General features: G+C 70.5%; 108 protein-coding genes (2 of these 108 running past the window's edge). 42 read left to right on the top strand and 66 right to left on the bottom strand.

All coding sequences use genetic code 11. The features are described 5' to 3' along the window. From ACT3S3_RS01075 to ACT3S3_RS01055, 5 genes are all read right to left on the bottom strand, one after another. Nucleotides 1-1221 carry the start of a UvrD-helicase domain-containing protein gene (locus ACT3S3_RS01075; RefSeq protein ID WP_444614722.1) on the bottom strand. The gene continues 2373 nt to the left of window position 1, outside the view, so only the first 1221 of its 3594 coding nucleotides appear in the window; it begins with the start codon at nt 1219-1221; its stop codon lies beyond the left edge, outside the window. After that, nucleotides 1222-4581, bottom strand: coding sequence for a UvrD-helicase domain-containing protein (locus ACT3S3_RS01070; RefSeq protein ID WP_444626014.1), 3360 nt, complete (start codon nt 4579-4581; stop codon nt 1222-1224). A 3-nt stretch (nt 4582-4584) separates the two neighbouring features. Next, complete coding sequence (locus ACT3S3_RS01065; RefSeq protein WP_441579232.1) at nt 4585-5607, bottom strand: TIGR02569 family protein; 1023 nt, start codon at nt 5605-5607, stop codon at nt 4585-4587. Between the two features lie 96 nt (nt 5608-5703). Beyond that, nucleotides 5704-6723: a DUF3152 domain-containing protein gene (locus ACT3S3_RS01060; RefSeq protein WP_301443887.1), complete on the bottom strand. Its 1020-nt coding sequence runs from the start codon at nt 6721-6723 to the stop codon at nt 5704-5706. A 77-nt stretch (nt 6724-6800) separates the two neighbouring features. Then, complete coding sequence (locus ACT3S3_RS01055; RefSeq protein ID WP_301443886.1) at nt 6801-7034, bottom strand: DUF3107 domain-containing protein; 234 nt, start codon at nt 7032-7034, stop codon at nt 6801-6803. Between the two features lie 92 nt (nt 7035-7126). Here ACT3S3_RS01055 and ACT3S3_RS01050 point away from each other — a divergent pair, with 92 nt between their 5' ends. Further along, nucleotides 7127-8461 (top strand): DEAD/DEAH box helicase, encoded by a 1335-nt coding sequence (locus ACT3S3_RS01050; protein WP_441579241.1) that lies wholly within the window; start codon nt 7127-7129, stop codon nt 8459-8461. Next, a complete protein-coding gene (locus ACT3S3_RS01045) occupies nt 8458-9750 on the top strand; it encodes an Rv3212 family protein (RefSeq protein WP_444614724.1) in 1293 nt (430 codons plus the stop codon). Before ACT3S3_RS01050 ends, ACT3S3_RS01045 begins: the two co-directional genes overlap by 4 nt. 7 nt (nt 9751-9757) lie before the next feature. On the opposite strand, the gene ACT3S3_RS01040 is transcribed toward ACT3S3_RS01045, so the two are convergent. Continuing rightward, nucleotides 9758-10234: a hypothetical protein gene (locus ACT3S3_RS01040; RefSeq protein WP_301444285.1), complete on the bottom strand. Its 477-nt coding sequence runs from the start codon at nt 10232-10234 to the stop codon at nt 9758-9760. A gap of 415 nt (nt 10235-10649) precedes the next feature. On the opposite strand from ACT3S3_RS01040, the gene ACT3S3_RS01035 reads away from it, so the two are divergent. Together ACT3S3_RS01035 and ACT3S3_RS01030 are read left to right on the top strand one after the other, a co-directional pair. Next, nucleotides 10650-10913 carry a WhiB family transcriptional regulator gene (locus ACT3S3_RS01035; RefSeq protein WP_038546744.1) on the top strand — a complete coding sequence of 88 codons (264 nt, stop codon included), beginning with the start codon at nt 10650-10652 and terminating at the stop codon, nt 10911-10913. Between the two features lie 114 nt (nt 10914-11027). Next, nucleotides 11028-11102 (top strand): 50S ribosomal protein bL37, encoded by a 75-nt coding sequence (locus ACT3S3_RS01030; protein ID WP_431832944.1) that lies wholly within the window; start codon nt 11028-11030, stop codon nt 11100-11102. Nucleotides 11103-11390: 288 nt separating this feature from the next. Here ACT3S3_RS01030 and rsrA read toward each other — a convergent pair whose 3' ends face one another. From rsrA to ACT3S3_RS01015, 3 genes are all read right to left on the bottom strand, one after another. After that, nucleotides 11391-11720 (bottom strand): mycothiol system anti-sigma-R factor, encoded by a 330-nt coding sequence (rsrA, locus tag ACT3S3_RS01025; protein ID WP_441579234.1) that lies wholly within the window; start codon nt 11718-11720, stop codon nt 11391-11393. Nucleotides 11721-11735: 15 nt separating this feature from the next. Further along, complete coding sequence (locus ACT3S3_RS01020) at nt 11736-12350, bottom strand: sigma-70 family RNA polymerase sigma factor (RefSeq protein ID WP_301443427.1); 615 nt, start codon at nt 12348-12350, stop codon at nt 11736-11738. Between the two features lie 64 nt (nt 12351-12414). Then, the gene (locus ACT3S3_RS01015) at nt 12415-13065 is read right to left on the bottom strand and encodes an SOS response-associated peptidase (RefSeq protein ID WP_444614725.1); all 651 of its coding nucleotides are present in this window, start codon (nt 13063-13065) and stop codon (nt 12415-12417) included. 50 nt (nt 13066-13115) lie between these two features. Between ACT3S3_RS01015 and aroA the strand changes: the two genes are divergently transcribed. Beyond that, nucleotides 13116-14408: a 3-phosphoshikimate 1-carboxyvinyltransferase gene (gene aroA, locus ACT3S3_RS01010; protein WP_441582538.1), complete on the top strand. Its 1293-nt coding sequence runs from the start codon at nt 13116-13118 to the stop codon at nt 14406-14408. Between the two features lie 8 nt (nt 14409-14416). Further along, entirely contained in the window at nt 14417-15451 is a 1035-nt protein-coding gene (gene rsgA, locus ACT3S3_RS01005) for a ribosome small subunit-dependent GTPase A (protein ID WP_301443430.1), read from the top strand. A 12-nt stretch (nt 15452-15463) separates the two neighbouring features. Here rsgA and ACT3S3_RS01000 read toward each other — a convergent pair whose 3' ends face one another. Then, nucleotides 15464-16612: an FAD-dependent monooxygenase gene (locus ACT3S3_RS01000; RefSeq protein WP_441579238.1), complete on the bottom strand. Its 1149-nt coding sequence runs from the start codon at nt 16610-16612 to the stop codon at nt 15464-15466. A gap of 165 nt (nt 16613-16777) precedes the next feature. Between ACT3S3_RS01000 and ACT3S3_RS00995 the strand changes: the two genes are divergently transcribed. Both ACT3S3_RS00995 and katG read left to right on the top strand, forming a co-directional pair. Next, entirely contained in the window at nt 16778-17281 is a 504-nt protein-coding gene (locus tag ACT3S3_RS00995) for a Fur family transcriptional regulator (RefSeq protein ID WP_301443432.1), read from the top strand. Further along, a complete protein-coding gene (gene katG, locus ACT3S3_RS00990; protein WP_444626012.1) occupies nt 17274-19553 on the top strand; it encodes a catalase/peroxidase HPI in 2280 nt (759 codons plus the stop codon). The genes ACT3S3_RS00995 and katG overlap by 8 nt, the downstream gene beginning before the upstream one ends. Before the next feature lie 105 nt (nt 19554-19658). Here katG and ACT3S3_RS00985 read toward each other — a convergent pair whose 3' ends face one another. Both ACT3S3_RS00985 and ACT3S3_RS00980 read right to left on the bottom strand, forming a co-directional pair. After that, nucleotides 19659-20165, bottom strand: coding sequence for a DUF6912 family protein (locus ACT3S3_RS00985; protein WP_301443950.1), 507 nt, complete (start codon nt 20163-20165; stop codon nt 19659-19661). Between the two features lies 1 nt (nt 20166). Then, nucleotides 20167-20577: an HAD family hydrolase gene (locus ACT3S3_RS00980; RefSeq protein WP_444614727.1), complete on the bottom strand. Its 411-nt coding sequence runs from the start codon at nt 20575-20577 to the stop codon at nt 20167-20169. A 40-nt stretch (nt 20578-20617) separates the two neighbouring features. Between ACT3S3_RS00980 and ACT3S3_RS00975 the strand changes: the two genes are divergently transcribed. Next, on the top strand, nt 20618-21154 hold the full coding sequence (locus ACT3S3_RS00975; RefSeq protein ID WP_441579240.1) for an Rv3235 family protein: 537 nt from the start codon (nt 20618-20620) through the stop codon (nt 21152-21154). Between the two features lie 10 nt (nt 21155-21164). Here ACT3S3_RS00975 and secA read toward each other — a convergent pair whose 3' ends face one another. From secA to ACT3S3_RS00930, 9 genes are all read right to left on the bottom strand, one after another. Beyond that, nucleotides 21165-23792, bottom strand: a complete 2628-nt coding sequence (gene secA, locus ACT3S3_RS00970) for a preprotein translocase subunit SecA (RefSeq protein ID WP_444614728.1) — start codon at nt 23790-23792, stop codon at nt 21165-21167. A gap of 234 nt (nt 23793-24026) precedes the next feature. Beyond that, nucleotides 24027-24701, bottom strand: a complete 675-nt coding sequence (gene hpf, locus ACT3S3_RS00965; protein WP_301444048.1) for a ribosome hibernation-promoting factor, HPF/YfiA family — start codon at nt 24699-24701, stop codon at nt 24027-24029. Between the two features lie 170 nt (nt 24702-24871). Beyond that, nucleotides 24872-25576: a ComF family protein gene (locus tag ACT3S3_RS00960; RefSeq protein ID WP_444614729.1), complete on the bottom strand. Its 705-nt coding sequence runs from the start codon at nt 25574-25576 to the stop codon at nt 24872-24874. Between the two features lie 7 nt (nt 25577-25583). Then, complete coding sequence (gene lpqB, locus ACT3S3_RS00955; RefSeq protein ID WP_444614730.1) at nt 25584-27323, bottom strand: MtrAB system accessory lipoprotein LpqB; 1740 nt, start codon at nt 27321-27323, stop codon at nt 25584-25586. Continuing rightward, nucleotides 27310-29487 carry an MtrAB system histidine kinase MtrB gene (gene mtrB, locus ACT3S3_RS00950; protein WP_444626011.1) on the bottom strand — a complete coding sequence of 726 codons (2178 nt, stop codon included), beginning with the start codon at nt 29485-29487 and terminating at the stop codon, nt 27310-27312. The genes lpqB and mtrB overlap by 14 nt, the downstream gene beginning before the upstream one ends. Nucleotides 29488-29499: 12 nt before the next feature. Beyond that, the gene (mtrA, locus tag ACT3S3_RS00945) at nt 29500-30174 is read right to left on the bottom strand and encodes an MtrAB system response regulator MtrA (protein ID WP_301443621.1); all 675 of its coding nucleotides are present in this window, start codon (nt 30172-30174) and stop codon (nt 29500-29502) included. Between the two features lie 61 nt (nt 30175-30235). Then, complete coding sequence (locus ACT3S3_RS00940; RefSeq protein ID WP_441578762.1) at nt 30236-30916, bottom strand: dTMP kinase; 681 nt, start codon at nt 30914-30916, stop codon at nt 30236-30238. A 14-nt stretch (nt 30917-30930) separates the two neighbouring features. Further along, entirely contained in the window at nt 30931-32439 is a 1509-nt protein-coding gene (gene ahcY / locus ACT3S3_RS00935) for an adenosylhomocysteinase (RefSeq protein WP_441578763.1), read from the bottom strand. 144 nt (nt 32440-32583) lie between these two features. Beyond that, complete coding sequence (locus tag ACT3S3_RS00930) at nt 32584-32973, bottom strand: DUF4259 domain-containing protein (protein ID WP_301444231.1); 390 nt, start codon at nt 32971-32973, stop codon at nt 32584-32586. A gap of 382 nt (nt 32974-33355) precedes the next feature. Here ACT3S3_RS00930 and ACT3S3_RS00925 point away from each other — a divergent pair, with 382 nt between their 5' ends. Beyond that, nucleotides 33356-34273: a hypothetical protein gene (locus ACT3S3_RS00925; protein ID WP_441578764.1), complete on the top strand. Its 918-nt coding sequence runs from the start codon at nt 33356-33358 to the stop codon at nt 34271-34273. Nucleotides 34274-34342: 69 nt separating this feature from the next. Here the strand turns inward: ACT3S3_RS00925 and manA are convergent, their stop codons facing one another. Genes manA through ACT3S3_RS00910 form a run of 3 tightly spaced genes read right to left on the bottom strand, consistent with a single transcriptional unit; the run spans nt 34343 to nt 37517 of the window. Next, a complete protein-coding gene (gene manA, locus ACT3S3_RS00920) occupies nt 34343-35539 on the bottom strand; it encodes a mannose-6-phosphate isomerase, class I (RefSeq protein WP_441578787.1) in 1197 nt (398 codons plus the stop codon). A gap of 52 nt (nt 35540-35591) precedes the next feature. Then, complete coding sequence (locus tag ACT3S3_RS00915) at nt 35592-36968, bottom strand: phosphomannomutase/phosphoglucomutase (protein WP_441578765.1); 1377 nt, start codon at nt 36966-36968, stop codon at nt 35592-35594. Nucleotides 36969-36995: 27 nt separating this feature from the next. Further along, nucleotides 36996-37517: a DUF3499 family protein gene (locus ACT3S3_RS00910; RefSeq protein WP_441578766.1), complete on the bottom strand. Its 522-nt coding sequence runs from the start codon at nt 37515-37517 to the stop codon at nt 36996-36998. A gap of 90 nt (nt 37518-37607) precedes the next feature. On the opposite strand from ACT3S3_RS00910, the gene ACT3S3_RS00905 reads away from it, so the two are divergent. Continuing rightward, nucleotides 37608-38108: a metallopeptidase family protein gene (locus ACT3S3_RS00905; protein ID WP_441578767.1), complete on the top strand. Its 501-nt coding sequence runs from the start codon at nt 37608-37610 to the stop codon at nt 38106-38108. 15 nt (nt 38109-38123) lie between these two features. Here the strand turns inward: ACT3S3_RS00905 and ACT3S3_RS00900 are convergent, their stop codons facing one another. The 4 genes from ACT3S3_RS00900 to ACT3S3_RS00885 all read right to left on the bottom strand — a co-directional run bounded on the left by ACT3S3_RS00900 (nt 38124) and on the right by ACT3S3_RS00885 (nt 41823). Beyond that, nucleotides 38124-38426, bottom strand: coding sequence for a WhiB family transcriptional regulator (locus tag ACT3S3_RS00900; RefSeq protein ID WP_301443796.1), 303 nt, complete (start codon nt 38424-38426; stop codon nt 38124-38126). A gap of 427 nt (nt 38427-38853) precedes the next feature. Next, nucleotides 38854-39903 (bottom strand): NDP-sugar synthase, encoded by a 1050-nt coding sequence (locus tag ACT3S3_RS00895; protein WP_301443797.1) that lies wholly within the window; start codon nt 39901-39903, stop codon nt 38854-38856. A gap of 141 nt (nt 39904-40044) precedes the next feature. Continuing rightward, a complete protein-coding gene (locus ACT3S3_RS00890; protein WP_301443793.1) occupies nt 40045-40923 on the bottom strand; it encodes a glycosyltransferase family 2 protein in 879 nt (292 codons plus the stop codon). 6 nt (nt 40924-40929) lie between these two features. Continuing rightward, nucleotides 40930-41823, bottom strand: coding sequence for an SDR family oxidoreductase (locus ACT3S3_RS00885; protein ID WP_444626009.1), 894 nt, complete (start codon nt 41821-41823; stop codon nt 40930-40932). A gap of 226 nt (nt 41824-42049) precedes the next feature. Here ACT3S3_RS00885 and ACT3S3_RS00880 point away from each other — a divergent pair, with 226 nt between their 5' ends. Continuing rightward, nucleotides 42050-43972, top strand: coding sequence for an LCP family protein (locus ACT3S3_RS00880; protein ID WP_444614734.1), 1923 nt, complete (start codon nt 42050-42052; stop codon nt 43970-43972). 13 nt (nt 43973-43985) lie between these two features. Here ACT3S3_RS00880 and ACT3S3_RS00875 read toward each other — a convergent pair whose 3' ends face one another. Continuing rightward, nucleotides 43986-45857 (bottom strand): bifunctional ADP-dependent NAD(P)H-hydrate dehydratase/NAD(P)H-hydrate epimerase, encoded by a 1872-nt coding sequence (locus ACT3S3_RS00875; protein WP_444614735.1) that lies wholly within the window; start codon nt 45855-45857, stop codon nt 43986-43988. Nucleotides 45858-45891: 34 nt separating this feature from the next. On the opposite strand from ACT3S3_RS00875, the gene ACT3S3_RS00870 reads away from it, so the two are divergent. Together ACT3S3_RS00870 and ACT3S3_RS00865 are read left to right on the top strand one after the other, a co-directional pair. Then, on the top strand, nt 45892-46476 hold the full coding sequence (locus ACT3S3_RS00870; protein ID WP_301444286.1) for a VanZ family protein: 585 nt from the start codon (nt 45892-45894) through the stop codon (nt 46474-46476). 27 nt (nt 46477-46503) lie between these two features. Continuing rightward, nucleotides 46504-47220 (top strand): TIGR03089 family protein, encoded by a 717-nt coding sequence (locus ACT3S3_RS00865; protein WP_441578772.1) that lies wholly within the window; start codon nt 46504-46506, stop codon nt 47218-47220. On the opposite strand, the gene ACT3S3_RS00860 is transcribed toward ACT3S3_RS00865, so the two are convergent. The 5 genes from ACT3S3_RS00860 to ACT3S3_RS00840 form a co-directional block, all read right to left on the bottom strand. Next, entirely contained in the window at nt 47207-47683 is a 477-nt protein-coding gene (locus tag ACT3S3_RS00860; RefSeq protein WP_301442588.1) for a hypothetical protein, read from the bottom strand. The genes ACT3S3_RS00865 and ACT3S3_RS00860 overlap by 14 nt on opposite strands. A gap of 10 nt (nt 47684-47693) precedes the next feature. Next, nucleotides 47694-48446 (bottom strand): ABC transporter permease, encoded by a 753-nt coding sequence (locus ACT3S3_RS00855; RefSeq protein ID WP_444614737.1) that lies wholly within the window; start codon nt 48444-48446, stop codon nt 47694-47696. A gap of 6 nt (nt 48447-48452) precedes the next feature. Continuing rightward, nucleotides 48453-49394, bottom strand: a complete 942-nt coding sequence (locus tag ACT3S3_RS00850) for an ABC transporter ATP-binding protein (protein WP_301442590.1) — start codon at nt 49392-49394, stop codon at nt 48453-48455. 91 nt (nt 49395-49485) lie between these two features. Further along, a complete protein-coding gene (locus ACT3S3_RS00845; RefSeq protein ID WP_301442591.1) occupies nt 49486-50223 on the bottom strand; it encodes a response regulator in 738 nt (245 codons plus the stop codon). Between the two features lie 53 nt (nt 50224-50276). Then, entirely contained in the window at nt 50277-51584 is a 1308-nt protein-coding gene (locus tag ACT3S3_RS00840) for a sensor histidine kinase (RefSeq protein ID WP_444614738.1), read from the bottom strand. A gap of 65 nt (nt 51585-51649) precedes the next feature. Between ACT3S3_RS00840 and ACT3S3_RS00835 the strand changes: the two genes are divergently transcribed. From ACT3S3_RS00835 to ACT3S3_RS00815, 5 genes are all read left to right on the top strand, one after another. Further along, nucleotides 51650-52705, top strand: a complete 1056-nt coding sequence (locus ACT3S3_RS00835; RefSeq protein ID WP_444614739.1) for an ABC transporter ATP-binding protein — start codon at nt 51650-51652, stop codon at nt 52703-52705. 166 nt (nt 52706-52871) lie between these two features. After that, nucleotides 52872-54140, top strand: a complete 1269-nt coding sequence (locus ACT3S3_RS00830; RefSeq protein WP_444626007.1) for an ABC transporter substrate-binding protein — start codon at nt 52872-52874, stop codon at nt 54138-54140. Between the two features lie 103 nt (nt 54141-54243). After that, nucleotides 54244-55320, top strand: a complete 1077-nt coding sequence (locus ACT3S3_RS00825) for a carbohydrate ABC transporter permease (protein WP_441578776.1) — start codon at nt 54244-54246, stop codon at nt 55318-55320. Next, a complete protein-coding gene (locus ACT3S3_RS00820) occupies nt 55320-56138 on the top strand; it encodes a carbohydrate ABC transporter permease (RefSeq protein WP_301442601.1) in 819 nt (272 codons plus the stop codon). The genes ACT3S3_RS00825 and ACT3S3_RS00820 overlap by 1 nt, the downstream gene beginning before the upstream one ends. Beyond that, nucleotides 56135-56341, top strand: coding sequence for a hypothetical protein (locus tag ACT3S3_RS00815; protein WP_444614740.1), 207 nt, complete (start codon nt 56135-56137; stop codon nt 56339-56341). Before ACT3S3_RS00820 ends, ACT3S3_RS00815 begins: the two co-directional genes overlap by 4 nt. A gap of 33 nt (nt 56342-56374) precedes the next feature. Here the strand turns inward: ACT3S3_RS00815 and ACT3S3_RS00810 are convergent, their stop codons facing one another. The 5 genes from ACT3S3_RS00810 to ACT3S3_RS00790 all read right to left on the bottom strand — a co-directional run bounded on the left by ACT3S3_RS00810 (nt 56375) and on the right by ACT3S3_RS00790 (nt 60787). Further along, a complete protein-coding gene (locus ACT3S3_RS00810) occupies nt 56375-57424 on the bottom strand; it encodes a YdcF family protein (RefSeq protein ID WP_441578777.1) in 1050 nt (349 codons plus the stop codon). A gap of 11 nt (nt 57425-57435) precedes the next feature. Then, nucleotides 57436-57912 (bottom strand): 5-(carboxyamino)imidazole ribonucleotide mutase, encoded by a 477-nt coding sequence (purE, locus tag ACT3S3_RS00805; protein ID WP_075811356.1) that lies wholly within the window; start codon nt 57910-57912, stop codon nt 57436-57438. 76 nt (nt 57913-57988) lie between these two features. Continuing rightward, on the bottom strand, nt 57989-59194 hold the full coding sequence (locus tag ACT3S3_RS00800) for a 5-(carboxyamino)imidazole ribonucleotide synthase (protein WP_441578789.1): 1206 nt from the start codon (nt 59192-59194) through the stop codon (nt 57989-57991). Between the two features lie 81 nt (nt 59195-59275). Further along, the gene (locus ACT3S3_RS00795) at nt 59276-59839 is read right to left on the bottom strand and encodes a PH domain-containing protein (RefSeq protein ID WP_301442598.1); all 564 of its coding nucleotides are present in this window, start codon (nt 59837-59839) and stop codon (nt 59276-59278) included. Between the two features lie 12 nt (nt 59840-59851). Continuing rightward, the gene (locus tag ACT3S3_RS00790) at nt 59852-60787 is read right to left on the bottom strand and encodes a biotin--[acetyl-CoA-carboxylase] ligase (RefSeq protein WP_301442599.1); all 936 of its coding nucleotides are present in this window, start codon (nt 60785-60787) and stop codon (nt 59852-59854) included. A 98-nt stretch (nt 60788-60885) separates the two neighbouring features. Between ACT3S3_RS00790 and ACT3S3_RS00785 the strand changes: the two genes are divergently transcribed. From ACT3S3_RS00785 to ACT3S3_RS00755, 7 genes are all read left to right on the top strand, one after another. Beyond that, nucleotides 60886-62502 (top strand): acyl-CoA carboxylase subunit beta, encoded by a 1617-nt coding sequence (locus ACT3S3_RS00785; RefSeq protein ID WP_444614741.1) that lies wholly within the window; start codon nt 60886-60888, stop codon nt 62500-62502. A 12-nt stretch (nt 62503-62514) separates the two neighbouring features. Continuing rightward, complete coding sequence (locus tag ACT3S3_RS00780) at nt 62515-62766, top strand: acetyl-CoA carboxylase subunit (protein ID WP_301442750.1); 252 nt, start codon at nt 62515-62517, stop codon at nt 62764-62766. After that, a complete protein-coding gene (locus tag ACT3S3_RS00775; RefSeq protein ID WP_301442751.1) occupies nt 62759-63424 on the top strand; it encodes a Maf family protein in 666 nt (221 codons plus the stop codon). The genes ACT3S3_RS00780 and ACT3S3_RS00775 overlap by 8 nt, the downstream gene beginning before the upstream one ends. Nucleotides 63425-64084: 660 nt before the next feature. Further along, nucleotides 64085-64954 (top strand): sulfurtransferase, encoded by an 870-nt coding sequence (locus tag ACT3S3_RS00770; RefSeq protein WP_301442752.1) that lies wholly within the window; start codon nt 64085-64087, stop codon nt 64952-64954. Between the two features lie 109 nt (nt 64955-65063). Then, nucleotides 65064-66833 carry an acetyl/propionyl/methylcrotonyl-CoA carboxylase subunit alpha gene (locus ACT3S3_RS00765; RefSeq protein WP_367620300.1) on the top strand — a complete coding sequence of 590 codons (1770 nt, stop codon included), beginning with the start codon at nt 65064-65066 and terminating at the stop codon, nt 66831-66833. Continuing rightward, nucleotides 66833-68404, top strand: coding sequence for a glycerol kinase GlpK (gene glpK, locus ACT3S3_RS00760; RefSeq protein WP_301442754.1), 1572 nt, complete (start codon nt 66833-66835; stop codon nt 68402-68404). The genes ACT3S3_RS00765 and glpK overlap by 1 nt, the downstream gene beginning before the upstream one ends. A gap of 36 nt (nt 68405-68440) precedes the next feature. After that, nucleotides 68441-69127: a DUF1707 SHOCT-like domain-containing protein gene (locus tag ACT3S3_RS00755; protein ID WP_444626005.1), complete on the top strand. Its 687-nt coding sequence runs from the start codon at nt 68441-68443 to the stop codon at nt 69125-69127. On the opposite strand, the gene ACT3S3_RS00750 is transcribed toward ACT3S3_RS00755, so the two are convergent. Further along, a complete protein-coding gene (locus ACT3S3_RS00750; protein ID WP_441578781.1) occupies nt 69108-70340 on the bottom strand; it encodes an amidohydrolase in 1233 nt (410 codons plus the stop codon). The genes ACT3S3_RS00755 and ACT3S3_RS00750 overlap by 20 nt on opposite strands. Before the next feature lie 146 nt (nt 70341-70486). Between ACT3S3_RS00750 and ACT3S3_RS00745 the strand changes: the two genes are divergently transcribed. Both ACT3S3_RS00745 and ACT3S3_RS00740 read left to right on the top strand, forming a co-directional pair. Further along, the gene (locus tag ACT3S3_RS00745; protein ID WP_301442756.1) at nt 70487-71353 is read left to right on the top strand and encodes a purine-nucleoside phosphorylase; all 867 of its coding nucleotides are present in this window, start codon (nt 70487-70489) and stop codon (nt 71351-71353) included. Then, the gene (locus ACT3S3_RS00740; protein WP_444614742.1) at nt 71350-72951 is read left to right on the top strand and encodes a phospho-sugar mutase; all 1602 of its coding nucleotides are present in this window, start codon (nt 71350-71352) and stop codon (nt 72949-72951) included. Before ACT3S3_RS00745 ends, ACT3S3_RS00740 begins: the two co-directional genes overlap by 4 nt. An 8-nt stretch (nt 72952-72959) precedes the next feature. On the opposite strand, the gene upp is transcribed toward ACT3S3_RS00740, so the two are convergent. Next, a complete protein-coding gene (gene upp, locus ACT3S3_RS00735) occupies nt 72960-73601 on the bottom strand; it encodes a uracil phosphoribosyltransferase (RefSeq protein WP_301442760.1) in 642 nt (213 codons plus the stop codon). 118 nt (nt 73602-73719) lie between these two features. Here upp and ACT3S3_RS00730 point away from each other — a divergent pair, with 118 nt between their 5' ends. The 5 genes from ACT3S3_RS00730 to ACT3S3_RS00710 all read left to right on the top strand — a co-directional run bounded on the left by ACT3S3_RS00730 (nt 73720) and on the right by ACT3S3_RS00710 (nt 78229). Further along, entirely contained in the window at nt 73720-74073 is a 354-nt protein-coding gene (locus ACT3S3_RS00730; RefSeq protein WP_301442758.1) for a hypothetical protein, read from the top strand. Beyond that, nucleotides 74070-75053 (top strand): C40 family peptidase, encoded by a 984-nt coding sequence (locus ACT3S3_RS00725; protein WP_441578782.1) that lies wholly within the window; start codon nt 74070-74072, stop codon nt 75051-75053. Before ACT3S3_RS00730 ends, ACT3S3_RS00725 begins: the two co-directional genes overlap by 4 nt. Nucleotides 75054-75069: 16 nt before the next feature. Beyond that, nucleotides 75070-75288 carry a hypothetical protein gene (locus tag ACT3S3_RS00720; protein WP_301442868.1) on the top strand — a complete coding sequence of 73 codons (219 nt, stop codon included), beginning with the start codon at nt 75070-75072 and terminating at the stop codon, nt 75286-75288. Nucleotides 75289-75299: 11 nt separating this feature from the next. Continuing rightward, nucleotides 75300-76598 carry a hypothetical protein gene (locus tag ACT3S3_RS00715; protein ID WP_301442867.1) on the top strand — a complete coding sequence of 433 codons (1299 nt, stop codon included), beginning with the start codon at nt 75300-75302 and terminating at the stop codon, nt 76596-76598. Nucleotides 76599-76741: 143 nt separating this feature from the next. Further along, the gene (locus ACT3S3_RS00710) at nt 76742-78229 is read left to right on the top strand and encodes an HNH endonuclease signature motif containing protein (protein ID WP_301442866.1); all 1488 of its coding nucleotides are present in this window, start codon (nt 76742-76744) and stop codon (nt 78227-78229) included. A gap of 4 nt (nt 78230-78233) precedes the next feature. Here the strand turns inward: ACT3S3_RS00710 and ACT3S3_RS00705 are convergent, their stop codons facing one another. The 9 genes from ACT3S3_RS00705 to ACT3S3_RS00665 all read right to left on the bottom strand — a co-directional run bounded on the left by ACT3S3_RS00705 (nt 78234) and on the right by ACT3S3_RS00665 (nt 86392). Beyond that, nucleotides 78234-78863 (bottom strand): hypothetical protein, encoded by a 630-nt coding sequence (locus ACT3S3_RS00705; RefSeq protein WP_301442865.1) that lies wholly within the window; start codon nt 78861-78863, stop codon nt 78234-78236. After that, nucleotides 78860-79531 (bottom strand): hypothetical protein, encoded by a 672-nt coding sequence (locus tag ACT3S3_RS00700; RefSeq protein ID WP_441578783.1) that lies wholly within the window; start codon nt 79529-79531, stop codon nt 78860-78862. The genes ACT3S3_RS00705 and ACT3S3_RS00700 overlap by 4 nt, the downstream gene beginning before the upstream one ends. 1 nt (nt 79532) lies before the next feature. Further along, on the bottom strand, nt 79533-80408 hold the full coding sequence (locus ACT3S3_RS00695; protein WP_301442863.1) for a hypothetical protein: 876 nt from the start codon (nt 80406-80408) through the stop codon (nt 79533-79535). A 156-nt stretch (nt 80409-80564) separates the two neighbouring features. Further along, nucleotides 80565-82136: a serine/threonine-protein kinase gene (locus ACT3S3_RS00690; RefSeq protein WP_301442862.1), complete on the bottom strand. Its 1572-nt coding sequence runs from the start codon at nt 82134-82136 to the stop codon at nt 80565-80567. Then, a complete protein-coding gene (locus ACT3S3_RS00685; RefSeq protein WP_444626003.1) occupies nt 82133-82861 on the bottom strand; it encodes a hypothetical protein in 729 nt (242 codons plus the stop codon). Before ACT3S3_RS00685 ends, ACT3S3_RS00690 begins: the two co-directional genes overlap by 4 nt. Nucleotides 82862-82917: 56 nt before the next feature. Beyond that, complete coding sequence (locus ACT3S3_RS00680; protein WP_301442860.1) at nt 82918-83625, bottom strand: hypothetical protein; 708 nt, start codon at nt 83623-83625, stop codon at nt 82918-82920. 12 nt (nt 83626-83637) lie between these two features. Next, nucleotides 83638-84414: an ATP-binding cassette domain-containing protein gene (locus ACT3S3_RS00675; protein WP_301442859.1), complete on the bottom strand. Its 777-nt coding sequence runs from the start codon at nt 84412-84414 to the stop codon at nt 83638-83640. Further along, entirely contained in the window at nt 84411-85412 is a 1002-nt protein-coding gene (locus ACT3S3_RS00670; protein WP_301442858.1) for an ABC transporter permease, read from the bottom strand. Before ACT3S3_RS00670 ends, ACT3S3_RS00675 begins: the two co-directional genes overlap by 4 nt. After that, the gene (locus ACT3S3_RS00665; protein ID WP_441578790.1) at nt 85409-86392 is read right to left on the bottom strand and encodes a substrate-binding domain-containing protein; all 984 of its coding nucleotides are present in this window, start codon (nt 86390-86392) and stop codon (nt 85409-85411) included. Before ACT3S3_RS00665 ends, ACT3S3_RS00670 begins: the two co-directional genes overlap by 4 nt. Before the next feature lie 286 nt (nt 86393-86678). On the opposite strand from ACT3S3_RS00665, the gene ACT3S3_RS00660 reads away from it, so the two are divergent. Beyond that, nucleotides 86679-87335, top strand: coding sequence for a LiaF domain-containing protein (locus ACT3S3_RS00660; protein WP_441578785.1), 657 nt, complete (start codon nt 86679-86681; stop codon nt 87333-87335). Here ACT3S3_RS00660 and ACT3S3_RS00655 read toward each other — a convergent pair. Further along, nucleotides 87332-88684, bottom strand: coding sequence for an adenosine deaminase (locus ACT3S3_RS00655; protein ID WP_301442486.1), 1353 nt, complete (start codon nt 88682-88684; stop codon nt 87332-87334). The genes ACT3S3_RS00660 and ACT3S3_RS00655 overlap by 4 nt on opposite strands. 71 nt (nt 88685-88755) lie before the next feature. Between ACT3S3_RS00655 and ACT3S3_RS00650 the strand changes: the two genes are divergently transcribed. Then, entirely contained in the window at nt 88756-90057 is a 1302-nt protein-coding gene (locus ACT3S3_RS00650; RefSeq protein ID WP_301442485.1) for a D-alanyl-D-alanine carboxypeptidase family protein, read from the top strand. A gap of 13 nt (nt 90058-90070) precedes the next feature. Here ACT3S3_RS00650 and ACT3S3_RS00645 read toward each other — a convergent pair whose 3' ends face one another. From ACT3S3_RS00645 to ACT3S3_RS00635, 3 genes are all read right to left on the bottom strand, one after another. Continuing rightward, nucleotides 90071-91162, bottom strand: coding sequence for a YhjD/YihY/BrkB family envelope integrity protein (locus ACT3S3_RS00645; protein ID WP_301442484.1), 1092 nt, complete (start codon nt 91160-91162; stop codon nt 90071-90073). Between the two features lie 112 nt (nt 91163-91274). Then, a complete protein-coding gene (gene trpS / locus ACT3S3_RS00640) occupies nt 91275-92291 on the bottom strand; it encodes a tryptophan--tRNA ligase (RefSeq protein ID WP_444614743.1) in 1017 nt (338 codons plus the stop codon). A gap of 11 nt (nt 92292-92302) precedes the next feature. Beyond that, on the bottom strand, nt 92303-93199 hold the full coding sequence (locus tag ACT3S3_RS00635; protein ID WP_301442482.1) for a LysR family transcriptional regulator: 897 nt from the start codon (nt 93197-93199) through the stop codon (nt 92303-92305). A 72-nt stretch (nt 93200-93271) separates the two neighbouring features. Here ACT3S3_RS00635 and ACT3S3_RS00630 point away from each other — a divergent pair, with 72 nt between their 5' ends. Next, a complete protein-coding gene (locus tag ACT3S3_RS00630; protein ID WP_441579703.1) occupies nt 93272-94198 on the top strand; it encodes an SLAC1 family transporter in 927 nt (308 codons plus the stop codon). On the opposite strand, the gene ACT3S3_RS00625 is transcribed toward ACT3S3_RS00630, so the two are convergent. Next, a complete protein-coding gene (locus ACT3S3_RS00625) occupies nt 94147-95100 on the bottom strand; it encodes an exodeoxyribonuclease III (protein WP_301442480.1) in 954 nt (317 codons plus the stop codon). The two genes, ACT3S3_RS00630 and ACT3S3_RS00625, sit on opposite strands and share 52 nt — an antisense overlap. A 3-nt stretch (nt 95101-95103) precedes the next feature. Next, nucleotides 95104-96285 carry an MFS transporter gene (locus ACT3S3_RS00620; RefSeq protein ID WP_301442488.1) on the bottom strand — a complete coding sequence of 394 codons (1182 nt, stop codon included), beginning with the start codon at nt 96283-96285 and terminating at the stop codon, nt 95104-95106. 470 nt (nt 96286-96755) lie between these two features. Between ACT3S3_RS00620 and ACT3S3_RS00615 the strand changes: the two genes are divergently transcribed. The 3 genes from ACT3S3_RS00615 (at nt 96756) to metX (ending at nt 101649) form a co-directional block, all read left to right on the top strand. Continuing rightward, entirely contained in the window at nt 96756-99011 is a 2256-nt protein-coding gene (locus tag ACT3S3_RS00615; protein WP_441579702.1) for an NADP-dependent isocitrate dehydrogenase, read from the top strand. Between the two features lie 164 nt (nt 99012-99175). Next, nucleotides 99176-100516: an O-acetylhomoserine/O-acetylserine sulfhydrylase gene (locus ACT3S3_RS00610; RefSeq protein ID WP_301442478.1), complete on the top strand. Its 1341-nt coding sequence runs from the start codon at nt 99176-99178 to the stop codon at nt 100514-100516. An 11-nt stretch (nt 100517-100527) separates the two neighbouring features. Beyond that, nucleotides 100528-101649 carry a homoserine O-acetyltransferase MetX gene (gene metX / locus ACT3S3_RS00605; RefSeq protein WP_444626001.1) on the top strand — a complete coding sequence of 374 codons (1122 nt, stop codon included), beginning with the start codon at nt 100528-100530 and terminating at the stop codon, nt 101647-101649. 6 nt (nt 101650-101655) lie between these two features. Here metX and ACT3S3_RS00600 read toward each other — a convergent pair whose 3' ends face one another. The 9 genes from ACT3S3_RS00600 to ACT3S3_RS00560 all read right to left on the bottom strand — a co-directional run bounded on the left by ACT3S3_RS00600 (nt 101656) and on the right by ACT3S3_RS00560 (nt 109471). Further along, complete coding sequence (locus tag ACT3S3_RS00600; protein WP_301442476.1) at nt 101656-102645, bottom strand: sulfate/molybdate ABC transporter ATP-binding protein; 990 nt, start codon at nt 102643-102645, stop codon at nt 101656-101658. Further along, complete coding sequence (locus tag ACT3S3_RS00595; RefSeq protein ID WP_441582309.1) at nt 102646-103449, bottom strand: sulfate ABC transporter permease; 804 nt, start codon at nt 103447-103449, stop codon at nt 102646-102648. Beyond that, complete coding sequence (gene cysT / locus ACT3S3_RS00590) at nt 103446-104237, bottom strand: sulfate ABC transporter permease subunit CysT (RefSeq protein WP_441579107.1); 792 nt, start codon at nt 104235-104237, stop codon at nt 103446-103448. The genes ACT3S3_RS00595 and cysT overlap by 4 nt, the downstream gene beginning before the upstream one ends. Nucleotides 104238-104239: 2 nt before the next feature. Then, on the bottom strand, nt 104240-105418 hold the full coding sequence (locus ACT3S3_RS00585; RefSeq protein WP_301442844.1) for an extracellular solute-binding protein: 1179 nt from the start codon (nt 105416-105418) through the stop codon (nt 104240-104242). 102 nt (nt 105419-105520) lie between these two features. After that, nucleotides 105521-106450 (bottom strand): TIGR03571 family LLM class oxidoreductase, encoded by a 930-nt coding sequence (locus tag ACT3S3_RS00580; RefSeq protein ID WP_301442843.1) that lies wholly within the window; start codon nt 106448-106450, stop codon nt 105521-105523. A gap of 2 nt (nt 106451-106452) precedes the next feature. After that, nucleotides 106453-106848 carry a DUF3017 domain-containing protein gene (locus ACT3S3_RS00575; RefSeq protein ID WP_301442842.1) on the bottom strand — a complete coding sequence of 132 codons (396 nt, stop codon included), beginning with the start codon at nt 106846-106848 and terminating at the stop codon, nt 106453-106455. After that, nucleotides 106845-107696, bottom strand: a complete 852-nt coding sequence (locus tag ACT3S3_RS00570; RefSeq protein WP_444625999.1) for a bifunctional methylenetetrahydrofolate dehydrogenase/methenyltetrahydrofolate cyclohydrolase — start codon at nt 107694-107696, stop codon at nt 106845-106847. The genes ACT3S3_RS00575 and ACT3S3_RS00570 overlap by 4 nt, the downstream gene beginning before the upstream one ends. An 18-nt stretch (nt 107697-107714) precedes the next feature. Further along, entirely contained in the window at nt 107715-108206 is a 492-nt protein-coding gene (locus tag ACT3S3_RS00565; protein ID WP_441579106.1) for a tRNA (cytidine(34)-2'-O)-methyltransferase, read from the bottom strand. Then, nucleotides 108203-109471, bottom strand: coding sequence for a M18 family aminopeptidase (locus ACT3S3_RS00560; protein ID WP_441579105.1), 1269 nt, complete (start codon nt 109469-109471; stop codon nt 108203-108205). Before ACT3S3_RS00560 ends, ACT3S3_RS00565 begins: the two co-directional genes overlap by 4 nt. Before the next feature lie 123 nt (nt 109472-109594). Here ACT3S3_RS00560 and ACT3S3_RS00555 point away from each other — a divergent pair, with 123 nt between their 5' ends. Genes ACT3S3_RS00555 through ACT3S3_RS00545 form a run of 3 tightly spaced genes read left to right on the top strand, consistent with a single transcriptional unit; the run spans nt 109595 to nt 113644 of the window. After that, nucleotides 109595-110908, top strand: a complete 1314-nt coding sequence (locus ACT3S3_RS00555; RefSeq protein WP_301442838.1) for an HNH endonuclease signature motif containing protein — start codon at nt 109595-109597, stop codon at nt 110906-110908. 22 nt (nt 110909-110930) lie between these two features. Then, a complete protein-coding gene (locus ACT3S3_RS00550; protein WP_441579104.1) occupies nt 110931-112298 on the top strand; it encodes an aminopeptidase C in 1368 nt (455 codons plus the stop codon). Beyond that, the gene (locus ACT3S3_RS00545) at nt 112298-113644 is read left to right on the top strand and encodes a C1 family peptidase (protein WP_301442836.1); all 1347 of its coding nucleotides are present in this window, start codon (nt 112298-112300) and stop codon (nt 113642-113644) included. Before ACT3S3_RS00550 ends, ACT3S3_RS00545 begins: the two co-directional genes overlap by 1 nt. Here the strand turns inward: ACT3S3_RS00545 and ACT3S3_RS00540 are convergent. Then, on the bottom strand, nt 113641-113953 hold the end of the coding sequence (locus tag ACT3S3_RS00540; protein ID WP_441579103.1) for an alpha/beta hydrolase family esterase. It continues 836 nt past the right edge of the window; 313 of the gene's 1149 nt are visible here — the last part of the coding sequence; its start codon lies off the right edge, out of view — the gene reads right to left on this strand; it ends in the stop codon at nt 113641-113643. The two genes, ACT3S3_RS00545 and ACT3S3_RS00540, sit on opposite strands and share 4 nt — an antisense overlap.

Raw genomic sequence — 113953 nt, 5'->3', positions numbered from 1 at the left:
CTGTTCGCGGGTGTCGAACCAACCGAGGTGCACCTCACCGCTTCCCGCCCCGGGGCGGGCCGTCAGCGGGGAGACCATGGGCTTGTCGGTGTTCATCGACCAGCGCGACACCGTGTTCGCCAGGTCCAGCACGCGGGCGGGGTTGCGCCAGGAGGTCGTCAGCTCCAGTTTCGGTGCCGGGCCATCTGCGCCCGGGAAGTCGGAGCGGAAGTGGGCGAGGTTGGCCGCGGTGGCGCCACGGAAACCGTAGATCGACTGCATCGGGTCACCGACGGCGGTGACGGTGAGGCCGGGGTCGGTGCCGTCGCCGAAGAGGTTGCGTAGCAGGATGCGCTGGGCGTGGCCGGTGTCCTGGTACTCGTCGAGCATCACCACGCGGAAGCGGCGACGCTGTGACTCACCGACGCGGGCGTGGGAGTCCACCAGCTGGGCGGCCTTCGACATCTGCTGGCCGAAGGTCATCAGGTTCAGCTGGCCCAGGGTGTCGCGGTAGGCGGTGACCAGGTGCAGCAGTTCGCGCCGGTAGGTCAGGGCGTCGCTGAAGGCGTCCATCGCCGTGTCGACGCCCTTGAGCTGTTTTCCGTCCCGGTCGGGCAGCCCGTCGATCTCCGCGGCGGTGACGCGGCACTCCTCGTCGACCCGGTCGACGTCGACGAGGTGGTTGTCCATCTCGTCGGACAACTCGAGCATGTCGTCGATGATCGACGGCAGCGAGCGCGAGGTGGTGAATCCGCTCGGCCAGTCGCTGACCACGTCACGGGCGATCATCCAGCGCTCGGTGTCGGAGATGATCCGCCCGGCCGGTTCCATCGGCAGCAGCAGCCCGTACTCGCGCACCACCGAGCCGGCGTAGGCGTCGTAGGTGGAGACCGTGGGGATGATGTTGTGCAGTGCCTCGTGCCGCGGGTCGTCGGCGGGCAGGGTGTCGAGGAACCCGGAGTCGGCGAGGGTCTGCAGCCTGGCGCGGATGCGCTGGCCGAGTTCACGGGCGGCCTTGCGGGTGAAGGTCAGCCCCAGGACCTGCTCGGGGGCCACGTACCCGTTGGCCACGAGCCACACGACCCGGGCGGCCATCGTCTCGGTCTTGCCCGCGCCGGCCCCGGCGACGACGAGGGTGGGCCCGGGTTCGGCGCCGATGACGGCTGCCTGCTGCGGGGTCGGGCCGAACTGCTGGCCCAGCATCTCCGAGAGCTCGTTCGGTGGGATCACCGTTTCCTCCATCTAGGTCACCTGCTCCCCGGCCCGGCACGCCGGACACAGACACGCGTAGTCGGATGTCTCGCAGTCCTGCGAGGTGGCCTCGAACAGCGGCCCGGTCACCCGGGCGGCGGCGTCGAGCGCCAGGGCGCGGAACTCCTCAAGCTCAGCCGCACCCATCGCCGCCTGCTGCAGGACGGTGACCGTGGCGGTCTCCCGCCGCGGGTAGACCAGCATCGCGCCGTCCGGCGTGAGCCCCGGCTGCCCGTCGACCAGCAGCTGGTAGGCGGCGAGCTGGCGGCTCTCGGCGGCCTCCTTCTTCGTCTTCGCCGTCCGGCCGGTCTTGAAGTCGACCACGGTGGTGCGCCCGTCGGCGTCGGTCTCGATGCGGTCGGTGCGTCCGGCCAGGACCACCGGCACACCGGCGGCGGTGTCGCCGAGGGGACGCTCGAGCTTGCGCTCCACGGACACGGTGCGTCCCAGGCCCTCGCGCTCCTGGATCCAGGCGTGCAGCCGGTCCACGGCGTTGAGGCAACTCTCCAGCAACGGTGCCGCGGTCCACTCCGGCCCGTCCACCAGGTGGGGAACGGCGTCGGTGACGATGTCGCGGGCGTCGGCGTGGTCCAGGCCGTTGGCTAACCCCTCGGCGACGGCGTGGATGAGCACGCCGACCTTCATCGGCTCGGTGGACGCTCCCCCGGTGAGCCCGCGCAGGAAGGCCACGGTGTCGCAGCCCTCGTCGAGGGTGTCCAGGGTCGTGGGGCTGATGCGCACCGTCGGCGCCGCCTCGCCCCGGGCGACCACCGCCGGGCCTGTGGTGGACGGCTCGGCCACGCCCCACCACTGGTCCGGGTCCGCCCCGTGCACGCCGGCCTCGGCGAGGCGGGCGAGGTTGTGTGCCGCGGCGTCGCGCTCGTGCCCGGCGCGACGGGCGTCGCACACGGCGTCGCGCAGCTCGGCGACCAGCGGTTCCAGGGCCAGCACGCGCGGCAGCGCGGCGACCGGCGCGTCCTGTTGTGCGTTCTGCGGAGCGTCGGGGACGTCAGACACCTCAGCGTCATCGGAGACTGTGGTCCCTTCGCTCCCCGCGATCTCTGCGACTTCGTCGAGGAAGCGGGACGCCACGGCCGTGTCGTCGCCCGCGGAGTCCACGGCGGTGACCAGGGTGCGCCGGCTGGCACGCGACACCGCCAGCAGGAACAGCCGGCGTTCCTCCGCCAGGGCCGCGGCAGCCCGCGACACCGGCACGTCCGGCGCGATCCCACGGTCCACCAGGTCCACGAGTTCCTGCTGGCCGAACAGGCCACCCACCGTGGGCCCGGCCGGCCAACTGTCCTCCTGCACCCCGGCGACCACGACCACCGACCACTGGCGACCCGCCGCGGCGTGCGCCGGCAGGATCTCCACGGCGTCCGGACGCACCCCGCGCCGGTCACGCCCACCGGTCGGCAGCTCCTGGGAACGCACGTCGTCGAGGAAGGTCTCCAGCGTGGCCGCCGGGTTACGCTCCACCACGTCGCCCGCGAGGTCGAACAGGCTCATCACCGCGTCGAGGTCACGGTCCGCCTGGGAGCCCAGGGTGCCGCCACGCAGCGCCTGGACCTGCAGCGAGTTCGACAGGTCGGCGGCCTGCCACACCGCCCACAGCACCTGCTCCACCGGCGAGGTCGTGGCACGCACCTCCAGGGCGGCACGCCCGGCGGCGACGACGGCGGCGACCCGGTCGACGACCTGGTGCTCACGGGGACCGAAACGGCTCGTCCAGTGCTCACGCTGCTCCGCATTGGCCTGCCCGGAGACCATCGCGGTGACCGCGTCCATCGCCCGCAGGCCCGTGCCGGCCAGCAGCGGGGCGACCGCACGCTCCACCCGGCGCAGCATCACCGGGTCCGCCCCACCGATGGGGCTCTCCACGAGCTGCTGCATCTCCACACCGGTCAGCGGACGCACCAGGGCGTCCAACGCCAGCAGGAGCACCCGCACCAGCGGCTGGTCGGCCAGCACCACGCTGGTGGGGTCGACCTTCACCGGCACACCGTGCGACAGCATCGCCCGACGCAGCACCGGGATGTCCGCCGTCGAGCGCACGATCACGGCGATGTCGTCCCACGCGACCTCGTCGAGGACGTGGGCACGACGGACCTCGTCGGTCACCGTGAGCGTGTCCGCCGTCCGCGACGGGGAGCGCCGCACCGCCAGGGCGGACGGTGCGTCCGACTGCTCCCTGCCCTGTCCCCTGCCCTGCCGCAGCGCCACCCGCGTCGGCTGCGCCGGAAGCCTGTTCTCCAACCGGTTCACCGCCGCGACCAGCTCGCCGGGAAGACGGTGCGAGCGCGACAGCACCACCCGGTGGTCCTCGTCGGCGGCGACCCCGGTGAGGAAGCTCTCGTCGGCCCCGCGGAAGTGGAACACGCACTGGTCCGGGTCGCCGGCGACGAGGCACCGGGTGCCCGGGGTCATGAACCGGGAGATGAACTGCCCGGACGCCGGGTCGAGGTTGTGCGCGTCGTCGACGAGCACCAGCCGTACCCGGTCACGGTGACGCTCGAGCACCGCCGGGTGGGCGTCGAGCTGCGCGAGCGTGGTGTGCAGCAGCTCGGAGGCGTTGAGGTTGTTCGTCGCCGACAGGGCCTGGATCTGCCCGTACTCGTGCAGGAAGTCACCGGCCGCCGTCCACATCGGCTCACGGTGGGTCTCGCCGAGTTCGCGCAGGGCGCGGGCGTCCACCCCACGCTCGGCGGCGCGCAGCAGCAGGTCGCGCAGCTGCCGGGCGAAACCGACCAGCGGCAGCGCCGGGCGCACGTCCGCCGGCCAGCTGCCCGCACCGTCCTCGGCGTGGCCACGCAGCAACGTCCTGATCTGCAGGTCGTGCTCCGCACCGGTCATCAGGCGCGGCTGCGCGGTCGTGCCGTCACCGCCACCGCTCTCCTGGGCCACCGCGCGCAGGTAGGCGAAGGCCCAGGAGTGCACCGAGCGCACCATCGTGCCGGTCGTGGCGTAGGAGTCGCGGGTGCGCAGCGCCTCGGTGACCTGGTCGCGCAGCGCCCCTGCCGCCTCCTTCGACGGGGTCAGCACCATCACGTCCTCGGCGCTGCCACCGGCGTCCAGGAAGCTGACCACCGTGTCCACCAGCAGGGAGCTCTTGCCCGTGCCGGGACCACCCAGCACCGCGTACGGCAGGGTCGTGTCCAACCGCTCGTCACCGGCGACGAGCGCGGCTGCCAGGCCGTCCCACTCCCGGGACGCACCGGTGTCCGTACCAGTGTCAGTACCGGCACCTGTCTCGAGCCGGACGTCGACGGTCCCGGCCGAGCCGATGCGACGCCGCAGCTCGGCGTCCTCCCTGGCCTCCGAGCGCGAGCGCGTGCCGGTGGCGTCCCCCATCGCTCAGCGTCCCCCCGGATCCTGCTCGCCGGAGCCGCCGGAGCCACCGGCAGCCACCGGGTCGGCGTCCGGGACCCCCGCCTGCCCGGCACGACGCACCCCGCCGACACGGGCGGAGACCACGTCACTGACCCGGGAGAGCCCCGGCCACGCCTGCGGCTGGGCCCCGGGCACCGCCGCATGGGCGAACAGGCGGAACATCACCGCGCGCAGCAGCAGCTGGTCGAAGTCCTGCAGGTGCGACCACCGCTCCAGCAGCCCGTCCTCGGCGTTCGCCCAGGCGATCGCGTCGACCACCAGCAAGGCCACCGACCAGCCCGTGGGTCGCCAGGCCGGCACGAAGTCCACGATCGCCGGGTCGGCGTAGCCGTCGTAGACGGTGCAGCCCAGGGCGTCGCCGTGGACGAGCTGGTCCGGGGCCGAGACCTCCTCGCGCAGCAGCATCAGCCCGGTGGCCTTCTCCATCGCCGCGGCCACGTCGTCACGCGGGACCACCGACAGGTCCATCACCGGCATCAGCAGGTCGGTGGGGTCGTCCGCCCAGGCGGCGGACTCCGCCACGGCGAACAGGTCCGTCTCACTCAGGTCCGACGCCGGGGCCCCGTCGCCTGACACCCGCGAGGCCATGTCCAGGAACGCCGGACGGCCCTCCCCCGCCAACGCCTCGCGCAGCGCCTCGTTGAACCGCAGGACGCTCGCCGCCGTCTCGTCGAACCGCGGTGCGCGGTGCCCCGACAGGAACGCCCGCGCCGTCCACCCGCCGACGGCGTACCGCCCGTCGGTGGAGCGCAACGGGCGGGCGACGGACACCCCGGCGGGGCGCACACGGTCCATGACCTGTGCGGTCCACGTCGCCCGGGCACGGTCCTCGGAGGGCACGAGCACCGCGCGGTCGCAGCGCCACCCGTCGCCCCACGCACCGCCGAGCTCCACCGGCGTCGCCTGGGAGACCTGGAAACCCGCCCTGATCGCCGCCGGGGGTTCGGCGGCGGGGGCGGGTGCGTTCGGAGGGTAGTTCTCGGTCATGGCTACACACTCTAACCCGCGACCCGGACAGTTCCCTGTCACCGCCCTGTCACCAGTCGAACAGCCAGGTCAGAGCCGACTTCCAAGGCAACTTCCTCAGTCGCGGACGTCCACGGCGTCGCCCTCGCTGCGCCCGTGCGGGAAGGGCCACGGGTTCGGCCGGCACGTGGAGTCACGCCCGGCCTCGCCGTACTCCGCGCCGGCGTCCAGGTCCTCCAGCTCCCCGTTGTTCAGGCTGATGGTCTGCTGCATCATCACCGGGGCCAGCACCCCGTCCTCGGGGCAGACCTGGTGGCGCGCGAAGCCCAGGCCGTGGCCGACCTCGTGGTTCACCAGGTACTGACGGTACGAGCCGAGGTCTCCCTCGAAGGTCGTGGCGCCACGCACCCAGCGCGCCGCATTCACGATCACGCGCCCGGCACCGGCGGCGGCGGCACCGGTGCGGGCGTCCGCCTCGTCGACCCCGTCGTCGGTGCCCTGGATGAAGCAGCTGGTCTCCAGGTCGATCTGACCACCGCAGATCTCGCGGGTGGTCTCCGGGGTCGCCAGCCGGATGCGCAGGTCGGGGGCCTCGCTTCCGGTCACGCTGATGTGCCGGAAGGCGAAACTGCCGTTCGAGATCCACGACCGCGGGTCCGACAGCGTGGCGTCGACGGAGGAGGCGAAGGCGTCGCCACCGCCGAACGAGGACGTGTCGAGCCCGTTCTCCACCTCCACGACGAAGCTGTAGGTGTCCGCGTCGTCACGATCCGGGTCGCCGGCGGTCATGCCCGCCGAGCCGACACCGTGGTAGTCGCCGTCGCCGCTGCGCGTCACGTCGCCGCCCGGCGGCAGCTCGCCGACCTCGTCGGACGCCGGGGCGTCGCCCGGCACCGGGCCGTCCGGCGCGTCCTGCGTATCGGTCATCTCCCCGGTCTCCGCGGAGGCCGAGACCCCGGCGGCGGGATCGTCCCCGCCACCACCGGCGTTGTCGTCACCGCCGACACCGGCGATGACGAGTTCACACACGACCGCCACGGTGACCAGGAAGACCAGGGCGCCGACGGCACCGAGCCACCGGCGACGCCGGAGCTGCATCTGGCGGAACTCCTCGGCCTCGCGGTGCCGGTCAACCACCGATCCCCCACCCCCGTGACGGGAGTGGGGGTGGCGGGACGGTTCGGGAGGCATGGGCTCTGCTCAACCGTCCCGGATCAGATGAAACCGACGGGACGCTGGGCGGAGGAACCGACCTCCACGTAGGCGACCTGACCGCGCACGATCACGAACACCGAGCCCTTGTTGTCCTTGAGGGTCATGGTGGCTGCAGCGCCGTCCTGCCCCTCGGCGAGGAACTTCTCGACCTCTGCGACGACCTTGTCCTGCTCATCCGCGCTGGTGATGACGAGATCGCGGGGGTTGTCGACGAATCCGACCTTGATGTCCATAGGGTGCCTTCAGGCCTTTCTTTCTCTAACGCATTGCCATGACTGTAACGTGGTCCATCATAGCGACGAACCAGACGAAGACGATGGAGGGGATGAAGCCCGTGGTGCGACCTACGTTCCGGGAACTCGGAGTGGCCGCCGAGATCGCCGACGCTCTCGAGGAGGACGGGATCTCCGGGGCGTTCGCCATCCAGGAACGCACGCTCCCGCTGGCCCTGGTGGGCAAGGACCTCATCGGCCAGGCCAGGACCGGCATGGGCAAGACCCTGGGCTTCGGCATCCCGCTGATCGACCGGCTCTTCGACGACGCCGGCGTGAGCGAACTCGACGGCACCGTGCGCGGCCTCGTGGTCGTACCCACCCGCGAGCTCGGCATCCAGGTCGCCTCCGACCTCACCGCCGCCTCCCGCAACGTGCGCGTCGGTACCGACCGTCCGTTCGCGGTGACCACGATCTACGGCGGCGTTCCCTTCGAGCGCCAGATCGCCGCGCTGGACGCCGGCACCGACGTCGTCGTCGGCACGCCCGGCCGCCTGCTCGACCTCTCGCGTCAGGGCCACCTGGACCTGTCCCACGTGGAGGTCCTCGTGCTCGACGAGGCCGACGAGATGCTCGACCAGGGCTTCCTCGACGACGTGCGCGACATCATGTCGCAGACCGCCGAGCCGCGGCAGACGATGCTGTTCTCCGCGACGATGCCCGGCCCGATCGTGGCTCTGACCCGCGAGTTCATGAACCGTCCCGTGCTCATCCGCGCGGACCTCGAGGACGCGCGCGCGACCCACGTGACCACGACGCAGACGGTCTTCCAGTCCCACAAGCTCGACCGGATGAGCGTGCTGGCGCGCCTCCTGCAGGCCCCGGGGCGTGGCCGCACGATCGTCTTCGCCCGCACGAAGCGCCAGGCGGCGATCGTCGCCGGTGACCTCGCCGAGCTCGGCTTCGACGTCGGCGCTGTCCACGGTGACATGCGCCAGAAGGACCGCGAGGACTCGCTCAACGCCTTCCGCGAGGGGCGGGTGAGCGTGATGGTCGCCACCGACGTCGCCGCCCGCGGCATCGACGTCGACGACGTCACCCACGTCATCAACTACCAGGTGCCCGACGACGACAAGACCTACGTGCACCGCATCGGACGCACCGGCCGCGCAGGACGCTCCGGCGTCGCCGTCACGCTGGTCGGCTGGGACGAGGTCACCCGCTGGCGGGCGATCGACGAGACCCTCGACCTGGGACGCAACGACCCGCCGCAGTGGTTCTCCGGCTCCCCGGAGTTCCTCGCCGAGTTCTCGCTGCCCGAGGACGTCCGCGACCGCGTCGGGCCGCCGCGCAAGGTGCAGGGCGCGGCGTCCTCCACCGCACCGGCGAAGCGCCAGTCGCCGCGCAACTCCCGGGAGCGGGGCAGGGACCGGAGAGCCCGGCTGTGAGCCGAGCCCGGCCCGGTGCGCCCGCTGAACGGCGCACCCGCACCGACCTCGCGGTCACCGCACTGATCACCGTGGCGGTGCTGCTGCTGGTGGTGGGGACGTGGTTCTTCTCCGACTCCCGCGGCACCACCCACACCGACTCAGGTGCCGGGGAGGCCATCGCGCCGGCCCCTGCCGCCCAGGGCACGCCGGACCGGCTGGAGGAGATCTGGCGGACCGACTCGCTGCCCTCCGACACCGGTGAGCCGGTACTGGTGGACGGCACGGCGGTGGCACGGGGCAGCGACACCGTGCGCGGCATCTCGGTCGACGACGGCGCCGAAGGCTGGTCCTACGGCCGCGACCACGAACTGTGCGGTGTGACCGGCAACTGGGGGCGCGTGGTCGCGGTGTTCCGCGGGCCGAAGGGGTGTTCGGACGTGACCTCGCTGACCGCCTCCACCGGCCGCTACCAGGACACCCGTTCCTCACTGGGCGGACAGTCCCCGGTGTTCTTCCGCTCCCTCGACCATGTCGGCGTGCTCGACGACGAGCGGGCGGAGCTGTGGCGCTCCGACCTGGTGCGCACCGTGGAGGTCGGGCACGTGGAGACCCCCGTCGACAACGAGGCGCAGCCCCTCGACGGCTGCCGGTTCACCTCCGCGCAGACCCGCAAGGACCTGCTGGCGGTGCTGACCGACTGCGACCGGGAGGACGGCAAGGGCACGGTGAGCCTGGAGGTCGCCGACCCGGAGGAGGCGAACACCCCGGAGACCACCCACGAGTTCACCGTCCCCCCGGACGCCGAACTCGTCGGCGTGGCCCAGGAGGCCGCGGTGATCTACGTGCACGGCGACGGGACGCGCGCGTCCGACGCCGACGACTACACGGGCAGCCGCTTCCAGGTGCTGCACACCGACGGTTCCTTCGAGCAGCACCCGGCCGACCCCTCCCCCACGCTGGCGCACCTCGCCGACGGTCGGGGCGACGAACCCTTCGTCGCCGCCACCGGCGACCTGCCCCACCACATGACCTGGTTCGACGGGGAACGCCTGGTGGGCTTCGGGCCGACGAACCTGGAACCCCGCTTCACCGTGCCCGCGTTGGGCACCGGGGCGGCGATGGACGGCTCGCTGCTGGTGCCGGTGGACGACGGCGTGGCCGTGGTCGACTGGGAGGACGGTTCGGTGCAGCGCACGGTGCCGGTGGACCGCGGTCCCTACGACGGCCCGGTCAGCCTGCGCGTGCAGGGCGACGTCGTCGTCGAACAGCGCGGCGACGAGATGGTCGCGCTGCGGGCCCTGTCCTGATTCCCGGTCAGCGCCCGTAGCGCCGTGCCGCCCACTCCACCGCGGAGGGGTTGAACAGCAACACCAGACCCACGATGCCCAGGGCCGCCGTCGGCAGTCCGAGTTCGGGGCGCCCCGAGGAGAACATGTAGACCGAGATCAGCACGAGGAGGAGCTGCAGCATCGCCACCGGGCCACGGCCCCAGCGGCGGCCGGTCGACAGGCACCAGCCGGCGGCCAGGACCACGCCGCCGAAGAAGCCGAACCACAGGGCCGTCCCCCAGCCGTAGCCGATCGACTCCGCACCCGCCCCGGCGAATTCGGCGGTCGTGTCCTCCTCACCGCTGACCGCGAGGGTCACGAGGTAGACGGCGAAGGCCAGACCCGCGGCGCCCTCCAGGATCCCCAGCCACCCGGCCCAGCGGACACTCGACGGCAGGACGAGTGCCCTACCTGCACCATCCGAACGTCCGACTCCACGATCATCTGCATTCCTGGGGCTCATAGGGGCAGATTCTACCGGGGACCTGCGATGGGGCGGCAACCGGCACACCACCGGAAACGGACCGAGCTGTCCGTTAACCCACCCTTACCTAAATAGGCAAATCGATCCGATGTGAGCTTAACCACAAATACCGCCGACCCCCTAGCGGACTCCGTTATGACGTGCCAATATTGCACATGTAACAGAGAGAGGGACACGAGGTTACGGACAGGTAAAGCACCGAACCCGGCCCGACCTCTCTGACCGACACAGCCTCTTCGTGGTCTCACTCTACCGTGACCCGGGGCACGTCACCGAATCCCACCGACGAACTCGACCCGTCCCACCGACGGCCGCGGGCACGACTGCCCACGTCCGGCCCTCGGAACGAACGGTCAGCCAAACTGCAGCAACACTGTTGAAGGAGAAGATCACCATGGACTGGCGCCACGAAGCCATCTGCCGTTCCGAAGACCCCGAGCTGTTCTTCCCGGTGGGCAACTCCGGCCCCGCCCTCGCCCAGATCGCCAAGGCGAAGCTGGTCTGCAACAAGTGCCCCGTCACCAACGCCTGCCTCGCGTGGGCCATCGAGTCCGGCCAGGACGCCGGCGTGTGGGGCGGCATGAGCGAGGACGAGCGCCGCGCCCTGAAGCGTCGCAACAACCGCGGCCGCGCCCGCACCCGCGTCGCGACCGCGTAGCACGCCGTCCCTGCGCACAGCTTCGGTAACCATGGGGGGGATTTCCCACCCGACGTGCTCCCCGGTATCCTGAAACGGTTATCAGTACTTTTCCACCGTCAACGAGGAGCCGACATGAGCAAGCGTGGCCGTAAGCGCAAGGATCGCCGCAAGAAGAAGGCGAACCACGGTAAGCGTCCGAACGCCTGACGTTCGCACCTACCGACGAGGCCCGACCCCGGGACAGAGATCCCGGGGCCGGGCCTTTTTGTGTGCCAGCCGATGGCGATGCACGACCGGAGAGGTACCAAGTTGGACCTGGGAGCGTTGAGTTGGCCGACTCAATGCTCCCAGGCCCAACCTGGTACCCGTCGCCGCCGGAGACAGGGGCAGAAATCGAGCGTGGGATGGTTGAACCCGGAGGTTCAAACATCCCACGCTCGATCTTTGCCCCTCGCAGCACCCCCCGGCGTCCCCCACCACCGCGGGCACCGCCCCTTAGTCGCGGTAGTGGATACGCACCGAGGTGGTCACCGACGACTGCAGCGAGGTCACGATCCTGCCCCGCAGTTCGCTCGGGGCCGGCTGCCCGCACCGCGAGCGCAGCAGCTCACGGACCTGCTGCTCGATGCCGAGGGCCTCGAGGCACGAGGGACAGTCGTCGACGTGCCGCTCCAGGCGCGCACGCGCATGCCGGTAGTGCTCGCCCTCGCAGTCACCGTTCTTCACGTCGATGTACTCGTAGAGCACCTCGATGAGCTCGTCGCATTCGCTTCTCCCGGAGGCACCGCACGGGTTGCCGCTCATGTTCCCAGGGTTGTCGGACATTCTTCGTCACACTCCTCAGTTCTTGCCCGCCGGATGCTTCGCCGCACCGATACCGTGCTCGTCGGCGACGTCCTTGAGTTTCGCGCGCAGCTGCCGTCGACCCCGGTGCAGCCGGCTCATGACCGTGCCGATCGGGGTGTCCATGATCTCGGCGATCTCCTTGTACGGCAGTTGTTCGACGTCCGCGTAGTACACGACCATGCGGTAGTCGTCCGACAGGGACATCAGGGCGTCCTGGATCCTCTTGTCGGGGATGCGGCGCAGGGCCTCGATCTCGGCGGACTGCAGGCCCGTCGAGTCGTGGGACGCCGAATCCGCCAGCTGCCAGTCGGTGACCTCCTCGTCGGAGGTCTCCTTGGGGCGCCGCTGCGCCTTGCGGTACTGGTTGATGTAGGTGTTGGTGAGGATGCGGTACATCCACGCCTTCAGGTTGGTGCCGGGCCGGTAGGAACCGAACGCCTGGAACGCCTTCATGTAGGCGTCCTGGACCAGGTCCTGGGCATCCGCGGGGTTACGGGTCATCCGCAACGCCGCACCGTAGAGCTGGTCCAGCAGTGGCAGCGCATCCTCCTCGAAGCGGGCGAGCAGTTGCTCGTCGCTGTCTCCGGTGCGCTTGACTGGGTTGTTCATGGGCTCCTTCCCGTTCACCCTGTCGGACACAACGCCGTCGGCGTCCGTCTTGTTCCCCTCCACTCTAGTGCTGCGCGATGAGTTCCGGCCCGTTCGCCGCCACGTTGCCGACGGCGCGGTCGGCCGCGCCTGTGCGCAGGACGCCCCGGACGTCGTCGGACGCCACGGTGGCGGCCAGTGCCCGCCGCTCGTCGTCGCCCCCGTCGCCCCCGTCGAGCCAGGCTGCGGTCTCGTCGGCGCCGAGCACGCGGGGCATCCGCTCGTGCAGCCAGGCGACCGGCTCGGCGGAGGCCGTGGTCACCATCGTGGCCTCCAGCGTCCCGTCCCCGCCCGGACGGCACAGCCCGGCGACGAGCAGCGGCGCGTCGCCACTCACGTAGTGGGGCTGCCGGTCCTTCCACTCGTACCAGCCGTCCATCACGAACAGGCACGGCTCGGAGCCGCGGAAGCTGGACTTGTCGAAGACGCTCTCCCCGCGGGCGTTGAACAGCACCAGCCCCTTCTTCCACGGTGCCCGGTAGCCCCAGGTCGCCGGCCCGAGTGTGGCGGCACCGGCGTAGCGGCGCACCACCCCCACGGTGTGGGTGGGTGCCACGTTCCAGCTCTGCGGCGGGAAACCGTCCGGGCCGACCAACCCGACCTGTTCGCCGAGCAGGCCGGACGTGGTCTCCAGCAGGGTCTCGGTGGTACTGAACATCACGTAACGTCCGCACATGACACCGAAACTACCTCCGCTCACCCACCTGCGCCCCGCGGCGTGGGATAATGGCGCCCATGACCGCCGAACTGTGGCCTGCTCCCGTGGCCTCCTCCCCCGTGTCCGCGACCGTGTCCGTCCCCGGGTCGAAGTCGATCACCAACCGCGCCCTCGTCCTCGCCGCGCTGGCGGACGCCCCCAGCGTGATAGGCGGGGCCCTGCGCAGCAGGGACACCGACCTGATGGCCGACGCCCTGCGCGCGATGGGTGCCTCGGTCACCGCCGACGGTGACACGTTCACCGTCGTCCCCGGCGGGCTGCACGGCGCCGAACTGGCGTGCGGCCTGGCGGGCACCGTCCTGCGTTTCCTGCCGCCGGTGGCGGCCCTGGCCGACGGCGAGGTGCTGTTCACCGCCGACGACGCCGCGCAGAAGCGTCCGATGGGCGCCACGCTGGAGTCCCTGGTGGCGCTGGGTGCGGACGTGACCGGGTCCGGCGACCCGGCACGTCCCCTGCCCTTCCGCGTCTCCGGACACGGCGGGCTGCGCGGCGGCGTGGTGGAGATCGACGCCTCGGCGTCCTCCCAGTTCGTCTCCGGGCTGCTGCTGTCCGGGGCGCGGTTCGACGAGGGGGTCACGGTGGTGCACACCGGCACGGCGATCCCAAGCCTGCCGCACGTGGAGATGACCGTGGAGATGCTGCGCGAGGCCGGGGTGCGGGTGGACACGGAGTTCAACCGCTGGACGGTGCACCCCGGGCCGGTGGCGGGACGGCACTGGGCGGTGGAGCCCGACCTGTCCAACGCCACACCGTTCCTGGCCGCCGCGGCCGTCACCGGCGGCACGGTGCGCATCCCGGACTGGCCGGCGACGACCTCCCAGCCCGGCGACCAGTTCCGGGTGATCCTGCAGGACATGGGCGTGGAGGTCGAGCACCACACGCACTCCGGTGTGCTGGAGGTCCGTGGCGACGCGGACACGCCGCTGCAGGGCATCAGCTGGGACCTGCACGACGTCGGCGAGCTCACCCCCACCGTCGCCGCACTGTGCGCGCTGGCGGAGGGCCGCAGCCACCTCTACGGCATCGCCCACCTGCGCGGGCACGAGACCGACCGGCTCGCCGCACTGCAACGCGAACTGTCCTCCCTGGGCTGCGGGGTCACCCAGACCGACGACGGCCTGGTCATCGACCCGCAGCCGTTGACCGGCGGGGTGTGGCACACCTACGCCGACCACCGCATGGCCACCGCCGGCGCGGTGCTCGGCCTGGTCACCGACGACGTGCTCGTGGAGGACATCGCCACCACCGCCAAGACACTGCCAGACTTCGACCTGCGCTGGACGCAGATGGTCGAGGGCTGAGCGCGACGATGGCACGTTCCAGCGGCAGGCGCCACTACGACGAGTCCGACATCCGCGTGCGCCCCGGCAAGGGCACCCGGCCGAGGACGAAGGACCGGCCCGACCACAAGGGTGCGCAGACCGGCATGGTCGTGACCCGTGACCGGGGACGCTGGGGGGTCGTCGTCGACGGGGCGTCGCCGGAGACCCCGCCGGCGATCTGCATGCGCGCCCGCGAGCTGGGACGCACCCCCGTGGTCGTCGGCGACCGGGTCGCCGTGGTCGGCGACACCTCCGGACGCGACGGGACGCTGGCCCGCATCGTCCGGCTGGAGGAGCGCTCCACGGTGCTGCGGCGCACCGCCGACGACACCGACCCCTATGAACGCATCGTGGTGGCCAACGCCGACCAGCTGCTCATCGTCACCGCGGTGGCGGACCCGCCGCCGCGCTCCGGGTTCGTGGAACGCGCGCTGATCGCCGCCTTCGTCGGCGGTCTGCGTCCGGTGCTGTGCCTGACCAAGACGGACCTGGCCGACCCCACGGCCTTCGCCGCCGAGTTCGAGGCGCTGGACGTGGAGGTCATCGTGGGCGGGGTCGACGACCCCCTGGACCCGGTGCTCGACGTGGTCACCGGGCACCTCACCGCCCTGATCGGTCATTCCGGGGTGGGTAAGTCCACCCTGGTCAACCGGATCGTGCCGGACGCCCGCCGCGAGACCGGTGTGGTCTCCGGCGTGGGCAAGGGACGCCACACCTCGACCCAGTCCGTGGCGCTGCGCATCCCCGGGGACACAGGGGACGCCGGGGACGCAGGCTGGATCGTGGACACCCCCGGCATCCGCAGCTTCGGCCTGGCCCACGTTGACCCCGACCAGGTCATCGGCGTGTTCGAGGACCTCGGCGCGGTCATCGAGGACTGCCCGCGCGGTTGCACACACGCCGGTCCGCCCGCCGACCCCGAGTGCGCGCTCGACACCCTGACCGGCGCGAGCGCCCGTCGTGTGGCCGCCGTACGCTCCCTGCTGACCGCGCTGCGCAGCAACAACGAGTGGGAGATGTGACTCGCCGACCTCCTACGGCCGGCCGAAGGACCTGCTGAACATCTGCCCGGACAGCACGAGCTCCTGGGCCGGGGCGAGCCGCTCGCTCTCGTAGGACGCCAGGGTGTCCGGCAGCGTGGCGGCGGTGGCGTCGGCCATGTGGCGGGCCAGCGCCGCGGCGTCGTCCAGGGACGTGGCGAACCCACGGCCGGTCATCGGCGTGGGCACGTGGGCGGCGTCGCCGAGGATCACCATCCGTCCGTTGCGCAGACGGTCCGGCACGTACTCGTTGATGGGGGTGCCGAGGAAGTCGGTGCGCGAGAGGCAGTCCTCGATCGCGGCACGCCACGGGTGCGGCCAGCGCAGACCGGCCTCGCGGACGAGGTCGGCGAGCACGTGCTGGTCGACGTCGTGCCCACGCAGGGTGTGGTGGGTGACGTTGCCGCGCACGGCGCCGGTCTCGCGGAGCACGTGGTTGCGCGAGTTGTCGTACCAGCCCCAGCCCAGGCGCCGCTCCCCCGGCTCGGTGGACCCCTCGGGGCTCGCCAGCGGGTAGCCCAGCAGCAGGTTGTCGCCGCTGTCGCGGATGTCGAGCCCGCCCGGCCACGGGCCCGTGTAGTCCAGGTCGCTCTCCTTGGCCACGCCGAGCCAGAGCACGTAGCCGGCGAACTCGGCGTCCGGACGGTCGGGCGCCACGGAGGCGCGCACCAGGCTCCGGTAGCCGTCGGCGCCGACGAGCAGGTCGCCGGTGTAGGTCTCGCCGTCGTCGGCGCGGGCCCACGCCCGTTCGCCCTCCTGGCCGACCTCCACCGCACGGGTGCGGTGGTGCATGTCCATGGTCGGCAGACCCTCGGCCACCTGGCAGAGTCCCTCGTAGAGGCCCTGCCAGGTGGCCGGGACCTCACCGTGGGCGCGTGCGTCGACCGGGCCCGCCATCCGCACGGCGGCACGCGCCTGCTCCGGCCCGAGGATCGACCTGAGGTCGTCCTCCCTGACCAGCAGGGACGCGCCGGAGGGGCGGATCCTGTCGGCCCGCTCCAGCATCGTCACGTGGTGGCCCTGGCGTGCCAGGGAGATCCCGGTCATCAGACCGGCCAGGGATCCGCCGACGACGACGATCTTCAGCGCCTCCCTGGCCTGCATCGCCCCTGTGTCCGCGTACTTACCGTGCTTGCGTAGCATCGCAGCCTCCTGCGCATTCGTGGTCTCGGCGACCTCCGCTGGCCGCAACCCCCTATTTTATCCCGGCCGGCGGTGACAGGCCCGTGGCCAGCACCGGCGGCTATGCCCCGCTATTTTTGTTTATTCAAAGTTGTGAAGTCTCAAAATTAGCGGTAGCGTGGCGGCATGCGCACAGACACGACAGCACCCTGGGCAGAGCAGGTGAGACAACTGGGCCTCCGGGCGACCCCGGGCCGGATCGCCTCCCTGCAGTACCTGCGGCAGCACCCGCACAGCACGGCGGCCCAGGTGCACGCCGGCATCCGCACGGAGCTCCCCTCGATCTCCATGCAGTCGGTCCACAACGTCGTCAACGATCTGAGCGCACGCGGTCTCCTGCGTCGCATCGACCTGCCCGGCTCGGGCGGCGCACGCTACGAGACCAACCTGGAGGACAACCACCACCACATGCAGTGCGTCGTGTGCGGACGGCTCGAGGACGTCGAGTGCGTCGTCGGCCACGCGCCCTGCCTGACCCCCGCCGAAGGCCACGGGATGCACACCGTGCTGTCGGCGGAGGTCACCTTCCGGGCCATCTGCATGGACTGCGCCCGCACGAACGACCCCGAGAACACCCACAACGAGAACACCCACTCCCCGATCCACACTCAGGAGAAGACCGATGACTGACCCGATTTCCGGTTGCCCCGTCGCCCACGGCGGACAGGACCCACAGGGCGGGCACGCCCCGCAGGAGGCCCAGGCCGAGCGTAACGAGGCCGACGGCGCCCGTCTGCCGCTCCCCACCGAGGGCAACGCCAACCAGAGCTGGTGGCCCAAGCGCCTCAACGTGCGCCTGCTGGCCCACAACCCGCAGGAGGTCCGGCCCACCGACGCCGGCTTCGACTACGCCGAGGCGTTCAAGCAGCTCGACCTCCCCGAGGTGAAGAAGGACATCGAGCACGTCCTGACCACCTCCGAGGACTGGTGGCCCGCCGACTTCGGGCACTACGGTCCGCTGATCATCCGCATGGCCTGGCACTCCGCCGGCACCTACCGCTCCCACGACGGACGCGGCGGTGGCGGCGCCGGTCAGCAGCGCTTCGCACCCCTGAACAGCTGGCCGGACAACGTGGGCCTGGACAAGGCCCGCCGCGTGCTGTGGCCCGTGAAGAAGAAGTACGGCCAGAACCTCTCCTGGGCCGACCTGATGATCCTCGCCGGCAACGTCGCCCTGGAGTCCATGGGCTTCGAGACCTTCGGCTACAGCGGTGGCCGCGAGGACGTGTGGGAGCCGGAGGACGTCTACTGGGGCTCCGAGACCGACTGGCTGGGCACCAACGCCCGCTACGGCGGCACCAACGAGACCACCCGTAAGCTGCAGAAGCCCTTCGGCGCCACCACCATGGGCCTGATCTACGTGAACCCGGAGGGTCCCGAGGGCCACCCGGACCCGGCCGCCGCGGCACACGACATCCGCGACACCTTCGGCCGCATGGGCATGGACGACGAGGAGACCGTGGCGCTCATCGCCGGCGGCCACACCTTCGGCAAGACCCACGGTGCCGCCCCCGACAACGAGGAGAACGTCGGCGCCGACCCCGAGGAGGCTCCGCTGGAGCGTCAGGGCCTGGGCTGGGAGAACCACAACGGCTCCGGCAAGGGCGACGACCAGATCACCTCCGGCCTGGAGGTCACCTGGACCTACCACCCGACCCGCTGGGACAACGAGTTCTTCCACATCCTGTTCGCCTACGAGTGGGAGCTCACCGAGGGCGAGGGCGGCCACTACCACTGGCGCCCCATCGACGGCGGCGGAGCCGACATGGTCCCCATGGCGCACTCCGACGGTCGCCGCGAGCCGCGCATGCTCACCACCGACATCGCGCTGCGCGTCGACCCGGCCTACGAGAAGGTCTCCCGCAAGTTCAAGGACGACCAGGCCGCGCTCAGCGACGCCTTCGCCCGCGCCTGGTTCAAGCTGACCCACCGCGACATGGGCCCGAAGTCCCGCTACATCGGCCCGGAGGTCCCCTCCGAGGACCTCATCTGGCAGGACCCGCTGCCCGAGGCCGAGGGTGAGGCCATCACCTCCTCCGACGCCGAGGCGATCAAGAAGAGCGTGCTGGACTCCGGACTCAGCGTCTCCCAGCTGGTGAAGACCACCTGGGCCGCCGCGTCCACCTTCCGTGGCACGGACTTCCGTGGCGGCGTCAACGGTGCCCGCATCCGCCTGGAGCCGCAGCGCAGCTGGGAGGCCAACGAGCCCCGTCAGCTCGCCGGTGTCCTGGAGGCCCTGGAGAAGATCCAGAAGGACTTCAACGAGGCCAACGCCCCGCGCCACCTGTCCCTGGCCGACCTGATCGTGCTCGCCGGCAACGCCGCCGTCGAGAAGGCCGCCGCGGACGCCGGTGCGGAGATCACCGTGCCCTTCCACGCGGGCCGCGTCGACGCCTCGCAGGAGCAGACCGACGAGCACAACTTCAGCTTCCTGGAGCCCCTGGCCGACGGTTTCCGCAACTACCAGAGCGCCGACCTGGACATCCCCGCCGAGCACCTGCTCGTCGACAAGGCCGACCTGCTGGGCCTGACCGCCCCGCAGATGACCGCCCTCGTCGGTGGCCTGCGCGTCCTCGGTGCGACCTTCGGTGACACCGACCACGGTGTGCTCACCGACCGTCCCGGCGTGCTCAGCACCGACTTCTTCGTCAACCTGCTGGAGCTGGGCAACGACTGGGTCGCCACCGACGCCGACTCCACCGTCTTCGCCTGCACCGACGCCTCCACGGGCGAGCAGAAGTGGACCGGCACCCGCGCCGACCTGGTGTTCGCCTCGAACTCCGAGCTGCGCGCCCAGGCCGAGGTCTACGCCAGCGACGACGCGAAGGAGAAGTTCGTCAAGGACTTCGTCGCCGCCTGGACGAAGGTCACCGAGGCCGACCGCTTCGACCTGCACCGCTAGTCCGACCTGAGTTAGAGACAGACGAGACAAACGAAAGAAGGCCCGTCCGTTCCGGAAAATTCCGGAAGGGCGGGCCTTCCCCGTGCGCCAGGGGCGAGACAGGCGCTACATCAGGTCGACGAGGACCCCGAGCTCGCGGGCGTCGTACCAGCTCATCAGGTTGTCCTCGCAGTCGCCGAGGGTGATCTCTGCGTCCTCGTCACCCAGGTCGGCGGCGTCGACGATCTCGATGGCCGCGGCCGTCGCCGGCTCATTGCCCTCGTCGTCGACGTGGATGGCGGCGAGCTGCTCCACCGACACCAGTGACGGGTCCAACCGGACCACGGACTCACCCTTGTCCGGCTCCGGGGACGCCGCGGCGTCCTCCAGGTCGACCGAGACAACGACGCGACGGTGCGGGAAACGCTCCTCGTCGCCGATGCCGAGCAGACGCAGGGAGGCGCGGGCGGCCTCCAGGAACGCCGCGTAGGACATCTCCTCGTCGTCGCCGGCGGTGTAGTACTCGCGCAGGGCCGGGGTCAGGGCGAAGGCGACGCCGGAGCGCACGGGCATCTGCCCGTCGCGGGCGAGGCCGCCGAGCATGTCGAAGGTCGCGGGGATGAAGACGCGCATCCTAGTAGGTCCCTTCCAGTCCGAGCAGCCCGGAGATCTCCACGATCGCCCGGTCGAACTGCTGGTAGTACACACCGATCAGACCGGACTCCACCGCGCCCTTGACGTTGAGGATCGAGTCGTCGACGAGGATGCAGTCGCTGACGTCGACCTCGAGACGGTCGGCGGTGATCATGAAGATCTCCGGGTCGGGCTTGTCCACGCCGACCTCACCGGACAGCACGACGGTGTCGACGTAACCGGCCTCCTGCCACGTGCGGATCGGGTCCGCACAGGGGCCACCGGGGTCGTTGGAGAGGATCGCCGTTCCGAAACCCGCGTCCTTGGCCGCGGTGAGGACCTTCCGCCACCGGCGGCGGTCCTCCTCCGCTCCGTCGAGGACGCCACAGTAGTCCACAATCAATGCTCGCATACCTCACATTGTGCCACGCCGGGCGCTATCATCGTCGAGCATGGGGGCTCTACCGGGGAACACCGACGCGACGACACCGCCGACACACGGCAGGAGGGCCTACGTCCCCGTGCCCGGGTTGGTGTATCTGCGCCGTCCGGGCCGTCACGCGGTGCCGGTCACGCAGGACGCACCGGCGTCTGAGGCGGCACCGGTGCAGGACGCCGCGTCGCGGCGTCCCGGTTCCGCCGTCAACGCACGGGTCGCCATGCTCGTGGGCGTCTGGCTCGAGGTCGTCGACGGTCGCCGACCGGTCTCCGCGCTACGTAAGGGACCGTTCTCCCCGCGGGTCACCGAGGACCTGCGGGGGAGGATGCGCCAGGCACTCCCCGCTGCGGCACGGGTGTCTGGGGCGTCCGGTGCACCGTCCTCCCCCGCCGTGCCCTCACGTGTGCTGAGCGTGCACCTTCCCCCGACGCACCCCGAGCGCCTCACCTTCACCGCCAGCGTCCTGCACCACGAACGGGTGCGCGCCGTCGTCGGCCACCTGGCCCGCTACGAGGGCAGGTGGCGCGTCGAGACCGTCACGATGGTCTGACCCTGAGGAACTAGCCGCCGATGATGGTCTTCGGCACCGACTTCTGCTGCTCCTGCTCCTGGGAGGTGCGGGTGTCGGCCGGGTCGTCCACGTTCAACGGTCCCTCGGCCTGCTCCGGCTCCTTGGACTTGAGCTGCTTGCGCACCAGGAAGAGCTGACGGATCGTCTCCTCCTTGATGCCGTCGTTCATCCGGCCGAACATGTCGCCGCCCTCGCGCTGGTACTCGACCAGCGGGTCGCGCTGGGCCATGGCGCGCAGCCCGATGCCCTCCTTGAGGTAGTCCATCTCGTAGAGGTGCTCGCGCCACTTCTGGTCCACCACGTTGAGCACCACGCCGCGTTCCATGCCGCGCATCTGCTCGTCGCCGCCGACGGAGGTGACGGACGCCTCCAGCTCGTCGTACAGCTTGTGGGCGTCCTCCTGCAGTGCGCGCAGCAGCTGCGAGGCGGTGAGCTCGCCGGCCGAACCGTACTCCGTGCCGTCGATCAGCTCGGTGGAGGTCACCGACGGACCGTAGAGGGAGTCCAGCGCGGTCCACAGCTCGTCGAGGTCCCAGTCCTCCACGTAGCCCTCGGCGGTCGCGCCGTCGACGTAGGCGGCGAGGGTGTCGTCCATCATGGTGCGCACGTTGGAGGCGATGTCCTCGCCCTCCAGGATCTGGCGGCGCTCACGGTAGATGACCTTGCGCTGCTCGTTGAGGACCTCGTCGTACTTCAGGACGTTCTTGCGCATCTCGAAGTTGGAGTTCTCCACCTGCGACTGCGCGCCCTTGATGGCGTTGGTGACCATCTTCGAGTCGATCGGCATGTCGTCCGGCACGTTCAGCCGGGTCATGAGGTTCTCCATGGTCTGGCCCACGAAGCGGGTCATCAGGTCGTCGCGCATCGACAGGTAGAACCGGGTCTCGCCCGGGTCACCCTGGCGGGCCGAACGGCCACGCAGCTGGTTGTCGATACGACGCGACTCGTGGCGCTCGGTGGCCAGCACGTAAAGACCGCCGACCTCGGAGACCTTCTCGGCCTCCTCCTTCGACTTGGCACGGGCCTTGACGATCTCCTCGTCCCAGGCCTCCTGGTAGGCCTCCGGGTCCTCGACCGGGTCCAGACCGCGCTCACGCAGGGTGAGGTCGCAGATGATGTCCGGGTTACCGCCGAGCACGATGTCGGTACCACGACCGGCCATGTTCGTCGCCACGGTCACGGCCTTGAGCCGACCCGCCTGGGCGACGAACTCCGCCTCCTTCTCGTGCTGCTTGGCGTTGAGCACGTTGTGGCGGATGTGCCGGGCCTGCAGCAGCTTCGACAGGTACTCCGAACGCTCCACCGAGGTGGTGCCGACCAGCACCGGCTGGCCCTTCTCGACACGCTCGGCGATGTCGTCGGCCACGGCCTCGAACTTCGCCTCCTGCGTCTTGTACACCAGGTCGATGTTGTCGTGACGCTGGTTGGGCTTGTTCGTGGGGATCGCCGCCACGTCCAGCTTGTAGATCGACTTCAGCTCCGCGGCCTCGGTCTCGGCCGTACCGGTCATGCCGGCCAGCTTGTCGTACAGGCGGAAGTAGTTCTGCAGGGTCACCGTGGCCAGGGTCTGGTTCTCGTTCTTGATCTCCACACCCTCCTTCGCCTCGATGGCCTGGTGCATGCCCTCGTTGTACCGGCGGCCGTCGAGGATGCGGCCGGTGAACTCGTCGACGATGACGACCTCACCCTTACGCACGATGTAGTCCTTGTCGCGGGTGAACAGCTCCTTGGCCTTGATGGCGTTGTTCAGGTAGCTGACCAGCTGCGAGTGTTCCGGGGAGTAGAGGTTGTCGATGCCGAGCTGGTCCTCGACGAACTCCACACCCTCCTCCTTGACGCCCACGGTCTTCTTCTTCGGGTCGACCTCGTAGTGGATGTCCAGCGTCATCTTCGGCACGATCCGGGCGAAGGCGGTGAACCACTGCGAGGAACCCGACACCGGACCGGAGATGATCAGCGGGGTACGTGCCTCGTCGATGAGGATCGAGTCGACCTCGTCCACGATGGCGTAGTTGTGGCCACGCTGCACCAGGTCGTCCAGCGAGTGCGCCATGTTGTCGCGCAGGTAGTCGAAGCCGAACTCGTTGTTCGTGCCGTAGGTGACGTCCGCGGCGTAGGCCTTGCGACGGTCCGTCGGACGCTTGCCCGACAGGATCACGTCGGTGTCCAGGCCGAGGAACCGGTGGACACGGCCCATCCACTCCGAGTCACGACGGGCGAGGTAGTCGTTCACGGTGACCACGTGCACGCCCTTGCCGGACAGCCCGTTGAGGTAGGCGGGGAGGACACAGGTCAGGGTCTTGCCCTCACCGGTCTTCATCTCGGCGACGTAGCCCCAGTGCAGGGCCGCACCACCCATGACCTGGACCTTGAAGTGCTTCTGGCCCAGCACCCGCCAGGACGCCTCGCGCGCGGTGGCGAAGGCATCCAGCAGGATGTCGTCGAGGCTCTCACCCTTCTCGAGCCGGGCGCGGAACTCAGCGGTCTTACCCTGCAGTTCCTCGTCCGTGAGGGCGGCGTACTCGTCCTCCTTGGCGATGACCTGGTCGGCGACCGCGGACAGTCGCTTGACGGCGCGGCCTTCACCGAGGCGGAGAATCTTCGAAAGTCCTAGCACGTGCTGCTCGTCCCTTACCTTGTGTTGCACCTGTGGGGTCTTGCCTGAGGCACTCGCACGGCATTTTTGCCCGGGCGCGGTGACGCACCCTGCGAGATCAGTCTTTCAGTCTACCTCCGACACCCTGTCTTGCACAGTGCTCCCGTCCGGCGCCCCGGTCACGGGGACGAACGACGGCGGGCACCGCCGGGGTGGAGAACCACCCCGACGGTGCCCGCCGCGTAGGACGTCCCGCTACTCCTGCGGCCCGTCACTGAGGGCGATCAGACCGTAGTCGTAGGCCCGACGACGGTAGACCACCGACGGACGACCCGTCTCCTCGTTGACGAAGAGGTAGAAGTCGTGTCCCACGAGCTCCATCTCGCTGAGCGCGTCGTCCACGCTGATCGGGGTGGCAGGGTGCTCCTTCTCACGCACGACCCGACCGGGCTGGAACTGCTCGGCGTACGGGTCCTCGTCGAACTGGCCCGGGTTGGTGGCGGCCTCGCGCTCCGCCTCCTGGACCAGGTCCGCCGTCGCCTCGCCCACGGAGACCGGTGCACGGTGGCCGGACCGGGCGATCTTGCGGCGGGCCTTGACCTTGCGCAGGGACCTCTCCATCTTGGCGATGGCGGCGTCCAACGCGGCGTAGAACGAGTCCTCCTTCGCCTCCGCACGGGCGATGTGGCCCTTGCCGGAGGCGGTGATCTGGATGCGGTCGGACTCGTCGGTACGACGCGGGTTGCGCTCGTGCTGGAGCTCCACATGGAAGTACGTGAGAGTCGGGTCGAGCCGTTCCACCTTGGCGAGCTTGGCGTTCACCCGCTCGGCGAAGTGCTCAGGGATCTCCACGTTACGGCCGGTGATCTCCACCTGTGCCTCCGGAGCAGCACCCTCTGCCGTGATGTCCTGCTGGTTCTGGACGGTCATACTCATCCTCCCGGTCTCCGAGCCGCCTGCCACCGGTGAACCGGATTGTCCACCGAGCACATTCCTGGCGACATCTTCCCTCCCGATAGTACCGACGATCCGGGGCTCGCGGTGGGCCGTGGGGGCAGCTACGGGGGCAGCGGCTGGACAGCTACGGGGACACCCCCACCTCACGCCTGCGCAAGCACCACCGCCACCGCGGGAACCACCCCGCGGGCGGCCAGCGCGGTGGCGAAACGTGCCACCGTTGCCCCGGTGGTCGTGACGTCGTCGACGATGCACGCGACCGCCCCGGGTGTCCTGAGCAGACGCCCCGCGCGCCGCACGGCGACGTCGTCGATGTGCAGGTTGGACGCGATGTTCGCCTGCCGCTCACCACGTCCCAGCCCCACCGAGTCGCGGGTGCCGGACGCCAGCGTCGCCGTGGCCACGACGTGGGTCCCCCCGCCCAGGTCGCGTGCGGCGACGACGGCGGACCGTTCGACGACGCACCCGCCGCGGTCACGCGCCGCCCGGCGCGTCGTCGGTGCCGGCAGCAGCACCACCGGCGCGAGACGTGGATCGGTGACCAGCCCCCGTGCGACCAGGTGCCGGACGGTGCCGGCGAGCACCGCACCCGCCACCTGCACCGCCTCCGGGCGCAGGTGCTCCTTGGCCGCCAGGACGACCCCGCGGTACGCCCCACCGTAGGGGCCTGCGGCGAAGACCGGCGGCGAGGCCGTGTCCGCCACCCGCGTCGGCTCACCGCGCAACTGCAGCGCGCAGACCCGGCACAACGCCACCCCGGCCACCGCCCGGGGCGTCCCCGCCCTGCCGCAGGCCAGGCAGTCCTCCCGCCACACCAGGCCGGTGAGCTCCCCCAGCAGTTCCCCCATACGCCCCCTACTTCGTCAGGACCGGGACGGCGCGGGCACCCTGCAGCGCCGGCACCTCGCGCCAGAACCTGGCCTCGGAGTCCCCGACGTCGAGCTGCAGCATCGCCCGCGAGTCCAGGATGTACTGGATGCGTCCGGCCGACCCCACCGCCACGACCGGCGCGGTGATGTTCCGGCTCGACAACGGCGTCGCCTCGGACCCGTCGACGGTGACGACCCACACCGGGGCGTCGTTGGCGCGGGTGCCGACCAGCAGCGTCCCGTCCTCGCGCCAGTCCACCGACAGGGCTGTGTCGCCGACGCGCTGACCGACCTCCATCGGCGTGCCGAGCACGATCTCCCCGTCCTCGTCGTGCTGCAGCACGGCGACGAACAGACGGCCGTTGATCAGCATCGCCGTCCGGGTCCCGTCACGCGAGACGGTGAACACGCTGATGCGCGGGTCGTTGATGTCGAGGGCGTCCAGTGAGGAGGTGTCCACCGTGGACTCGTCCATCTGGATGCCCGAGCCGCTGGGCACCAGCCGGTGGACGCGGCGGCCGTCGGCGACCACGTAGAGACTCTGCGAGTCGCCGCTCCACGACGGACGCGACAGCGAGCGCGCGGACATCACCGTGACCGGGTCGCCGCCCACGTCGCCGACGAGCAGCGAGCGCTCACCGTCGCCGCGGCCGCTGACCGCCGCGATGCGTCCGTCCGTCCGGCACGTCGCCGCGGACTCCAGCTCGCCGGAGGACGTCCACCCCGGCAACGTCTCACCGGAGTCGCCGTCGACCTCCACCAGGGCGCCGTCGCGCAGGGCGCGCAGCGGCTCGTCGACCGTCGCCTCCGGGTCGAAGTCCGAGACGTCGGACAGCGTCCACTCCTCCCGGCCGTCGTCGGTGATCGACATACCGTCGGCGAGGATCCGGTACGGACCGCGCACGTCGGACTTCGCCAGCGTCCAGACCAGCTGGGCGGCGAGGACCTCCCGGTCGTCGACGGAGAGGTCCGTGATGCCGGTGACGTCCACGGTGAACGTCCCGTCCTCCTCCACGGCGGCCTGGATACCGTTACCCGAGGGGAACGCCGTCTCCACGGCGTTCTGCAGCTGGTTGCGCGGCCCGCCGGCCAGCAGGGACACCAGGGAGAAGCCGATGTTCTCCTGACGGTTGTAGATCCACCGCCGGTCCGGGACCAGGAAACGCTTCGTGGGGTCGAGGTAGTAGAGGTCGTGGGCCTGGTACGCGCCGACGAAGTCGCTGCGGTCCAGCACCACCCCGTCCGGCAGGTCGGAGAGCCGCCAACCGGTGTCGCCGCGCTCCAGCGTCACCTCCTCCTCGTACGGGCTGTTCTCCGGCTGGTACACGCCGCCGGAACCCAGCCGCCCGACCACGGTGCCCCGCACCACGTAGGTCACCTCGTCGCCGGAGACCCCGCCGGTGGCGTTGAGGTCCAGGCGGTCGAGGATCAGCGTGGAGGTGCTGTCCTCCCAGCCGTCCGCCGCGGAGGCCGTGAGGAACTCCTTGGCCGCCTGCCGGTTGTTCGCCTGGTAGGTCGAGGCGAGGTAGAAGTCCCGCAGCAGCAGGTCCGGCGGCTGCTCCTCCGAGGGGGTGGGCAGGTTGCTGGCGTCCGGCGCCGAGACGTAGGACGACACCGCCTCCGGTGTCGACTCCCCCGGCAACGTCGTGCACGCCACCAGCCCGCCGGCCAACGCCGCCGTGCCCAGCAGCGCCACCACCTGGCGCACCGCGTCAGTTCTTCGCATCGTCTTCACCGTCATCACCTGACTCCTCACCGTCGGGGCCGAACGCCGAGTCCATGTCCTCCGCCTCCTGCAGGGCCGTACGAAGCTCCTCCTCGGTCAGCCCCTCGAAGGCGCTGAGGTCCACGTCCGAGGACCCCACCGAGCCCGCCGTCACGTCGACCGAGTCGAAACGGTCCGCCGGGGCCGGTTCCTCCTGCTCCACCTCGGGAGCCGCGCCGGGAGCAGCGTCGGACGCCACGTCCACGACCCCGGCTTCTCCGGCCTCTGCGGCAACGTCCGTCACCACCATCTCGGTGACCTCCAGCGGCAGCGGCGAGGTGCGGACCTCCTGGCCGGGACGGCGCGGCAAGGTCAGCCGGAAGCAGGCACCCACACCCAGCTCGCCGGTCGCCTCCAGGCGTCCGCCGTGCAGCTGGGCGTCCTCCTTCGCGATCGCCAGCCCCAGGCCGGTACCGCCGGTCTTGCGCTCACGCGAGGGGTCGGAGCGCCAGAACCGGTTGAACACCAGGTCCGCCTCGCCGGGCTTCAGCCCCATCCCGTGGTCCACCACCGTCACCGCCAACGACTCCGCACCGACCCGCATCGTGACACGCACCGGACGTCCCTCGCTGTGGTCGATGGCGTTGGCCAGCAGGTTACGCAGGATACGTTCGACCCGTCGGGAGTCGACCTCCTCCATCACCGGCTCGTCCGGCAGGTCCAGCTGGATCTCGCTGCCGACCTCCTCGGCCAGGGCACGCAGCTGCCCCATCGTGGACTTCACCACGCCACGGACGTCGATGAGCTCACGCGACAGGTTCGCCACACCGGCGTCGTGCCGGGAGATCTCCAGCAGGTCACCGAGCAGCATCTCGAACCGGTCCAGTTCGGCGTTCATCAGCTCCGAGGCCCGCCGGGTCACCGGGTCGAGGTCCTCCGAGTTCGCGTGGATCAGGTCCGCGGCCATACGCACCGTGGTCAACGGGGTGCGCAGCTCGTGTGAGACGTCCGAGGTGAACTGCTGCTGCAGCGAACCGAACTCCTCGAGCTGGCGGATCTGGTACGACAGGTTCTCCGCCATCTCGTTGAAGCTGATCGCCAGACGCGCCACCTCGTCCTGCCCGTCGACCGCCATACGCTCACGCATGTGGCCGGCGGCGAAACGCTCGGCGATGCGCGAGGCGGTGCGCACCGGCACCGTGAGCTGCTGGGAGAACACCCAGGCGATGACCACGAGCAGCACCATGAGCACCACGGCACCGGCGAGCAGGAGCCCGCGCATCAGCGCCATGGTGGACTCCTCGTTGTCCAGCGGCATCACCAGGTACAGCTCCAGGCCCTGGATGTCCGACTCCACCGGGGACCCGATGACCAGGGCCTTGAAGGAGCCGCCGGAACCGTCCACGGTGGTGTACTGCACCGAGACCTGCCCCTGACGCACGAAGTCACGCAGGCTCTCCGGCACCGGGTTGACCTCCGGGCTGGAGATGTCCCCGCCGGTCAGGTCCGAGGCGATGATCACCGGCTCGTAGACCGTGCCGGTGGAGCCCTGCTCCGAGTCCGCGGTGCGGTCACTCAGCGCGGCGCGGGCGTTGTTGATCCTCAACTGCGGCGACGACGCCGAGTCGGTGTTGCGGATCTGCTCCTCGACGATGCTGCGGGCCCGGTCGATCTCGTCGGTGGCGGCGTTGTACTTGGCGTCCAGCAGCTGCTGGCCGACGAAACTGGTCAGCACGAAACCCAACGCCATGATCACCAGCAACGACGAGGCGAAGACACTGCCGATCACCCGCAGCTGGATGGAGGTGCGCCAGCGCTGGGCTAGCTTCTCGGAGAACTTGCGGGCGAACTGCACCGGGCGGCGCAGGAAGATGCGCATCGCCTCGACCACGCCGATGTCGCCGAGCTCGCCGCGAGGCGCACGACGCGGGTCGGCCTCACCGTCGCCGCCCTGGCGGTCGGAGCGGCCGCGGCCGCGGCGTCCGTCCCCGTCCTTCGCGACGGGCAGGACGTCGCGACCCAGGCGGCCGGCCTCGGTCGCGCCGTCGGCGGCGCCGTCGCCGGCCTCGCCGGGCTGGCCGGGCTGGGCGTCCAGGGCGTCCGGCACCGTCTCGCCGACCTGAGCGTCCAGGGCGCTCTCGGCGTCCTGCGGGTTCCGGGCGCTGTCCCGTGACTTACGTGCCATGGGTCCGGTGTCCTACTCCCCGGTCTTGTAACCGACCCCGCGGACGGTCTGGATGATCGTCGGGTTGTCCGGGTCCTTCTCCACCTTCGAGCGCAACCGCTGGATGTGCACGTTGACCAGGCGGGTGTCGTTGGACTTGCGGTAGCCCCACACCCGCTCCAGCAGCTCCTCGCGGGCGAAGACCTGGCGCGGCCGGGAGGCCAGGGTGGTCAGCAGCTCGAACTCGATCGGGGTCAACGAGATCGGCTTACCGCGACGGGTCACCTGGTGGCCGCCGAAGTCGATGGTGAGGTCGGCGACCTTCACCGACTCCGGGACCTCCTCCGGGGTGCGGCGCAACCGCGCGCGCACCCGGGCGACCAGCTCCTTGGGCTTGAACGGCTTGGGGACGTAGTCGTCCGCGCCGGTCTCCAGGCCCAGGACGACGTCCACCGTGTCGGTCTTCGCGGTGAGCATCACGATCGGCACCGCCGAGAACTCCCGCACCGCGCGGCACACGTCGATGCCGCTCATGCCCGGGAGCATGAGGTCGAGCAGGATGAGGTCGGGGTGCTCGTTCTCCGCGGCCTCCACGGCCTGCGGCCCGTCCCCGACGACGACCGTGTCGAAACCCTCGCCCTGCAGGACGATGGTCAGCATCTCCGAGATTGCGGGGTCGTCGTCGACGACGAGAACTTTCTCTGCCATGGGGATCAGTCTGTCACAAACCATCCTGGTTGGTAGCAGGTCCTCCCCCCTCAACGCGCTCCTAGCCGTCGGTGGAGGGGTCCTCGACGAGACCGTCCACCAGGTCACTGACGGCCTGCTGCAGGTCCGCGGGGTCGCCGGAGTTGTCCAGCGTCCACCAGGGCGAGCGCCACTGCGCCGCCGCCAGCGCGCGGTAGGCCGCCAGCGTGCGCGACTGCAGGTCACCGTCGCGTTCATAGGCGTCGGCGGCACGGTCGGCGTCCTGCTCGGCACGCCCGGCGACACGCCCGGAGGCCACCTCGTCGGGCACGTCGACCAGGATCTGCACGTCCGGCACCGGCGCACCCAGCCCGTCGAACTCCAGCTCGTCGACCCAGGCCACGACCTCACTGTCCACGACGTCGGCCTCCACCACCCCCAGGCGGGCGGCGGAGTAGGCAGCGTTGGACGCCACGTAACGGTCCAGCAGCACCACATAGCCCTCGTCGTCGAAGTCCGCGAGCTCCCCGGCGACCTCCGCCCGGTCGAGGGCGAACAGCGTCGCCATGCCGTGGACGGAGTCGACGAGGTCACCCATGCCGCCGTGCAGGGCGGCGGACGCCAGCTGCGCGTGGACGGACTGCTCGTAGCGGGGGAAGGCCAGCTTCGCCACCGGGATCTCCCGGGAGAGCAGCTCAGCCTCCAGGGCGGTGACGCAGGTGTTCTTACCTGCGCCGTCGATGCCCTCGAACGCGATGATCACGGTGGCGGTCCCCTCTAGTAGCGGTAGTGCTCGGGCTTGAACGGACCCTCGACGTCCACGCCGATGTACTCGGCCTGCTCCTTGGTCAGCTTCGTGAGCTGACCGCCGAGGGCCTCGACGTGGATGCGGGCGACCTTCTCGTCCAGGATCTTCGGCAGACGGTAGACCTCGTTGTCGTAGCGGTCGCCGTCGACGAACAGCTCGATCTGGGCGATGGTCTGGTCGGCGAAGGAGTTCGACATCACGAAGCTCGGGTGGCCGGTGGCGTTGCCCAGGTTGAGCAGGCGTCCCTCGGAGAGCACCACGATGCTGACGACCTCTGCGTCGGCGGCGTCGGTACGCGGGAAGGTGAACTCGTCCACCTGGGGCTTGATGGTGGTGCGGCTGACGTCCGTACGGTGCAGCAGCGAGGCCATGTCGATCTCGTTGTCGAAGTGGCCGATGTTGCCGAGCAGGGCGTGGTTCTTCATCTTGCGCATCTGCTCGAAGGTGATGATGCCCAGGTTGCCGGTGGAGGTGATGACGATGTCGGCCTCGCCGATCGCGTCGTCCACGGTGACCACCGGGAAGCCGTCCATCAGTGCCTGCAGGGCGTTGATCGGGTCGGCCTCGGTGACCTTCACCCGGGCACCCTGGCCCTTGAACGCCTCGGCGACGCCCTTGCCCACGTCACCGTAGCCGCAGACGAGCACGGCCTTGCCGCCGACGAGCATGTCGGTGGCACGGTTGATGCCGTCCAGCAGGCTGTGGCGGGTGCCGTAGCGGTTGTCGAACTTGGACTTGGTGACCGCGTCGTTGACGTTCATCGCCGGGAACGGCAGGGTGCCCTGCTCGGCGAAGTGGTAGAGACGGTGCACACCGGTGGTGGTCTCCTCGGTGACGCCCTTGACGGACTTCGCGGCCTCGCTCCAGCGGGAGTCGTCCTCGCCGAAGACGCGGGCGAGCATGCCCAGGAAGGCCTGGTACTCGTCGGAGTCCTCGTCGGTGGGCTCCGGCACGATGCCGTTGCCCTCGAACTCGCTGCCGGTGATGACGGCCATGGTGGCGTCGCCACCGTCGTCGAGGATCATGTTGGGGCGCACGTCGCCCCAGGAGAAGATCTGCTCCAGGCACCACCAGTACTCGTCGAGGGTCTCACCCTTCCACGCGAACACCGGGACGCCCTGCGGGTCCTCCGGGGTGCCGGCGCCGACGACCACGGCGGCGGCCGCCTCGTCCTGCGTGGAGAAGATGTTGCAAGACGCCCACCGGACCTCGGCGCCGAGGGCGGTGAGAGTCTCGATGAGCACGGCGGTCTGCACCGTCATGTGGATCGAGCCGGCGATGCGGGCGCCCGCCAGGGGCTGCTCCTCGCCGTACTCGCGACGCAGCTCCATCAGGCCGGGCATCTCGTACTCGGCGAGGCGGATCTGGTGACGACCCGCCTCCGCGAGGGAGAGGTCCCGGACCTTGAACTGGAGCGGGGTGCCGTTGGCGCCGGTGCCGTCGTGGGTGTCGACGGTCGGTGCGACGAAGTCTGCCATGGGGTGATTGCTCCTCGAAACGTCAGGAATGTACTGGGGTGTACTGGATGGTGGAAGTTGCCGGGCTACCTCCGGTCAACCCTATCCCCCGCAGGCCGTGCCCGGCGCACGGAGGGGTCTGCTGGCCCGGTCGCCGGCCCGGTGTCAGCTGAGTGCTTCGACGACGGTCTCCAGACCGTCCGGCGCCTCATCGCCCGCGGACTCCAGTTCGCGGTCCAGCACCTCGAGGGCGACCTCCTGGAGGTCGTCCGGGCACTGCCCGATGCCCTCACGGATGAAAGGGTGCTCGTCGGCGACGGTGGCCGAGGTAAACGGCGCCCCCGACCAGATGGCGGCCACGGTCGCCGCGCACAGTCCGTTGATGTAGTCGGGGTCCACCCCCCGGCCGGCGGCTCCGCCGGCGTCCGTGTCCAGCGCGAGGGCACAGGCGTCCCTCAGACCCTCGGCAAGCGCCTCCCCCTCCAGGTCGTCGCAGTCAGCGAGGAACTCGGTGTTCGTGTCGTCGGCGAAGACGGTCTCGTCCCAGGTGCTCATGTCTCATTTCCCTCTCGTGGTCGTGTCCTGCCACCGAGCGTAGTCGGCGGCGTCCGGTCGCGACAGACGGACCACCCGCCTCCCCGCGCGGTCGGCGCGGGCGGTGCCCGTGGGTCCGATTTCACGGGCGCTCGGCCGAAAAATCACGATTTCGTCTCGACGTCACGATCCAGGAAAAGCGGCGAACGACCGGCGATTCTCGCGGAGACGCCCATCAAAACCCCACGACAAACACAGGTTCCCGTGAAGTTAGGTAACGTTCGGGTCTTTCATGGCGTTAGATACGGATGATAGGGTTACGGCAGATTGTGATCTAACCGTGACATTCCAGTGCCACGCCATCACGCCACGGACGACGACCCCGGACGGAAGGAGGGACACCGTGGACTACGAGCTCGAACCCGAACGACAGGACGAGGAAGCCTCGGCCACCGACGGCGGGACCACCGAACACCACGAGTCTCTGCTGCGTGACGAAGCCGCGCGGGCCTCGCGCGCCAACCGCATCCTGGGATCCTTCGTCGTCGCCGGCCTGGCCGCCGCCGCGATCCTCGCCGTCGTCACCTGGCAGAACGTGTCCCCGGGTCACGACGACGACCGCGCCGCCGTCGAGGAGGCCGCCGCCGGCGACAACCTGTCGTCGTCCACCTCCCCCTCCGCCCCGACCACGGGGAACTCCGGCACGTCGGAGACCGACCTGCCGGACTACGGGCGCGGCGAGGACGACCCCGCCGGTGACTCACGCGCCGACCTCGCCACCCCGCTGACCGCGGACCGGTACGCACCGCCGAACGCCTGGAGCGGCGACGAGTTCGTGACGCCCCGCGCCACCCCGGACGACGGCGGTACCGACGACTCCGGCGACAGCGGCAACTCCGGAGACGCCGGGGGAACTGACGACCTGGACGACTCCGGGGACACCGGCGACAACGCAGGTGAGGAGACGCCCACGGACGACGGCGGTGTCTCGCAGCTGCCCTCGCTGACCGACCTCCTGCCGTCGCTCAGCAACCTGCCGGACATCCCCGGGGAGACCGACGGGTCCACCACCGGCGAGCCCTCCGAGTCCACCGACACCGGCGAGCCCTCGGAGTCCACTGAAACTCCCGCACCGTCAGAGCCGTCAGAGCCGTCTGAGCCTTCGGGGACGACCGCGCCAGACAACTCCGGGGAGAGCTCCGTCTCCCCCACGAACGAGGGCGCCGGCGACGACAACGACGACGAGGAGACCGGGGACACCACCGGTGGCGACACCGACCAGTCCGACTCGGTCACCGACACCACCGGCCCCACCCCCTAAGACAAACGCCGAGAAAACAGCGCGGCCCGGCCCTTCGAGGACCGGGCCGCGCTGCGTATGTCTGCGGTGTCAGCCGACCGAAGCCACGAAGAACTGGCCGGAGTCACCGGAGGCCACCGGCCGCGCCGTGACATCCGACGACGAGGCCGGCACCCACGCCGCCTGACCAGCAGCGAGCACCACTCCCCGCCCGTCGGCGCCACCGACCTCCACCGAGCCCTCGGTGGCCAGGACGATCGACGGCCCCTGAACGTCCACCGTGGAACCGTCCACCGCCCGCAGGCGGAACTCCGGCACCGGCACGATGAACGTCCCGTCCTCCCGGGGGCGCTGCACCGGGTCCGGGGTCGCGGAGAAGTCCACGACCTTCATCAGCTCCGGCACGTCCACGTGCTTGGTGGTCAGCCCACCGCGAAGCACGTTGTTGGAGTTCGCCATGACCTCCACGCCGGTGCCCTTCAGGTAGGCGTGCAGGTTGCCGGCTGCCAGGAACAACGCCTGCCCCGGTTCCAGGACCACATGGTTGAGCAGCAACGACACGAGGATGCCCGCGTCGCCCGGGTGCTGCTCCGACAGGTCCAGGGCGGCCTGCGCCGGGCCCGCCATCCACGCCTCGGCCGTCCCCTCGTCGACGGCGGCGATGAGTCGACGGCAGGCGTCGAGCACCGCGTCGATCAGCTCCAGCCGCCGCTGCGGCGGCAACGAGATCCACGTGGTCACCAGGGCGCGCAGCCCCTCCGCGTCGCCAGCGACGCCGCTGAGCAGGTCGGTGTAGCGGTCCAGCTCGGGCACGCCCAGGGCGGCCAGCAGCGCGCGGGTGCGCTCCACCGGACGGAAACCGGCGAGCGCCTCGAAGCGGGTCAGGCCGACGAGCAGCTCGGGCTTGTGGTTGTCGTCCTTGTAGTTGCGGCTCGGCGAACCGAGCGGCAGGCCAGCCTCGTTCTCCCGGGCGTAGCCTTCCCGTGCCTGGTCCAGCGTGGGGTGCGCCTGCAGGCTCAGCGCCTGGTCGGCTGCGAGCAACTTGAGCAGGAACGGCAGGCGTCCGCCCGTCGCGCTGTCCCCCAGCTCAGAGTCGGGGTCTGCGGAGATGCGCTGCAGCAGGTCGGCGCTCTCCCCCGGACGCGCACCCGGGAGCGCGCTGGGCGCCTCGGGGTGGGCGCCGTACCAGAGCTCCGCCTCCGGGTGCGGGCTCGGGGACGGCCGTCCCGTGAGCTCGGCGAGCGCGGTCCTCGAACCCCAGGCGTAGTTACGCAGGCTGCCCTCCATCAGGGCGACGCCGGACGTGGACGTGCCGTCGAGGACCTGCTTCGGGGACGTCTCAGGCACGGATCACCGCCAGTGCCTTGTCCACGATCTCCTGGACACGGCCGGTGGTGGCCGCCTCGACGTTGAGCCGCAGCAGCGGTTCGGTGTTCGAGGCACGGATGTTGAACCAGGACCCGTCGGCCAGCTCCACGGTGACGCCGTCGAGGTCGTCGGTGGAGGACGTCTCGTCGGCGAAGGCCTCCACGACGGCGGCGGTGCGCCCGTCCTGGTCGGCGACCTCGGAGTTGATCTCGCCGGACGCCTCGTAGCGGCCGTAGGCCTTCTTCAGCTCGGAGAGCGGACGGTCCTGGCCGCCCAGAGTGGCCAGCACGTGGAGCGCGGCCAGCATGCCGGAGTCGGCGTTGAAGAACTCGGAGAAGTAGTAGTGGGCGGAGTGCTCGCCGCCGAAGACGGCGTTCTCCTCCGCCATCTGCGCCTTGATGAAGGAGTGCCCCACCCGGGTGCGCACCGGGGTGCCGCCGTGCTCGCGGACGATCTCCGGCACCGCCTTCGAGGTGATGAGGTTGTGGATGATCGTGGCACCGGGGTGGTCGGCGAGGTAACGCTCGGCGATGATGCCGCAGATCGCCGACGGGGAGACCGCGTCGCCCCGCTCGTCGACGATGAAGCAGCGGTCGGCGTCGCCGTCGAAGGCCACACCCAGGTCCGCGCCCTGCTCCACGGTGAACTTCTGCAGGTCCACGATGTTCTCCGGGGCCAGCGGGTTGGCCTCGTGGTTCGGGAAGTTGCCGTCGAGCTCGAAGTAGAGGTCCTTGACGGTCACCGGCACCCCGGAGTCCTCGCCGAGGACGGCGGGGACGGTGAGCCCGCCCATGCCGTTGCCGGCGTCCACCGCCACGGTGAGCGGGCGGATGTCCAGCGGCACGAGGTCGTGGAGGAAGGCGGCGTAGTCGGCCAGCACGTCCTTCGTCGTCCCGGCGCCCGCCGCGCCGTCGTAGGACGGGACGCCGGCGACGAGCATGTCGGTGATCTCACCGAGGCCGGTCTTCTGGCCGACTGGGCGTGCGCCGGAACGGCACAGCTTGATGCCGTTGTAGCGCGCGGGGTTGTGGGAGGCGGTGAACATCGCCCCGGGGCAGTCCATGCTGCCGGAGGCGTAGTACAACTCGTCGGTGGAGGTCAGTCCGAGGGAGACGGTGTCGAGCCCCTGGCCCCGGACCCCCTCGGCGAAGGCCTCGGAGAGCTCTGGTGAGCTGTCGCGCATGTCGTGGCCGATGACGACCGTCGCGGCACCCTCCCCCCGCATGAGCAGGCCGAAAGCGGCCCCCGTGTCGCGCACGAGGTCTGCGTCGATACCGTCGCCCACGACGCCACGCACGTCGTACGCCTTGATGACGGAGGCGATGGCCTCCCGGTCTCGCTGTGTCATGTCAACTCTCCTGGTGTTCTTCTCGGATCATTCGCCGTCGTAGCGCACTGCGCGCAGATGACGCTGGGGGGCTCGTCCCGGCAGGTTCCGCCGTGAGGGGTGATGGCCGGACGGTTGCGGGATGTCGGTGCGGCGCACGACCCGGGACACCGGGTGCCGCTGTGCCGACGTGAGCTTGTCGATGGCGCTCTCGACCGGGTAGCCGTTGTCGCTCCCGGACTCGAGTGCCGCGGCGAGGGCCTGCATCTCCTCGTCGGTGAAGTCCTCGTCGGTGATGTCGTCGGCGATGTCGGGGACACCGCCGGCGTACGAGGCCGCCTGCACAGGTTCCTCCGGGAACAGATCCTCCGTGCGCTGCAGCCCCCACCCTTCGGGGACGGTCAGTCTGGAGAGATGACGGTCGCACAGATCCCAGCTGTGCGGATCGTCCCCGGGCTCCAGGGGGTTGACGGTCGCCGTGCGGGCGGCATAGTTGTAGCGCAGGGTGGCGATCGCACGGGACCCGCAGCCGGGCCTGGAACACTGTCGGTAGTCAGTCACGGAGACCATCCTAGTCCCGGAGACCACCGTCGCGCCGGACGAGCCGACCCCGCCTGTCGGACCCGGGGACGCGCCGCGGTCAGGTCTAGGATCGTGGACATGACGCGTCCCTCCACACCCCGGTCCCCCTCCCCGGACCGTTCCGCGCCCCGGGCCCTGGCCAGGGACACCCGCGGGCACGGCCTGCGGGGCGTGCTGATGCCGCGGCTGCCGCGCTACGCCACCCGCGCGGAGCTCTTCGACACCGCGGTGCTGGACGCCTACGCGCCGGTGCTCGAGCAGTTCGGTGACCGGCTGAACGGGCTGGACGTTGCGATCGACCTGGTGCCCCGCATGCGCCTGGAGTCCGCCACCGCCCACTGGTCGGACGAGGTCGCCGCCGACGGTCAGGTGCCCCTGGGCCGGCTGGTCCCCGCCGGCGTGGACGAGACCGGGTCCCCCACCCGTCCCCGACTGATCATCTTCCGGCGGCCCATCGAGCAGCGCTCGGCCGACCGGCTGGAGACCGAGGACTGGCTGCGGTTCGTGATCGCCCGCCTGGTCTCGACCTACCTCAACGTCGAACCCGAGGTCATCGACCCCGGGTTCAGCTGGGAATGAGCGGCAGGGTCGGACTCAGCCGAGCCGCTTCTTGAGACGGCGGCGTTCGCGCTCGGACAGCCCACCCCAGATACCGAAACGCTCGTCGTGCTCGAGTGCGTACTCGAGGCACTCGTCGCGCACGCCGCAGGCCCGGCAGATGCGCTTGGCCTCGCGGGTGGAGCCGCCCTTCTCGGGGAAGAACGCCTCGGGGTCGGTCTGGGCGCAGAGAGCCTGCTCCTGCCAGTCCTGCTCCACCGCGTCGAAGAGGAGGTCGAAGTCCTCCGTCAGATCCGAGAACGCGCTGGGCGTGAAGTCGTCGATTCCGCCGCGGAGCAGGTCGGGGAGTTCCCCTGACGCCCCAGTACCGCCTGCGCGGCTGGAACGGACCTCGTCGCCGTCCACGGCTGCGGACCCCTCTGAGAAGGGACCACGAAAGGCGTCCGCCGGGTTGTCCACCGTTGTCTCCTCACTGAAATCCGCCGTGCCGGTCTTCCACCGGCCTCTTCCTACAGGAAAGATTACACACGGGTAATTCCATAGCGTCAACCTTTCGCTGACGCCGGTAGATCCCATCCGTCACATGAGTCACACGCGTAACGGTATGCGGGCCCCGGAGCGCATTCACAGCGTCCTGACAGACACGACATGGGGAGAATCAGGCGAGGTTAACCACTACATATAGACGTCAGGGGCCGGAATCCGGCCCCTGAGACACAAGATATCGAAATATTTTCGTTCAGCCCGAGCCTGCCCCGTACGGGGGTCAGACGTCGCTGGAGTAACGCAGGCCACCGTCCGGCAGCACGACCCCGGGCCACACCCGGGCACCGCCCTGAAGTTCACAGCGCGCACCGACGACGGCGCCCTCGCCGACCACGGTGTCGCGCAGGTGGGCACGGGCGCCGATCCGGGCGCCGGCGGCGACCACGCAGCGCTCCACCGTCGCGCCCGCCTCGATCTCCACACCGTCGAAGACCACCGAGGTGTCCACGCGGGCACCCGCGCCGATCTCCGCACCGCGGCCGATGACCGTGCCGCCGAGGAGCAGCGCCCCGCCGGCGACGGCGGCGGACTCGTCGACGAGCGCCTCGCCGTTGCGTCCCGCCAGCAGCGGTGACGGGGCGATCCCGCGCACCAGGTCCGAGGACCCGCGCACGAAATCGTCCGGCGTCCCGAGGTCACGCCAGTACGCCTGGTCCACGTGACCGTAGAGGCGACGCCCCTTCACCAGCAGGTCGGGGAAGACGTCACGCTCCACGGAGACCACACGGCCCTCCGGGATGGACTCGATGACGTCGCGCTGGAAGACGTAGCAGCCGGCGTTGATCTGGTCCGTGGGCGGATCCTCCGCCTTCTCCAGGAACGCCTCCACCCGGCCGTCCTCCGCGGTGGGGACGCAGCCGAAGGCGCGCGGGTCGGCGACCCGCAGCAGGTGCAGGCTCACGTCCGCGTCATTGTCCACGTGGGTGCGCAGGACCGCGTTGAGGTCCGTGCCGCCCAGGATGTCGCCGTTGAAGATCATGGCCCGGTCGTGCCGCAGCTTCGACAGCACGTTACGGATGCCGCCGCCGGTGCCGAGGGGAGAGTCCTCGACAACGTACTCGATCTCCAGGCCCATCTCGGAGCCGTCACCGAAGTGCTCCTCGAAGACCTCGGCCTTGAAGGAGGTGCCGAGCACGACGTGGGTCATGCCCGCCTCACGGATCCGGCCGAGCAGGTGCTGCAGGAACGGGTAGCCCGCCACCGGCAGCATCGGCTTCGGGATGGAGTTGGTCAGGGGCCGCAGACGCGTTCCCTTGCCGCCGACGAGGATGACCGCGTCGGTGTTGGCGGCGAGGTCGGAGTTGACGTCCGCAGCGGTCTCAGGGGTCGTGTCAGGGGTCGAGGGTGAGGGATTGTCTCGTTCGTCACTGTTCACCCTTGGGAGGTTATCCGATCGAACGCAGTTCCGCCGTCAACGGCGCGCCCGCTTCGCCAGTGCGACCGCCACGGCCCCCCTGAGCCTCAACCCCGCCCACAGCGCCGCGCGCACCGGCGCCTGCCACCACGCCGACAACCGGTCCGCCTGGAAGCGGTAGGCGCTGTCGTGGTGCGCCGGCAGGGTGATCTCCGGGTGCTTGCCCGCCGAGTGCCCCTTGGCATGGGTGATCTCCGCGGACGGGGTGAACACGTTCTCCCAGCCCGCCCGGGTCAGGCGGTCGCCCAGGTCCACGTCCTCCATGTACATGAAGTAACGCTCGTCGAAGCCGCCCACGGCGTCGAAGGCCTCCCACCGCAGCAGCTGGCACGACCCCGACAGCCAGCCGGACGTACGCTCCCGGTTCATCACCGCGTCCGCCAGGTAGCGGCGGGTGAACGGGTTGCCCTTCCACACCGGTGCCAGCAGCGCGTGGCCGATGCCCGCGCCCAGGGTCGGCACCGAGCGTGCCGAGGGGTACACCGTGCCGTCGACCTCACGGATCAACGGGCCCACCGCCCCGGCACGCGGGTGCCGGCGGGCGGCCTCGACCATGCGGTCGATCGCACCCTCGTCGAAGACCACGTCCGGGTTGGAGATCACCAGGAACTCCCCGTCGATCTCACCGGCCTCCCGGCGCGCCCGCAACGCCTCCACCCCGGCGTTCATCCCGGCGCCGTAGCCGATGTTGCCGCCGGTACGCAGCAGCTCCACGCCCTCGCGGGCGGTCGCCGCCTCAGGGGCCCCGTCGGTCGAGCCGTTGTCGGCCATGACCACGACCGCGCCCTGTCCGGACGCGGCGGGCACGGAGTCCAGGAATCGGGTGAGGTACTCCCCCGGCGAGTAGGTGACGGTGATGACGGCGATCGGTTTCACGGGAGTTCACCCTAGTCGATAACCGGCCCCGAGACCCCGTCGCAACGCATCGCGCCAGTCCGGTGGCGTGCGCCCGGTGCGCGTGGACCATGCCTCCAGGTCCAGGACGGACCACGGGGGACGCGCCGCCGGCGTGGGCCACTCCTGGGTGGTGCACGGGCTCACCCTCGCGGGGTCGTGGCCGGTGCAGCGGAAGACCTCGCGGGCCAGCCCGCACCAGGACACCGGCTCGCCGGAGTTCGTGAGGTTGAGGATCTCGGGCGCGGGGCCGGCGCCTACCTGCTCCCCTGCCAGGGCCCACAGCTCCGCGGCCAGGTCCGCGGCGAACGTCGGACGTCCCACCTGGTCGTCGACGACCTTCGGGTCCACGCCGTTGTCGGCCAGGGTGGCCATCACCGAGACGAAGTCTCGTCCGGGGGCCTCGGGTCCCGACCAGACCCACGAGGTGCGCACCACGGTGCCGCCGGCCTCGAGCACCGCCAGCTCGCCCTCTCGTTTCGTCCGGCCGTACTCGTTGGCCGGCCACACCGGGTCGTCCGGACGCCAGCCTCGTCCTCCCTCGGGCGCGGTGCCGGAGAAGACGTAGTCGGTGGAGACGTGGATGAACCCGACCCCGGCGTCGCGCGCCACCCGGGCGAGTTCGCCGGGGGCGACGGCGTTGACCGCCTCCACGGTGGCGCGGTTCGCGTCGTCCTCCGCGCCGTCCACGTCCGTCCAGGCGGCCGTGTTGATGATCACGTGCGGCGCGTCCCCGTGGGGCGCGCCACCGGCCAGCAGGGCCCCGGCCGTCCCGCGGAAGGCCTCGGTCCCCGCGGTCGAGAGGTCCAGGTCCGCGCGGGACAGACCCACGCCCCCGAGCGCCACGAGACACCGTCCGACCTGGCCCTGTGCACCGGTCACCCATACCGTCACTGTGCGTGAACCTCCTGCGTGCCGGGCGCGGACACCGATGTGCCTGCGGCGTGACCCGGTACTACGATCGGGCACCGACTCTACGCTGGCCGGCCCCTGACCGGCCGCTCGCGCGGGCGCGTGTTCGCGACGTGATCCGGGCAACCACCGTGGTAACTAGTAGAGTCCCCCCTATCTTGTGTACATATCGACGAACCCCGCCGAAAGGTCTGGAATGAGCGACGCTGACAGGTCTCCGCGCAACGACCGTGGAGACGCCCCCCGTCACGGCGGTCGGCACCACCGCCGCGACGAGGTGGCCCCACGGGCCGAGAGGCCCCGTCAGACCGGACAGTCCAGCCAGACCGGGCCGGACGGCCAGCCGCGGCGGGCCCGTCACAGCCGGCCCTCCAACGGCAGGCAGACCGAGGGCACCAATGCAGGACGCTCCTCGCGCACCGTCGCCGGTGCCGCCACCGGCACGGCCGTGGCCGGGCACCGCCAGCTCGGTTCGACACCGGTCAAGGTGGTTCTCGCCCTGCTGTCGGCGATCATGCTCGTCGGCGGAGGCTTCGCCCACGCCTTGTTCGGCAACCTCAACTCCGACATCAGCCAGGCCGGCGGCCTTGACCTCGGCGACCAGGCCGACGGTGCCACAGACATCCTGCTGGTCGGCATCGACTCGCGCACCAACGCCCGCGGCGAGCCCCTGACCCAGGAGCAGATCGACACGCTCCGCGCAGGTGAGGAAGAAACGACCAGTACAGACACGATCATCCTGATCCGCGTGCCCAACGACGGTTCCTCGGCGACGGCCGTGTCCCTCCCCCGCGACACCTACGTCGACGGCGGCTCCGAACTGGGCAACCAGAAGATCAACGCGATCTACGGTCAGACGAAGTTCTACAAGGAGGAGGAGCTCCAGGAGAAGGCTGTCAACTCCGGCGAGACCCCCGACGAGCAGGAGATCGAGAACGAGTCCTCGCAGGCCGGCCGCGAGGCACTCATCAGCACGGTCGCGGACGTCACCGGGATCACCGTCGACCACTACGCCGAGGTCGGTCTGATGGGCTTCGTGAGCCTCACCAACGCCGTCGGCGGGGTCGACGTCTGCCTCAACAACGCCGTCGACGAGCCGCTCTCCGGCGCGAAGTTCCCCGCCGGCGAACAGACGCTGAGCGGGCCGGACGCCCTGAGTTTCGTCCGCCAGCGCCACGACCTCCCCCGCGGCGACCTGGACCGCATCACCCGCCAGCAGGTCTACATGGCGAGCCTGGCCAACAAGGTGCTGAGCACCTCCACGCTGACCAACCCGTCCGCCCTGAGCAAGCTGCGTAAGGCCATCGAGGACTCCGTGGTCCTGGACGAGGGGTGGGACGTGATGGGCCTCGCCACCCAGATGCAGAACCTGACCGGCGGCAACGTGACCTTCCAGACCATCCCGGTGACCAGCATCGACGGCACCAGCGACGACGGGCAGTCGGTGGTGACCATCGACAAGAACCAGGTCCACAGCTTCTTCGACGACCTGCTCGGTGACGACTCCGACAGCGACTCCGAGGATTCCGACGACTCCGACTCCGAGGACTCCGCCAGCGACATCGAGGACTACGAGCCCTCCGAGTCCACCGTCTCGGTCTACAACGCCAGCGGTGTCAGCGGGCTCGCCGCCCGCGTGGGCGACCTGGTCTCCGGCGCCGGCTACGGCATGGGCGAGGTCGGCAATGCCGACGAGACCGGCATCTCCGAGAGCCAGGTCAACGTCGCCGACGAGAACGACCCTGCGGCACGGGGCCTGGCCGACCAGCTCGGCGGGCTGACCGTGGTCGAGGACTCCAGCCTGGAGCCCGGTGAGATCAGGGTGACCCTGGCCGGCACCTACGACGGCCCCGGCACCTCCGAGACCGGTGTCGACGAGCCGCTGCCCGCCGTGGGCGAGTCCGGCTCCTCGGGCGGCTCGGGCAGCTCCGACAACGTGGGCACGCCCGGCGAGGACGCCACCGGTGGCGACGTGCTCGGCGAGAACGAGAGCGCCGAGGGCAGCGATTCCGGTGACTCCGGGACCGTCGGCAACACCGGCACCCCGGAGCAGTCGGACGCCACCAGCGACCGTGGCGCGATCGACGCCGGCGGCGACGGCCCGATGTGCATCAACTGATCCGCCGCCGGCGTCAGTAGCGCCGCGTCCGCACGGTCGGGGCGCAGGACGCCACGGCGTGGGGGATCGCCTCGGCGATACGGCTCGCCGACGTCGGGGCGTGCCCCGCCGGGGTCCGGGCCGACAACTCGGCGGCCACGGCATGCAGCACCACCGCCTGGGGTGCCGGGAAAGCAGCCTTCCACCGGGGACGACGCCCGTCACCGTCGTCCGGCAACGAGGGACGTCCCTGCGCTGCCTTCGCTTCGTCACCGAACATCGCCTCTCTCTCCGCGGCCAGGGCCCCGAGGATCCCGGAGAGCACGTCCCCGGAACCCGGGGTCGCCCCCCAGGACGATCCGGCGTCGATGCAGGACACCGCCCTGCCGTCCGTGACCAGCGTGCGCCGGCCCTTGAGCAGCACCGCGCAGTTCAGCGCATCCGACAGCGCCACGACCGCGCCGATGCGGTCCTCGTCGGGGTCGGGGACCTCGGGGAACACCTCGGCCAGCCGGCGGAACTCTCCGGCGTGCGGGGTCAGCAGCGTGGCCGCCGGGGCCTCGTCGCGCAGGGCCCGCCCCTGCAGCGCGGTGCGCAGGTCCCCACGTCCGGCGAGCAGGGTGATCGCGTCGGCGTCGAGCACCAACGGTTCCGGGCGGCCGAGCAGTTCGGCTAGCTCACCGGCGGCGTCCTCCCCGGTGCCCCTTCCTGGTCCCGCCACCCAGGCCTGCACGCGGCCGGTGCGCGCCACGCCCGGCGACCACACGACCTCGGGGCAGGCCCGGACGACCTCCGCTGCGGCTGTCTGCGCTGCTTCTCCCCCGCCCAGCCCCACGTAACGCACCATCGAGCTGGTCGTGCGTACCGCCGCCGTCGTGGTGAGCACGCCCGCCCCCGGGTACACCGCCGAGCCGGCGCACACTCCGACCACCCCGCCGGAGTACTTGTCGTCGTCGGGGCCGGGCTCGTGCGCACCGTCGGCATGGGCGCGTCCGATCCCGTTAAGCAGCAGGGTTCCGGAGACGTCGTACTCCTCGTCCATGGGGCGTTCGCACCCCGGGGTCACCGCGCGCACGGTGGTCACCGACAGTCTGGCCCTGTCCCGCACGGTCCCGGACAACCCCGCGGAGATCGTCCGCTCCGGATCCAGGCCCGCGTCGGCGAGCAGCACCTGCCCGCAGTAGGCGCTCACCGCGTGCGCCCGGCGCAGCCCACCGAAGGTGACGGTCACGTCGGCGATGACGTGCGCCGGCACCCGGGTCCGCGTCAGCACCGTCAGTCCCGGCATGTTCCACTCCTCGGCACGGGGGTCCGGCGGGTCCTCCACGTCGACCATCGCCGGGGTGGCGCCGGTGTCCGCGGCGATCCCGGAGGGCACGTCCACGGCGAGAACGGGCACGAACCAGGCCGTGGCGTAGGCGAACAGCACCGCCGGCCCCTGCGACAGACCGCCGTCCCCGCCGATGCCGAGCACCCCGTCGACGACCAGCCGGTGGTGCGAGGGACGGCGCCACACACTGTCCACCTCGACCACGGTGCCGCCGGCGGCGAGAAAGGCGTCCAACGCGGGTCGGTGCACCCGCCCGTCGCGTCCGAACAGGACGGCGTCCACCGACCATCCCTCGGCCGCCAGCTCCGCGGCGGCGTACAGGGCGTCGCCGCCGTTGCCGCCGCCACCGGCGGCGACCAGGACCCGGTCGTCGGCGCTGAGCCGGTTGTCGCGGGCGAGCATCACCCGCGCGGCCTGCGCCACGGCCGACGCCGCCGAGCGCATCAGCGCGTCCGGCCCGTCCTGCGCCTCCAGGAGCGGACGCTCCGCGGCGCGGACCTCCCCGACGGTGAACACCTCACCCTGCAGACTGCCCGGGACCTCGTAGTTTCTCGGCGACGCTTCCTGCTGACTCATACCCACACGCTACGGCCCGGTAATGTCTCTTCGCATGGACACCACCGCCGTACCCTCCCCCGCCAAAGTGGAACCTGCCGTGCGCACGCCCTGGCGGACGTGGGTCTCGGTGACCCTGGTCGGGTACGCCGGGGTCATCCTGGCGCTCACCACGCTGAAGTCCTTCTACACCATCGGGCTGCTGTGGAAGCCGGAGAACCAGCGGGTCCGCCAGCTGCGTCTCGTGCCCTTCGGCATCATCGAGGACTCCTCGACCACCTTCGGCTGGGTCTTCGACATCCTCGGCAACCTCGCCCTGTTCGTGCCGCTGGGCATGATGCTGATGGTCCTGTCCTGCCGGTGGAGGTGGACGGTGGGCATCGCCGCCCTGTTCAGCCTGGGCATCGAGGTCTCGCAGTACGTGTTCTCCCTGGGACGCTCGGACGTGACCGACCTGATCTGCAACACCGCCGGTGCCGCCCTCGGCGCCTGGATCGCCTGCTGGTTCGCCTCGCGTCCGGTGTGGTCGAAGAGGTGGCAGACCGTACTCACCGCGGCCGTGGGGCTGGCGGTGCTGGTCTTCGTGGTGCTGGTGATCCTGGGCCCGGCGCTCGGCGACCCGGACAAGGTCGTCGGGTGACCGGACGCTACCGCTAGTGTGGTCGCCATGGATCTGCTGTCCCCCTTCCTCGCGACCGACCCCGCCTCCCCCCGCCTGACGACCTACACGGACGCCGGGCGCATGGAACTCTCCGCCGCCACCCTGGCCAACTGGGCCGCCAAGGGCGGCAACCTCATGGCTGGTGAGCTGGGGCTGGGCCCCGGTGACGTGGTCGTGGTGGACGCACCGGCGGACTGGATGCCCGCCGCCATCGTCGTCGGCTGCTGGCGGGCCGGGGTCGCGGTGTGCTCACCGGACGCGCCCGCCGCGGCATCGGCGGCCGCGGTGGTGACCACGGACCCGGATGCGCATCCCGACACAGACGCCGAGATCCTCCAGCTCTCCACCGACCCCTTCGGACGCGGCGTTGCCGAGGCCGGCGGGGACGTCGACTTCGGGGTCACGGACCTCTCCCCGGAGCTGCGGGTGCAGGGCGACCGCTACGCCGGTCCGGAGACCGGCGGTCGAGACGGCGCAGAGACCGTGCTGCTGCACGCCTCGGACGGTTCGGAGGTGACCGGGGCGCAGCTTCGTGAGCGCGCCGCGCAGCGCTTCGAGGCCGGCACCCGGGCGGTCACCGGCGCGTGGGCGGACACAGACGGCCTGGTCGACACCCTGCTCCCCCTGTTCGTCGGCGGCTCCGTGGTGGCCTCCACCGACGACGCCGCCGAGCGGCTGCGTCACCTCGCCGAAACCGAGCGCGGCACCGTCACTCCGCGGTGATGACGCGGGTGACCAGGTCGCGTGCCTGGTCGAGCGCCTCGTCCTGGTCGCCCAGGAGGAACCCCTGGACCATGTAGGGGGCCATGTACTCGCCGGTCTCCAGGGCGAAGTGCAGGGTGAGGTTCAGTTGGTCGCCCTCCCCGGCGCCTTCGCCCTCCGCCGGCTCCGGGGTGCGCACGATGGTGTAGACCAGCAGGTCACCGGACGGGGTCTCCCCGGCGTCGACGTCGACGAGTTCGGCGTCCGCCTCCTCCAGCGCCGGGCGGATCCCCGAGATCACGTCGTCGCGGTCGACCGGCATCATCTGCCCGTCGAGCGGGGCGAGGGTCACCGCGGCGAAGCTCGACGCCGTGCGGTACCCGAAGGCCACCGTGCCCGGCGCGTCCTCCGGCACGGTGTCCAGTCCCTGCCAGTGCTCCGGAAGGGTCAGTGTGCGGCCGGTGTCCCCGATGCTGATCTCCATGGGGCACACGCTACCGGACGTCGGTGCGCGCGTTGCGCCACAGTCCGAGACCGGTCATGACAACGACCCAGCCCACGAGGATCACGTAGCAGCCGACGGTGCTCACCCCCAGATCGTAGGGGTCGGCGCCGTAGGCCAGCTGTCCCTGACGCAGTCCCGGGGCCAGGGCGGCGACCGGACGCAGCCACTCGTAGTATGCCGTGCCCATGGCGATCATGCCCTCGATGACCATCAGCCAGACGATCGGCAGCGCGACCGCACCGACCTGGCTGCGGATCACCGCGGCCAGACCCACGGACACGGCGGCGAAGACGACGCTGCCCAGCAGGCTCGCACCGAACTGCGCGACGCCGGTGCCGAGCTCCGCGGTCCCGCCGAACACGAGCCCCGCCACCAGGGCCAGCGCCGTACCCACCAGGTAGGTCACGGCGGTGAACACCATCGTGACGACCACCTTCGCCAGGATCCAGAGGGAGCGGTCGGACTGGGTGAGGAACGCCTGGGCGTGCATGTTGTTGCGGATGTCGCCGGCGGTGGTCGCGGCGGCGAAGATGATCGCCACGATCTGGAAGATCATCGCGCCGGCGGAGAGCAACGCCCAGTCCACGACCTGGTCGGGGGCGTCGGCGAAGATCATGAACAGGGCGACCGGGGCGGACAGCGAGCCGACCATCAGGATCGTGTAGACCACCGACGAGCGCATGCTCAGGACCTTGGTGGTCTCCGAGCGCAGGGCGTTGAGCAATGAGGTTGGTGTTGGCATGTCTGTCTAGTTCCTTCCGGTCCGGTATTCCTGGGCCCCGGACGTCGCCTCGAGGAAGCGGGCCTCCAGGTTGTCGTGCTCCACACCCAGTGCGGTGACCGGGATGCCGTTGGTGAGTGCGGTCTCCGCGACGGCGCGACGTACCGTCGCGTCCTTCGCACCGTCGGGGACGGCGACGGTCAGGACGACGTCCTGCGCGCCCGTTCCCGCCCCGGCCTCGAAACCAGCGCTGCGCAGCGCCTCCGCCAGGACCGTCGCGGAGCGCGCGTCCACGGTCTCGACCGACACGCGGCTGCCGCCGGCGAGGAACTCCTCCATGGAGTACTCGCCGATCAGCTCGCCGCGGCCGATGACCACCAGCCGGTCGGCGGTGAGCTGCATCTCCGAGAGCAGGTGCGAGGACACCAGCACCGAGCGTCCCTCCGCGGCCAGCGCGCGGATGGTGTGGCGCATCCAGCTCACGCCCTCCGGGTCGAGGCCGTTGACCGGCTCGTCCAGGATCAGGTGTGCCGGGTCACCGAGCAGTGCGCCGGCCAGGCCGAGGCGCTGCTTCATGCCGAGCGAGTAGCCGCCGACCTTCTTGCCGCCCACCGCGGACAGGCCCACCAGCTCCAGGCAGGCCTCCACCCGGGAGTCGGGGATGCCCGCACCGCGGGCCAGGACGCGCAGGTGCGAGCGTCCGCTGCGCGCGGGGGTGAACCAGGACGCCTCCAGCAGCGCGCCGGCCACCGACGGCTTGTCGGCGACCTTCGCGAACGGTTCCCCGTCGAACAGTGCCTGACCTGCGGTGGGACTGTCCAGCCCCAGCATGCAGCGCATCGACGTCGACTTCCCCGACCCGTTGGGCCCCAGGAAACCGGTGACCGCGGCGTCCGGGACAGTGAACGTCAGGTCCTTCACGGCGTCCTGCCGTCCGTACCTCTTCGTCAAACCTTCTACTGTGATCATGGCTGACAGTCTGCCTCCTGCGACCGTCGTTCGCATCGTGCCACGGTATGAGATCCGCCCCCGTGCCGGTCCTCCAGCTCAGTCCTCCGGCTCAGTCCTCCAGCACGCGCACCGGGTCTACCAGCCCGTTGCTGAAGGCGAAGAGCACGGCGTGGACCCGGTCGCGCGAGTCCGTCTTCGCCAGGATCCGCCCCACGTGCGTCTTCACCGTGGGCAGGGAGACGAACAGCCGCCGGGCGATCTCCGGGTTGGAGTAGCCGCGGGCCACCAGCACGAGGATCTCGAGTTCACGCGGGGTCAGCGGGTCCGGAAGGTCCAGGGCCGCGGCGGCCGCGGCGACGTCCAACGGGGCGGTCTCGGGGTTCGTTTCGGGGGCCGCCCCTCCCCTGACCTGGCGCAACAGCCGCGCCGTCGCCTTCGGCGAGATCACCGCCTCCGCCTCCCCCACCGTGCGCACGGCGTCGATGAGCTCCTCCGGGTCGGCGTCCTTCAGCAGGAAGCCGCTGGCGCCGGCGGTGATCGAGCCCATCACGTACTCGTCGTTGTCGAAGGTGGTCAGCACCACCACCCTGGTCGGCTCACCGGAGGGGCCCGCGACCCCGGCGTCCACGATCTGCTTCGTCGCGGCGATGCCGTCGAGCTCGGGCATCTGCACGTCCATGAGGATCATGTCCACCGGCTGCCGCGTGGCGAGACGGACCGCCTCGGCCCCGTCGACCGCCTGCCAGAGCACACTGATGTCCGGCTGCGAGTCCAGCACCATGCCGAACCCCGCGCGCACCAGCTGCTGGTCGTCGGCCAGTCCGACGGTGATCGTGTGTTCGCTCATGCTCTCCCGTGCTCCTCGTACCTCATACCTTGTGCCCCTGGTGGACAGTGCGCTCAGATGCCGAGCACCACGTCGACCCGCCAACCGCCGACGTACGTCGCCGACGCACCCCATTCTGCCGTGCCCCCGTGGATCCTGGCACGTTCACGCAACCCGACCAGCCCCTGCCCGTCGGACCCGCCACCGTCGATGAGCCCGGTCCCCGGCGCGTTGTCCACGGTGAGGTGGATCTTGCCCGGCACGTTCCAGTCCACGAGCACCCGGGCGCGGGTCGGCCCGGCGTGCTTGAGGATGTTGGTCAGGCACTCCTGCACGGTGCGGTACACCGTGAGACCCGTGGCGACGTCCACGTCGACGGGCACGCCGAGGACCTCGTAGTCCACGGTGAGGCCGGAGCGGCGCGCGTCGTCCACCAGGCCCGGCACCCCTGCCACCCCGGGCAGGGCGGTGGTGTCCCGGGTGGTGTCGCCGGCGCTCCCGGCACCGACACCTGCGCCACCGTCACTGCGCAGGACGCTGAGCAGCTGGCGCATCTGCGCCAGCGCGTCGCGTCCGGTGGCGCTGATCGTGTCGAGCGCCTCGATGGCCTTGGCCGGGTCCTGACGTCCGGCGTAGCGCCCGCCGTCCGCCTGCGCGATGACGGCGGTGAGCGAATGGGCGACGATGTCGTGCATCTCCCGGGCGATACGCGTGCGCTCGGTGACGGCGGCGAGCTCCGCCCGCGCGGCGAGTGACTCCATGCGCTGGTACTGGCGACGCGTGGTCAAGCCCAGCTGCCAGAACAGGCCGATCGAGATCACCGCGAGCAGGGCCAGCACCACACACATCACCAGGAGCTGGACCAGCGGCGGACTGTACTGCTCCACCGCGGGGTCGACGGTGGCCGCCGACGCGCCCCATGCCTTGCCGAGGCCGGACACCACACTGACGACCACCACGGCGACGACCGAGCCTGCGACGAGGAACACCAGCCACATGCGTCGGCGGCGCCGGACGAACGCGGAGACGAACCAGGCCTCGTAGCAGACCACGAGGTAGGCCAGGAGGTAGATGCCGGAGAGGCTGACACCCGCGGCGAGCAGCCCCACGGCGACCATGGCCAGCCCCAGCTCCGCACGCCACCGCTGCACCAGCAGCCCGACGAACACCAGGGTGTAGCCGACCACGAGTATCCAGGCCGGCACCGGACTGCCGAAGGAGAAGGCGTTGCCCGCGTCCAATGCGCCGAACAGGAAGAACACGGCCGACTGGATGACGAGTTGGAGCCACAGGCCCCGGTCGCGCCAGAACGGCCCCCGCTGGGCCTGCGGGGCTCTCGGCGCCCGGGGGCGGGTTGTCACGGCGACTTCCGGCTGTTCCATCACGCTCTCAGATCCTACGGCAGTCCCCACCTGCGACGGATCGTCCTGCGGTATGATTCCCCACCATGGCCGACGTCGAATTCTCGCATGTGGACATCCGGTACCCGGGTGCCGAGTCCCCCACCGTCCCGGACCTCAACCTCGCCATCGGCGACGGCGAGTTCCTCGTGCTCGTCGGGCCGTCCGGCTGCGGAAAGTCGACGATCCTGCGCTCCCTCGCGGGCCTGGAACCCACGAGTGCGGGCGCGGTGACCATCGGCGGGCGCGACGTGACCGGTGTCGAGCCCGGTGACCGGGACATCGCGATGGTCTTCCAGGACTACGCCCTCTACCCCCACATGTCGGTGCGCGAGAACATGGCGTTCGCGCTGACCATCGCCAAGCGGCCCAAGGCCGAGATCGCCGAGCGTGTGCAGCACGCCGCCGACCTGCTCGACCTGGGTGACTACCTCGACCGCAAGCCCAAGGACCTCTCCGGCGGTCAGCGGCAGCGCGTGGCGATGGGCCGGGCGATCGTGCGTGAGCCTCAGGTGTTCCTCATGGACGAGCCGCTGTCGAACCTGGACGCGAAGCTGCGCGTGCAGACCCGCGCCCAGATCGTGAAGCTGCAGCACGACCTGGGCGTGACCACGGTGTACGTGACGCACGACCAGGTGGAGGCGATGACCATGGGCGACCGCGTGGCGGTGCTCAAGGACGGACGGCTGCAGCAGGTCGACACACCGCAGAGGCTCTACAACGAGCCGGTCAACGCCTTCGTCGCCGGGTTCATCGGCTCCCCGGCGATGAACCTGCTCGTCCTGCCCGCCGGGCAGGACGAGCTGGCCGGTCTCGGCGTCCGACGGCCCGACGGGGTCACCGGCGAGCTGCTGGTGGGGGTGCGTCCCGAGCACCTGGTGGTCGGCGCCGGGCAGGACGGTCTCGGCGGCACGGTGTCGCTGGTCGAGGAGCTCGGCGCGGACTCCAACGTCTACGCCGACACCGCGGCCGGCCAGGTGACCGCGAAGTCGCAGGCGCAGGCACCGGAGCTCCCGCGCATCGGGGGGAGCGTCTCGTTCACCCTCACCGACACAGCCCGGGTGCATTTCTTCGACGCGGTGTCCGGTCGGCGGGTGAGCTGACACCCCCGTTGCACCCCGGATCCGGTGCGCAGATACTACACTCAACCGAAGAACCCGCCCGGCGGCGTGCCTCGCACCTCCCGCCACGGTGGGGGTGACGTTTCATCAGTTGAGTTCCGTCGGCGGTGGTCGTGCGGAGCCGTACCTACGTAGAAAGGTTCGGGCCATGGCCAACCTCTCAAAGAAGATCCTGGCCGGTGTCTCGGCCGTCGGGCTCAGCGCAGCGCTGGTGTCCTGCTCCTCCGACGACGGCGGCGACGGGGGGAACGGGGGCAACGGCGGTTCCGACGGTCGCGGCCCCATCACCTTCGCGATGGGCAAGAACGACACGGACAAGCTCCGCCCCATCATCGACAAGTGGAACGAGGACAACCCGGACGAGCAGGTCACCCTCCAGGAGCTCGCCGGCGAGGCGGACGCCCAGCGTGACACGCTCGTGCAGTCCCTGCAGGCCGGCGCCTCCGACATCGACGTGATGGCCCTCGACGTGGTCTGGACCGCGCAGTTCGCCGCGCAGGGCTGGCTCGCCCCGCTGCAGGACGACCTCGAGGTCTCCACCGACGGTCTGCTGGAGGCCACCGTGGACTCCGCCACCTACAACGACGTGCTCTACGCGCTGCCGCAGAACACCAACGGCCAGCTGCTGTACCGCAACACCGACATGGTGCCCGAGGCCCCGGAGAACTGGGACGACGTGGTCTCCTCCTGCGAGGAGGTCACCGACGACAACAACGACTGCCTGATCACCCAGCTCAAGCAGTACGAGGGACTCACGGTCTCCACCGCCGGCTTCATGAGCGGCTGGGGCGGCGGCATCCTCGACGAGAACGGCGACGTCACCGTGACCTCGGACGAGTCCCGCGAGGGCCTGCAGGCCCTGGTCGACGCCTACGAGGACGGCACGATCTCCCGCTCCTCCACCGGTGCGACCGAGGAGGAGACCAACCTGAGCTTCACCCAGGGCCAGAACGCCATGGCGATCAACTGGCCGTACATGTACGGCGAGGCCGAGGCCGAGGGCTCCGCCGTCGCCGGCAAGGTCGAGGTCCAGCCGCTCGTCGGCAAGGACGGGGTGGGCGTCTCCACCCTGGGCGGCTACAACAACGGCATCAACGTGAACTCGGAGAACAAGGCCACCGCCCTGGACTTCATGCAGTTCATCATCAGCGAGGAGAACCAGCGTTCCTTCGCCGAGGAGTCCTTCCCGCCGGTGCTGTCCTCCATCTACGACGATGAGTCGCTGATCGAGGAGTTCCCCTACCTCCCGGCCCTGAAGGAGTCGCTGGAGAACGCCGAGCCGCGCCCGGTGTCCCCGTCCTACGACTCGCTGTCCAAGGCGGTCCAGGACAACGCCTACGCCGCCATCACCGGTGGCAAGAGCGTCGAGGACGCGACGAACGACATGGAGTCCGCCATCGCGAACGTGACCGGCTAACCACGGTCCCGCTCTCCTCCCCGCCAGACCCGCAGCGCCCGGTTGCCGTCGCACCCCGTCGACGGCATTCCGGGCGTCGCGTTTTACCGATAAGGTTCACCCTGTGACTTCCGTAACACCCCAGAAGAAGCGTGACCTGCGCGCCGTGTGGCTCGTCGGCCCCAGTCTCGCGCTGCTCGCCGTGGTCATCGGCTACCCGATCCTGCGCGCGGTCTACCTATCCTTCCAGGCCGACCGTCACCTCGACCCGGACACCGGTATGTTCGTCGACGGCGGGTTCGCCGGGCTGGACCACTACCTGTACTGGCTGACGCAGCGGTGTCTGTCCCCCACCGGGGAGGCCACGACCTGTGCGCCGGGCAACCTGGCCACGGACTTCTGGCCGGCGTTGTGGATCACCCTGTTCTTCGTGGTGGTCACCGTCGCCCTGGAGACCGCTCTGGGGCTGTGGATGGCGATCACCATGTCGAAGACCTTCTGGGGACGCAGCCTGCTGCGTGCCGCGGTGCTGATCCCCTGGGCGATCCCCACGGCGGTGACGGCGAAGCTGTGGCAGTTCATCTTCGCCCCGGACGGCATCGTCAACTCCATGTTCGGGCTGAACGTCGCCTGGACCACCGACCCCTGGGCCGCCCGCTTCGCCGTGATCATCGCCGACGTGTGGAAGACCGCCCCGTTCATGGCGCTGCTGATCCTCGCCGGCCTGCAGATGGTCCCCGGCGGGGTCTACGAGGCCGCGCGGGTGGACGGGGCGTCGCGCTGGCAGCAGTTCACCCGCATCACCCTGCCGCTGATCAAGCCGGCGCTGATGGTGGCGGTGCTGTTCCGCACCCTGGACGCGCTGCGCATGTACGACCTGCCGGTGATCATGATCAGCGAGTCGACGAACTCGCCGACCGCGGTGATCAGCCAGCTGGTGATCACCGACACCAAGTCCGGCAACTTCAACTCCGCCTCGGCGGTGTCCACGCTGATCTTCCTGCTCATCTTCGCCGTGGCCTTCGTGATGGTGAAGTTCCTCGGCGCCGACGTCGCCGGCACGCAGAACATGCCGCGCACGGCACGCAGGGGCCTGTTCGGACGCAGACGTGACCCGGACGAACCCCCGGAACCCCGGCACACGACCGGTGACACGACCGGTGACAAGACCCCTGAAGAAACCACGGAGGCCACCCGATGATGAAGGTCGTCCGCAACTACCTGCCCGTGCTCGTCATCCTGGTCTGGGCGCTCGCCCCGTTCTACTGGATGGTGGTCACCGCCTTCCGCGACAAGGCCCACACCTTCTCCACCAACCCGGTGCCCAGCCACCTCACCCTGGACAACTTCAAGGACGCCCTGGCCACCGACGCGGGCAACAACTTCCTGCGCGCCATCGGCAACAGCCTGATCATCGGCGTGGCGACCACCGCCATCGCCCTGGTCGTCGGCGTCTTCACCGCCTACGCCCTGGCACGCGTGGACTTCCGCGGCAAGGGGTTCGTCACCGGCATCATCCTCGCCGCCTCGATGTTCCCCGGCATCGCCCTGGTGACCCCGTTGTTCCAGCTGTTCAGCAACATCGGCTGGATCGGCACCTACCAGGCGTTGATCATCCCGAACATCTCCTTCGTCCTCCCGCTGACCGTCTACACCCTGACGTCCTTCTTCCGTGAGCTGCCGTGGAAGCTCGAGGAGGCCGCCCGGGTGGACGGGGCGTCGCGGGGACTCGCCTTCCGCAAGGTCATCCTGCCGCTCGCCGCCCCGGCGCTGTTCACCACCGCGATCCTGGCGTTCATCGCCACGTGGAACGAGTTCATGCTGGCCAAGCAGCTGTCCACCACGTCGACCGAGCCGGTGACGGTGGCCATCGCCCGCTTCACCGGGGCGAGCGCCTTCCAGTTCCCCTACGCCGCCACGATGGCCGCCGGCGCGCTGGTGACCATCCCGCTGGTGGTCATGGTGCTGGTGTTCCAGCGCCGCATCGTCTCCGGGCTGACCGCCGGTGGCGTGAAGTGACCCCCGACAGTTCCGAGTACCGTCGCCGACGCACCGTCCTGGAGGCGGTCCTCGGATTCCTGGCGTTCTTCTGCGTCCTGGCCCTCGTCCAGGCCGTGTGGAACGTGCTCCAGGACGACCCGGCGGTGTGGCCCGCCCTGCTGCTCGCCGCGCTCCTCCTCGCCACGTGGGCGGTGTGGCGCCGGTGGCGCCGCTACGACTGAAGGACGAAGGACGCCAGCCTTCCCCGCACCGTCTCAGGCCCGCCCCAGCACCCGGTGGATCATCAGCGCCACGTACTCGCGCAGGTACGCCGCCGGCAACGACGGTTTGGGCGTCGGGGCACCCAGCACCACCGCGTCGAAGGGACGCCCGTTGCCACCCCGCTCCTCCTGCAGCATCGCCACGATGCGCTCGGTGCGCATCACGTGGAAGTCCGAGGTGCACACCACGATCGACGGGTGACGCACCCCCTGCCCTGCCAGGAGGTCGAGGCTGAAGTGGAGGTTCTCGGTGGTGTCCGTGGCGTCCCGCTCCTCCAGGATCACCTCGCGCGGGAATCCGCGGGACGCGAGGTAGCGGTGCATCGCCTCCGCCTCGGTGCAGGGCTCGTCCTCCCCCATCCCGCCGGAGACGATCAGCTCCACCGGTGAGCCCGGGTCCGCGTCGGTCAGCGTGCGCCAGGCAGCGGCACCCCGGTCGCACCGGCAGGCCAGCAGTGCACTGACCTTGTCGTGGTGGAGGCCCGCGCCGAGGACGACCACGGCGTCCACACCTGCGCCACCGGAATCCACCGGCACCGGCCGGTGTCGACCCCGCCGCACCTGCCACAGGAACAGCATCATCGAGCCCACCGCGGCGACCCAGAGCACCACCCCGGCGGCACCCAGCACGGTGAGCACGATCAGGGCGTCGTTCACGCCCGGGCCCCAGCTACGCCAGGTGCGCCACGCGGCCGTGGCAAGCACCGCGCTGCCGAGTCCGAGGGTCAGCATCATCGCCGCGGCGACCACGGTGCTCAGATGGAACCAGCCGCGACCGTCGACCCCGGGCAGGGCGTCTCCCATCCACCGGGCGACGACCCACCCCACGCCGGCCACGAGCAGCTGCGAGATCCCCCACGCGATCCACAACGGCACCGGGAAACCGCCGCCGTGGGCGGCGACGATCAGCCACGCCCACATCAACTCGGCGACGAGCAGCACCATCAGCCCGTTGCCGTGCCAGCGCGACCGCGACTTCACCGTCCACGCCGTGGCGGCGACCGCCACCGCGACGAGGACGGTGACCAGCAGCATTCCCGACATTCCGGCGGTTCCTACTCCCCCATCAGCTGCTGCTTGAGACGGTGGTCCTTCTCTAGCACCTCGTCGCGCATGCGCTCCTGGTAGGCGACCATGCCCTCCAGCAGACGGGGATCGGCCACCCCCAGCATGCGCACGGCCAGCAGGCCGGCGTTCTTCGCCCCGTCGATGGACACCGTGGCGGTCGGCACACCGGCCGGCATCTGCACGATGGACAGCAGCGAGTCGAGCCCGTCGAGGTTCTTCAGCGCCCGCGGGATACCGATGACCGGCAGCGGGGTGGCCGCGGCGACCATGCCGGGCAGGTGGGCGGCGCCGCCGGCGCAGGCGATGATCACCTTCACCCCGGTGGTGTGCGCCGCGCGGGCGTAGTCCAGCATCCGCTCGGGGGTGCGGTGGGCGGACACCACACCGATCTCCATGGGTACGCCGAACTCCGCCAGGACCTGCGCGGCAGGCTCCACGGTCGGCCAGTCGGAGTCCGACCCCATCACGATGCCGACCAGCGGGGTCGGCGCCACGTTGTGTTCACTGCTCTCGGTAGTCACGCCGACCGATCCTACCCCGTCAGGCGTCCGTCCAGCGCGCCGTCACCAGGAAGTCGGACGCCAGGCGCGCGTCGCGGCGCAGCGCCTCCACCGCGTCGGCCGCGGCGGCCTGCCCGAAGGGCAACGACATGTTCACGTGCCCGATCTTGCGGCGCGGCCGCCAGTCCTTGCCGTAGAGGTGGATCTTCGCCGTCGGGAAGCGGCGCCACACCTCGTCCATGCGCTCCGGCATCGGCATCTGCGGGTCCGCCTCGTCGTGCCCCAGGACGTTGGCCATCACCGTGGCACCGGTGAGCTGTTCGGTGGAGCCCAGCGGGCGGTCCAGGACGGCGCGCAGGTGCTGCTCGAACTGGCTCGTCACGCAGCCGTCCTGCGTCCAGTGCCCGGTGTTGTGCGGGCGCATGGCCAGCTCGTTGACGATGATCTCCGGCTGACCGGCCTCGTCCTCGGTCTCGAAGAGCTCCACGGCGAGCACACCGGTGACGCCCAGCTCCGCGGCGACCTCGCGGGCCAGGTCGTGGGCCTGGGCCACCACACGCGCCTGGCCGTCCGACGCCACCGGCGCCGGCGACACCGCCAGGTAGCAGATCCCGTCGGCCTGCACCGACTCCACCACCGGCCAGGACGCGACCTCGCCGGACGGGGTGCGCGCCACCATCGCCGACAGTTCGCGCACCAGACGCACCTTCTTCTCCGCCATCAGCGGGACGTCCTGCGCCAGCAGTTCGGCGACGAGGGTGGCGGTCTCCTCACGCGAGCCGGGGAACCACACGCCCTTGCCGTCGTAGCCGCCACGGCGGGCCTTCAGGCACACGGCACCGTCGGTGGCGTCCCAGAAACCGGTGGCGTCCTCCACCGTCTCCACCGCCAGGAACGGCGGCACCGGGGCACCGATCTCGCGCATGCGCTTACGCATCACCAGCTTGTCCTGCGCGTTGATCAGGGCGGACGGCTGGGGCTGGACGTTGACGCCCTCGGCGATCAGGCCCTCGAGGTAGGCGTTCGGCACGTGCTCGTGGTCGAAGGTCACCGCGTCCGCACCGTCCGAGACCGCGCGGACCACGTCCTCCCGCGTGTACTCCCCCAGCCACACGTCCGCCGTCGCCTGCGACGCCGAGGACGCCCCCGAGCCGGCGAGCAGTCGCACGGTGAGCCCCAGCTCGATGCCGGCCTGCTGCATCATCCGGGCCAGCTGGCCGTCACCGATCACGGTGACCAGCGGCATGTCCGGGGAGTGCGCCTCCGGGCGGGCGAGAGTTCGGTCCAGAGTTGGTTCCAGGTTCTTCTGCTCGTCAGTCACGGTGGTTCAGTATAGCGGCCGCGGCAGGTTCACCGGGATGCGGGAACGAACCATGCGGGCGAACCTGCGGGCGTAGGGGACGTCGCGCAGCACCAGCGGACGCCCGCCGCCACGCAGGAACACACGCACCTCCGACTTGTGCGCGCTCACGTCCACGATCTGACCCAACGGCACCTCGCCGACCTGGCTGCGCAGGTGCCCCGTGGCGGTGATGAGCCGACGGTCGGTGAGCATCATCCGGCTGCGGTGGCGGAACAGCAGGTGACGCAGGCACCTCCGCCACGCCAGCCACACCCACAGCACCAGCAACGCCCGGCGCGCCCACAGCGCCGCGGTGGCGGTGGACGCGTCCGACTCGCCGACGAGCAGCGGGACGTCGCCGATGTTGTCCGGCACGTAGCCGACCCACGTGGTCGCCAGCCCGCCGAGGTAGGAGTCGAGCAGGCCCACGACCATCCAGACCAGCCCGGTGATCACGATGAGTTCCAGCACCGGGAACAGCGTGCTGCGCCGCGAGGGGCTGAGCTCGGCGAAAACCTGCTCGTCCGGGGCGAACTGGATCTTCGGCACGACCGCGCCCCCTTACCCTCGTCCGACGGGGCGCAGGTGCACCACGTCACCGGCGGTGACGGTCCGCCGCTCCCCTGCGCCTGTCGCGCCTGTCTCCATGACGAGCCCACCGTGGGCGTCGAGGTCCACGGCCGTGCCGGTGAGCTCCTCGCCGCCCGGCAGCTCGGCGCGCACCCGGGTGCCCAGGGTCGCGGACAGTTCCCGGTAACGCCGACGCAGCCCGTCCAGCGCCGCCCCGCCGGAGCGCCACGCCTCGTCCACGGCCAGGATGCTCCGCAGTTCCGCGGCGGCGACGCGTTCGCGGTCCTCCACCGAGGCCAACGACGCGCCCTGCGTGGTCAGGGAGGTGCCGGCCTCGACACCGGCCTCGTCGAACTCCTCCGGGGTGATCGAGGCGTTCAGCCCGACCCCCACGACCACGGCGACCGGGTTGGTGCTCACCGCCTCGACGAGGATGCCGGCGAGCTTGCGGTAGCCGTGCGGGGTGCGCTCGCCGGGGGCCTCCGGCACGATCACGTCGTTCGGCCACTTGAGCTGCGCGTCCACCCCCACGCTGCGCGCGGCCTCCGCCACGGCCACCCCGACCAGCAGCGGCAGCTCGCCGAAGCGTTCCACCGGCACCTCCCGGGCGGACGGACGCAGCAGGACGCTCATGATCACCTGCGCGCCCGCCGGCGCCGACCACCGACGGCCCAAACGTCCGCGGGCGGTGACCTGCTCCTCGGCCAGGATCACCGAACGGTCGGCGATGTCCGGGTCGGCGCGGTAGGCGTCCGCCAGGTCCGCGTTGGTGGAACCGGTGGTGCCGACCACGGTCAGCGGACCGGCCACCCCCGCCCCGGCGCCGTCCGCCACGAGGCGGGCGAGGCGGGTCGCGTCCAGCGCGGCACGGGAGTTCCCGGGGCCAGAGTTCCCGGGGTCGACGGATTCAGACGGGGCACCTGTCATGGCCACAAGGATAACGCGCCCGCGCCCCGACGGCGGAGTGGGCCGCACCGACCAGGCGGTGAGGACTTCCGGACGGGTTTGCTCCTAGACTGTAGGCCATGACTTCACCCACCCCCGCCCCGCGCCAGGTCGACACGTCTACCACCGCAGGGAAACTCGAGGATCTCCGTATCCGTCTCGAGGAGACGTCCGCCCCGGTCGGCGACGAGGCCGTCGCGGACATCCACGGGTCCGGCCGGCTCACCGCCCGCGAGCGGGTCGACCACCTCCTGGACGACGGATCCTTCGTCGAGATCGACGCCCTGGCACGCCACCGCGCCAACGCCTACGGCATGGACCGCTCGAGGCCGGTGTCCGACGGCGTCGTCACCGGCTACGGCACCGTGGACGGCCGCCAGGTGTGCGTGTTCTCGCAGGACGGCACCGTCTTCGACGGGACCGTGGGCGAGGTGCACGCCGAGAAACTGGTCAAGGTCATGGAGCTGGCGCTGCGCTCCGGTGTGCCGCTGGTGGGCGTGCACGACTCCACCGGCGCGCGGGTGAAGGAGGGCGTGGTGTCGCTGGGCATGGCCGCACGCCTGTACCGGCTGCGCACCAGCATGTCCGGTGTGGTGCCGCAGATCTCGGTGATCGCCGGGCCGACGGCCGGCACCGAGGCGCACCAGCCGGTCCTGGCCGACCTGGTGGTGATGGTGGACGGTTCCTCGTCGCTGTACCTCACCGACCCGGAGATCACCCGCCGTGTCGTCGGTGAGGACGTCACCGCCGACGACCTGGGCTCCGCCGCCGTGCACGCCGCCGTGACGGGCACCTCGCACCACACCGCCGCCGACGACCGCGCCGCCCTCGACTTCGTGCAGGCAGCGCTGTCGCAGCTGCCGTCCAACAACCGCTCGGTGGTGCCCTTCGGCGAGGATTCTTCGGATTCTTCGGATTCTTCGGATTCTTCCGCGACCGACGCCCTGGACGCCGTGATCCCGGACTCCCCGCTGGCCGGCTACGACGTGACCGACGTCCTCGCCGGCATCGTCGACGAGGGGTCCTTCCTGGAGCTGCAGCCCGACTACGCCGGCAACGTGCTGACCGGCTTCGCCCGCGTCGCCGGACGCAGCGTCGGCGTCGTCGCCAGCCAGCCGATGGTGCTCGCCGGCGCGTTGGACGCCGCGGCGTCGCGCAAGGCCGCCCGCTTCGTCCGCACCTGCGACGCCTTCAACCTCCCCCTCGTCTTCGTGGTGGACTCCCCCGGCTTCATGCCCGGCAAGGACGAGGAGCGCGGTGGCCTGCTGCGCAACTCCGCGCCGCTGCTGTACGCCGTGGCGGAGGCCAGCGTGGGCATCGTCACCGTGGTGACGCGCAAGGCCTACGGGACGTCCTACGTGGCCCTGGGCTCGAAGAACATCGGCGCCGACCTCGTCTTCGCCTGGCCGAGCGCCCAGATCTCCAACGCCGACGCCCAGAACACCGTCGCCGCCGTCCACGCCGAGACACTGGCCAAGGCCGAGAAACGCCGCAAGGACGTCGACGCCCTCACCGTGGAGCTCACCGACGAGGTGGAGAAGACCCTGGTCAACCCGTACGCCGCCGCCGAGCGTGGCTACGTCGACGCGGTGATCCCCCCGTCGCAGACCCGCGCCCGGCTCATCGACGGTCTCGGCCTGCTGGAACGCAAGGTCGTCGACAGCCCCGCCCGCAAGCACGGCAACCTGCCGCTGTAGGAGGAGACGAGCATGACAACCCCCACCCCCGCCACCCCGGTGCCCTTCACCGTCGTCAAGGGCCACCCCGACGAGGTCGAGACCGAGGCCATCGCCCGCGCCCTGGCCGTCCTCGTGGCCGAGTCCGCCTCCTCCGGCACCGGCGCCGACCCCCGTGAGATCAACCGGCTGCGCGCCCGCACCACCTCCCGCGGCACCTGGGGAACCCCCACCGAACGCCTCCGCGGCGCGCGGAACTTCAACCCCACCGGCTTCCGTGCCTGAGCGCACTCCTGGGCGCACTCCTGGGCGCACCTTCGTCCTCGCGTCCTCCTCCCCCTCTCGCCTGTCGATCCTGCGCTCCGCCGGCGTCGAGCCGTCCATCCTGGTCCCCGGGGTGGACGAGGACGCCGCCGTCGCCGACCTGCACACACGCGTGGCCTCCCCCACCTCCGCGCAGGTCGTCTGCCACCTCGCGCAGACCAAGTCGCAGGCGGTGCTCACCCAGTACGCCGACCGGCTCGACCCGGGCAGCGTCGTCGTCGCCGCAGACTCCATGCTGCTGCTCGACGGCGAACTGCAGGGCAAGCCCCTGACCGCCGAGCGCACCGTGCAGCGGTGGCGTCAGCAGCGCGGCAGGAGCGCCACCCTGGTCACCGGGCACGCCGTGACCTTCCTGGGTGCAGCCGGCCACGAGACCGTGACCGGCGCCAGCGAGACCGTGGTCCACTTCGCCGACGCGTCCGACCGCGACATCGAGGCCTACGCCGCCACCGGCGAGCCCCTGCAGTGCGCCGGTGCGTTCACCCTCGAGGCCCTGGGCGGCTGGTTCATCGACCGGATCGAGGGCGATCCCTCCAGCGTGATCGGGCTGTCGCTGCCCCTGCTGCGGCGCACCCTCGCCGGCTTCGGGCTGGACGTCTCGGAGTTCTGGAACCGGTAGCTGCTCGCACACTCTCCCCTCCTTGCGCCATCTTGAGCCCTCAGGCCGCCACGGACCCTCCTCGGCGACCTGAGGGCTCAAGGTGCGCCGTTGTCCACCGGGGCCCGTGCCACACACGTCGGGCGCTCCCGGCCATCGTCCCGGTGCGGCGCAGCGAGCTGCCCGACGCACTGTGGCAGTGCACCACGCTGAACGGGCCGGCCCTGGCCGCCGCCGGCAGGGGCAAGGTCGACCAACGCACACTGGAGCGGCTGATGGGACTCAGCGACCCCGGTGCCCGGTCGCCGCAGGAGACCACGCTCCGGCTCGTCGCGAACCCGCTGCTGCCGGAGCCGTTCACCTGGGCCTCACAGGTACGGGTGGACCTGCCCGGACGTTCGACGGTGCTCGACCTCGCCTGCCGTGAACTGAAGGTGGGAGGTATTGCGTGTCGACGCCGCGCTGCTCAACCGGCGCCACGACAATCTCCTCGGACAGCTCACCAAGGCGATCGCACGTACGGCACCGTGAGCCCTCAGGTCGCTCAGAGTGCCCCAGGGCGACCTGGGGGCTCAAGGTGCCGGGGGCCACATCACCCACCGGAATTGTGCGGCGATCGCATTTCGTCGGGCCACGGGCGCTAGACTGCGTGTGACGACATGAAAGGCGGTGCCCTCACCCGTGAGAATCGAACTGGACCCCAGCCCGAATCTTCGGCAGTACGCCCACCCGGGCAAGCTCGTGACGAGCTCCTGGCTGGGCGCGAAACTGGGCGGCCCCGGGTTGAAGGTGGTGGAGTCGGACTCCGACCCCATCCTCTACAACATCGGACACCTGCCCACCGCCATCCGCATCGACCTGCACGATGACCTCGGTGACCCCGTCACCAGGGACTTCCTCGACGGCGAGGCCTTCGCCCGGCTCATGGACGCCAAGGGCATCACCCGGGACGACACGGTGGTGCTCTACGGCAACGACTCCAACCTCTGGGCGAGCTACACGTTCTGGATCTTCGAGCTCTTCGGCCACCCGGACGTGCGCCTGCTCGACGGCGGTCGCGAGGCGTGGATGCAGGACGAACGCGAGACGTCCTACGACGCCCCGCCGGAGCCCACCACCGGTTACCCGGTGGTCGAGCGTGACGACGTCTCCCACCGCATCTTCGTCGACGAGGTGCTCGCCCGCCGCGACGAGGTGCAGCTGGTGGACCTGCGGGATCCGGAGGACTTCATCGGTGCCGTGACCTCCGGGGAGGAGGACGCGCCGGCGACGGTGTGCCGCAACGGGCACATCCCGGGCGCGGTGAACATCCCGCAGCGTGCCACGCTGCACCCCAACCACCGCTTCCGCAAGCGCGGGGAGCTGGACGAGGTGTTCTCCGGGCTCGACGCCGCCGCGTCCACGGTCCCCTACTGCCATGCCGGCGAGAAGGCCGCGCACCTGTGGTTCGTGCTGCACCACCTGCTGGGCTGGGAGGACGTCCGTGCGTACGACGGCTCCTGGGTCGAGTGGGGCAACATGGTGCGCATGCCCATCGCCACCGGCGCCTGAGAGGGCCGTCGACGTCGTTTCTTCCTGTCGCGGGGTGACGTAGTAACGTCGTCACATCGTAGACCCTTGTGTGAGTGTCGTGTGTGACCCGTTTTTGTGAGGAGTGAACGTGCCGGTAGAGACCCGGAAGCTGTCGAAGGTGACGAAGGTGCTGATCGCCAACCGTGGCGAGATCGCCGTCCGGGTGATCCGGGCCGCCCGCGACGAGGGCATCTCCTCCGTCGCGGTGTACGCCGAGCCGGACGCCGACGCACCGTTCGTGCGCATGGCCGACGAGGCCTTCGCCCTCGGCGGCTCCACCCCTGCGGACTCGTACCTGGACATCACCCGCATCGTGGACGCCGCGGTGCGTTCCGGCGCGGACGCCGTCCACCCCGGTTACGGGTTCCTCTCCGAGCGCGCCGACTTCGCCGAGGCCGTGGTGGACGCCGGGCTGACGTGGATCGGCCCCTCGCCGCGCGCCATCGCCGAGCTGGGCGACAAGGTCACCGCCCGCCACTACGCGCAGAGCGTGGACGCCCCGATGGTCCCGGGCACCCGGGAGCCGGTGAAGGACGCCGCGGAGATCGTGGAGTTCGCCGGAAAGCACGGCCTGCCCGTGGCCATCAAGGCGGCGTTCGGCGGCGGTGGACGCGGCATGAAGGTCGCCCACACCGTCGAGGAGATCCCGGAGCTGTTCGACTCCGCCACCCGTGAGGCCGAGAAGGCGTTCGGCCGCGGTGAGTGCTTCGTGGAGCGCTACCTCGACCGCGCCCGGCACGTGGAGTGCCAGGTGCTGGCGGACGCGCACGGCAACTACGTCGTCGCGTCCACCCGTGACTGCTCGCTGCAGCGCCGGTTCCAGAAGCTCGTCGAGGAGGCCCCGGCCCCGTTCCTCACGGCCGAGCAGGACGACCGGCTGCGCAGTTCCGCCAAGGACATCCTGCGCGCCGCCGACTACCAGGGCGCGGGCACCGTGGAGTTCCTCATCGGCTCCGACGGCCTGATCTCCTTCCTGGAGGTCAACACCCGGCTGCAGGTCGAGCACCCCGTCACCGAGCAGGTCACCGGCTGGGACCTGGTGCGTGAACAGTTCCGCATCGCCGAGGGACTGGAGCTGTCGCGCACCAGCGACCCGGAGATCCAGGGCCACTCCATCGAGTTCCGCATCAACGGGGAGGACGCCGCCGCGAACTTCATGCCCGCCCCCGGTGCGCTGACGTCCTACCGTGAGCCATCCGGCCCGGGTGTGCGCGTCGACTCCGGCGTGGAACAGGGTGCGGTCGTCGGCGGCCAGTTCGACTCCATGCTCGCCAAGCTCATCGTCACCGGCGAGGACCGCGACCAGGCGCTGACCCGGGCACGCCGCGCCCTGGACGAGTACGTGGTCGAGGGCCTGCCGACGGTCATCCCCTTCCACCGTGCCGTCCTCGACGACGACGCCTTCACCGGCGACTCCCTCGACGTGTACACCCGCTGGATCGAGGAGGAGTGGGACAACCAGCTGCCGGCCGCCACCGACGCCGAGGCGGAGGCAGGCGCCGACGAGCCCGTGCCGTCCCGCCGCATCGCCGTCGAGGTCGACGGACGCCGCGTCGAGGTCAGCGTCCCAGGTGACCTCGTCGGCACCGGCGGGACGCGTCGCCGCACCCGCAAGAACACCGGACGCCGCGAGGTCAAGGTCTCCGGCGACACCGCGGTCGCCCCCATGCAGGGCACCGTGGTCACCGTCCTGGTCGAGGAGGGTACCGAGGTCGCCGAGGGTGACCCGCTGCTGGTCATCGAGGCGATGAAGATGGAGAACTCCGTCAAGGCGCACAAGGCCGGCACCGTGCAGGAGCTCGGCGTGGCCGCCGGGGACGGTGTCACCAAGTCGCAGCCGCTGCTGAAGATCCTCTGATGGTCGACCGGCTCAGCGGCCTGTTCCGGCCCCGGCAGGGACGGCAGGCGGGACGCGGCTACGTCCTGTCGCTGGACCAGGGAACCACGTCCACCCGCGCCATCGTCTTCGACGCCGCCGGTGCCGTGCACTCCGTCAGCCAGCTGGAACACCGGCAGATCTTCCCCCGTCCCGGATGGGTCGAGCACGACCCGGAGGAGATCCGCCTCAACGCCCGCCGCGTGATCGGCGACACCGTCGCCCGCTCCGACATCGGCACCGAGGACCTCACCGCCCTGGGCATCACCAACCAACGCGAGACCACCGTGGTCTGGGACCGGGAGACCGGCGAGCCCGTCTACAACGCCATCGTCTGGCAGGACAACCGCACCGGCGACTTCTGCTCCCGCCTCGACGCCGAGCACGGCGACCTCTTCCGGGAACGCACCGGGCTGCCGGTGTCCACCTACTTCGCCGGCCCGAAGATCCGCTGGATCCTCGACAACGTCGAGGGTGTGCGTGAGCGTGCCGAACGCGGCGAACTCGCCTTCGGCACCATGGACACCTGGATCATCTGGGAACTCACCCGCCGCTCCCGGCACAACTCCACGAACCGCCGCCACCGCGCCCGGCACATCACCGACGTCACCAACGCCTCGCGGACCATGCTCATGGACCTGCGCACCCAGAAGTGGGACCCGGAGCTGTGCGAGGCGATGGGCGTGCCGATGTCCATGCTGCCGGAGATCGTCAGCTCCTCCGAGCAGGTCGGGCGGGTGCAGCGCTCCGGGCCGGTGCACAACGTGGCCATCGCCGGCATCCTCGGCGACCAGCAGGCCGCCACCTTCGGACAGGCGTGCACCGAACCCGGTGAGGCCAAGTGCACCTACGGCACCGGCAACTTCCTGCTGATGAACACCGGCACCACCCTGGAGACGTCCTCCCACGGGCTGCTGAGCACCGTGGCCTACCGGCTGGGCAACCAGCCCGCCGTGTACGCCCTGGAAGGCTCCGTGGCGGTCACCGGCTCACTGATCCAGTGGCTGCGCGACAACCTCGGGCTGATCAGCTCCTCCTCCGAGGTCGAGGGCCTGGCCCGTAGCGTGGACGACAAAGGCGGCTGCGTGGTCGTGCCGGCGTTCTCCGGACTGCTGGCACCCCGGTGGGAGCCGGACGCCCGCGGCATCATCGCCGGGCTGACCCGCTACGTGACCAAGGCGCACATCGCCCGCGCCGCCCTGGAGGCCACCGCCTTCCAGACCCGCGAGGTCGTCGACGCGATGAACGCCGACTCCGGCGTCCCGCTGACACACCTGCGCGCCGACGGCGGCATGGTGGAGAACACCCTGCTGATGCAGTTCCAGTCCGACCAGCTCGGCGTGCCCGTCACCGTCCCCAAGATCACCGAGACCACCGCGCTCGGCGCCGCCTACGCCGCCGGCCTGGCCACCGGGTTCTTCGCCGACCTCGACGAGATCCGCCGGCTGTGGCAGGAGGAACGCACCTACACCCCCGACGTGCCGGCGTCCGACCGCGACGAGGCCTACGCCCTGTGGAACAAGGCCGTGGAGCGCACCCTCGGCTGGGCCTGATTTTGGGGCCTGACCCTCTGTCCTACACTGGGGACCATGTCACGTGATCCCCGAGACCCCACCGTCCGTATCGGCGACGCCGACCGTGAGGCCGCGCTGTCGGTGCTGGCCGTCCACTTCGCCGACGGCCGGATCACACTGACCGAGTACGACGACCGCTGCCGCGAGGCCGCGGCCGCCCAGACCAGGCACGAGCTCGACGTCCTGTTCCACGACCTGCCCGCACTGCCGAACCAGTCCGGCCAGCCCGGCGGGGCGGTGTCCGTCTACTCCGCCGGCGAACTCGCCGAACAGCACCGCCGTGGCGCACGCCCCCGCGCCGGCATCATGGCGCTGACCACCCTCGGCTCCGTCGCCGGGGCCATCGCCCTGGGCAACGACGCCTCCGCGCTCCTGCTGCTGCTCATCCCCGCGGTCGCGGTACTGCTGTACGTGCTGAAGGTCGGCCCCGAGTCCTGGCACACCCCCAGCCCGGAGGCCCTGGAACGGGCGAGGATGCGCCGGCTGCGCCGCGAACACCGGCTGGCGTTGGAGGAGCAGCAGCACACCCAGCAGCTCGCGCTGGAGGAGCAGAAGGCCCGGCGTAAGATGCGCACCTCGGAGATGACCGGCGACGCCATGGACATGGCGCAGCGCGCGATGAAGGGCGCCGCAGGACGGTTCCGGCCGCGTCGCGGCGAGGGTCCCGGTGACGGTCCCGGTACTACTGGTCCCCGAGGGTGATGAACTGGTCGATGACCCCGGCGAACATCCGGATGCCCACCGGCAGGCACGCCTCGTCCAGCACGATGTTGGGCTGGTGGAGGTCGGGCTTCTCCCCCCGGCCCGTCCACGCGCCCAGGCGCGCCATAGCACCGGGGACGTGCTCCAGGTACCAGCTGAAGTCCTCGCCGCCGGAGGACTGCGGTGCCTCCTGCAGGGCGTGCGGGTCGACGTCCTTCACGGCCTGCGCCATCACGGCGGTGCAGGCGTCGTCGTTGGTCACCGGCGGCACACCCTTGGTGTAGCGGATCTCCGCGGTGGCCCCGGTGGGGGCCAGGATCTGCTCCACGAGCTGGGGGAACAGGGCGTCCAGCTCGCGCCAGACCGTGGGGCTTCCGGTGCGCAGCGTGCCCAGCAGCGTGGCCTCCTGGGGGATGGCGTTGAAGGCGGACCCGCCGTTGACCGCGCCGAAGGTCAGCACGGTGCCGGTCCGCGGGTCCACACGCCTGGACAGGAGGCCGGGCAGCTGGGTGATCAGCAGGCCGACGGCGTAGATCACGTCGGCGGTGAGGTGCGGACGGCTGGTGTGCCCGCCCGCGCCACGCACCACCAGCTCCACCACGTCGGTGGCGGAGGTGATCGCACCGGTGCGCACACCGATCTGCCCGGCGCGCAGCTTCGGCTCGGCGTGCACGGCGAAGATGTGGCTGACGCCCTCGAGGGCACCGGCGCGGATGACGTCGGTCGCCCCACCGTCGAGGACCTCCTCCGCGGGCTGGAAGATGCAGCGTACCCGCTGGGTGAGCCCGTGGTCGCGGTCGTACTCCGCCAGCGCGCAGGCCAGGCCGAGCACCACGGTGGTGTGGATGTCGTGGCCGCAGGCGTGCATCACACCGGTGGTGGTGGAGGCGAAGTCGAGGCCGGTGACCTCGTTGAGTGGAAGGGCGTCGATGTCGGCGCGGAAGGCGATCGCGGGGTCGGCGTCCCGTGTCCCCTGCCCGCCGATGTCGACGGTGACCCCGGTGCCCGGGAGCCGTCGCGGCGACAGGCCTGCGTCGGTGAGCCGGTCGACGATGAACTGCGTGGTCGCGGTCTCGCGGTGGGACAGTTCCGGGTGGGAGTGAAGGTGGCGCCGCCAGCCGATCACCGTGTCGTGGTTGTCGACGGTCCAGGCGGCGACGGCGTCGGCCACCGGGACGGAGTCGGCGGAACCGAGGGTGCTCTCTGAGGCCACTGGGGCGGTGCTCCTTCAAGGTGAAGATCGTGTCGGGATGCTGCGGCGGGACAGCCGTTCCCGGCCATCCTCACCACTCTAGTCACTGTGCCCCTCCTCTCCTACCCCGGGCCACCTGACACCCGCCGCGCCCTATGCTGGGCCGTATGACCGACACGAAGGACACGAACGTCACACCGGACCCGGCCGCGACCGCCCGCCGGGCGGCCACGGAGATCGCGCGCAGGACGGGACGGGACTCCCACGACGTCGCCGTCGTGCTCGGCTCGGGGTGGCGTCCCGCCGCCGACGTGCTGTGCGGCGGGGACGGGGCCGGCGGGGTGACCGAGTTCCCGATGGCCGAGCTGCCCGGTTTCCTGCCGCCCACGGCCGAGGGGCACGGCGGCACGGTGCGCAGCCTGGAGGTCGGCGGGCTGCGCGTCCTGGTGATGCTGGGACGCACCCACGCCTACGAGGGGCACCCGCTGTGGCGGACGGTGCACGCGGTGCGCACCACCGCGGCGTGTGGCGTCCGGCGGCTGGTGCTCACCAACGCCGCCGGCGGGCTCGCCGAGGGCATGGAGGTCGGGGAGCCGGTGCTGATCAGCGACCACCTCAACATGACCGGACGCACCCCGCTGGTGGGCGCGGACTTCGTCAACCTCGTCGACGCCTACTCCCCTGCCCTGCGTGCCCTGGTCCGCGAGCTGCGTCCGGGCACACGCGAGGACGTGTACGCGATGATGCCCGGTCCGCAGTACGAGACGCCGGCGGAGATCCGCATGCTGCGCACCCTCGGCGCCGGGTTGGTCGGCATGTCCACGGTGCACGAGACCGTCGCGGCCCGTGCCGAGGGCCTCGAGGTCCTCGGCCTGTCGTTGGTGACGAACCTGGCGGCCGGCATCACCGGCGAACCGCTCGACCACGAGGAGGTACTCGCCGCGGGTGCCGCGTCCGCGGCGGAGGTCGGCGGGCTGCTGCGCACGCTGCTCGAAAGGCTCTCAGACACAACAGAAACGGAGGCCACACGATGAGCGGCACGTTGAGGTTCGGCACGGCAGGTCTGCGCGCCCCGGTGGGCTCGGGGCCGGACCGGATGAACGTGTCCACGGTGACGCGGGCGACCGGCGGGGTCGCCGCCTGGCTGACAGAGCGGCAGGGGCGGCAGGGGCGACAGGACGGTCCCGTCAGCGTGGCCGTCGGCTACGACTCGCGGTACGGCTCACACGCCATGGCGCGTGCGGCGGCGGAGACCTTCGCCGGGGCGGGGTTCGACGTCACGCTGATCGCCCACCCGGCGCCCACCCCGGTCATCGCGTGGCTGGTGAAGCACCGTGGGCTCGACGCGGGCGTGCAGATCACCGCGAGCCACAACCCGCGCGGCGACAACGGCTACAAGCTCTACCTCGCCGGCGGCTCGCAGCTGGTCAGCCCGGCGGACCGGGAGATCGAGGCGCACATCGACGACCAGCCCTCCGCGCCGGACGTGCCCCGCTCCACCACGGTGTCGCTGGACCTCGGGGCGGTCGACGGCTACGTCTCCGCCGTCGCCGCACCCCTGGCGTCCGGCGAGGGGAAGGTGCTCGCGGCGCGTCGCGACCTGCGGGTCCTCTACACCGCCCTGCACGGGGTGGGTGGCAGCACGCTGGAGGAGTCGTTCCGCAGCGCCGGGTTCAACCGGCCGGACACGGTGGTGCCGCAGCGTTGGCCCGACCCCGAGTTCCCCACCGTCGACTTCCCCAACCCCGAGGAGCCGGGAGCGTGCGACCTGCTGCTGGCGCAGGCGTCCGCCGCGCCGCCCTCGCAACGTCCTGACCTGCTGGTCGCGCTCGACCCGGACGCCGACCGCTGCATGCTCGGCATCCCGGACGCCTCGGCGCCGCTGGGCTACCGGATGCTGCGCGGCGACGAGACCGGTCCGCTGCTCGCGCAGCGGGCGCTGGAGCACAATGGCGCTGAGGGCACTGGCAGCACAGGGAACAAGCCCGTCGTCGCGACGACGGTGGTGTCGTCCTGCCTGCTGGGACGCATCGCCGCGGCCCGCGGCTGGGAGTTCCGCGAGACGATGACCGGGTTCAAGAACCTCGCCCGCGCCGCCGACGATACCGACGGCGAGCTCGCCTACGCCTACGAGGAGGCGATCGGCACCTGCCCGTTCCCGCAGGTCGTGGCCGACAAGGACGGTTTCGCCACCGCGCTGCTCGCCGCCACCTGGGCCGCGGAACTCAAGGCCCACGGCGCCTCACTGCAGGACGAGCTCGACCGGCTCGACGCCGAGTTCGGACCGGTGCGCACAGCGCAGGTCCCGGTACGTTGCGACTCCACGCAGGACGCCGCGACGCTGGTCGCCGACTGGGCGCAGTCGCCGCCGGCGGGTCTGGCGGCCGGTCGGGACGCGCGCGGGACGGACGTCGAACCACTCGACGGCACCAACGCGGCGTCCGGCGTGCGGTTGACCTGGACGTCGGACGACGGCCTGGGGTACCGGGTCATCGCCCGGGCGTCCGGCACGGAGCCGAAGGCGAAGTTCTACCTCCAGGTGGCCGGCGGGACGGACGACGGGACCGCTGCGGTGGAGTCCGCGCTGGCCGGTCTCGCCACCACGGTGCGCCAGGCTGTGCCGGGTAGTTAGCCCCGCGACTAGCTCAGGTCGATGTTGCGGGGGCCGTAGAGCCGGTCGCCGGCGTCGCCGAGGCCGGGGACGATGTAGGCGTTGTCGTCGAGCTCGGGGTCGACAGTGGCGGTGACCAGGCGCTTCACCGGGTAGCCGGAGTCACGCACCGCCTCCACACCCGGCACCGCGGCGACCATGCAGACCACCACGATGTCCGTCGCGCCACGCTCGGCGACCAGGCGCAGACCGTGCAGCAGGGAACCACCGGTGGCGAGCATCGGGTCCACCAGGAACACGGTGCGGTCCGACAGGTCGTCCGGCAGGGCCTCGAGGTAGGGCACGGGCTCGTGGGTCTGCTCGTCGCGCGCCATGCCCAGGAAACCGACCTGCGCGTCGGGGATCATCGAGAGCGCGGGGTCGATCATGCCGAGCCCGGCGCGGATGATCGGCACGACGATCGGCGGATTCGCCAGACGCCGCCCCGTCGCCATCGCCACGGGGGTCTCCACGGAGAACTCCTCGGTCGGCAGGTCGCGGGACGCCTCGTAGACCAGCATCGCGCCGAGGTCGGCGAGTGCGCCGCGGAAGGCGACGTTGTCGGTGCGGGCGTCGCGCATGATCGTCAGCCGTGAGGCGGCCAGCGGGTGGTCGACCTGCACGACCTCCATCCCGCTCGACGCCGTGCCGGACGCACCGGTCTGCCTGGTTCGCTGTGAATCCTCCATACCCTCCAAAATAGCCCACGGTGCGGGGAACCTCCGAGCCCGCCGGCGAGTCTCTCTCACCATGGCACCCGCACACGAGTCCCCGACCCACGCAGCGACCGGCCTGGTGGCGGACGTGGAGGCACTGACCTCCGCCGCGTCCCGCGCCGATCGTGTCGCCGACCTGCTCACCACCGGTGCGTCCGGCGATGGCCCGGCCGTCCCGCCCGTGCTCCCGGCCCTCGTCCCGCAGGCCGCGGGGCTGGTCGCCGCGCTGCAGCGCGCCCGCGGGCGGCAGGCGGACGCCCTGGCGGGGTTCTCCGGTTTCTACCGTGCCAGCGCCTCCTCGCTGACGACCACCGCGGTGGACCTGGCGGCCGGCGAGGCCGGCTCCGCGGCGGCCTTCTCGGGCACCTGGCAGGGGCCCGGGGCATGACCGACCTGCTCAGCCTCGTCGAACCCGTGCGCCGGCTCGTGCCAACGGCGGCGTCCGCCGGCAACCACCCGCTCGCCGCCCTGCTGGTGGACGCCGGCACGTCCGACCTGGCCGGCCAGCTGGCGAACCAGCTCCCCGGGCTGGTGGACGCCGCGCTGCGCGGCACCGCGGGCAGCGTCGCCGTCGACCGGCTCACCGGGGCAGGCACCGACACCACCGAGATCCTCCGCCTGGCCGGGGAGGTCGAGGCCGTGGCGCAGGAGGCGACGGCGGCGACCGGACGCGCGGCGGCGGACATCACGCTCATCGTCGAGCAGTGCATCCGACAGATCATGGTGGCGGTCGTCGGTGCCCCGCTCTCCCCCGGCGCCCCCGCCGCCGCGCTGCAGATCGCCTGCCTGCACCTCGCCCGCGCCCAGGAACGCCTGGACCTCCTCGGTGCCGAGCTCGCCGAACTCACCACCCGCGTCGACGTCACCGACGCCGCGCTACCCACGGTGCCGCCGTCACCGGACGCCCCGGCGTCCGCGACATCGGCGTCGCCTGGGTCCCCGGGGTCCCCACCGCCGGAGGTGGCCGTCGGCGCCGAAGCGTCCGACGTATCCGACGTGTCCGACGTGGCAGGCGCACCCACCCCGCAGGCCGCGGCGGCCGTGGAGGCGGCGAAGTCCGCGATCGGCACGCCCTACGTGTGGGGAGGCACGTCACCGGCCACCGGCGTGGACTGCAGCGGACTGACCCAGTGGGCCTACGGGCAGGCCGGGGTCGACATCCCGCGCACCGCCGACCAGCAGGCCGTCGGCACCCCCGTGGGCGCCGACGACCTCGCCCCCGGCGACCTCGTGGTGTGGGACGGCCACGTCGCCATGGTCACCGGCGACGGGCAGATGATCGAGGCCGGCGACCCGGTGCAGGTCAACCCCGTACGCACCGAGAACATCGGCATGGGTTTCCTCGGCTTCTACCGGCCGACCGCCTGAGGAGGGTGAGACCACGATGACCCACGACAACACGGGCAGGGGCCGGCTGGGCCGACGGTCGCAGCGCCGGGGCCTGGCCAGGATCGTCACCACGCCGGCCAGCGCCGAATACAACGTCGAGCAGTTCCTCGGCGAACCACCGCCGACCGTGCCACCGGTGCTGAAGGCGGAGCTGTTCACCTCCACCGGTGCACACGGTGGTCCGGTCATCGACCCGGGCCACGCTTCCCGCTAAAATCTGTCGTCATGGCAGACAACGGAATCGTCACCCTCGAGCTCGAGACCACCGCCGGCACGTACTACACGCTGTGGGCCCCAGGCTGGGTGTCGCGCGGCGAACAGTGGCAGGCGTTCCTCGGCGACGAGTCCGGGGTCTTCGCGTTCAACTCGCCGGCGGAACTGCTGGCCTGCATCACCTCGACGTCCGCCCACGACCTGGCGGACCACCCCGCCTGGGCGTCCTTCATGGACGGCGCGGAAGCGCGCGTGACCCCGCGCAAGGGCGGACGGATCAGCTTCGTCGAACTCCCCAACAACCTGGCCGGCCGTCCGTCCTTCGAGAACACCCGGACGGTGGCCAACGCCTTCCAGGTGCTGCGCTCGCTCGGCGTCGTGTGCGGCATCAACCGCATCAACCGGTGGTTCCACTCCTACTCCGTGCTGTCCAACGTCAGCCGCGGCCAGGACCACTACGCCGGGGAGAACGGGCTGGCCGAGTGGTCGAGCGTGGGACTGACCGTGCGTGACAACTGGGTCGAGCTCACCGACGACGTCGACGAGGCACTGGTCACCCCGGATCTCGGGGAGGACGCCGAGGCGCTCGTCGCCGACGCGCAGGCGCGCATCGACGCCGCCGCCGAGAAGGAGGAGGCCGGAGAGAAGGCAGGGGCGGACGAGAAGGCCGACGAGGAGATCGCTGGCACCGCAGGTGCTGCAGGTGCCGCGGCAGGCTCGGACGAGGAAGGCGCAGACGAGGACGCGGCCGACCCGTACGACGCCACCCCCTGGGGCCGGGCGGGCATCGACCCGATCCGGATCACGGTCGACGGGACCACGGTCTACACCCTGCGCTGCTACGTGGGCGACCGCTCCCCGGTGTTCCTGGGTCACCGCGGGGAGATCAACACCTTCCCGTCCTCCCGGTCACTGGTGCGCTGGATCGTCGACGCACGCGACCACGACCTCGCGGAGATGGAGACCTGGGGCGACCTGGTGACCCTGGCCAACGCCGGGGAGCTGGAGGTGGAGGTCCACCCGTCGAACGTCTACGGGTTCACCGGGCTGCGCTCCGACATCACCGAGGGTATCGAGGCCGTCGACACCGAGCAGCTGGGCCGGGCGTACGAGCTGTTGGCCGACGCCGCCGACTGGGCGCAGGACGACGGGGTCAACAAGGTGCTCCTCGCCTACCCGCGTCTGCAGGACTACATCGCCTACATGCTGGGGTCCCCCTCCGCGGCGACCCCGACGCCCCCCTTCGACGAGGAGGCGAACGGGTGGACGCGTCTGGAGGAGAACCTGACCGGCCGTTTCACCAAGTTCTGACGGTTCTGAGACTTCTGAGGCCCGGGAAACTTTCTCGCGCAGAACCCTTGACGAACACCTTTTCGAACATTACTGTTAGTTGGCAGATAGAAGATTCATGTAGGGCGGGCCAACGGAACACATGATCGAGAGGGGCGGCGGGGATGTCGGAGACGGAACCACCTGCAGGTCTGGTCGGGTCGACCACCGACCTGTGCGAGGCGCTGGACCGGCTCGATTCCGCGGTGCAGGACGTCATCGCCCACGGCCCCGAGACCTGGTCGAGGATGGACGAGTCCTCCCGGCTGCAGGCCGTGCAGAAGCTCGAACGGGCCAGGAAGAAGCTGGCCCTGGCCGATTCCTCATTCATCTCCGCCCACGAGGCGGACCTCCCCGCCGGACCACAGCGACGTGCCCGTGCACTGAGCGAGATCCTCAACACGACGCTGCGGGACGCGAAGACCCGTCTCACCGGCTGGTCCCGCACCGCCGAACGGCCGGACCCGTGGGGGCCGGACCCCACCGCGCCGCACGTCGAGCACATGCCGCACCTGACAGAACTGGTCGGTGAAGGCCTCCTCGACGCCGCCGGGGTGGAGAAAGTCGACCGTCAGATCCGGGCGCTGCCGGCCGCGATCCAGCCGGAGATCACGCGCATCGCCGACGAACCCGTCGCCGACCTCGCCAGGAAGCAGGGGCCGGACATCCTCGACTCCTTACGCAACTTCCTCCTGGACCTCGTCGGGGCCGACGAGCCCTACACCGAGAAGGACCACCGCAGGATGAGGTCGCTGACGCTCGGGCGGCAGGGCGTGGACGGGATGACACCGATCCGCGGCACCCTGACCCCGCACCTCGCGGCGTCGATGCAGCGTCTCATGGCGGACCACGCCAAGACCGGCGACCTCCTGGACGAGGACGCCGCCGCCGAGGACGACCGCACCCCGGAGCAGCGGCGTCACGACGCGCTCGCCGCCGCCGTCCACGCCGGTTACGGCCCCGGACGGGCCCTGAACCCCGGCCGCGGTGCGACGACCATCGTCGCGGTCATGCCGGTCGAACAGCTGATCGCACGGACCGGCACAGCGCTGACGGACGTGGGCGTGCACGTCCCCGCCGCGACGTTGCTGGAGGACACCGACCGCCTGGAGACCTGCCTGCAGGTTCTCGGCGTGGACGGCCGCACGCTGTGCTTCGGCCGCTCCCGCAGACTGGGGAGCCTGGACCAGTACCTCGCCCTCGTCGGCGAGGAGGGCATCAGTTCGGCACCGGGCACCGACAGCGCCCCCGCGCACTGCCACGTCCACCACATCGACGGGTGGAGCGCCGGCGGCGCGACCGACCTCGACAACCTGACGTTGGTCTCACCCGCCATGCACGCCCGGGTGGACGACTCCCGCACCAACCCGGACCGGTGGTGGACCGTCACCGCCGAAGACGGCACAGGGCGCCGGGTCATCTGGACACCGCCCGTCGGCGAGGACCCGACACGGACCGCCGTACACAACGACCACCCCACGGTGCGCCGCCACCCCGGTGCCGCGAGGCGCCGCCTCTACCGTGATCAACTGCGCAAGAGGACGGGAGAGAAGAAACCGGGGAGCAACGGGAGCAAGGACAAGGACACGACGACCAGCGGGGATCCGCCGTGACGCCTCAGCACGGGCTGGAGTAGGAGGTGTCCCCGTCCAGCAGCCGGGCGTTGCTCCCCGGGGTCGCCGCAGCGGCAGCGCACAACGCCTCCCGGTCGTCGCCGTAGTCGACGACGACCGGGTGGACCGTCGTGCCGTCCACGCCCGGCCTCAGGGAGGGACAGTGCCCGGGCTCCAGCAACACCGCCCCCGGGTTGGCCGCGACCGCGCCGTCCACCTCCGAACGGAAGGTGGGGCTATTCCCCATCACCGAGGAGACGATGAGCACCCCACGGCCGTCGCACGCCAATCCGTCGTCCGGCTCCGACTGGGGTTCCGGCTGGGGTTCCGGCTCAGACTCAGACGGGGACTCCGGCTGGGTTCGGGTTTCGGCCTGCCCGGCGGTGACCGTGACGGTCTCGGTGTCCTGCGTCGCGTCCGGGGAGGACGTCTCCGACGCCTGTTCAGACTCCGGCGAGCGTTGCACCGAGGTCAGCTCGAGGGCGGCGTCGTCCGCGGCAGTCGCGTCCTCCCCCGAACGCGCAGACCACAGTGTCAACGCCAGCACGAGCGCGGCGACCAGCACCAGGATGCCGACGACACCGGCGATGATACCGACGATAATCCACGGGCTCTGCCGCCCGCCGGGAGTCACGACCGGACTTCCCCACGTGCCGCCGACCAGGGGTAGGACGAGCGCAGCGCGAAGTACGCCCCCAGCGCCAGCAGCAGGATGCCGGCGACGAGCACCACGTACTCCCCCGGGCCCGTCGTCGTGCGGACGGAATCGAGCAGGGCCCGCAGGATCTCAGCGTCCTGCCCGCTGGGTCCGCCGTCGGTCGAGAAGAGTTCGTCGTCGACCCCCAGTGCCGTGACCAGCCCGTAGACCGCGTACCCGATGAAACCTGCTCCGCAGACGGCGACCACCACCGAAGCGATACGACGCAGCGCGGTGAATCCGATGAGCACGGCCGCAGCCAGGACGAGGAGAAGCAGACCACAGGCCAGCGACAGGAGCGTCGCGTCCACCCAGGTCTCCTGCAGCCCGATCGAGTGGAACGCACCGGTGACCGTACCGAAGCCGGAGATGGTGAACACCATGTCGGAGTCCTCAGCGCCGGTCGAGCCGGTCGCCCCGGCCGTGGCCGCGGTGATCACGGTCCTGCCCCAGGGCAGGGCGAGTCCGACTACCGCCAGCAGGGCGAGTACACCCGTCGCCGCGGCGACGACCAGGTGGTGGGTCGCCAACGCGTGGGCCTGGCCGAGCGCCACCCGCCCCTTCGACGGGGTCGCCGTCGCGTCCTGCGTGCCGGTGTCCGTCAAGCTACTGCTCCGAACGGTTGTCGGGCGCCACGATCTTGCGCACGCCCCAGATGATCTCGTTGATGCTGACCCAGGCGGCGACGTGCGCGAGGGTGAACAGCGTGGCCTTCATCACCGACAGCCCGGCGTTCACGTCGCTGGCTCCGGCGGTCAGCAGGACGATGAGCGGGTAGATCATGCCGACGACGATGACCGCCAGCAGCGAGAGGTACAGCTTCGACTCGCTGCGGGACCGCGACCCGACGCCCCAGGTGCTCGTGTCGAGCTGCGGGGTCTGGCGCTGCGCCTGTCCCTGTGCCTGACCTGGTGCCTGACCCGGCGCCTGCTGGAACTGGTTGTTCGGTGCGGCGTGCTGCGGCCCGCGGTAGCCACCGGGCACAGAGGACGCAGCGGGCTGCTGCCACGAGTTCGGCGCCGGCGCGTCCTGCGCATCCTGGTTGTCCGGGTCGTCCTGATAGTCGGGGGCGTCCTGCACGGTCTCCGTGGGGGACTCGCCCAGATCCGGGGCGTCCTGGCCGATCAGCGGTTCCTGCTCCGACACGACAGGATTCTCCCGCGTGACGTCCGGGTCGACACCCTGCCCGACGAGGTCGTATCCGCCGGACACGTTCGGCGACTGCGTGTCCGCGAGGTCGTGCAGCCACCGGATGTTGACGACGTCGTCCTGCGGCCCGTTGAGGGCGGCCTCGTAGAGGTCGCGCTTGTACGGGTCTCCGAGGATCGCCCTGGCGGTCTGCATCTGGTCTACCTCGGGCGAGTCACCGCTGAATCCCCGACCGCGCAGGTCGGACAGGCGGGAGTCGAGGACCTCCGCGATCTCCCGCGGCGGCATGTCCTTGTCGAGCTGAAGTTCGGTGTACAGGTCGTAGTTCGCCATGGGAGTCCTTGTCTCTATCGGCCGTTTCTGGTCCGTCACTGGACCGTCTCTGGTCCGTCTCTGGGGCGTTCAGGGGCACTCTAATACATCAGTCTGGCAATCGAATACCTGGAATCGAATACCTGGAATCCGGTGAGCCCTCACCTCTCCAGCCGATCAGCATACGGGCATGCCCTGGATGACGTCGAGCGCCGAGGACGCCTCGTCCACGGCCTCCCCGGTCAGCAGCATGGCGTACCGGGTACGGTCCGCGGACTCCGGGAACACCGACATCGCCCCACCGGTCTCGGCGGCATCGACCGTCCTGATCCGGCATCCGTCGTACTCGAACGGTGCAGCCCCCTCGGCGGGGACGTAGGACGCCCGGACCTCCTCGCTGCCGAAGTCGACGACGGCCATGGTCAGTCCGTCGCCGCGGCAGGTCACGCGGGCCTGTTCCTCGCCGCGGGGCTCGCCGCTGTCGCAGGTCATCCCCTGCCATCCGCTCTGCCCCTGCCGCTCAGGCAGGAGTGAGGGGAAGGCGTTGACGATCCTGGCGTCGTCGGCGTCCCACGCCGGCGTCACGACGTGGCGGTATCCCAGGAACCCGCCGACGCCGACCACCGCCAGCAGCGCGAGGACGCCGAGCACGACGACGGGCGTGCGCGCCGCGTTGCGCCGGACGGACGCCCCGGACGCAGCCGGCGACGGCGCCGCCGCCCAGTTCACCGGCACCTCGCGCGTCGGCGCGTCCTGCCGGTTGGCGGAGACAGGGGCGGCGGGAGCGGCAGGGTCGGCGAGCGCGTCGAGGAACGCCACGGCGGTCGGGTACCGGCGCCCGGGGTCGTTGTCCAGCGCCCGGCGCAGCACCGCGGTGAGGTGCGGGGCGGCCGGGCCGTCCTGCGGTGCCAGCGCGTCCGGGGTGAGCGTGGGCAGTGTCCGCTCGCCCCGCCACGCGGCCGTGGACATCGTGTCGCGGAACGCGGTGAGGGTGAGCATCTCCAGGGCGATCAGCGCGAGTGCGTAGCGGTCGGTCGCCGCACTGTAGTCCACCTTGTGTGCGCCGTAGGTGGTGGCCATGGTGAAGATCTCCGGGGCCATGTACTTCTCCGTGCCGATCACCATGCCGGTGGAGGTCACCCGGGTGTCGTCGCCGGCGATGCTGATGCCGAAGTCGGTGAGCAGTGCCGTCGTGCCCACGCTGCCGTGCGGGTCGCGGGGAAGCAGGATGTTCGCCGGTTTGAGGTCGCGGTGCACCACCGGCGGCGAGCGGTGGTGGATGTGGTCCAGGGCCTCGGCGACGGGACGCAGGATGCGGCACGCCTCGTCGACGCTGAAGCGCCGTCCGGTGCCGCGACGTTCCTCCAGCGCCTCGGCGAGGTCACCGCCGTCGACGTAGTCCATGACGAAGTAGGCGGCCGTACCGGTGGTCGACGTCGCGTCTGCGGAGTCGGCGTAGTGGATGTTGACCACCGAGGTGTGGCGGATCGTGGCCAGCGTCCTCATCTCCGCGAGGAACCGCTGGTAGCCGTCACCGGCGCCGGGCCCGCCTGGCCCGACGATCTCCGGACGGATCGCCTTCACCGCCACCCAGCGGTGCAGCCCCCGGTCGTAGGCGCGGTAGACGTGCCCCATGCCGCCCCGGCCGACCGGGGTGAGGTCGGTGAGGTTGTGCCGGGACTCGAGCTCGGCGGCGAGACCGGCGGGACCGGCTGGACCGTCCGCGCCGGTCTCTCCCCAGCCGCTCACCCGGCGTCCTCGGAGCTCCAGGTGAAGTCGCGGGAGGACACCTCGTCGCCGCTGCCGTCGATGACCCGGACGCCCGACCCGGTGAGTTCCACGCGGGAACCGTTGCCGTCGAGGGAGCGGGTCACCCACCGTCCCGCGCTGACGCGGCCCATGTCGATGTCGTACTCGGCGGACCGGTCGTTGTAGAAGCCCCGGTAGTAGAGGTCGCCGCGCTCCCCGACACGGCAGACCACCGCGTAGTCCTCGCCGTTGGTCCCGGCGTAGACCCACTCGTCGCTGGAGTTGCAGGACGCCGCGCTCACGCCGCGCCATCCCCGCGGGCTCAGGTCCGACGGGGTGCCGGGTGAGCTAGTGGTGGTCGGCGTGCTGGAGGTGGTCGGTGCGCTGGACGTGCTGGGCTCCGGCGACCGGACGGACGTCGGGGTCTCGCTCGTCTCGCTCGTCACCTCCGGCTCGGGGACGGCGGTGAACTGCAGCGGGGAGCCGCCGTCGTCGGACGCGTCGTCGGTGGTGTTGTTCCAGGCCAGCATGCCTGCGACGGCGAGCCCGACGACCACGACGATCGCGACGACCGCGACCACGGCCGCCACGATGATGCCGGTGGCGAGCCCACCTGCGCGGCCTGACTTACCTGTGTTCCCTGTGTTCCCTGTGTTCCCGGCACCGGGTTCCTGCCGCCAGGGGTTGCCGCCGGGCGCAGGCGTGCCCCAGTCGTTGTTCCCCACTCCGTCTCCTCCGTGTCTTCGCGGTCCTCTCGCCAGCCTCCGTGTCCGGGGACCGTTCAGTGTTGTTTCCTGAGAGACCAGTAGTTTTCCTGAGCATACCTGGCCAATGCAAGGCGCCTGGTCGGGGCATTGCCGTTGCGGACGGAGAATCCGGTCACCCCGCTGTTCCCGAGGGCCTTGGAGAGGTAGTCGATCTTGGTGTTCACCTTCTTCTGCGACCATCCCAGGGTCTGCTCCAGGTCCCTCACGGTCGGCACCTCGGACAGGTCCGTCCCGGGACGGCGGACCAGGGGGTCGGCGAGGGCGCACAGGAGGCGGACCTGTTCCTCGTTGAAGATCAGCTCCCCGACGGTCAGGGGCGCCCCGGCGGCGGGGCCCGTGGCGGACGTCCCGGCTGGCGGACGCAGCGTCGCGGCGACGGTGAGGTCGAGTTCGTAGGTGGTCACCGAGGTGGCGAAGACGACCGCGGACTCCCCCAGCGGCAGCGGCAGGCTCGCCCCGCGTCCCAGACGGATCTGGCTGAAGGAGTTCCTCGCCCGCGGCTGGATGTTGGCCGCCAGGCGTCCGCCGAGGTTGGTGATCATCCAGGTGCCGTCGGAGTCCCAGACCTGCAGGAAACGGCGGTGCATGAACTCGTCGTCGGAGCCGAGGGGGAACTCCGCGGCGCGGCCGAGGGTGATCGACTGACCGGGGTTGAGCGCGATCCGGTGGCCGATCTGGTCGTCGATGAGGACCTGGCCGGGCAGCAGGCTGGGAAACGTCATACCGACATGGTCCTACCGTTCGAGCTCGTGCGCCAGGGAATCAAGTTCCCCGCCACCGGCCATCTCCAGGGTGAGCTGCTCGAGGGTGACCTCGTCGCGTGCGGCGTCGAGCACGCTGCCACCCAGGTTCAGCAGGACGAAATGGTCCCCCACCAGGTACGCGTGGTGCGGGTTGTGGGTGATCAGGATGACCCCGACGCCCTCGTCGCGGGCGGCGGCGATGAACTTCAGCACCATGCCGGACTGTTTCACGCCGAGGGCGGCGGTCGGTTCGTCGAGGATCAGGACGCGCGCACCGAAGTACAGGGCGCGCGCGATGGCGACCACCTGGCGCTGGCCTCCGGACAGCGAGGCGATCGGCACCGAGACGTCCTTCAGGTCGACGCCCATGCGCTGCAGGCGCTCGGCGGTGATCTCGCGCATCTGCGCCTCGCGCAGGACGCCGAAGCGTCCGGTCATCTCCTGGCCGAGGAAGAAGTTGCGCCACACGGGCATCTGCCCGACGACGGCGAGGTCCTGGTAGACGGTCGCGATGCCGTGGTCCAGTGCGTCGCGCGGTTTGGCGAAGTTCACGGGCTCTCCGTCGACGAGGATCTCGCCGTCGGTGGGGCCGTGCAGTCCGGCGAGCGTCTTGATCAGGGTTGACTTGCCCGCACCGTTGTCGCCGAGGACGCAGGTGACGCTGCCTTCCCGCACGGACAGGTTGATGTCGTCGAGGGCGCGGAAGGAGCCGTAGCTCTTGCCGACGCCGCGGAGCTCGATTACGGGGGCGGTCTCAGGGTTGGTCACTGTCGGGCCTCCGAGTACTTCGAGAAGGAGTTGTTGGCGAGCACGGCGAGGAGCAGCACTCCGCCGAGGAAGAACTTGAACCAGTCGGGGTTCCAGCCGGCGTAGACGATGCCCTGGTTGGTCATGCCGAAGATCAGGGCGCCGATGGCGGTACCCACGGCGGTGCCCTTGCCGCCAGTCATCGCGCACCCGCCGACGACGGCGGCGATGATGTAGAGGAACTCGTTGCCCACACCCTGACCGGCCTGGATGGAGTCGAACTGGTAGAGGTTGTGCTGGCCGACGAACCAGCAGGACGCGGCGACGGTCATGAACAGGATGATCTTCACCCGGTCGACGGGAACGCCCACGGCGCGGGCGGCGTCCTTGTTCCCGCCGACGGCGAAGATCCAGTTGCCGAACCGGGTCTTGAACAGCACCCAGCTGGCCACCGCGACGAACAGCAGCCACCAGAACACGGTGACCTGCACGGTCACGCCGAAGACGTGGACCGAGCCGGCGAAGAGGCGGCGGCAGAACTCGTAGCCCTGCATGTCGGAGATCACCGGGGTGGCGACCTGGTCGTTGACCAGTTTCGTGACCGCGAGGTTGAGCCCCTGCAGCATGAGGAAGGTGGCCAGGGTGATCAGGAAGCTGGGGATGCCCGTGCGGGTGACCATCCACCCGTTGAAGAAGCCGATGGCCAGGGCGATGAGCAGTGCCAGCAGCGAGCCGACCCAGGTCTGCAGGTGGAAGTTGTAGGCGATCATCGTGGCCGCCAGTGCCGTGGTGGTCACCGCGACGCCGGTCGACAGGTCGAACTCGTCACCGATCATCAGCAGGCCCACGGCCAGCGCCACGATGCCCAGCGTGGAGGACGTGTAGAGCACGGTGGCGACCGCGTCCAGGGAGCGGAAGCTCGGGGCGACGACGAGGAAGAGGATGAAGATCGCCACCGCGCCGATGAGGCTGGCGAACTCGGGGCGGCGCAGCAGGGAGGTCAGTCGGGTCCCGATCATCGCAGGCCCTCCTTCGCGGCGTCGGCGATGGTGTCGATGTTGGATTCGTCCACGAAGCTCGGACCGGTGTACACCGGACGCCCGCCGCCGACAGTGGTGCCGTTGCGCTTGGCCAGCCACAGGGCATCGACGGCCATGTAGCCCTGCAGGTAGGGCTGCTGGTCGACGGCGAAGCTGACCCGTCCGTCGCGGATCGCGGGGACGAGCTCGGCGTTGGTGTCGAAGGTGCCGATGTTGACGTCCGCGCCGGTGGCCTCGGCCGCGTCGGCGACGACGAGGGAGACCGGTGTGACCAGGCCCATGACCCAGTCGATGGAGTTGTCCTGGGCGAGCTTGGACTGCACGGTGGACTTCACCGAGGTGAGGTCCTGGCCGTTGACGTAGAGGATCTCCACGGAGCCGTCGGTGAGGCCCTCGTCGATGCCGGCGCAGCGGGCCTCCTGGGAGGAGTTGCCCTGTTCATGGACCACGCACAGGGTCTTCTTCGCCCCCTCCTCCTGGAGACGTTCACCGGCCTTCTGGCCTGCGACGGCCTCGTCCTGACCGAAGAAGCCGGTGAGTCCGTAGCGCTCGTAGTCCTCCATGCCGGCGTTGAGGCCGACGACGGGGATGCCCGCGTCCACGGCGCGCTGGGCGGCCGGACCGATGGCGTTGGCGTTGGGCATGGTCAGCGCGATGCCGTCGACGTCGGAGTCGATGGCGGACTGCACCAGGCTGGCCTGGTTCGGCGCCTGCGGGTCCGAGCTGTAGCGCAGCTCGATGTTGTCCTTCTTGGCGGCGTCCTCCGCGCCCTTGCGCACGAGGTCCCAGTAGGTGTCGCCGGGGGCACCGTGGCTGACCATGGAGACCACGTAGCGCGGGGTGTCGACGGTGCCGCCGCCTCCCTCCCCGTCCGAGGCACGGGGTGCGCCACCGGTGGCGGAGCAGCCGGCGACGGCGAGTGCTGTGGTCAGTCCGACGGTCGCGGTGGCGGCGGTCAGGACGGTGCGGAGCCGCTTCTTGAAAGTCACAATGCGCTAGTCAATGCCTCTGAAGCGGTTAAGTCAAACCGGCTGACCTGCAGCTTTACCGATACAGTTGATCGGTTCAGGTGGCTCTACCTGCGGTGGGGCGAGCCGGTCCCCCTTTCCCCGCCCGACCCGACCACTCCGCCGCCACCTCGAGCCCTCAGGTCGATTCCCAGGCCCCGCGACGACCTGAGGGCTCAAGGTGGGAGCAGACTCCCGCCGCGCCCACCGTGTCCTGGGTTACAGCTACCCTGAAACCATGGATCCCCTCCCCGACCGCATCACCGACGAGCGCCGCCACCGCCTCAACGACGCCCTCACGTTGGCCGTGGGACAGGGACGGATCGACCTGACCGAGTTCTCCGAACTCAGCGACGCGGTCTGGTCCACCACCGACGTCGAGCGCTTCGACCGGCTCGAGGCCCTGGTGACCGGGAACGACGGACACCGCGACGTCGAGGAACTCGCCGCCAAGGCAGCGGCCCCGGTCCCCGACTTCCCCACCGTCGGGCCCCCTCCGGGCGTCCCCCAGGTGAACTCCCCCTCGCAGAACCTGTGGTTCGGCGACCTCGAACGCAGCGGCAACATGCAGCTCGCCGAGCAGGAGAAGCTCTTCCTGCTGTTCGGGGACGTCCGGCTCGACCTGCGTGAGGCGTCCCTCTCCGCCCCGACGACACATCTGCACGTCACCTCGATCTTCGGCGACGTGAAGCTCACCGTCCCACCCGGCATCCGGGTGGAGAACCGGATGTCGCTGGTCTTCGGCGACGTCAAGGCCGACCAGGGGCCGCGGCTCAGCCCGGGCGCACCCGTGGTCGTCCTCACCGGGCACGCCACCTGCGGTGACCTGAAGATCACCGTCGCCGAACCCGGCGTCCCCCTGAAGAAGAGCTGGTGGGACTGGCTGACCGGCTAGCTCTCGGTCGTGCCTTCTGTGCCTTCTTCGTCATCCTCGTCGTCGAGGCTCAGACCCAGCTCCGCGAGCTCGGCCCGCAGGTTCTCCATCGACAGCTGGACCTCCTCGACGCCGGCGCCGGCACCCGCACCATGCGCGTGGCCGTGGTCGTACTCGTCGTGCAGCCCGGTGAGCCCCGCGGCATCCCCCTCGCCACCGCCCAGGGTGCGGCCGATCTCAGCGTAGGCCGGGTAGATCACGTCCTGCTCCAGCATGGCGCGCAGCGGCTGGTCGCAGAAGGCGTTGTCCAGGGCGTTGGTCGTCATCTCCAGGAACTGCCAGTACTCCAGGCCGAAGTTCTCGGCCAGCGCGATCATCTCGCCGCTCATCGTGCAGCCGGAGACCAGCCGGTTGTCGGTGTTGACCGTGCAGGTGAAGCCCAGTTCGTAGAGCAGGTTGAACGGGTGCTCGGCGATGGTGTCGCACACACCGGTCTGCGTGTTCGAGGTCGGGCAGATCTCCAGGGGGATGCGCCGGTCACGCACGAACCTGGAGACCTCGCCGAGCGCGATACCGCTCATGGAGGCGTCGAAGTCCTCGTAGATGCGCACACCGTGGCCGATGCGCACGGCACCCTGACGCAGGCCGTCGGCGATGGACTCCACGCCGGCCGCCTCACCGGCGTGGACGGTGACGGGCACGAGGTTCTCGCGCAGGATACGGAACGCCTCGACGTGGTTCGACGGCGGGAAACCGTCCTCCGCACCGGCGATGTCGAAGCCCACGACGTAGCCGTCCGCGGGGCTGTCCACACCGTGGTTGTCGACGGTGAGCTGGGCGATCTCCGCGGCACGGTCGGCGTGGCGCATGGCGCACAGCAGCAGCCGGGCGTGGATGGTGCCGCCGCGCTCGGCGACGGCGCGCTCACCGGCCCGCGCACCTTCCACGGTGGCGTCGACGACGTCCTGCAGGCTGAGCCCCTTGGCCTGGTGCTGTTCGGGGGCGAAGCGCAGCTCGGCGTAGCAGACACCGTCTGCGGCGAGGTCCTCGACGGCCTCGCGGGTCACCCGGACCAGGGAGTCACGGGTCTGCATCACGGCGGTGGTGTGGTCGAAGGTGGTGAGGTAGGTGGGCAGGTCGCCGGAGTTGGCGGCGTCGAAGAACCACTTCTCCAGCTCGCCGGCGTCGGTGGTCGGCAGTCCCTCGTAGCCGGTCTCCGCGGCGATGTCGATGATGGTCTGCGGCCGCAGTCCGCCGTCGAGGTGGTCGTGGAGCACGACCTTGGGCAGCCGGCGGATCACGTCCGGGTCCACGGTGGCCTGCTGGGCTTCCTGGGATTCCTGGGATTCACTGTCTCGGGGGTCAGTCATGGTGACCCAGGATAGCCCCGCGCAGTCACGATGTCCGTGCCCGGCCCCGCTGGCGATAGAATAGGTGCCCGATGAACGCACACACTCTCCCCCGCCGCCGCTCCCTCACGGCCACCGTCCTCACCGCGTCGTTGGCGGTCAGCCTCGCCGGTCCGCTCGCCGCCCCCGCCTTCGCGGAGACCGGACTCAACGGCGTGGAGAAGGACGACTGGCTGCCGTTGACCGCCGACCCGGGCGCCCCGTTGCCGCCGGACCGTTTCCTCGACACGGACCGCTGCCCCTTCGCCGCGGAGCTCCCCCCGGCGTTCGACGCCGACGCACTGCCGGACGAGGGGCAGGACGCCCCGGCGCCGATCACGGTGGAGCGTCCGGACCCCGGCGGCGAGGCGCTCGACACGTGCGGCCCGGTCTCCGCACCGGGCCTGGACATGCCGGAGCGGCTCAGCCTGGGCAGCTACATGGTGTACGACGTCGACTCCGGCGACGTGCTGGCCACCAAGGACCCCTACGGGCTGTACCGTCCGGCGTCGATCATCAAGGCGTTGCTGCTGATGACCGCGCTGGACAACCTCGACATGGACCAGGTCGTCCCGGTCAGTGACGAGGCCGTGGCCGTGGACGGTTCCCAGGTGGGTGTGGGCCCGGGCGGACGCTACACCGCCCGTGAGCTGCTGCTGGGCCTGGCGATGCGTTCCGGCAACGACGCCGCGATCGCGCTCGCCGAGGCCATGGGCGGCCAGGAGGCCACGGTGGCGAAGATGCAGGAGCTGGCCGATTCGTTGGGCACGCAGGCCACCCGCGTGGTCACCGTGCACGGGCTCGACAGCCCCGGGGTGCAGACCACCGCCTACGACATGGCCCTGATCTACCGCGAGGTCTTCCAGCGGGAGGACGCCCGCGCGATCCTCGGCCAGGAGACCATGGACTTCCCCGGCTACGACGACATGGAGGGTTTCGAGCTCTCCAGCGACAACGAGATGCTGTTCAACTACCCGGGCACGATCGGCGGCAAGACCGGCTTCACCGACAACGCCCGCCACACCTTCTCGGTCGCCGCGGAACGCGACGGACGCACCCTCGGCGTGGTGCTGCTGAACTCCACGATCGCCGCAGGACGCCCCGCGGAGCAGGCCAGCGCCATTCTCGACGCCGCCTTCGCCGCCCCGGCCGACGCGTCCATCGGCACGCTCGACGCACCGGAGGAGGAACCCGCCCCGCAGGAGACCGCCGCGCAGGACGCCACGGCGCAGGACGCGTCCGATGCCTCTGACTCCCCCGACGGCGTGGACGTGCGTGCGATCGCCGGCGTCGGCATCGCCGTCCTGCTGCTCGGCGTGCTCGCCGCGGGCGCGGCGCGCTTCCGGCGCCGCTGAACGCGGCAGGAACCTACCGGCGGCGTCGGGCCCGGCCGAGCAGGCCGGCCGCGGCCGCACCGACGGCGGTGCCGATCCCGACCATCCCGACGGGGCTGAGGGAACGCGCCCCGGGCCGCACCTCCTGGCGCACGCGGATGACCGCGGCGGGCGGTGCGTCCGGCACCATCTCCGCCAGCGCCTCCGGGGTGGTCGCGGTCCAGGCGGCGAGGTAGAGCGTGACCCGCCAGACCAGGTAGAGCACGACCATCACACCGATGACCGGGCCGAAGGCCGCGCCCGCCGGGTTGGACAGCGCGTTGGAGAAGATCATCGTGGCCACCTGCTTGATGACCTCGAAGGCCACCGCCCCGATCACCGCGGCACGGGCCGCCGCCGGGCGCGGGACGCGGTACCGCGGCAGGTAGAGCATCAGCCAGAAGAAGACGATCCAGTTGGCGATCAGCGCCACGACCAGGGCCACCAGCCAGGTGATGAACCTGATGCCGGGGACGTCGCCCAGCCCGATGGCGTCCAGCGCACTCGTGGTGAAACCGCCGCCGCCGATCGCGGTCACGGCGAACGCCACCGCCAGCGCGATGAGCAGGCCGAACAGGCCGACCAGGTCGCTGATCTTGCCCTTGAGGAAGTTCTCCGCCTTGCCGGGGACCTTCCACATCTCGGAGACACCCATGCGCAGGTTGGCCATCCACCCCAGCCCGGTCCACAGGGCCAGCACGAGGCCGATGCCGAACACGCTGCCACGTTGGTCGATCGCCTGGGTGATGATGTCGTTGATCGTGTCGCCGAGCTCACCGCCCGCCGACTCGGTCACGGTGTCCATGATCTCGTCGAGCAGTTCCTCGTTGCCGGCCACGACCATCGCCACGGTCGCGAAGACCAGCATGATCAGCGGGAAGATCGACAGGACCGAGAAGTAGGTGATGCCGGCGGCGAAGTGGTTGCCACCCTGGTCGGTGTAGCGCTCGTTCATGCGCATCACGTGGTCGAACCACGGCCACTTGTCCCGGTAGCGGTCGATCGCCCCCGGGGAGTCGTCCGTGGACCGTTCGATGCCGTGGTCGTCCAACTTATCCCGGTCGGAGGCGGTGATCGTGCGAGCCATCGGAAGGACTCCTCTTGTGTATGTCTCTTGGTCTTGTGTATGTCTCTTGGTCGTCGGTATTAAAGGTCGTACCCGTGGCACCACACTAGTTCATGGCCAGCGACGTGGACCCCTACCTCAGCAACCCCATCTTCCCGTACACGTCGGCGACCACGGACTCGGCGACGACGCCGGCCTTCTGGGCTCCCCGGTCGAGGATGCGCTGCAGCTCGGCGGGGTCGGCCATGTACTCGTCGTAGCGGGCCTTCAGCGGGGTGGTGAACGCCGTGAGTGCCTCGGCGGTGTCGACCTTCAGCGCACCGTACTGCGCCCCGGCCGCCTGGTAGTCGGCGACGATGTCGTCCACGCTGCGCCGCGTGAGGGCGGACTGGATCACCAGCAGGTTGGACACACCGGGCTTGTTCTCCCGGTCGAAGCGGATCTCGCCGTCGGTGTCCGTCACCGCGGACCTGATCCGCTTGGCGGAGGTCTTCGGGTCGTCGAGCAGGTTGACCAGGCCCTTGGGGTTGTCGCCGGACTTGCTCATCTTCGCCGTGGGGTCCTGCAGGTCGTAGATCTTCGCCGCACCCTCCGGGATGAACCCGTCCGGCACCACGAACGTCTCGCCGAAGCGGGCGTTGAAGCGCTCGGCCAGGTTGCGGGTCAGTTCCAGGTGCTGGCGCTGGTCCTCGCCCACGGGCACGAGCTGCGGGCGGTAGAGCAGGATGTCCGCGGCCATGAGCATCGGGTACATGAACAGGCCGGCGGAGGTGCGCTCGGCACCACGCTTGGCGGACTTGTCCTTGAACTGGGTCATCCGCGAGGCCTCGCCGAAGCCGGTGAGGCAGGTCAGCACCCACGCCAGCTCGGCGTGCTGGGGCACCTGGGACTGCACGAAGATCGTGGACTTCTCCGGGTCGATGCCCAGCGCCAGCAGCTGCGCCACCCCGGCGAGCGTGCGCTCGCGCAGTTCGGTGGGGTCCTGGTCCACGGTGATGGCGTGGAGGTTGGGGATGAAGTAGAAGGCGTCGTACCCGTCCTGCAGGTCGATCCACTGCCGGACCGCCCCGAGGTAGTTCCCGAGGTGGTAGGAGTCCGCCGTGGGCTGGATGCCGGACAGGACGCGCTTGATCTGTGCTTCATCGCTCATGGCAGCACATGTTACCCGCGCACTTTGGCGATCCGTAGCAGTGCCTCCGCATCCGGGTCCCCCACTCCCAGCGGACGGCCCCGCGGGTACACCGCGCGCAGCATCCGACGGAAGGTCACGCCGGTCACGGGGACCGCCACGAGCTCGCCGGACGCCAGTTGCGCCGACACCGCCCGCGCGGCGATCACCGTCGGCTCCCCCATCCCGGTCACCGCGGCGCGTTGCGCGGCCAGGGAACCGAACTCCCCGGCGGGTTCGGCCAGCGGGCCCAGGGCCGCCTCCACGATCTCGCGGCTGCCCGAGCCCTGCTCCCGGGTGATCAGCGGGGTGCGGCGCAGCTGCCCCGCGGTCACCCCCGTCCCGGCCCACGGGTGTGTCGGCGGGACGACGAGGATGAGGTCGTCCACCCCGACGACGTCGGACGCCAGGCCGTGCGAGACCTCCGCGCCCTCGACGAAGCCCAGGACGCACTCCCCTCCCGCCACCGCCTCGCACACCTCGGCGCTGTTGCGCGAGCGCAACAGCAGGCGCACCGCCGGGTTCTCCCGGTGGAAGCGTGCGGCCCACGTCGGGAAGTACAGTTCGGCGACGGTGTTCGACACCGCCACGGGCAGTGAGCGCACCGCGTCCGGACGCGTCGTCGCCGCGACCGTGCGGGAGAACTCGCCCGCCGCGCCGAGCAGGTCGCGGGCGGCGTCCAGCACGGTCCTGCCCCGCTCCGTGGGCTCCGATCCCCCCACCCCGCGGCGGAAGACCACCACGCCGAGCGTCTTCTCCGCCGCGGCCACCCGGGCGCTGACCGTCTGCTGGCTCAGCCCCAGGTCACGCGCCGCGGCGGCGATGCTGCGGTGCTCGTCGACGGCGACGAGGGTGGCGATCTGGTCGACCGGCGGGACGTGGGGGTACATATGGTCACTGTACCCCGTTCCACCTGCACCGTTATCCCCGGTCCGCGTCCGCCCCGGCTACGGTCGGCAACCATGACCACCGCGACGCCCCTCCCCGCACCCGGCCCCGCCTGGGGCGGGGCGCTGATGGGAGTCTCCGTCACCGCGTCGATGGTCGGGGTCCACGTCGGGAGTGTCGCGGGCGGTGTCGTGACCGTCGTCGCCGTCCTTGTCGCCGTCGTGCTGCTCAGCGGGGGCCGAAGCTGGCGGACCACCGACCTGCCGGCCTGGTCGACGGTGACGATGGGTGTCCTGGCCCTCGGCTCCGCCGCCGACTCCACCCTCGGGTTCACCACGGTCCACCTGGTCACCTGGCTGGTCGGGACCGTCGCCGCCGTCGTCGTGTTCGTTCCGCAGACCCTGGCCCTGGTGCGCGGCAGACTGCCCCGCACGTTCCCGGCGGCGTTACCCCTGGTCACCCCGATGGTGGCCGCCACCAACGCCGCCCAGCTGGGCCACCCGCTGCCCGGTACGCTCTGTTTCGTGGCGTCGCTGCTGACCGGCGTCCCCGCCCTCTGTCTCGTCTACCTCACCGCAGGACGGCACCCGGAACCGCCGGCCGCGGCCACGGCGTGGATCCCCCTCGGCATCGTCGGTCAGAGCGCCACCGCCGCCCTGCTGCTCGCCGGGTGCACGGTCTACGCCGGTGCCGTCCTCGCCCTGGGGGTCCCCGCCGCACTGTGGGCCCTGCGGGTCCACTGGGGGACGCTGCTGCGGACCCCGCCGGCCACGTCCCTCGCCACCTACGGCCCCGCCTGGTGGTCCTGCACCTTCCCCGTCGGCACCTGCAGCCTGGGCACCCACCACCTGTCCCTCGCCACCGGTGCCGCCTGGCTGGACGGGGTCAGCGCCGTGCTGCTCGCACTGCTCGTGCTGCACGTCGCCCTCGCCACGGCGGGACTGGCAGGTCAGCTGTACGTGACCAGCACCGGCGAGTGGTCGCTCCAGCGCAGGTCGTAGTGCTCCGCCCGGTCCACCCAGGCGGCCTCGACGCGGTCCATCAGGTCGGACGTCGCGGCCTGGTAGTCGATGCGCCAGCCGGCGCCCGTGTCGAAGGCCTTGCCACGCCACGTCCACCACGAGTACGGGCCGTCCTCGTCCGGGTGGAGCCGACGCAGGGCGTCGAACCAGCGCGGTTCCTGCGCCGCCTGCGGCGCCGCCCCGGCGGGGACGTACTCCACCGCGCCGACGTAGTCGGACGGCTGACCCGCCGGGTTGCCGGTGCGTCCTGCGTCGGTGGGGTCGCCGACCTGCGTCGCCCCGTCGGGGAAGGTGCCGAACACCGAGTCCATGAACGCGCGTTCGGACGGCAGGAACCCGGACTTCTTCCGGTTGGGACGCCAGTTCTTCAGGTCCTGACGCCGGTGGCAGATGTTCCAGTCCCCGCCCACGACCATCTGCGGGTGTACCGCGGCCTGCTGCTCCAGGTAGGGGCCGAAGACGTCGAGGAAGCGGAACTTCTCGTCCTGCTTCGCGGTCCCCTCCGCGCCGGACGGCAGGTAGACGCTGGCCACGCGCAGGCCGGCGGTGGTGGCCTCGATGTAGCGTCCGGCGTCGTCGAACTCGGTGCTGAAGCCCTCCCCGAAACCGACCTGCACGTCCTCGATCGCATGGCGCGACAGGACGGCGACCCCGGCGCGTCCCTTCGCCGCGGCTTCCGCCTGCACCAGATGCCAGCCGGCCTCCAGTGCCGGGGCCAGCGCCTTCTGCGTCTGCTCCGGGGTGGCGCGCACCTCCTGCAGCAGCACCACCTCCGCCGGGGTGGACTCCAGCCACGGCAGGATCCCGTGGTTGTCCTCGTTGCGGACCTTCGCGGCGGCACGGATGCCGTTGACGTTGACGGTGGCGACTGTGATGCTCATGCCCTAGACACTAGCGGGCGGTGTCCCGGCACGACGGCGCAGGAGGTAGGTCGGCACGAAGACCGCGATACCGCACAACGCCATGCCCATGCCCGCCAACGCCGGTGCCGAGTAGGAGTACCCGGCGCTGATCACCGCGCCACCGACGGCCGCACCGGCGGCGTTGGCCAGGTTCAGCGCGGAGTGGTTCATCGAGGCGGCGAGGTTCTGCGCGTCCCCGGCGACGTCCATCAGACGGGTCTGCAGGTTGATCGTCATCACCGAGCCGGACATGGCGATCAGCCCGAAGTTCACGATGGCCAGCCAGGCGACCGAGCTCGTGAAGTAGAACGCGCCGAGCATGACCACCATGGCCACCAGGGAGCCGAAGATCGTGCCCTCCACGTTGACGTCCGACAGCCGGCCGCCCACGTAGGTGCCGGCGACCATGCCCACGCCGTAGACCATGAGCACCAGCCACATGAAGCTCTCCGGGAAGCCCGCGCGCTCGGTCATCGTCCAGGAGATGTAGGTGTATACGCAGAACATGCCGCCGAAGCCGACCGTGCCGAGCAGCAGCGTGAGCATCACCTGCGGGTTCACCAGGGCACTGAGCTCGGTCGCCGGACGCGTCGCCGGCATCATCGTCATGTGCGGCAGCGAGTACCACAGGCCGACCAGGGTGACCAGGCCGATCACCGCGACCAGGGCGAAGGCGGCGTTCCAGCCGAGCTGCTGGCCGATCCACTGTGCGGCGGGCACGCCGGCGACGGTGGCCACCGACAGCCCCATCGACACCTGCGCCACCGCACGGCCGCGCTTGCCCGGGTCCGCCATGGACGCGCCGATCAGCGCGGCGGCGGCGAAGTAGGCGCCGTGCGGGATGCCGGCGATGAACCTCGACAGCATCAGCAGCCCGTAGGAGCCGGCGAGCACGCTGAGCGCGTTGCCCACGGTGAACGCCGCCATGAGGATCAGCACCAGCCGACGCCGCGGCATCGACCCGGTCAGCGCCGTGATCACCGGGGCGCCGACGACCACACCCAGGGCGTAGGCGGTGATGACGTGCCCGGCGGTGGCCTCGGAGATGGAGAAGTCGTCGGCGATGTAGTTCAGCAGACCCATCGCGACGAACTCGGTGGTGCCGATGCCGAACCCGCCGAGGGCGAGCATGAGGATCGCGATGGGGCGCCGGCGGCGCCCCATCTCCGTCTGCCGTGGCAGCGGACGACGGTGCGGACGCGGCAGGTCGGTGAGCCGCTTCAGGCGCGACGGCGCGGTGTCGGTTTCGGTCACGGGTGGCTCCTCGGTCAGTAGTTCACGGTCACAGTCAATGATCAACCCGTATCGATTCAGATATATTCCAGGCGTCTGTCGGGGAGATTTCACTGATACCGAGATAACGGTCTCTCCCCGGGTGTAGGGTATCGGGCGCCTTCTTTCGTCCCGGAGCCAACCCTCGCCCGCCGACGCGACCGGCATTGCCGTATCATCGCGATGGTAGATGCCCGGGCGGAACCTTTCCACAGGAAGGACCCGCGGGGCAGTTCACTGAGATAACGAGACGACATTACGCAGGTGCGCCCCGTCGGCGTCCCTCACGAGGGGACGGCCGACCGGCCGCGGCACCAGCCGGTGACCACCGGCGTGACTATCGAAGAGGGAGACACCGGCCCATGGCCAAGATCATCTACACGCGAACCGACGAAGCACCACTGCTCGCGACCTACTCGCTGAAGCCCGTCATCGAGGCCTTCGCCTCCACCACCGGCGTGGCCGTGGAGACCCGGGACATCTCCCTGGCCGCCCGCATCCTCTCGGCGTTCGACGACGTCCTGCCGGAGAACCAGCGTGTCCACGACGCCCTCGCCGAGCTCGGCGAGCTCACCAAGCAGCCGGACGCCAACATCATCAAGCTGCCGAACATCTCGGCGTCCGTCCCGCAGCTCAAGGCCGCCGTCGCCGAGCTGCAGGCCCACGGTTACGACCTGCCCGACTACCCGGACGAGCCGTCCACCGACGAGGAGAAGGACGCCCGCGCCCGCTACGACTCCGTCAAGGGCTCCGCGGTCAACCCGGTGCTGCGCGAGGGCAACTCCGACCGCCGTGCCCCCAAGGCGGTCAAGAACTTCGCCCGCAAGCACCCGCACCGTATGGGCGAGTGGTCGGCCGACTCGAAGACGAACGTCGCGACCATGTCGGACGGCGACTTCCGCCACAACGAGCAGTCCGTGGTCATCGACGGCGACGACACCCTCACCATCCGCCTCGTCGGTGACGACGGCGAGACCACCGTCCTGAAGGACGGCCTGAAGGTGCTCGACAAGGAGATCGTCGACACGACCGTCCTGCGCGCCACGGACCTCGACGCCTTCCTCAAGGCGCAGGTCGCCCGCGCCAAGGAGGAGGGCATCCTCTTCTCCGCACACCTGAAGGCCACGATGATGAAGGTCTCCGACCCGATCATCTTCGGCCACGTGGTGCGCGCCTTCTTCTCCGACGTCTTCGACACCTACGGCGAGACGCTCTTCGCCAAGGGCCTCAACGGCGAGAACGGCCTCGCGGCCATCTACTCCGGCCTCGAGGACTACGCCGACGAGATCGGCGCCGACCTGGCCGCCGAGATCCGCGCCGCCTTCGACAAGGGCCTGGCGGACGGCCCGGACCTGGCCATGGTCAACTCGCACAAGGGCATCACCGGCCTGCACGTGCCGTCCGACATCATCGTCGACGCCTCCATGCCGGCGATGATCCGCAGCGGCGGCCACATGTGGAACAAGGACGACGCGGAGCAGGACGCCCTCGCCGTCATCCCGGACTCCTCCTACGCCGGCGTGTTCCAGACCGTGATCGAGGACTGCCGGAAGAACGGCGCCTTCGACCCGACCACGATGGGCACCGTGCCCAACGTGGGCCTGATGGCGCAGAAGGCCGAGGAGTACGGCTCCCACGACAAGACCTTCAAGATCGCCACCGCCGGCACCGTCGAGGTCGTCGACTCCTCCGGTGAGGTGCTCATGTCTCACACCGTCGCCCCCGGCGACGTGTGGCGTGCCTGCCAGGCCAAGGACGTGCCGATCCGCGACTGGGTGAAGCTGGCCGTGAGCCGTGCCCGCGACACCGGTGCCCCGGCCGTGTTCTGGCTCGACCCGGAGCGCGCCCACGACCGCAACATGACCGCCAAGGTCGAGGAGTACCTCAAGGACACCGACCTGGTCGGCGACATCGAGGGCCTGGACCTGCGCATCCTCTCCCCGGTGGACGCCTGCCAGCTGTCCGTGGACCGCATCCGCGCCGGCGAGGACACCATCTCGGTCTCCGGCAACGTGCTGCGTGACTACCTCACCGACCTCTTCCCCATCATGGAGCTGGGCACCAGCGCCAAGATGCTGTCCATCGTGCCGCTGATCGCCGGTGGCGGGCTGTTCGAGACCGGTGCCGGCGGATCCGCACCGAAGCACGTCCAGCAGCTCATCGAGGAGGACTACCTGCGCTGGGACTCCCTGGGCGAGTTCCTGGCCCTGGCCGAGTCGCTGCGTAAGCTCGCCGAGACCGACAACAACCCGCGCACCCCGATCCTGGCGGACGCGCTGGACGCGGCGACGGAGCGCATCCTCAACGAGGACCTCTCCCCCGCCCGTGTCGTCGGCGAGATCGACAACCGCGGCAGCCACTACTGGCTGGCACGCTACTGGGCGCTGAACCTGTCGAAGCAGACGGACGACGCCGAGCTCGCCGAGATCTTCGCCCCCGTCGCCGAGGAGCTCGAGGCCAAGTACGAGACCGTCAAGAAGGAGATGCGTGGCGGCCAGGGGTCCTCAGCGGACCTCGGCGGCTACTACTGGCTCGACGAGGAGAAGACCACGAAGGTCATGCGCCCGTCCGCCACCTTCAACGCGGTCATCGACGGGCTCACCGCCCGCAACGCCTGATCCGCGCGGCTCCCCTTCACTGAACAGCTCGGTCTACCGGTGACAATGTGCTGACCTGCACATTTCGCCGAAAGTAGACCGAGCTGTTTGCTGCCTGGACGGTGGTGGGTTATCGTGTTCCCAGCGAAACGACACCTCTGACCCCCGAAGGGACCACCACACTCATGAGCACCAGGTACGACAACTCCGACTCCGCCTCCTGGGGATTCGCCTCCCGCGCCGTCCACGCCGGGCAGACCGTGGACTCCGACACCGGAGCCCGCAACCAGCCGATCTACCTCACCACCTCCTACGTCTTCGACTCCGCCGAGCACGCCAAGCAGCGCTTCGCCCTCGAGGACCTCGGCCCGGTGTACAGCCGGCTGACCAACCCCACCCAGGAGGCCCTGGAGAACCGCATCGGTTCCCTGGAGGGCGGCGTGCACGCCGTGGCCTTCGCCTCGGGCCAGGCCGCCGAGACCGCCGCGATCCTCAACCTCGCCGGCGCCGGTGACCACATCGTGACCTCCCCGCGCCTCTACGGCGGCACGGAGACCCTCTTCGGCGTCACCTTCGCCCGCCTGGGCATCGAGGTCACCTTCGTCGAGGACCCGGACGACCTGGACTCCTGGCAGGCCGCCGTGCAGCCGAACACCAAGGCCTTCTACGGCGAGACCTTCGCCAACCCGCAGGCCGACGTCCTCGACATCCCGGCCGTCGCCGAGGTCGCACACCGCAACAACGTGCCGCTGATCGTCGACAACACCGTCGCCACCGCCGCGCTGGTGCGCCCCCTGGAGCTCGGCGCGGACGTCGTCGTCGCCTCGCTGACGAAGTTCTACACCGGCAACGGCTCCGGCCTCGGCGGCATCCTCGTCGACGGCGGGTCCTTCGACTGGACCGTCGAGCGCGACGGCGAGCCGGTCTTCCCGTCCTTCGTCACCCCGGACCCCGCCTACCACGGCCTGAAGTACGCCGACCTCGGTGCCGCCGCCTTCGGCCTGAAGGCCCGCGTGGGCCTGCTGCGCGACACCGGCGCCGCACTGTCCGCCTTCAACGCCTGGGTCACCATCCAGGGCCTGGACACCCTCGCCCTGCGCGTGCGCAAGCACAACGAGAACGCCGAGATCGTCGCCGGCTCCCTCGCCGAGAACGCCGCCGTCGCCACGGTGAACTACGCCGGGCTGCCGGACTCCCCCTGGTACGCCACCAAGGAGAAGCTGGGCCTGGAGTACACCGGCTCGGTGCTGTCCTTCGACCTCGCCGTCGACGACGTGTGGTCCGACGAGGCCCGCGAGAAGGCCTGGGCCTTCATCGACGCCCTGAAGCTGCACTCCAACCTGGCCAACGTCGGCGACGTGCGCTCGCTGGTCGTGCACCCGGCGACCACCACGCACTCCCAGTCGGACCAGAAGGGCCTGGCCCGCGCGGGCGTGAACCTCGCCACCGTCCGGCTCTCGGTGGGCATCGAGGACATCGAGGACATCCTCGCCGACCTGCAGCTCGGCTTCGACGCGATCAGCTGAGGCCACCGCACATGAGCATCGACCCCCGGTCCCTGCCCGCCTCCCACTCCTCGGCGACCGTCCCCATCGGGACGTTCACCACCGAGGCGGGCGTGGACGTCCCCGGCGCCGAGCTGCGCCTGTTCGCCTGGTACGAGGGCACCGCCGAGGAGGCGGTGGCGCGCCCGGTGATCGTCATCGAGCACGCCCTGACCGCCGACGGCGACGCCGACGACTGGTGGTCGGGCATCATCGGCCCGGGGCAGGCGCTCGACACCGAACGCTACCTGGTGCTCTGCGCGAACTGCCTCGGCGGCTGCCAGGGCTCCACGGGACCGTCCTCGGCGCACCCGGACGGCGGGGCCTGGGGGTCCCGCTTCCCCGCACTGTCGATCCGCGACCTCGTCGCCGCGGAGAAGACGCTGCTCATCGACGTACTGGGGGTGCGCCGTATCCGCGGCGTCGTCGGTGCGTCCATGGGCGGGGCCCGCGTGCTGGAGTGGACGTTCATGTACCCGGAGGTCGTGGAGGCCGCCCTGCCCGTCGCCGTCTCGGCGCGGGCCTCGGCCTGGCAGATCGGCATCCAGTCGGCGCAGATCCGCTTCATCACCGCCGACCCCTGCTGGCAGGACGGCGACTACCACGGCTCCGGCCGCATCCCCTCCCACGGTCTCGGCCAGGCCCGCCGCATCGCGCACCTGACCTACCGTGGTGAGCTCGAGCTCGACGAGCGCTTCTCCACCGAACCGCAGCCCGGCGAGAACCCCTACGGCCCCTACAACTCCCCCACGGAGCGATTCGCCATGGAGAGCTACCTCGACCGGCAGGCCGAGAAGCTGGAGGCCCGGTTCGACGCCGGCAGCTACGTGATCCTCACCGACGCCCTGAACCGCCACGACGTGGGACGCGGGCGCGGCGGCATGAACGCGGTGCTGGGCTCCTCCCAGGTGCCGACGATGGTCGCCGGCATCGACACCGACATCCTGTACCCCTACCACCAGCAGGAGCACCTCTCCCGCAACCTCGGGGACTTCATCGGACTGTCGAAGATCACCTCCCCCACCGGTCACGACGGCTTCCTCACCGAGACCCGTCAGATGACCATGATCCTGGACAAGTTCCTCACGAAGGCCGCGCTGCTCGCGCAGCGCTGAGCCCGCCTACCCCGCCGCGGCGGTCGCCCGGGCGTACACCGTCTCGCCCACGCTGGCGGGCCCGAGCCCCAGCGTGCGGGCGTCGCCGCGGGTGATCTGCGCGGTGAACTCCTCGCCGTCGGCGGCGTCGGTGAGTTCCACGCGCACCTCGAAGCCGAGCACGGCGACGCGTCGGACCACGGCCTCGCGCACCCCGGTGGCGGCGATCTCGTTGCCGGGCACCTCCGGGTCGGCGTTGCGTCCGAGCCGGATGTCGTGGGGACGTACCGTCGCACCGTCCAGCGTGGTGACGTGGCCCAGGAAGGACTGCACGAAGGGGGTCTCCGGGGCGTCGTAGAGGGCGGTGGGGGTGCCGACCTGCTCGATGCGTCCGTCACCCATCACGGCGATGCGGTCGGCGACGTCGAGCGCCTCCTCCTGGTCGTGGGTGACCAGCACCGTGGTGACGGTGAACTCCTCGTGCATGTGGCGCAGCCAGGTGCGCAGGTCCTCACGCACCTTGGCGTCGAGCGCGCCGAAGGGCTCGTCGAGCAGCAGGACGCCCGGGTTCGGCGCCAGGGCACGCGCCAGCGCCATGCGCTGCCGCTGGCCGCCGGACAGCTGCGAGGGGTAGCGCGTGTGGTAGCCGGCCAGGCCGACGATCTCCAGCAGCTCGTCGACACGGGCGTCGATCTCCTTGCGCGGACGCTTGCGTACGGACAGGCCGAAGGCCACGTTGTCGCGCACGGTCATGTGCTTGAAGGCGGCGTAGTGCTGGAAGACGAACCCGATGCCGCGGTCCTGCGGCGACAGCCGGGTCACGTCGGCACCGTCGATCACGACGGCACCGGAGTCGGGGTGTTCCAGCCCGGCGATGGTGCGCAGCAGGGTGGACTTTCCGGAGCCGGACGGGCCGAGCAGGGCGGTCAGCGAGCCTTCGGGGATCTCCAGGGAGACGTCGTCGAGGGCGGTGAAGTCGCCGTAGGTCTTCACGGCGTGGGAGACGGAGATGGTCATCTAGGAAACCTTCTTCTTCTGCAGCAGGGTCATGACGACCAGGACGATCACGGAGACGATCATCAGCAGGGTCGCCGCGGCGTAGGCGCCGTAGACGTTGTTGTCGTCGAGGTAGCGGGAGTGCACGAGCAGGGTCAGGGTCTGTCCGCCGCCGGCGAACCCGGAGGCGACCATGATCACCGCGCCGAACTCGCCGAGGGCGCGGGCGACGGTGAGCACCACGCCGTAGGACAGGCCCCAGCGGATCGACGGCAGGGTGATCCGTCGGAAGGTCTGCCAGGAGGACGCGCCCAGCGTGGACGCCGCCTGCTCCTGTTCGGTGCCGATCTCACGCAGCACCGGTTCGACCTCCCGGACGATGAACGGCAGGGTGACGAACACGGTGGCCAGCACCATGCCGGGCAGCCCGAAGATCACCCGGAAGCCGAGGTCCTCGACACCGCCGAACCAGCCGTCGGTGCCCCACAGCATGATCAGGGCCACGCCCACGATCACCGGCGACACCGCGAAGGGCAGGTCCACGACGGCCTGGACGACGGACTTGCCGGGGAAGCGTCCCCGCACCAGTCCGAGGGCGACGACGATGCCGAAGACCACGTTGAGCGGCACGGTGATCACCACGATGAGCAGCGAGGTCTGCAGCGCCGACACCGCCGCCGGGGTGGTGATCCACTCCCAGAACTGGCCGACGCCGGGTTGCACCGTGCGCCACAGGATCGTGCCGACGGGCAGCGCGACGAGCACGGCCAGGTACACCAGCGCGAGGGTGCGCAGTGTCAGGACACTTCTCTTGGACTGGTTCATGCGTCCTGCTCCTTCCGGGAGCTGCGGTCCCCGACGAGGCGGAGGACGAGGAGTACGACGAAGGTGATCACCAGCAGCGCCACCGACACCGCGGCGGCGGCCGCCGGGACGTCCGACTCGATCTGTTCCTGGATGTACTGGGAGGCGACCTGGGTCTCACCGGGGATGTTGCCGCCGATGAGCACCACGGAGCCGTACTCGCCGATCGCGCGGGCGAAGGCCAGGCCGGTGCCGGACAGCACCGCCGGCCACAGGGCCGGCAGGATGATGCGGCGGAAGATCGTGGCGTTGGACGCCCCGAGCGAGGCGGCGGCCTCCTCCACGTCGTGGTCGAGTTCGATGAGCACGGGCTGCACCGAGCGCACCACGAAGGGCAGCGTGACGAACGCCAGGGCGATCACGAGGGCCGGCTGGGTGGCGTTGATCGTGATGTTCATCGGGCTGTCCGGCCCGTACAGGCTGAGCAGCACCAGGGAGGCCACGATGGTGGGCAGGGCGAACGGCAGGTCGATGACCGCGTCCACGATGCGCCGGCCGGGGAAGTCGTCGCGTACCAGCACCCAGGCGATCAGGGTGCCGGTGACCATGTTGATCACCGCCACGGCCAGGGACACCTTCGCGGTGACCCAGAGGGTCTGGCGTGCGCCCTCGGAACTGACCGCCTCCCAGAACCCGCCGATCCCGCCGGAGAACGCCTCCGTGGTAAGCGCGACCAGGGGCAGCAGCACGATGACGGACAGCCAGAGTGTGGCGGTGCCCATGCTGAGTTTGGTCGTCCTGTCGCTCATGGTCACACCGCCTGGTAGATCGTGGTGATGGCGCCGCTGTCCTCGCCGCTGCCGGGTTTCGCCCGCTTGAACAGGACCTGGTCGACCAGGTCCCAGTCCGCCGCGGTGCCCTCGGGGTCGAGGTCCGGGTCGAGCTCGCGGAAGGCCGCGGCGAGTTCGTCGACGGTGTGCACCGTGTCCAGCTCGCGGAAGGCGTCACGCTGCCCGGCCGGAAGGGAGTCGATGACGTCGGTGGTGTCGTCGAAGAGGTCGGGTCCGGGCCGGAAACCCTCCGCCGCCCACAGCTTCTCCGCCTCGGGGGTGAACAGGTAGTCGCGGAACTCGGTGGCCTTGGCAAGGTCGCCGTCCGGGTCGTCGGAGGTGTCGACGAGGGCGACGGGGTTCTCGATGCGGAAGGTGTCGTCCGGCACGGTGTAGTCGATGCGACCGCCGTTGCGGTCCAGCTCGATGGCCTCGTTCTCGTAGGACAGCAGGACGTCGCCCTGCCCGCTCTCGAAGGCGGAGGTGGCCTCGCGTCCGGACTTCGGACGCACGGTGAAGTGCGCCCCGACCAGCTGGGTGAGCTTGTCGAGCGCCTCCGAGTGGGCGGTGCCGGTGTCGGCGCCGCCGTCGAGGGCCTGGAAGAACCAGCTGGCGTAGGGGGCCAGCAGGTTCCACTTCGCCGAGCCGGAGCTCGCGGGGTTCGGACTGATGACCTCGACCCCGGGTTCCAGCAGGTCGTCCCAGTTCTCCAGGCCCAGCGGGTTGCCCTCGCGGGTGACGAAGGAGACCACGGAGCCGAAGGGGACGGACTTCCCGGACTCGTCGCCGGGGACGTCCTCACGCCAGTCGTCGGCCACCTGGCCGGCGTCGACGAGACGTGTCACGTCCGGCTCGACGGAGAAGTTCACGATGTCGGTCGGCAGGTGGCGGGCAACCTTGCGCGACTGGTCGCCGGAGGCGCCGTAGCTCTCGGCGAAGCCGGTGTCCGCGCCCTCGGGCGTGCCGCGGAAGCCGCGGATCACGGCCTCGAAACCGGGCTTGGGGACGGCGTAGGCGACGAGGTTCAACCGCTCGTCGCCGGACGAGACGTCCACGACCCCCGGGTCGTCGACGGTTCCGCCGGGCAGTGCGAACACCCCGGCGACGGCCACCAGGCCGACACCGACGAGTACCGCCCCCAGGCTGGGTTTGAACGCCACGTGGTTTTCCTCTCCTCCGCACAGACTGCTCTGTCTACTACGCAGGAGACACTATCGCCCCACCTCCGGACCCCCGCAGCGTTCCATTCACCACGAATGGAATCACCCGTCCAGTGCGGTGAACTCCGGTACCACGTGCTCGGCCAGCTCCCCCAGCACTTCCGCCACCGGTCGCCCACCCCCGGCGAGGTGCAGCGACACGTGGTTGACCCCCATCGCCCGCTGGGACGCCAGGATCTCCAGCAACCCGCGCCGACCCGTGCGGTACCCGAAGTCGCGCCCCTCGACCGGCAGGTCGGCGTCCTGCGACAACTCCAGCCACATCGACTCGGCGAAGGGTTTGAACCGCTCGCCGCAGGACGCCCGCCAGCGGTCCACCATCACCTTCTGCTGCGGCAGCGACCGGTGGTAGGTCAGCCACCCGTCGCCGTGGGCGGCGTTGTAGTCCATGTTCTGCTGGCACGACCCCGTCGGCAGCACCGGCACCGCGCCGCCGGACGGCGTGGGCACCACGTCCGCACCCGCCATGCGCCCGCGCGACCAGTGCACCGGACGCCCCGTCGGCGCCCACGCCGCGCGCAGCACCTCCAGGTTCTCGCGGAACAGCGCGGCGCGCTCCCCCTTCTCCAGGCCGAAGGCCGGGAACTCCTCGGGGCGGTCCCCGCTGGCCACACCCATGAGGAAGCGTCCCGCGCTGAGCCGGTCGAGCCCGGCCGAGCGCTTCGCCAGCAGCAGCGGGTGCGCCAGCGGCAACACCACCGCCGCCGTCCCCAACGCGATCCGGTCGGTGTGCGCGGCGAGCCAGGTCAGGTACATGAACGGGTCGTGGACCTGGCCGACGTCACCGAAGGTCTCGACCCGCAGCGGGATGTCGCGCGCCCACACCGCGGCGACGCCGGCGTCCTCCGCCAGCCGGACGAGGTCCACCTGCGCCGCGACGTCCTGCAGGTCCGGGCCGGTCGCCCCGAGCGGCAGGGTCAGTCCCAGGGTCATCTCCCCCTCGGCGAAGGTCCTGGCGAAACCGGGCTTCACGACTAGCTGCCCAGCGCGTCCACGGACACCGCCACCAGCAGCATCGCCGCCCCCACCGCGGCACAGAACAGCGAGTCGAACTTGCGCGAGCGTACCGACAGCACGCCCAGGATCTCCCCGTCCACGATCCAGCGCAGTGCGGCGAGCACCAGCATGCCGGTGCCCACCGTCACCGTGCCACGACGCCAGCGGTCGGCCACCAGGAACACCAGCCCCACCACCATCACCAGCACGAACCCCACGACCAGCAGCATCTGCACCGTCTGGTTGAGCCGCGAGTGCGGCACCCGCGCATCGTGCGGGTTGCGCAGCAACGTCCGGCGCTCGGCCGGGGTCAGCTCGACGAGGTCGGCCTTGTCGGATTCTGCAGTGTCGGTGGTGTCGGGAGCGTCGCTCACACCAGTCGCTCCGCCCGTTCCACCACGTTGTGGACCAGGAAGGCGCGGGTCAGCGGGCCGACGCCGCCGGGGTTCGGCGAGACGGCACCTGCCACACCCCACACGTCCGGGTGCACGTCGCCGGCGAGCTTGCCGTCCACGCGCGAGACTCCGACGTCCAGCACCGCGGCGCCGGGCTTCACCATGTCCGCGGTGAGCATGTGCGGCTTACCGGCGGCGGCGACGATGATATCGGCGTCCCGGGTCTCCTTGGCGAGGTCCTTCGTCCCGGTGTGGCACAGCACCACGGTGGAGTTCTCCGTCCGACGGGTGAGCATCAGGCCGATGGGACGGCCCACGGTCACACCACGGCCGATGACCACGGTCTTCGCCCCGTCGAGCTCCACGCCGAAGCGACGCAGCAACGCGATCGCCCCGTTGGGCGTGCAGGGCAGCGGCGCCGGCTCCATCAGCACGAGCTTGCCGAGGTTCACCGGGTGCAGGCCGTCGGCGTCCTTCGCCGGGTCGATGCGCTCGAGCACCGCGTTCTCGTCCAGGTGCTTCGGCAGCGGCAGCTGCACGATGTAGCCGGTACACGCCGGGTCGGCGTTGAGCTCGTCGATCACGGCGTTGAGCTCCTCCTGCGAGACGTCCGCAGGCAGGTCGCGCCGGATGCTGTTCACCCCGATCTGCTCGCAGTCGTGGTGCTTCATCTTCACGTAGGAGTGGCTCCCCGGATCGTCGCCGACGAGGACGGTGGCCAGCCCCGGCGTGACCCCCTTCTCCTTCAGCGCCGCCACGCGGCGGGTGAGGTCCTCGACGATCTCGTCGCGGTACAGTTTGCCGTCAAGCTTGGTCGCATCAGTCACCGCACCATTATGGCACCCTCAGCGTCCGCCCGGGAACCCCGCCTGCCGCCACGCCTCGTAGGCGGCGACGGACGCCGCGTTCGACAGGTTCATGCTGCGCCGTCCCTCCTGCATCGGGATGCGCACCTGCCGGGTGATCCGTGGGTCCGCGAGCGCCTCGTCCGTCAGGCCGGTGGGCTCGGTGCCGAAGAGCAGGACGTCCCCCGGTTCGTAGTCGACGTCGGTGTACCAGGTGTCGGCGTGGGCGGTGAAGGCGAAGACCCGCGCGCCTGCGGCGCCGGCGAGTTCGTCCAGCGCCGCGTCCAACGACGGGTGCACCTGCACGTCGGCGAGGTCGTGGTAGTCCAGCCCGGCGCGCCTGAGGTGCTTGTCGTCGAAGTTGAAGCCCAGCGGCTCGGCCAGGTGCAGCGAGGCACCGGTGCCGGCGCACAGACGGATCGCTGCCCCGGTGTTGCCGGGGATAGCCGGGTGCTCGAAGAGGATGCGGCAGTACGGGGTGTTCTCGCTCACTGCTCCCACCAGGCCTTCAGCGTGTCGGTGAACCAGGACAGGTCGTGGACCCCGGCCATCTCCCGGGCCGAGTGCATCGACAGCAGCGGGATACCGACGTCGACGGTGGGGATGCCGAGCCGGGTGGCGGTGATCGGCCCGATGGTCGAGCCACAGGGGACGTCGTTGTGGCCGGCGAAGACCTGGTCGGGGGCCCCGGCGGCACGGCATGCCGCGCGCCACGCCGCGGAGGTGGCGGCGTCGGAGGCGTAGCGCTGGTTGGCGTTGACCTTCAGCACCGGGCCGCCGTTGACGACGGGGCGGTTGACCGCGTCGTGCTTGCCCGCGTAGTTCGGGTGCACGGAGTGGGCGGCGTCGGCGGAGACGCAGGACGACCGGGCGAACATCGCCCGGGTACCCTCCACGTCCGCCCCCAGCGCCGTGGAGGTCCGCGTCAGCACGTCCTCGAGCACGGGTCCGGCCGCGCCACTCGTCGTCGCGCTGCCGACCTCCTCGTGGTCGAAGGCTGCGAGCACCGGGACGACCCCGTCGACGTCCTCCGCCGAGAGGAAGGCCTCCAGGGAGGTGAAGACGCTGCTGAGGTTGTCCATGCGCCCGGCGGCGATGAAGTCACCGCGTGCACCGAAGACCTCGCCGCGCTGGGCGTCGACGGTGATCAGGTCGTGGGCGAGGATGTCGTCGGCGTGCACGTCGGGCACGTCGAGCGCACCGGCGACGACCTCGCCGATCGTCGGCGAGCCGTCACCGACGGCGAACACCGGCTGCATGTGCTGCTGCCGGTCGAGGGTGAAGCCGCTGTTCACGCTGCGGTCCAGGTGGATGGCCAGGTGCGGGACGCGCAGCACCGGGGCGGTGCGCACCAGGTGCTCGCTGCCGTCGGCGAGGACGACCCGTCCGGCGAGCCGCAGTTCGCGGTCCAGCCAGGCGGGCAGGATGGCCCCGCCGTAGACCTCGACGGCGGCCTGACGCCACCCTCCGGGCCCGACGATGTCGCCGACGGGCTTGAGTTTCAGCCCCGGGGAGTCCGTGTGGGAGCCGACGATGCGGAACCTGTCGGCCGTCCCCTCGGGGACGCGCCAGGCCAGCACCGCCCCACCGCGCACGATGTAGTGCCCGCCGGGTGAGGCGTCCCACGTCTCCTTCTCGTCCTGCCGGTGGAAGCCGGCGGCGGCGAGCCGGGACGCCACCTCGGCGGCCGCGTGGTAGCTGCTGGGGGACGCGTCAATGAAGTCAATAAAGTCGAGATAGTCGGCGGTGCCTGTCATGGCCACCAGTAAACCACCCGTCACGGACACCGACACCGTCGGCCCTGCAGTAAGACGAACATGTGTTCGATCGATTCGCCTTTCCGTCGTTTCATGTCCGGGGCCCTTGATAGCGTGATCGACATGACGGACACCACACCACCGCCACCACGTCACGGCTTCCGGGAGGACGCCCACTTCCTTCGCCAACTCGACATCGTCGCCAACGAGCTCATGGGGGACCTCGGCCACCGCCCCCACTGGTCGGTCGAGGTCGACACCTCCCCCGCCGTGAGCGCGACCCGCCGCATGAACGTGGCAATGCTCGACCTCGCCCGCGCCTCCACCCCGCTGGACGACGCGGACGTCACCGAGCACTACTCACGCCTGCAGGCGCAGACCTCCATCACCCGCGGACGTGCGGAGACCTTCTGCGACGTCGGGCTGCTCTGCCTGCGCATGCCGCGTCTGTCCGTGCACCTGGGCCGCGGCATGCTCGGCTACGACCATCTGCGTGTCCTGGCCCGTGCCGCCGACGGCGTCGCTCAGGACGACCCCGCACTCCTCGCCGAGGTGGAGACGGCACTGATCAAGGTACTCACCCCGCGACGCGACGAGCAGGCCATGCCCGGTCCCCGCACGCTGTACAACCGGATCGCCAAGGCCATCGACGACGTCGACGAGCTCGCCCGCCCCCTGGACCCGAACGCCGCACCCACCACCGCCGAGCGGCCGCGGCGTCAGGTCAACGTGGACACCTACGACCAGGAGACCACGGCGATCACCGCCGTCCTGCCCGCCGTCGAGGCCGAGGAGTTCCTCACCGTGCTCGACGCGGTCTGCCGGGACCAGGGGTGTTCCCGCGCGGACGCGATGATGCACCTGGCCCGCGGCACCGCGGAGGTGAAGGTCACGCTCAACCTCTACCGCGACATCGACGGCGCCACCGCCGCCACCGACTCCGGCCACTGGCTGGACGCGATGGCCACCGAGCAGTTCATGGAGCGCGTCACCCACCTGCGCGTCGCCGGGCACGACCAGGTGGAGTCCTACGTCCCCACCGCCCAGATCCGCACCTTCGTCCGCGGCCGCGACGGCACCTGCCGCTTCCCGGGCTGCGACGTCGCCGCACCGAACTGCGACCTCGACCACGTGCGGCGCTACGACCACGACGACCCCGCCGCCGGCGGACCCACCGACACCCGCAACCTGCAGTGCCTGTGCCGCGCCCACCACCTGCTCAAGACCCTGGGCTGGTGGGACCCGACCATCGCCGGCGACGGGACGGTGATGTGGACCAGCGTCGACGACGGCCACACCCTCGTCACCGAACCCTCCGGCCCGCTCGCCGGCTACGCACGCACCACCTTCGCCGAGCGGGCGTCGCGGCGCTACGCCGTGGTCCGGGAGCACAACACCGGCGGGTTCCACGACGACGGGGCGGAGGTGCCGTTCTGACACCGGAGGGTATAACGGACGCATGAACTTCTCACCTCCCCTGTCCCCGACCGTGCTCGAGGAGCTGCGCGACTCCGCCGTCGGCGACCGGGCGCGGCGCATCGCGCGCAACGCCGTCACCGCCGCCGACGTCAACGCCGTCGCGCTCAACCGAGACGCCGTCACCGCCCTGGACCCCACCACGGAGGTCAAGCTCGACCGCCTCGGCGTCTCCGACCAGAAGCAGTCGGGACGCTGCTGGATGTTCGCCGCCTACAACGTCTTCCGCCACCGCGTGGCGGAGGACCTCGGGGTGAAGGAGTTCGAGTTCTCCCACACCTACCTGCAGTTCTTCGACAAGATCGAGAAGTCGAACCATGTGCTGCGCTCTCTGGAGCGGCAGTTCCGCGACGGCGTCACCGACCTCGACGACCGCACCGTCGCCGCCCTGCTGCAGGGCGCGGCGTCCGACGGCGGGCAGTGGAACTACTTCACCAACCTCGTCGCGAAGTACGGCGCCGTGCCGTCCTACGCCATGCCCGAGACCTTCGCCTCCGGGCGCACCCCGCAGCTGGACGGACGCCTGCGCACCGTCCTGCGCCGCGGGGCGTTGCGCCTGCGCGACGCCGTCCTGGCCGGTGAGGCCGCCGAGCCGGTGATCGAGAAGACGCTGGACGACGCCTACCGCGTCACCGCCATCCACCTCGGCGTGCCGCCCACGGAGTTCACCTGGCAGTACCGCGACTCCGACAACGGCTTCCACCGCGGCGGCACCTACACCCCGCTGCAGTTCGCCGCCGAGATGCTGCCCGATGACCTAGACAGCTACGTCAGCGTGGTGCACGATCCGCGCCACGAGGCGGGCCGGGCGTTCAGCATCACCCACGAGAACAACATGTGGGACACCCCGGACTTCAGCTACGTCACCGCCGGCGTCGACACGCTGCGCCGGCTGGTGAAGGACAGCCTCGACGCCGGGGAACCGGTGTGGTTCGCCTGCGACGTCAACCGTCAGTTCGTCGCCACCGCCGGGGTGTGGGACGCCGACCTGCTCGAACTCGACGCCCTCTACGGCACCGACTCCGCCACCACCAAAGCCGAGCAGATGGACACCGCCGAATCCCGGCTGACCCACGGCATGGTGTTCACCGGCTACGACCGCTCGCCCTCCGGCGAGGTGCGCTGGCGTGTGGAGAACTCCTGGGGCACCAAGAGCCACGCCCAGCACACCGAACTCGCCGGCGGCGGCTACGGCACCATGGCCGACAGCTGGTTCGCCGACAACGTCTTCCAGGTCGTCGTTCCGCGCCGGCGCCTCACGGACGACCTGCCCGACGACCTGACAGACGCTGTCGCCGCACTCGACCGCGGCGACACGACCGACCTACCGATCTGGGATGCGATGGCCTGATGACTACTACCGCAACAACCTCCGCCGCACTCGACCCTGCACGTCTGGCCGCCCTCGGCGACGACCTGCGCGCCGACGCGTCCTTCCGCATGGCGCGCAACGCCGCGACCGCCACGAACGTGGAGACCGTCACCCTCGACCGCGACGTCCTGTCCACCACGGACAGCTCCACCTCGGTGAAGCTGGACTCCTGGGCCGTCGCCGACCAGAAGAAGTCCGGGCGCTGCTGGATCTTCGCCGGGCTCAACGCCCTGCGCGGCGACGTCATGGAGACCACGGGCGTCAAGGACCTCGAACTCTCCCAGACCTACCTGCACTACTGGGACAAGCTGGAGAAGGCCAACCACTTCCTCGGCGCCATGGCCGGGCTCGCCGACCGTGACGTCGAGGACCGGACCGTGCAGCACCTGCTCGCCGACCCCGTGGAGGACGGCGGGCAGTGGAACATGTTCGTCGCCCTCGTCGACAAGTACGGTGCGGTGCCGAAGTACGCCATGCCCGAGACCCGGTCGTCCTCCGACACCCGGGCGATGAACCGCGACCTGTCGACCGCGCTGCGTGCCGGGGCGTCCCGCATGCGCGCGGACGGAACGGACGTCACCAGCGTCCACCGCGAGACCCTCGCCGACGTGCACCGCATCCTCACCGTGCACCTGGGCACCCCGCCGCAGCGGTTCGTCTGGCAGTACCGCGACGCCAAGGGCGAGTTCCACCGCGTCGGCGAGCTCACGCCCCGCCAGTTCGCCGACCGCTACCTGCCCGGCGACCTCGACGGGTACGTGTGCGTGGTCGACGACCCCCGGGCGTCCTCCCCGAAGGGGGAGCTTTTCACCGTGGACCAGCTCGGCAACGTCGTCGGCGGCGCGCCGGTGACCTACCTCAACGCACCCGTCGACGTGATCAAGGCCGCCGCCCTGGAGGCGCTGCAGGACGGCACACCGGTGTGGTTCGGCTGCGACACCGCAGCCCAGTCGCACCGTGAGCGCGGCGTCTGGGACGCCCACCTGCACGACTACGAGGGCTTCTACGGTGTGGACCTGGACCTCACCAAGGAGCAGCGCCTGCTCACCGGCGAGTCCCAGATGACCCACGCCATGGTCCTCACCGGCGTGGACGTCGACGAGGCGGGTCGTCCCGTGCGCTGGCGCGTGGAGAACTCCTGGGGCCCGAAGGCCGCGGAGAAGGGCTTCTGGACGATGAACGACAACTGGTTCGACCAGTACGTCTTCGAGATCGCCGTGCACCGCGACCGCCTGCCGCAGCAGTACCGCGAGGCGTTGGACGACACCCCGCACGTCCTGCCCGCCTGGGACCCGATGGGCGCACTGGCAGGTCAGGGCAGCTAGGTCAGCTGGTGGCCGGAGAGGAAGGCCCACACCTCGGTCGTCGCGTCGAGTGAGTAGGACGTGGCCTCGGCGGAGTCCGACGCCGCGCCGGACTCCCCGGACGCGTCGCCGGGCCAGGTGTGCCCGCCGTCGCCGACACGCAGGTGCACCACCGAGGTGCCCGGTGAACACATCGGCCACTGCTGACGACGCACGTCGCCCGCCAGCGCCGTGGTCACCGGCGTGCTCTGGCAGTGGTTCATCGCCGCGACGTCCTCCACCAGGTCACGGGCGGCCATGTAGACCCCGCCGTGGCGGGAACCGCCCTGG

Source organism: Corynebacterium sp. AOP40-4SA-5, assembly GCF_052377355.1.
Classification (GTDB): Bacteria; Actinomycetota; Actinomycetes; order Mycobacteriales; family Mycobacteriaceae; genus Corynebacterium.
Note: the sequence above shows the minus strand (reverse complement) of the source record. Positions and strands in the feature narration are given on the sequence as shown.

Coding starts and splice junctions, on each gene's coding strand:
- ACT3S3_RS01070 (WP_444626014.1), bottom strand. CDS start 4,581: ATGGGGGACGCCACCGGCACGCGCTCGCGCTCGGAGGCCAGGGAGGAC.
- ACT3S3_RS01065 (WP_441579232.1), bottom strand. CDS start 5,607: ATGACCGAGAACTACCCTCCGAACGCACCCGCCCCCGCCGCCGAACCC.
- ACT3S3_RS01055 (WP_301443886.1), bottom strand. CDS start 7,034: ATGGACATCAAGGTCGGATTCGTCGACAACCCCCGCGATCTCGTCATC.
- ACT3S3_RS01050 (WP_441579241.1), top strand. CDS start 7,127: ATGAAGCCCGTGGTGCGACCTACGTTCCGGGAACTCGGAGTGGCCGCC.
- ACT3S3_RS01040 (WP_301444285.1), bottom strand. CDS start 10,234: ATGAGCCCCAGGAATGCAGATGATCGTGGAGTCGGACGTTCGGATGGT.
- ACT3S3_RS01035 (WP_038546744.1), top strand. CDS start 10,650: ATGGACTGGCGCCACGAAGCCATCTGCCGTTCCGAAGACCCCGAGCTG.
- rsrA (WP_441579234.1), bottom strand. CDS start 11,720: ATGTCCGACAACCCTGGGAACATGAGCGGCAACCCGTGCGGTGCCTCC.
- ACT3S3_RS01020 (WP_301443427.1), bottom strand. CDS start 12,350: ATGAACAACCCAGTCAAGCGCACCGGAGACAGCGACGAGCAACTGCTC.
- ACT3S3_RS01015 (WP_444614725.1), bottom strand. CDS start 13,065: ATGTGCGGACGTTACGTGATGTTCAGTACCACCGAGACCCTGCTGGAG.
- aroA (WP_441582538.1), top strand. CDS start 13,116: ATGGCGCCCATGACCGCCGAACTGTGGCCTGCTCCCGTGGCCTCCTCC.
- rsgA (WP_301443430.1), top strand. CDS start 14,417: ATGGCACGTTCCAGCGGCAGGCGCCACTACGACGAGTCCGACATCCGC.
- ACT3S3_RS01000 (WP_441579238.1), bottom strand. CDS start 16,612: ATGCTACGCAAGCACGGTAAGTACGCGGACACAGGGGCGATGCAGGCC.
- ACT3S3_RS00995 (WP_301443432.1), top strand. CDS start 16,778: ATGCGCACAGACACGACAGCACCCTGGGCAGAGCAGGTGAGACAACTG.
- katG (WP_444626012.1), top strand. CDS start 17,274: ATGACTGACCCGATTTCCGGTTGCCCCGTCGCCCACGGCGGACAGGAC.
- ACT3S3_RS00985 (WP_301443950.1), bottom strand. CDS start 20,165: ATGCGCGTCTTCATCCCCGCGACCTTCGACATGCTCGGCGGCCTCGCC.
- ACT3S3_RS00980 (WP_444614727.1), bottom strand. CDS start 20,577: ATGCGAGCATTGATTGTGGACTACTGTGGCGTCCTCGACGGAGCGGAG.
- ACT3S3_RS00975 (WP_441579240.1), top strand. CDS start 20,618: ATGGGGGCTCTACCGGGGAACACCGACGCGACGACACCGCCGACACAC.
- hpf (WP_301444048.1), bottom strand. CDS start 24,701: ATGACCGTCCAGAACCAGCAGGACATCACGGCAGAGGGTGCTGCTCCG.
- ACT3S3_RS00960 (WP_444614729.1), bottom strand. CDS start 25,576: ATGGGGGAACTGCTGGGGGAGCTCACCGGCCTGGTGTGGCGGGAGGAC.
- lpqB (WP_444614730.1), bottom strand. CDS start 27,323: ATGCGAAGAACTGACGCGGTGCGCCAGGTGGTGGCGCTGCTGGGCACG.
- mtrB (WP_444626011.1), bottom strand. CDS start 29,487: ATGGCACGTAAGTCACGGGACAGCGCCCGGAACCCGCAGGACGCCGAG.
- mtrA (WP_301443621.1), bottom strand. CDS start 30,174: ATGGCAGAGAAAGTTCTCGTCGTCGACGACGACCCCGCAATCTCGGAG.
- ahcY (WP_441578763.1), bottom strand. CDS start 32,439: ATGGCAGACTTCGTCGCACCGACCGTCGACACCCACGACGGCACCGGC.
- ACT3S3_RS00930 (WP_301444231.1), bottom strand. CDS start 32,973: ATGAGCACCTGGGACGAGACCGTCTTCGCCGACGACACGAACACCGAG.
- manA (WP_441578787.1), bottom strand. CDS start 35,539: ATGGAGGGCAGCCTGCGTAACTACGCCTGGGGTTCGAGGACCGCGCTC.
- ACT3S3_RS00915 (WP_441578765.1), bottom strand. CDS start 36,968: ATGACACAGCGAGACCGGGAGGCCATCGCCTCCGTCATCAAGGCGTAC.
- ACT3S3_RS00910 (WP_441578766.1), bottom strand. CDS start 37,517: ATGGTCTCCGTGACTGACTACCGACAGTGTTCCAGGCCCGGCTGCGGG.
- ACT3S3_RS00905 (WP_441578767.1), top strand. CDS start 37,608: ATGACGCGTCCCTCCACACCCCGGTCCCCCTCCCCGGACCGTTCCGCG.
- ACT3S3_RS00880 (WP_444614734.1), top strand. CDS start 42,050: ATGAGCGACGCTGACAGGTCTCCGCGCAACGACCGTGGAGACGCCCCC.
- ACT3S3_RS00875 (WP_444614735.1), bottom strand. CDS start 45,857: ATGAGTCAGCAGGAAGCGTCGCCGAGAAACTACGAGGTCCCGGGCAGT.
- ACT3S3_RS00870 (WP_301444286.1), top strand. CDS start 45,892: ATGGACACCACCGCCGTACCCTCCCCCGCCAAAGTGGAACCTGCCGTG.
- ACT3S3_RS00865 (WP_441578772.1), top strand. CDS start 46,504: ATGGATCTGCTGTCCCCCTTCCTCGCGACCGACCCCGCCTCCCCCCGC.
- ACT3S3_RS00860 (WP_301442588.1), bottom strand. CDS start 47,683: ATGGAGATCAGCATCGGGGACACCGGCCGCACACTGACCCTTCCGGAG.
- ACT3S3_RS00855 (WP_444614737.1), bottom strand. CDS start 48,446: ATGCCAACACCAACCTCATTGCTCAACGCCCTGCGCTCGGAGACCACC.
- ACT3S3_RS00850 (WP_301442590.1), bottom strand. CDS start 49,394: ATGATCACAGTAGAAGGTTTGACGAAGAGGTACGGACGGCAGGACGCC.
- ACT3S3_RS00845 (WP_301442591.1), bottom strand. CDS start 50,223: ATGAGCGAACACACGATCACCGTCGGACTGGCCGACGACCAGCAGCTG.
- ACT3S3_RS00840 (WP_444614738.1), bottom strand. CDS start 51,584: ATGGAACAGCCGGAAGTCGCCGTGACAACCCGCCCCCGGGCGCCGAGA.
- ACT3S3_RS00835 (WP_444614739.1), top strand. CDS start 51,650: ATGGCCGACGTCGAATTCTCGCATGTGGACATCCGGTACCCGGGTGCC.
- ACT3S3_RS00830 (WP_444626007.1), top strand. CDS start 52,872: ATGGCCAACCTCTCAAAGAAGATCCTGGCCGGTGTCTCGGCCGTCGGG.
- ACT3S3_RS00820 (WP_301442601.1), top strand. CDS start 55,320: ATGAAGGTCGTCCGCAACTACCTGCCCGTGCTCGTCATCCTGGTCTGG.
- ACT3S3_RS00810 (WP_441578777.1), bottom strand. CDS start 57,424: ATGTCGGGAATGCTGCTGGTCACCGTCCTCGTCGCGGTGGCGGTCGCC.
- purE (WP_075811356.1), bottom strand. CDS start 57,912: ATGGGGTCGGACTCCGACTGGCCGACCGTGGAGCCTGCCGCGCAGGTC.
- ACT3S3_RS00800 (WP_441578789.1), bottom strand. CDS start 59,194: ATGCCGCTGGTCACCGTGATCGGTGACGGCCAGCTGGCCCGGATGATG.
- ACT3S3_RS00790 (WP_301442599.1), bottom strand. CDS start 60,787: ATGACAGGTGCCCCGTCTGAATCCGTCGACCCCGGGAACTCTGGCCCC.
- ACT3S3_RS00785 (WP_444614741.1), top strand. CDS start 60,886: ATGACTTCACCCACCCCCGCCCCGCGCCAGGTCGACACGTCTACCACC.
- ACT3S3_RS00780 (WP_301442750.1), top strand. CDS start 62,515: ATGACAACCCCCACCCCCGCCACCCCGGTGCCCTTCACCGTCGTCAAG.
- glpK (WP_301442754.1), top strand. CDS start 66,833: ATGGTCGACCGGCTCAGCGGCCTGTTCCGGCCCCGGCAGGGACGGCAG.
- ACT3S3_RS00755 (WP_444626005.1), top strand. CDS start 68,441: ATGTCACGTGATCCCCGAGACCCCACCGTCCGTATCGGCGACGCCGAC.
- ACT3S3_RS00745 (WP_301442756.1), top strand. CDS start 70,487: ATGACCGACACGAAGGACACGAACGTCACACCGGACCCGGCCGCGACC.
- ACT3S3_RS00740 (WP_444614742.1), top strand. CDS start 71,350: ATGAGCGGCACGTTGAGGTTCGGCACGGCAGGTCTGCGCGCCCCGGTG.
- upp (WP_301442760.1), bottom strand. CDS start 73,601: ATGGAGGTCGTGCAGGTCGACCACCCGCTGGCCGCCTCACGGCTGACG.
- ACT3S3_RS00730 (WP_301442758.1), top strand. CDS start 73,720: ATGGCACCCGCACACGAGTCCCCGACCCACGCAGCGACCGGCCTGGTG.
- ACT3S3_RS00725 (WP_441578782.1), top strand. CDS start 74,070: ATGACCGACCTGCTCAGCCTCGTCGAACCCGTGCGCCGGCTCGTGCCA.
- ACT3S3_RS00720 (WP_301442868.1), top strand. CDS start 75,070: ATGACCCACGACAACACGGGCAGGGGCCGGCTGGGCCGACGGTCGCAG.
- ACT3S3_RS00715 (WP_301442867.1), top strand. CDS start 75,300: ATGGCAGACAACGGAATCGTCACCCTCGAGCTCGAGACCACCGCCGGC.
- ACT3S3_RS00710 (WP_301442866.1), top strand. CDS start 76,742: ATGTCGGAGACGGAACCACCTGCAGGTCTGGTCGGGTCGACCACCGAC.
- ACT3S3_RS00695 (WP_301442863.1), bottom strand. CDS start 80,408: ATGGCGAACTACGACCTGTACACCGAACTTCAGCTCGACAAGGACATG.
- ACT3S3_RS00680 (WP_301442860.1), bottom strand. CDS start 83,625: ATGACGTTTCCCAGCCTGCTGCCCGGCCAGGTCCTCATCGACGACCAG.
- ACT3S3_RS00670 (WP_301442858.1), bottom strand. CDS start 85,412: ATGATCGGGACCCGACTGACCTCCCTGCTGCGCCGCCCCGAGTTCGCC.
- ACT3S3_RS00660 (WP_441578785.1), top strand. CDS start 86,679: ATGGATCCCCTCCCCGACCGCATCACCGACGAGCGCCGCCACCGCCTC.
- ACT3S3_RS00655 (WP_301442486.1), bottom strand. CDS start 88,684: ATGACTGACCCCCGAGACAGTGAATCCCAGGAATCCCAGGAAGCCCAG.
- ACT3S3_RS00650 (WP_301442485.1), top strand. CDS start 88,756: ATGAACGCACACACTCTCCCCCGCCGCCGCTCCCTCACGGCCACCGTC.
- ACT3S3_RS00645 (WP_301442484.1), bottom strand. CDS start 91,162: ATGGCTCGCACGATCACCGCCTCCGACCGGGATAAGTTGGACGACCAC.
- trpS (WP_444614743.1), bottom strand. CDS start 92,291: ATGAGCGATGAAGCACAGATCAAGCGCGTCCTGTCCGGCATCCAGCCC.
- ACT3S3_RS00635 (WP_301442482.1), bottom strand. CDS start 93,199: ATGTACCCCCACGTCCCGCCGGTCGACCAGATCGCCACCCTCGTCGCC.
- ACT3S3_RS00630 (WP_441579703.1), top strand. CDS start 93,272: ATGACCACCGCGACGCCCCTCCCCGCACCCGGCCCCGCCTGGGGCGGG.
- ACT3S3_RS00625 (WP_301442480.1), bottom strand. CDS start 95,100: ATGAGCATCACAGTCGCCACCGTCAACGTCAACGGCATCCGTGCCGCC.
- ACT3S3_RS00620 (WP_301442488.1), bottom strand. CDS start 96,285: ATGGGGCGCCGCCGGCGCCCCATCGCGATCCTCATGCTCGCCCTCGGC.
- ACT3S3_RS00615 (WP_441579702.1), top strand. CDS start 96,756: ATGGCCAAGATCATCTACACGCGAACCGACGAAGCACCACTGCTCGCG.
- ACT3S3_RS00610 (WP_301442478.1), top strand. CDS start 99,176: ATGAGCACCAGGTACGACAACTCCGACTCCGCCTCCTGGGGATTCGCC.
- metX (WP_444626001.1), top strand. CDS start 100,528: ATGAGCATCGACCCCCGGTCCCTGCCCGCCTCCCACTCCTCGGCGACC.
- ACT3S3_RS00600 (WP_301442476.1), bottom strand. CDS start 102,645: ATGACCATCTCCGTCTCCCACGCCGTGAAGACCTACGGCGACTTCACC.
- ACT3S3_RS00595 (WP_441582309.1), bottom strand. CDS start 103,449: ATGAACCAGTCCAAGAGAAGTGTCCTGACACTGCGCACCCTCGCGCTG.
- cysT (WP_441579107.1), bottom strand. CDS start 104,237: ATGAGCGACAGGACGACCAAACTCAGCATGGGCACCGCCACACTCTGG.
- ACT3S3_RS00560 (WP_441579105.1), bottom strand. CDS start 109,471: ATGACAGGCACCGCCGACTATCTCGACTTTATTGACTTCATTGACGCG.
- ACT3S3_RS00555 (WP_301442838.1), top strand. CDS start 109,595: ATGACGGACACCACACCACCGCCACCACGTCACGGCTTCCGGGAGGAC.
- ACT3S3_RS00550 (WP_441579104.1), top strand. CDS start 110,931: ATGAACTTCTCACCTCCCCTGTCCCCGACCGTGCTCGAGGAGCTGCGC.
- ACT3S3_RS00545 (WP_301442836.1), top strand. CDS start 112,298: ATGACTACTACCGCAACAACCTCCGCCGCACTCGACCCTGCACGTCTG.